Consider the following 115,343-nt stretch of genomic DNA (forward strand, 5'->3'; position numbering starts at 1 on the left):
TTTGAAACGTCCACTTTCTTTGTTCATGGGCGCAACGCCGACTAATGAACTGGCTTCTTTGTTACTGATATATCCTAGCTCAGGTAGGTTACTAATAATTGATGCGGCAGCAATTTTACCAATCCCTTTCATGCTTTGAAGAATCACATTTTTGGCCTGATAATCAGGACACGTCTCGATAAGCTTCACGATTTTAGCTTCCACCTTTTCGATTTGATTTTTGAACACGGTCAGAATCGGTTTGATGGTCATTACGAGTTCTTTTGGCAGTATTTGAAGACGATTTTTCTCCATAGTTTGCATGACTAACAGTTGATTTCTTCTTGCCACTAAGTCGCTCATCCTCCTCATTGTATCTGGCTTCAACGAAGATAAGTTGGGTCTAATGGCTTCTCCATAGTGGGCGATTAACTGAGCATCAAGTTTATCCGTTTTAGCTCTTCTTCCGATCGCGCCCGCAAAGCGTTTAATGTGTATGGGATTAGCGATAACGAAAGGCAAATTCGCATTCGCACATGCCATTATAAATGGCATTTCAAGTCGCCCAGTGGCTTCGATAATAATGCGTTCTGGGTGATACTGTTTGATGGTTTTGATTGCTTCTTTAATGCCTTTTTCATCGTTAGAAACAGAGAAAAAGATATCTGAAGGGCGGATATAAATATCGAGTTTGAACTTTCCAGTATCAACTCCGACATTAATGTTTTGAAGTGTGTTTGATTTCATAATAAGCTAACTCTTGCTTGCAAATGCGGGTTCGAGACCCAGTAGACTATTCGAGTATTTTGCTTGGAGTCCTTTGTCGCGTTCTTTCTTGTTATCGGTCTCTCAATAGAGGAGCCATCATTCAATCGAACTACGACAAGGAAAGCTTTAGTTGCAGCTAAAGCCTGGGTCTCACATTACCCGAAACTGGGAATTATTTGTAAATTAGGTGGGTTTATTATCCATACAAACAATTTAAGAGTGATTCAGCACGCTTGGCAATTTTGGTTTGAGTTAAGTTTTGTGATTACGGTGTTCAAGTTGAGTGTTGTGGATGCGTGCTTCAAGCAGCGCCTACCTTGCATCATCCGTTGTGACATCTGTCTTCAGTCTATGTACGTAGTTCACAATATCGTAAAACGGTATTGCCATCCTAATGCTGTCGGTGGTGGTGCCACGTTCGATACTTGAACCACTGCATTAGCTCAAAATCGTGATAAAAAGTATGTTATGTTTTGACATGCTGATCACCAATTTTTAGTTTCGTTATCAAAACTATTATGGTTCTAATGTTCAGCCCATCCACGAATGATTGGAGACCAGCAGTCTGAGTGGGGAGTCATTATGTCTAGCCAAGCTTTAATAAGGTGATATTCACATGGAATTTGTTGTTCGATTTGTACAGAAACTCTCAACGGGAAAGACCGTTAGTATTTTGTTTTTATTGACAATGATAGTCTATTTAACAATGTTGTCTTATTCTATTCCAGCCGTTTCTACATTTGCACCAGAGCTACCAATATTTGATTTATCTCCATTCGGGTATTCGTTTGCCTATGCAGATAACTTACTTAACACATTAGGTATAGAAGGGCGTGCGACTTATTTATCTACTCAATTACCCTTCGATTTCATTTATCCTGGCTTGTTTTCTATTACTTACTCATTAATGTTAGTTTGGCTGTTTGGCAAAACATCTAGCAGAAACTCTAAAATTTATTACTTTGCTTTAGTGCCCTTTTTAGCGGGTATGTTTGATTATGTTGAGAACATATTCATTATAAAAATGATAAATTCATTTCCAGAGTTACAGGTAACAACCGTTAAAATTGCCAGCACGCTTACCATCCTAAAAAGTAGTTTTACCATGTTGTTCTTTGTGCTCTTAATTGTTGGTTTTGTATTGTTATTCAAACAAAAAGTATTGAGTAACCGTAACAGAATTGACTAACACGATAATTGGACTCCCGCTCTAGTGCGAAGCTAATTCCAGTTGGCTATTCTCACTTCGTTCGTTATTTTAGACGATTATAAATTTCCCTTTGATGAGGCGTTAAGTTTTTAGGAGGCATTGATGATTGTCAGAAAGATGGAAGAGAAGGATCTTGAGGCTGTAAGTGCAATTTGTATAGACTCGTTTTTGCAGTCTGTTGCAGGCACATTGTCTGATGAGGGGATTACAACCTTTTCAAAGATCGCTACGCGCGATGCATTCCTCAACAGAATGAAAGGCGATAACTTAATGCTAGTTGCTGAGAACGACGAAAATATCGAAGGTGTCATTGAGCTAAAGGAAGGTCGCCATGTTGCGATGCTTTTTATTCGCCCTGAACGCCAAAAAAGTGGTATTGGGAGAATGCTGATTTCATCCGTCTTGAATCGTACAAGGGTTGAGACTGTTACCGTCAGAGCATCACTATCTTCAGTGATCGCTTATGAAAAGTATGGATTTGAGTGCAATGGCGAAGTGGGCGAATCTGCAGGTTTAGCTTATCAGCCTATGGAAATCAAACTTAACAAGGCAATACACGCGACAAGCGCGTGATTGCGGCGTCACTATGTCTAACTGTACTTCAAGGGTGGGAGTATCATGTCTAGTATCGAATATGTGAAATTTGGAGATATAAATCCAGATGATTTCTTACCGCTATTAAATAAATTGAAAATTAGAGAACATTTGATCCAACATGAATTGTTTGACATAAACTCTACAACAGCTTGGATGAAGTCAAAGGTAGAAGTTGACGCAAGTCATGGTTGCAAAGTACGTGCTATAAACGTAAACAATCAGCTTATCGGATGGTGTGGTATTCAATTCGAGGATGACAAATACGAGATAGCAATAGTTATAGATGATAGTTCGTGGGGACTTGGTATTAAAATATTCCATGAAATAATGGAGTGGGCAAAAGTAATTGGGCATAAAGAAGTTTATATACACTTTTTACACACTCGGCCTATGTATAAATTTTTGCAAAAGCGTTCGACAAAAGTCTACGAAAGTGAACTTTTTGGCAGTAAGTTTAATACATACCAGCTCGCGGTAAAGTAGCAGCTAACAAACACCTGCCTTCTAAGCACATGGTCATGTAACCATCCCAAAAATAGAGCGATTATTGGATATCATCGATGAAAACCAAATTTGAAGTAAAAGGAAAAATATTTGAGATTGAGTACTCAATATTTGGCCATGAAAGGTATTTATATGATGGAGAAGTAATTCGTACTGGTTGGTCGATAAAAACTCAAGCTACTGAAATATTTGACATTGGTGATGATGAAATAAAAATTGAGAATAAAGTCTCTTTTAGTGAACCTAATTGCAGGGCATATTTTAATGGGGAGTTAATTGTAGATGATTTATTTCCTGAACTAACGAAAAAACTTCAAAATAGAAAGAAAAATAGCTTGAAAAAAACATTGGCAATAATGGCTTTTAGCTGCGTGTTAACTATGTTTTTGATCAGTATTTACAACACTTATAGATAACCCTAACAAGATGTTATTCGTTGGGTGAGTCTTCCCTTGCTTTAGTCGACACCTTCTCATCACACTGAGGAGGCTAACATGCCCAAATATACCCAACCAAGACAATCATCGGTTAATCACACTTTCATGGAGTAATACATTTGATCACTTGTTATTTAAATTATGTAATCGACCCATATAAGCTTAAAGAGTTTGAGCATTATGCAAAACTTTGGATCCCACTAGTCAATAAGTTTGGTGGTCATCACCATGGTTACTTTTTACCTTCAGAAGGGGCTAATAACAAAGCTCTAGCTCTGTTTTCATTTCCTAGTTTGGCAGCTTATGAAGAGTACCGTGAAAAATCACTAAAAGATGAAGAGTGCATAAGTGCTTTTAAATATGCAGAAGATACGATGTGCATAATCAGTTACGAGCGTAGTTTTTTCCGCCCTCTTTTAAAATAAACATAGAATAAGGCGACCAAACGGAAAAAATTACAGTTGGCTGCGTTCGTACCTCGCACATTTTAGCCAACCGCATTTTCCGTTTAGCTTTGCGTTGGTATGAGTCCCCACGATGAGGCAATTGATTTTTGGCGTGATTATAATAGGATGAAATCTGAAGGCATAACGTTCATCAGAGAACCAAAAGAGCAAGACTACGGAATGGTTGCTGTATTTGAAGATCTTTACGGGAACTTATGGGATTTGCTCGAATTAAATCCAAATCACCCTATGGCAGCGAGATCGGCATAATAAGGTAATTGAGAGGCGTTAACTTAAAATTATGTATTTATCCCAAACCGACACACAACAATTTCCTTCTGCTTTAAGAGCTTTGATAGAAGCAGAATTGGAGGACCGAGAAAAAATCAGCTGGGTAGGAAAACCAGTTCCAAGAAAGTTTGCGCGTCGCTCAATTCCTATTTTTTGGTTGCTATACCATGGAACGCATTCTTTTTATTTTGGATCGCGAGTGGTTTTGGCTTTGAAATACCTGATTTTAAAAAAGGGTTTGATTTGTTTGCTTTTTTTGGTGTGCCATTCTTGCTAATCGGTATTGTAATGCAGTTCTCACCATTACTGATGGTGTATAAAGCCAAAAGAACCGCTTATATAGTAACCAACTCTCGCGCGATTATTTTTGATGGTGGATTCACAACAACAATTCGTTCTTTTAACTCAACTCGTTTGCAAGATCTTCGTCGCAAACAACGATCAGATGGTTCTGGTGATCTAATTTTTGAAAGAAGGTTTTATACCGACGGTGATGGTGATCGGCAATTTACCGACTATGGGTTTCTTGCAATAGCTAACGTCAAAGAGGTAGAGCGCATCGTTCGTACGTTAATCTAGAGATGAAAAGTTACGACAAGTTGCTGAACACGGCGTTGGTATGACTCCTCACATCAAGTAGAACGCAAAAATTTCGGCCTAATTCTTCAAGCCTATTTTGCTCTGTTACTCAAATAAATTGAGTTAACGCAGTAGATGAAGCAAGTTAGCTCCACCAATTCAAAGTCAGTTTATAAGATCAAACTACGTACAGCAGGTTATCGCTTAGCCTATGAAGTCCTCGACGATGAAATTAGCTATACAGAAGTGCATAGTTTATCGAATAATCACCGAGTTATGGTTATTTTTTCTTATTGTTAGGGTGTCTTGGGCAGTCATCACAATATGCACCCGATTCACACTTATACACTAAACAACAACTGACTCGCACCAGTCTTAGTCTGCCATCATCTTCTATTTTTAAGCTATCTAAATGTCTCACGGGGAGATGGCAAGCACCCAACCAAAGTTGAGCTTGTTCGATAATATACTCATTAGTTATGTTTGGTTGAAAATGTTGCAGTTTAATCAAACTAGTTAGTAACAAATCAGCGAGCAGGTGGTTAGTAAAACCAGGACGAATTCGAGTCCATTTGTTTATTTGAGAACGATAGAAATTTGTTAACGTTAGTATCGCTTCGGCTGCATGCGGGATAAGCTCTTCTGGAGTACCATGCTTATGGTCATCATTAAAAAATCGGTATCCAGTAATAAATTTCTTGTATGTGAATTGCCCAATGTTTTTAATGTCAGGCAATGATTGTAGAGTATAAATTGAAATGAATGTGACATAAATCGGTTGCCAGCACACTAGATCCCACGTTCGAGTTAACCAATACGCTTGACCAGCCTCAGGATGGGCTTTTACGAGATTATCAAAGACTCGTTTGAGCTCAATATGGCTATCATCATTGGTAATAGCAATCGCTCTTCCATGTAATGGTCCATAGCTTCCTCTCCAATAGGGTGTCACTTCTTTTGAATAAGAGAAAATTTTTTGATGCAAAGAGGGGGGCTTCTTGCTGGTAACTATATTTATTAACTGGAAAAACATCTGAATAACTAAATGATAATCAATAGCGTTATCATACTGACTTTTTCAGACTAGACCATACAAAATGGAGCATCTAGCTATGGTTTCTTCATAAGGTTCCATTACTTTGGTATCAATTAGAATAAATCTTAGCGCCACAAAATGAGTCCATACATAATCAAAAAGTTGGTGTGATCGATGTGACACAGGCCCAATTTGATGGAACTAATATTCAGTACTGGGCAGGTATTAAGGTCGAAGACGAGGTAGAACTCCCTTTGTTACCAGGCTTGATTTCTGACCAACTTCATACGCTTACAATACCTCACCAAACATATGCAATGGTTAAACACAAAGGCCTTGATGGTGACGAACTAGAGATCTATCCAGAAGGCTATGAACCCTTAAGTGGCGTTAATAATTCTGACTTCTATCAATTATTTTTGAATGATTGCACCAAAGTGTTAATTTTTCGATTTGAAAACCAATACAATGCAAATGATATTTATTCTTATTTACAAAATTATTTCTAATTAATAGCATTGGTATTCGAGGACGAAATGGAAACTAGGACACAATTTAAGCGCTCAATTTTATCTGTCGCACTTTTAAGTATTTTATCTACCCCTTCTTTTGCAGAAGAAACCCAACATGAAACCATTACCGTTTTAGGTCAAACATATCGAAATACGGCAACAAAAACGGCATTAGAGCCAGAAGAAACACCACAAGGTATTACGGTTATTGAACAAGAACAACTTGAACAAAGAGGTGTAAAGTCTCTTGGACAAGCTCTTCGTTATGCTCCAGGTGTTACCGCCGAACAACGAGGTGGGGCAGTGACCTTATATGATACGTTTAATATTCGTGGTTTTGACGTTTCTACAAACTACTATGATGGTATGGTTTTACCTTACCTCAATGGTTTTTTACCAATACAGATAGATCCAATTGCATTACAGCAAGTAGAAGTCTTTAAAGGACCGACCTCAGTTCTTTATGGCTCTATGCCACCGGGTGGCATGGTGAATATGATTGCGAAAACACCTCAATCAGAACCTCATACAGAAGTGAGTTTTTCTACAGGTTCTCGTAATTTAGTTGAAGCTTCAATTGATACCACAGGGCAGTTTGGTGATAGTGATTTCTCTTATCGATTTATTGGTAAGGCTCGAACTCAAGACAGTCAAGCCGACTCGGTTGAAGAAGAGCGCTACTTAATTGCCCCTTCTGTCGATTGGCAGGTGTCTGAGCAAACCCTAATTAACTTTAATCTTTACTATCAAAATGATCCTGCGCTAGGAATGGACTCTTCTTTACCTGCTGTCGGTATGTTCATTGACCACCCACTAGGTTCTACTTCACCGTCTACTTTTACTGGGGCTGATGATTGGAGTACGTTTGAACGTGAAGTGTTGATGCTTGGTTATAAAATAAACCATGATTTTAATAATGGTTGGACCTTTTTACAAAATGCTCGTTACATTGATGCATCAACATACCGAGAAGATACATATTACTACGACGGTGACTTTACTACTGGTGATATAGCCAATTACGCGTACAGTTTCGATGAAGATCTTCAAAGCGTTACTATCGATAATCAGCTTACTAAGTCAATTACGACAGGTAGCATTGAGCACAACCTATTATTTGGCTTTGATTATCAAAGTATGGAAGGCTCGGCAATTGATACAACATACTATGATAAGAGCTACGTAGTTAATATCTTTAATCCAAGCAATGACTACATAGATAGAAACAATATGGGTGTAGGGACGGTCTACAACAACCACACTGATGTAGAGCAGTTTGGTTTTTATGCTCAAGACCAGTTGAGAATTGATAACCTAGTACTCATTGCTGGTGGTCGCTACGATAGTTATAAATCCGAGAATTATTATTATGGGGTCGACTTTGACGCTGACCATAGTAATTTCTCATACCGTGTCGGTGGCTTGTATGATCTAGGGAACGGTTTTTCACCTTTCATTAGTTACGCAACAAGCTTTGAACCTGCAGCCGGTGTAGATGTAAACGGAGATGGATTTGACCCTCAAATAGGTAAGCAGATCGAAGTTGGTTTGAAATATCTATCGATGGATATGTCTAAGCAATTTACGATGTCTTATTTCCACATTACGAAAGAAGACTACATTGTACCTGATCCTGAGGGTAACTATCCTGCAAGTGTTCAACTTGGTGAAGTTGTTTCCCAAGGTGCTGAATTTGAAGGACGCTGGTTTGCAACGGACAATTTAGATCTAGCCGCTTCGTATACTTACATTGATATGGAAGTAACAGAAGATGTTGACTCAAGTCTAGTAGGAACGACACCGATTTATGTACCTACGCATGCAGCGAATCTATGGGCAAACTATCACTTCTATACGGGTGCACTAGATGGTTTAAGAGTGGGCTCTGGTGTTCGTTATATGGGTGAAATGGAAGGTGATGCGACCAATTCAGTTCAAAAAGTTCCTTCTTATTCCCTTGTTGATTTGTCTCTTGGCTATGATTTAGGCAATGCTTCAGAGTCATTATCAGGCGCACAGGCTAACTTAGTTGTGAGTAACCTTTTTGATGAGGAATACTACACTTGTTATAGCCAAGCGTACTGTTGGTACGGTGCCGAGCAGTCTATTGAGTTTAACGTGAAGTATGAATTCTAATTCAACACCTGTTTAGTCATAGAGCAGCCAATACACTTGGCTGCTTTTTTACGTTTTATTCAAAAAAGCGCTTGGCGCATCTCTTCTTGGGTCATGATCGACTCGTATTGCCATCCTAACGCCGTCGGTGGTTGTGCCACATCCGATGCTTGTGTAACCACTTCCTAAATTAGGTGTATCGTATAGCTATCTAGGCACCTGTTGAGTAATACAATGGATATTGCCGCCACCTAATAAAATCTCACGTGCTTTAATACCAACAACGTCATGGTCGGGAAAGGCAGTTTCTAGTATCGTTTTTGCGGCTTCGTCAAACTTGTCGTCTAGCTTAGGGAAAATAACTTGACCGTTACTGATTAAAAAGTTGGCATATGATGCCGCGAGACGTTCTCCTGATTTGCGCTCCATTCCAGCACTTTGAACAATTCCCGCAGCTTCGCTTTTGGTTAAAAATAGCGGTCCTGGCATTGGCAATTTATGTACCTTAATCGTTCGGCCTCTGGCATCGCGTTGAGTGGTTAGAGCATTCAATGCTTCATGGCTAATGGCATATTGAGGATCGTTCGGGTCGTCACACCAAGTCAGCATGACTTCACCAGGCTTAACAACATGCATAATATTGTCAATGTGTCCGTTAGTTTCATCATTATATAGTCCACGTGGCAGCCAGATGACTTTTTCAACATTCAGATATTGGCAAAGTAAATGCTCAATTTGTTGCTTTGACAACTCAGGGTTACGACTAGGGTGCAATAGGCATTCTTCTGTCGTATAAACGGTACCATTTCCATCACAATGAATAGAGCCACCTTCTAAAACAAGAGGTGCCTGGTAGAGATCATCTTTAGTGATCTCTAACATCTTTCCAGCCACAGCATTATCGAAATTCCATGGGAAATACAGTCCATCAACGAGTCCTCCCCATGCGTTAAATTCCCAACTAATACCTCGACGCTCGCCATTTTCACTGACTACGTAGGTCGCACCAATGTCTCTCATCCAGCTATCATTGTATTCCATTTCAATAATTGTGATTTGAGAAGGTAACTGGGTACGGGCGTTGGTCAATTGATCATGTGGAACAAGCATAATGACTGAAGTCGCTTTTGCTATCGCAATTGCAGTCTCTACAAAGGCTTTCTGAGCAGGCTTTCCATTTAAGCGCCAGTTGTCGCTTCGAGTTGGCCATGCCATCCATATTTCGCTGTGTGCTTCGTTCTCTCCAGGCATGCGAAAATTATCACTTGCTGGGAATGATTCTATCAAGTTGCTCACGTCATGCTCCTCGGTTTTCGTTTACCCCGTTCTTTAATTGGTCATCTAGTGTTAACAAGTTTCTGAATACGGCGTTGGTATGACTCCCCACATCAAGTAGAATACAATAATTTCGGCCTAATTCCTTCTTAGTAAGGATTCATGGTATCTATGTTTTTCTCATGGTAATGGTGTTCAATGAAAAGAGTTAAGTTTTTCGCATTATCAGGGAGCCTTCGAAAAGGTTCCTATAATTCAGCAGCTTTAAAGTCATTAGTAAAGACCTCCCCAGATCATATTGATATTGTAATTGGTGATATTAGCCAGTTACCTTTGTTTAATCCTGATTTGGAGTGTGAAGCAATTCCTGCACTCGATGAAATTAAATCTCAACTTAAATTTTCAGCGGGAATAATTATATCCAGCCCAGAATATGCTCATGGCATTAGTGCGCCAATGAAAAATGCATTAGATTGGTTAGTCAGTAGCTATGAGTTCTCTGATATTCCGATTATGTTAATCAATACTTCGCCACGCGCTATCCATGCAATAGAGTCTTTAAAAGAAGTATTAACGACAATGTCAGGAATTATCATTGAGAGCGCTTATGTTTCAGTTCCATTATTAGGCACCGATTTAGTCGACGGGGATATTGACAAAGATAGCGAGTGCCATTCTATGTTGAACAACGGTCTGGCACGTTTTTACAGTGAAGTTGTAAAAACATAATACATAGACTCTCTATTAAAACCTTCTCTTCCCCCCCCTTTAGTGCGGAGTTTTGATTGAGTGCTCGACTATTTATGTTATGCGAGAGGTAAGTTCGGCGAAATTACGGAGCTTTATGTTAAGCCCAAGTGAAGTTATGCCATGGCGCGCTGCATCTCTTCTCGTAATAATTCGGCATCCAAGTAAAGCTGACCTTTGCTCCCATGTTCTAACGTTGTTTTCACCTTATAGGCTTCTCCCAGTTCTGGCATGGCTAAAACGTCGAGGGCGTCACCTTGAGTTTGTATCACGCCTTTATTCAGCAACATAATTTGGTCGCAAAATTTGGCGGCTAAATTCACATCATGCAGTGCTGCGATGGTTATGAAGTTTCTCTCTATGGTCAGTTTCTTGATCACCGTTAAAATGGACAGTTGGTGGTGCAAATCCAATGCGCTTGTTGGTTCATCCAGTAAAATGACTTTCGGGTTTACCACTAAGATACGCGCTAACGCCACGAGTTGTTTTTGACCACCACTGAGTTCGCTGATGTTTTTTTTAGCCAGATGTTCGATATTGAGCAAGCTTAAAACCTGCGCTACTTGCTTTATGTCATCGGGTTTTACTCGCCAGCCAGAGTTTTGTTTAAACGACACCAACACCGACTCAAATACCGATAATGCCAAACTGCTATAAAACGACTGTGGCAAATAGATCACGTCTCGGGCGCGTTGTATTTTTGAATAGGTTTTAAGCTCTTTTCCGTCCAAGAATACTTCGCCAGACTGCGTTTTAATTAAGCCAGCGATCGATTTAAACAAGGTCGATTTCCCGGCAGCATTAGCCCCTAATAAAGCGGTAAAACTGCCTTTTTCTAACGGAGAGATATTTAAGCTTTTGAGCACGTTATGAGCGTCATAACCGACGCTTAAATTAGAAACGGATAAACTCATATCGATTGCTCCTTGGAGTGTTTTAAAATAATGGTTAAGAACACAGGGACACCAATTAACGCGGTGATGATACCGATTGGGTAAATGATACCTGGAGTAATGGATTTGCTGACAATCGAAGTGACACTTAACATCAGTGCGCCAAGTAAAGCAGAAAGAGGAATAAAGTAACGCTGGTTTTCACCGACCAACAATCGTGCAATATGTGGCCCAACGAGTCCGACAAAACCAATTGTCCCGACAAACGCCACTGCGGTCGCCGCCAATAATGAAATGCAAATCAGGATTTCAACGCGTAATCGAGCAATATCGATCCCCATACTGAGGGCGCTTTCTTCACCTAATCGTAAAGCCGTTAATTGCCATGTTCGCATCATACAAAATGGCATTACGGCACATAATAAAGCGGATCCCCAAAAGCTCTGTAACCAACTGGCACGATTTAAAGAGCCCAACATCCAAAAGACGATGCGCTGTAATTGTGTTTCAGATGCGCCGTATTGCATCATCGCCAGCATCGCATTAAACGCAAAGAAGATCGCTATGCCAAACAATATGATGGTTTGAGTGCCAACACCTTTTAAACGCATGAGTAGCAAGAGCAATCCGCATGTTCCGAGTGCGAAAACAAAGGCATTTAGCGTGACTAAAAAGGAACCAATATTGGCCGCGAAACCCACGCCTGAGACAATGGCTAATGCCGCGCCAAAGCTTGCCGCAGAAGAGACGCCAAGCGTAAAAGGCTCGGCGAGAGGATTGTTTAGCAAGGTCTGCATGAGAGCCCCCGAAATCCCTAACATGGCACCCACAATAACGGCGGTCACGGCGATAGGAAGACGGTAATCCCAAATAATGACGTCAAGTTTAACCCCGTGAGATGAACGGTCTAACAGAACATCAAGAACGGTAGATAGTGAAAAATTACCTGGGCCAATACTGACATCAATAATCAGGCTCGCCACTAATAAAGCAACGACCAATACTAGCATTTGAACCTTTTTCGCTTCACTGGCGACAAAGCCATGAATGAGGTCATTTTGCTTCTTCAATACATACGGTGCGATATCGGTATCGGTTGTGGCGTGTAATTCTTTCAAATCTTGGGTATTACTGGTCATAAAACCAACCTAACTATAAAAAGAGTAAACATTAAGAGGGCACTTAATCTTGAGTAAAAAGAGGATTCAGGAGGTTTATTTCACTTAAATACTCCTAAAAGGTTTTCTTTCTAATGCCGATAAGCGGCAGAGGAAAGAAAACCTATTTGAGTCATATAAACGAACTATTTAAGTTTGTGCCAAAACACACCGCTGAAGTCGATAGGAAGAAAACGGTCGTGCAATTCAATGAAGTTGGCCGTTGTATCAAGGTCTTTAAAGTCTTCTGGGTAAAACCACTTTGCAAATGTTTGCAATGCAATGAAATGGTATGGGCTGTTATAAAACTGGTGGTACATAGAATAGAAATGTTTAGACTTAACGGCTTCTAGTTCTGGCCAGCCTTTACGATCAGCAAGTGCTTGTAGACGTTCTTGAGCGAGTTCAGATGTTGCTTCGTAACCGAGTAATACTGCTTGAGTATTTGGGTTCGCTTCTGCCCAGTTCGCGCCTGTGCCAATGATGTAATCCAGTTTGTCGCTGAAGATAACCTCAGGGTTTACCGATCCACTAAAACCAGAAATCTTGCGGCTTCCCCAATTGATACCGCCTGCTTCATCAACCAAGCGACCTAGATTTGCAGCGCCAAATGTACTGCAACATTTATCAGGGTTGTAGCCCGCCGCCCGTTCAATGAAAACGATAGGGCGCTCTTCTGGTTGTTTCGCTAATACAACTGAGCTTACAACACGCATTTGTTCCACATAGTAATCGATGAATTCATTGGCTTCTTTTTCCCGGTTTAGAACTTTACCGAGCATTAATAAGCTTGGAACCGTGTTTTGAGTAGGTCTTTGACGGAAGTCGACAAAGACGACTTTAATGCCTGCTTTTTCAAGTTTTGTTAACAAGCCGCTTTCTTGTGCTTTTAATAAATTACCCAAGTTAAGAATAAATAAATCAGTATCAAGTGTGATGATCTTTTCTAAGCTGTAGTCGCCAGTGTAAGGACTTCCCAAATTTGCAATGTTAGCGATCTGAGGAAAAGCTTTTAAATATTTACGATACGCATCAGGGTCATATTGGATTAAATCGTCTTTCCAACCCACCACTCTCTCTAATGGATTCTCTTTGTCTAATAATGCCAACGAGTAGGTTAAACGGCCTTCACCCAAGACGATGTTGTCAATTTTTTCTGGGTCTAGGCTTACTTTACGACCTGCGATATCCGTCACTTGAATGACGTCCGCTGAAGCACTAAAAGCAACAGATAAGAAAATAGGCGCAACTAACTTTGTTATAAATGAACGATTCAAATTCATCTTCTCTTTCCTTAGATAGGTAATTTGGAAAGGAGTTTACAGAGGCAATGTTATTTTGTAAATAGAAATGAGAATCATAATCATTTATGTTTGTTTTTTTGGGACTTAGATATCTAACCATCATAGGGGGATTGGTATGACTCCCAATATCAAGTAATTTCAACGAGTTTTTATAGGTATCTAGTCCGATGAAAAGTATGTTAAGTTTTGCCATTCTGATCGCCAGTTTTGAGTTTCGTTAACTTGTTTTAAAGCTGATCATGGAAATATGCACTCAGGAGTTCATTCGTATGCCACATGTAGAAATTAAATATTCTGACAACTTGGATATAGACACGAAAGAAGTGTTTGATGTCATTGAAAAAATTATTAATAAAAAAGATTCCAGTGCCGGGGTATGTAAATCTAGAGCTTATCCTTGCTCGGAATATAAATATTCCCACATTCTCATTACAATATCGCTGCTCACTAAACCTCATAGAGATGAAGAGTTCACGCTAACGTTAAGTCGAGAGCTAGAAGAGTCGATAAAACGGCACCTTAAACAAAGTGTCTATTTTTCACTAGATATCGAATATAGCCTAGCGTATTACACCACGAATGTTCATCTCGTGGATGGCGATACGTTGGAAGAAATGACGAGATAAATTTAAAAAAATTGAAGGTATCCATTTCACTGGCTGAAGACCAAAAACCACTGCGTGTTTATCGGTTAGGTGATGTTAGGCGTTCTACGGAGAAAAAGTTGTTGTTGAATATCGAAGTCGCTTTGGTAAATGCATTTACTGAAAACGGAAAAGGCGGAAATCCCGCAGGTATTGTCTTGAATGCTGACCAACTATCTGATGATCAAAAATTAAAAATTGCACAAGCGGTAGGGCATTCAGAAACGGCGTTTGTTTCCAGTGATGACTTCGCTGATTATGAGGTGTCTTTCTTTACGATAACTGGAGAAGTTGACTTTTGTGGTCATGCGACGCTAGCGACTTTTTCCACGATGTACCAAAAGGGTATTCTTGCCGCAGGCTCGTATGTTCAACGAACGAAAGCTGGAATGCTGCCAGTTACAATCGAGTCTAGTGGTAAGGTCGTAATGGACCAGCAATTACCTCAAAAATTAGATAGTTTTACATACCAAGAGATTGCACACGTTATTGGTATTGACAGTCACATACTAGCAAGCACGATGTTACCTATTGAAGTGATTTCAACTGGGCTAGCTGATGTGATTATTCCTGTTCCTAACGGGTATTTAGATTCCATAGAGCCAGATGATGATCTTATCGCCGACTTCTGCAAAAAACATAACGTTGTTGGTTTTCATGTTTTTGAACTTTGTGACCCTGAACGTAATCTTACAGCAAGCTGTCGTAACTTTGCGCCATTGTTTGGTATATCAGAAGAATCTGCGACAGGTAGCTCTAGTGGAGCATTAGCTTGTTATCTTACAGAGCATCTCGCTTTAGGCCATGATTATGTTTTTGAACAAGGTAGAGCTATGAATTGCACTTCAATGATTACGGCATCGGTTGAGTCTCATGATTCAACGGTAATAAATGTAAAAGTGGGTGGCTTTGCAACTGGTCTTGGTACAGCGGTCATTCCCGTATAACACATAAAAATCGATGTAGGGCAGTCAGCAATCCGACAGCCTTGTTATGCCTATTCCAAAAGGCGGTAAACTAAGAGTTAAAAGATGAGTTTGATTAAGTTTTCAGTTTTAAAAAATATCGCTACTTCCGTTTTTCTTCTGCTCCTCTCAAGTGCCGCTTTTGGCGCAGAACGAGAGTATGTTATTGGTCATGAAGCATTGGACATATTCGGAGCAGAAGCTCTTGCTTTTACGCCAATGTGGGTGAAGGTATGGCTGATCTTTTTGCTCGGTACATTTGTTGCGGGGATCTTCTTCGTTCGGCAACACCACTTGGCTCGATGGGTGGTGGGTGGATTCGTAATTTCTATGACAAACGGCCACTCAATATATTCAGCTCTTGATCTACCATTTTTGGGAGGCGGTATCGCGATTATGCACCTTGTTTGTTGGTCGCCAGCATTAATATTACTGTTGCTTAAACGACCCTATTTTGACGTAAACGAATCAACAGGATTTCGTATTTGGGCTGGACTGATAACGGGATTCATTATTTTCTCTTTCATCTTCGATATTCGAGATGCTGCGATCTACATTAGTCATATTAATAGCTTAGGTTAGAAAAGTATGAACGTACACGTTGCCGTTGGGAGTTTGGTTTTATGAATCATCTGAAAGTATTTTTATTGATATCTATATTGGCGCTTTCATTGCTGAGTTTAGCGACAAATAACTTTCGTGATAATCCGTTACATACTCACAGTATTACACCAGAAAAACAAAACGCGGCTTGGACGTTAGATTGGTGGGAAACAAGACACAATACAAAGCTTCAGCAAGCTAAAAACACGGAAATAGATTTACTGATGTTAGGGGATTCAATTACCCATCGTTGGGAAATGGCTGGTTCAGCTGTTTGGCAACAATATTACCAAGACAAAAACGCCTTTAACTTAGGTTTTAGTGGAGATAGAACTGAACATGTTCTTTGGCGTCTACAGAATGGCGCAGTCGATAATATGAGCCCTAAACTAACGGTACTCATGATAGGCACGAATAATACAGGGCAGAGAATGGATCCAGCAGAAGATACCGCTAAAGGTATATCGGCCATTGTATCTGAACTGCGTACACGACTTCCAATGTCTAAAATATTATTACTGGGTATTTTTCCGAGACATCATTCTCCAAACGATGAGATGCGCTTGAGAAATCAAGAAATTAATCAACTGATACGTTCACTCGACGATAATAAGAGTGTCCATTTTTTGAACATTAATGAAATATTTATCGACGATAACCAAATATTAAATCAAAAACTCATGCCTGATTTACTTCACCCAAATAGCGAAGGCTATCAACGGTGGGCCGAGGCAATGGCACCAACCATTAACAGGTTGATGAACTAAGTGGTGTTTTTCCCTTTGAGTGCGACTGTTTTTGCCAACCCGTATTTTCCTCGCGCGAGGGGGTATACCTTTTGAAGGAGAGCGTATGTCTATACCAAAGAAGTCATTATTGAATGAGTACTCAATTGGTTCGTATTTCAGTGATAGTTTCTCAAAGAGAATAAAATATAACAATCAAACTGCGATTGACGTATTTCTTGAAATAACAACGCAAACACCGGATTGGGTGGCTGTTCTTATGTCGATGAGAAACTCGATAGTATCGAAGCTCGGTTTGAAAAATTTGGGCGGTCTACAAGATGTATCTGGAGACAAGTTAGGTTCAGACTATGCCGTGGGTGAGCGAGTCGGTATTTTTACCTTGGTCAGTGTCACAGATAATGAAGTCGTACTCGAAGACTGTGACAAACACCTAAATGTCCGAGTTTCTTTTTTCGTTGAACCTGAAGGCGATACCGCTATCATTCACGCAAGCACCGTGGTTCATGTGCACAACCTGTTTGGTAAAGTCTATATGTTCTTCGTTACTCCGTTTCATAAAATCATCGTGCCAAGTACTCTAAAAGGTTTAGATCAGGCTTAATATCAAAGATGATGTTGCCGCTTTTTTCGCCTTGAAAATGCGCCTTCATGCTATCTATTCATCATCCTATTAGATTTATTCATGTTCTTTTATATCAATTCCTTGCCTAAGGAAGTGAGAATCATAAAATTCCTTAATTGTTATGTTATAACGTATCAATATTGATTTTTCCCTTATATACTTCTTCGTCGTTGCTTCAGTAAGCACAGTACATAATCACCAGCGTTAAACGACAGGAACAACCAGTAAGGAAATGAATCGATATGTTTAGGAATTTTTTTCATTCAATTGAAGGCTACTCTGACGGAGATCGTCTCCCCATCAATACTGTGCTTGATAATTTGTTTTTTAACGAAGCAGGCTTAATCCCTGTGATCACTCAAGATGCGAAAACCAAAGATGTGTTGATGTTTGCTTGGATGAATAAAGAAGCGCTGGATATGACTTTGTCGACCCAGCGTATGACGTATTGGTCTCGCAGCCGGAATCAATTGTGGATCAAGGGGGAAACCAGTGGGCATACGCAAGCGATGGTATCCATGGCCTTTGATTGTGATGGTGATGTGGTGCTGTGTTTGGTCAATCAGTCGGGCGCAGCTTGTCACACGGGCAGAAAAGACTGCTTCTATCTCGATGTCGATATTAAGGCGCAGCAGATTGTGATTAAAGGGGATGCGCAAGCAGTATGACCCATGCATTGATTAAGCAGAGCTTCCACTGTGTGAATGATGGCAAAGTCATCGAAGTAAGTCTAAGAATTGAAGGCCAACGTTACGCCTTGTTTTCAACCGTGAGTTTCAGGAGTCAATTTTGTTAAAGCGTGTTCTACCGGATGTCACATCCGATATCCATAACGATACCCCATACACATTACAGTGGGTGGGTATGGAAGATATTGCCGTTCCATTTTTGCTAAAGCAATCCAATGGTGTGTTAATGCAAGTTGCTGCTAAAGCGAACGTCTTTGTAAGTCTTGATGCTGCTGAGTCTAAGGGGATCCATATGTCCCGTATGCATCTTGCGATGAATCGACTGGATGATGTCACTTTTGATAGGGCGACGATTGATACTTTGTTGGATGATTTGGTTACGTCACAGCAAGGTATTAGTCAGGCGGCGAAGGTGGAGTTTGGTTTTGATTTAATTTTAAAAAAGCCCGCTTTACTCAGTGGTGAAAGTGGTTTTCAGTCTTATCCCATTGTTGTGCGTGCTGAAAAAAGTCCTCGAGGGTATGAGTATGAATTTGAGTTGACGATTCCGTACTCTAGTACTTGCCCATGTTCTGCCTCATTGACACGGCAGCTCTATGCGGAAGCGATAGAGACTACGTTTCCTGATGCCATGATCAATAAGGCCGATTTACTAAAATGGGCGCAATCGCTACAGGGGTCGGTGGCTACGCCACATAGTCAGCGTTCTTATGCTTATATTTGTCTGTCGATGAGCGGCTGTGAATGGCCTGATTTACGCGAACTTATTGTTCAAATGGAAGACACCATTGGGACACCAGTGCAGACTGCGGTGAAGCGAAGTGATGAACAGGAGTTTGCTAGGTTAAACGCCGAGAATTTAATGTTTTGTGAAGATGCAGCGAGGCGTTTGAAAAAGCATTTAGAGCAAATGAATACCGTAAAAGATTATTCATTCAAAATTGAACATCAAGAAAGCTTACACGCACATAATGCTGTAGTTGTTGATCAAAAGTTTGGGCGCTAGGGCTGTGACCAGACTATTTATATAGGAATCGATCGGTTTAGGATAACTCTATGTAGGTTATCATCATTGAGCAGTTTTGATGTGTAAACATACGGGTTGCCTAAACACTTTCCGTTGATGATTGGCAAAGTGCCGATTTCACCGATGTTCTACTGATAACATTTCAGGCTAAGATAACGATAAATCCTATTATTTGCTCGATTGAGTGAGTGTAAGGTATTACCATAAACCAATAGATTTTTACTTGTAAGTGGTCACATATGCCTTTTCCTCCTTGTCCAAATTGTCAATCTGAGTACGTTTACCAAGATCAAAATAATCTCATTTGCCCAGAATGCGGCTATGAATGGAACCCTTCAGAAGTCGACGAAGATCGGAGCATTAAAGATGCAAACGGAACGTCGTTGGTAGAAGGTGACAAGATCATTATGGTTAAAGATCTTAAGGTAAAAGGTAGCTCACTTGTTTTAAAAATTGGTACCAAAGCAGTGATCAGACGCATTAGTGAGGGCAAAGATCATCAGATTGACTGCAAAGTGGATGGTGTCGGTGACATGATGGTGACCGCTAAATGCGTCAAGAAAGCCTAAACTTATTTAAGATCAATACGATGCATTTACGCAGGACATTAACGTGGCGTCTAGGCAGGAGTTGATCCGATTTATTATATTTGTCATACCTAGTTTTGTTCTAACTGCATGATTTTATTTATTTTATTGATTAATTGTTATTTTTATTTCTAATATTGTTGATCATTTATGATCGCTTTTTCTATGCCAATATAGTTGTTTTTACCTCTCAAAGTCCTGATGGGGTTATTATTTTAAAGGCGCATAAACTATTATTGCGCAACTTTGATCATATATTTAAATTAGATCCTTTAGGATCATAAAAATATATAAATGGTCGAAATTAAATATATTAAAATGGCTATTTTAGGAAGTAGATCTTTCGCTATGTCCTTCTTTGTTATAAATTTGTTTCCATAATCCCAAACTTAGACTAATATGTATATGTCTGTCGAAATTATATATTTTCTGGTATGCATAAAAATAACTTAATAATTGAAACATCTCAGTTTGGCTTTGATTTTAATATCGAGATATTACCGTGGAATAAAGGTTTAACAACTTACCGCGTATATCATGATGGCGAAATGGAAGAGCTTGAAGGAAATCTCGGTGTTGGGTTTGATTCATTCGGAATTTCGAGCAGTAACGAGTGGATGAGACAAATCCCGCTTGAGGCGCTTCAAAACACCTACGATTTTAGTGAATATCAATTTTATATGCTTTGGTTAGCAGCCAACTCTGATACCGCATTGGCACTATTGATCAAACAACCGCTGTTGATCGCTCTTGTGTGCTCCGCGACTCAGATAGAGCGTACTGAAGCGTTGGAAATGTGTAACCAGGGGAGTAAATGCATTCTTGCGTCTCTTGGGTTAGACAACAGTGATTTAGCACTATCATTTATTGATAAGCTACGTTTCACCTATGAGTATGGGCATGAACTGACCTATGTTAGAAAATACCTAGGTTCAGATAAAATGCATCATCGCTTTATGCACTACAACACTGTTAATGATATGGCATTCGCGATAGATCAATCGACGCCACAGCTCACCGGTTCAACGTTAAGTCTTAAGCTCTCTGAAGTCACGTGTAAGCACGTTTGGTCTAAAGCGGGTTTGATTCGCAATACGCTATTGCTGAGTGAAAAGGTGGAAGATTTTAATGCAATTGCGCTTAGAAATTGCCAATCTTTGTCAGATGTTAGAGCGCTACAAACGCAGCTGAGAGAGCTGGACACACCTCTTCAAATGGAACAGAGCAGAAAGTTAAATGTGTCGTAGAACGTAGAATATAGTGTTAACTTCTACGCTCAACGACTCAACGTTATCTTGCTACGCGTTCCAATCTCCCCGAGATCAACCATCCCAACATCAGCTGTCTAATTCTAAGTGATTCTCACGCGATCATTAACGATCCGCAATCATTAGCGATCTAAGTTGTCATATGAAATTAGAGTGCAAAGCCCACGCTATTAGCAATCTCTTTTAATTTGGCTTTTGCAGCGATCACATCTTCAAACCACTGATCATTTTGCGCCCACATTTCAATCACCAGAGGCGCGGCGTAATCTATTTCTTTTAATGTCGTAAAGATGGCGTGAAAGTCAACCTGGCCTTCACCGATGACGAGATCTCGGAACTGGCCTTTACACGTGCCGGATACACGTAACGTATCTTTTAAGTGTATTTGTACAATATGGTCTTGCCCAAGTTTCAATTCGGTGCAGACGTCGTAATTCCAGCCAGAAATGTTGCCAACATCCGGATAGGCCATAAAGTATGGTGATGGAATTTCACGTTTAAGTACTTCAAATTTACCCAGTGAATTCAAGTAAGGCGTATCCATTATTTCAACACCTAACATGATACCTGCACGTTCGGCCATTTTAACAGCCTGCTTCATGCCATCGATAAAACGAAGATGAGTTTGCTCGGATTGTTCTTCGTAATACACATCGTAGCCAGCCATTTGAATACAACGAATACCCAGCTTGTAAGCTAAGGCTATGGCTTTTTCCATAATTAATAACGACTCGTTACGAATAGCGTCGTCCATAGACCCAAATGGAAATTTTCGATGAGCGCTTAAACACATGGATTGCAATGGCATTTCGAGCTTTTCGCTGAGGCGGCGCAGTTCGTAGATTTCTGCATCGCTCCAGTCTAAACGGGCACGACGTTCATCGGTTTCATCCACAGAAATTTCGACAAAGTCAAAGCCAGCTTCTTTTGCCTTGGTGAAACGTTCTTCCCATGACAATGTGGTTGGCATCGCTTTTTCATACAGGCCTAAGCGAAATTTGTTTTGGCTGCTAAACATGGTGGTTCCTTACAAATAGTGTCGATTCATTAACGGTGTATTCAGCACGGTAAACTCATGAGAAGTTTTGAGCAATGGCTTGGTGAAACTCTGTGGCAACATCTTCGCCATTATCAGCGGCGAGTGCTCGGCCAGCAATAAAGGACTTCACATTGATCTCTTTAAACAAATGTAAGTCGGCTGGTACGATTCCACCCGTAACAGAGAGTTCGATACCAATGCCCGAAAGTGCATGCATCTTTTCTAAATCCGCATCAGTCCATGTTACACCTGCGAGTTCTGCATCGCGCGAGCGGTGATAAATGGCTTGTGTTATGCCCATATCAATCCAGCTTTGCGCATCGTCCATTGTCCAATGGCCGTATAATTCAATTTGCACTTCACCGCCCAGTTCATCGGCTACCTTCTTAGCTGCGCGAATGGTTTCTAAATGCGCGGCGGCACTGACGGTGATCCAATCGGCTCCGGCTTCAAGTGCAATGCGAGTCAAAATAGCGCTAGCATCAGTAATCTTCATATCACACACGATGGTGTGATCTGGGTAGCGTTGGCGTAATTCTCTAACCGATTGTACACCTGCGCCAAAAGCCAAAATGGTGCCCGCTTCAATAACATCGACAAACCCACTGACTTTTTTTGCGGTAGCCAGAGCGGTGTCTAGATCGGGAGTGTCCAGTGCAATTTGTAGTAGGGGTTTAGTCATCTTTGCTTTCCTCGAATTCTTTAAACAACGACACCAGTTTTAGGTAGCGTGCGTATTTGGTTTGGTACTGATCAAATTTTTCTGAGTTCGGTTCAATACAGCGTGTTCCGCTGTCAAATGCGGTTAGAGCGCTGTTCAAATCTGTGTGTTCTCCGGTTCCAACCATTGCCATGGCGGCTGCACCTAACGAGCCAGTTTCTTCAATGTTCGGTATCTCTAAGGTCATACCGGTCAAATCGGCGAGCATTTGCATCCATTGTTGAGAAGCTGTGGGGCCGCCAGTGACGCGAAGAATATCCGCCTCAGGGAAACGTAGCCGCATGCGTTGTAAGTGCACGTTATGGCAAAATAAAATGCCTTCCCAAATAGCTTTTACCAAATCGCCTCGTTTGTGGTGGGAGTTTAAACCATAAAAGCCAGATTTAATGCCTAGCCCCATGTTTGAGCCATATAAGAATGGGACAAAAAACAAGTCGTGGCTATCATCGGATACACTCGCGACTTCGTTCGCAATCGTGGCATGATCGAGCTCGCCATTGTCACTAAGGTAATCAGCGAACCATTCATAGTTACTGGCCGAAGTTGGGCTGGCTTCATGCACAATGTATTGGTCTTTCACAGCGTAATGACCGTAGACAAAATTGTGATCCATCTTGGTTATGTCTTTTGATATGCCTGAGGTAACTGACCATGTGCCCATCACATAGTTAAGTTTTGGCTGCTCAGCATCAATACCTGAACAGACAGCAGTTGCGACCACGTCAAACAAACCACCGAAGACAGGTGTATCTTTCGCTAAGCCCGTCAGCTCCGCGGCTTTCGCAGTAATGCCGCCGGCAAGTTCATCGGCATTTAAGATCGGTGGCAAAGCATCCCACAATTCTTCAATGCCAAACAGCTCCAACAATGCTTTATCGTATGAACCTGTGTTGGCGTTAAAGAAATTGCTTTCCGACATATTAGTGAGCTCACCGTGTACGGCTCCGGTTAAGCGATAACGCAGGTAATCGTGCGCCATCATCACTGAACCAACATTCGCGTAATTTTCGGGTTCATTCTCTTTTAGCCAACGCATAATGGAAACAGGGTGACCAGTCCATAAGGTTTGTAACGTTAACGGGTAAATTTTTGCTGGGTAGTCCTGTTGATGCCACTCTTTAACGATTGGCAGTGAGCGGCCGTCGGATGATAAAATACCATTGCGTAAGTTATTACCCTGTTTGTCGAGTAAATAAACCCCTTTCCCTTGTGCAGAAATGCTTACGCCCTTCACTTGTGATGGCGTTACATCGGTTAAGGTAAATAACTGTTTTATCACATCGCAAGCGTTATCCCAGAGTGCGTCTAGATCGCGTTCAACCCAACCTTCTTGTTCAGTGACCACGCTGGCCGACACCCGTGCGAGGGCGATTTGTTTGCCGTTGCTATCAAATAAGCCCGCTTTCATAAACGTGCCGCCAGAATCTAAACCTATGAAATAATTCATGTCTGTATCACCTTGGGGTCACGCAGGGTATACCCCTGCAAAATGTTATCTATTTTGGATATTATTAAAAAATTGAATTCAAAAAATCGGATAGTGCATTGGCGTCGTCATGACCCGCTTGAAGTACTTTTTGAGCGGATTGTTTCACGGTGTCATCGGCATTGCCCATTGCAACTCCGAGCCCAGAAAGTTTAATCATGGAGATATCGTTGTGATTATCACCAACGGCCACGACTTGATCGGGATGATAGCCCTGCGTTTCAATATAAGTGCTCAAAGCGTTGCCTTTGGTGTTACCACACATGGCAAAATCAATACGGTCAACCCAAGAACGTTCACCAGAAAAGTCATTTTTAATTAAATCTTCTGAGGAGAAGCCTGCGAGATCGTTCCCTTCGACGACGTATTTCCATATGTAATCGGTTTTGTTTAGCTCGTCTTCAAAGCTCTCTACTTTCCGAATGTCGGGACGTAATTCACCGTCAAATTTTTCAGACCATGCTTTTAATGCTTCCATATAATGAATTGGTTGCGCCTTGGAGTAGAGCATGGCGTCTTTTACGTACATCACTAATTTAAAATTATAGGATTGGGCTAACGCTAAAAACTCACGTGCTTTGTCAACAGGAATGGCGTTTTGCGTCAATATGGCTTGCTTCGCATAATCGTAAACATAGGTACCGTTACAACAAATAGCCGGCGTGTCTAAGCCAAGTTCATAGTGGTATGGCTTTGCGGCGGTATGGTGACGTCCTGTGACCAAAACAATGTGCACGCGATCTTTCAATGTCTGAATGGTTTGTCGCAGCGGCTCACTGATCTGGCGATCGGAATTTAGAACGGTGCCATCTAAATCGAGGGCGAGTACTTTATATTTAGTCATGATTATTTTTGACCATAATAGGCGTTTGAACCGTGTTTGCGGTTGTAATGTTTATCGAGTAATTCTTCTTGAATGCGGATGTTTGCGTTCAGAGCTCGTGTAGCGATCGCCATGGCTGAAACTTCTTCTAGTACGACCGCGTTATGAACGGCGTCAAATGCGTCCTTTCCCCATGAAAATGGAGCATGACCTGAAATAATGGCGCTAGGAAGTGCAACAGGATCAATCTTACGTTTTGCAAACTCCTCGACAATGACATGGCCAGTATTTAATTCGTAGTCGACGTCAATTTCTGCTGGAGTAAGTTGGCGAGTGCAGGGAATATCGCCATAGAAATAATCTGCGTGGGTGGTTCCTAATGCTGGTACATCTAAACCCGCTTGTGCCCATACTGTGGCATGACGAGAGTGGGTATGCACAATGCCTCCAATATTTTCGAAAGCTTTATACAAAACAAGATGAGTTGCGGTATCGCTAGAGGGGTTGAGCTTGCCTTCCACTGTATTGCCATCTAGATCGACTATGACAATGTCATCTTCAGTCATCGCATCGTACGAAACGCCTGATGGTTTAATTGCAATCACACCATTTTCTCGATCAATTTCAGAAACATTACCCCAGGTGAACGTCACGAGACCGTATTCCGGTAACTGTAAATTCGCTTTTAATACACGTTTTTTTAGATCGGTATACATACAATGTCTCTCTATATTTTGTTTATTCAAGTGGGGTACTTCAGGTTTGTTATCGATTGTTGTTTTTAAATAATGTTTTTTTGGAATAACCTAAAACAGAATGGATTAGGTTATCCAAAAGCTACATTGGATTACACTTCTAGGAAGCGAATGTAGTTAGGTGCAGGTACTTCAATTTCTTCGTCAGTCTTGGTAATAATGCCGGTTTCGATATCACGAGAGTAAACCAACACGTTACCTGTATCTTGGTTAGAAACGATGACTGCTTTGCCACAAGGAGAGATAGCAAAGTGACGTGGGAATTTTCCGTTGGTTGGGGTAATGTCGATACGATCTAACGTCCCATCATCCAATACTTTGAACACGGCAATTGAGTTATCGCCACGGTTTGATACATATAAGAATTTTGCATCAGGAGATAATTTAATTTCAGATACATAGCTGATCTGATCGTTGTTCTCTAGTGTTGGTTGGTATTGAATTGGAATCAAACGAGGTTTAACTTCGCTTGCATCGCTGTTGTCGAGTTTTGCGACACAAACTGTGTTGAATAGTTCGTTAGAAACGTAGCATATATCTAGTCTAGGGTGCATTGCCATGTGACGAGGACCAGAGCCAGCTTCGAACTCAATCCACGTTTCTCTTGTAAGATTTCGTTTTTCAGCGTCCCAACGGTATTGAAATACTGCATTTTCACCCAGGTCAGGAATGAAAACCCAGTCGTGCCAAAAATGCGCACAGTGAGCATGTGGGCCAACTTGACGGTTACCCCAGTGATCTTCCCGGTTCTCAACTTGACGCCATTCAGTTTCTGGACGGTAGAACTGTTTGAAGCTTTGAATGACTTCTCCTAAGCGGCCATTTTCGTCAACATCAACGACATCGATGATTGCATCCCAATAGTTGATGACAATCGCTGCATCTTTGTTTGGCGAGAACGATAGGTAGCATGTTGATTTACCATTAGCTTGAAAATCCGCGACCTCTTTTAACGAGCCGTCATTCTGTACTTCATATTGAATGATTGAACCGTTTTCACGAATGGTTTCCAAAATAGCGTACATATATTTGCTATTTGTACCTGGAATTAATACCGCTGGGTTCAACGCTTTTGTCGACGATTCGATCACTAGCTTGCCATCTTTGGTAAGAGTCGTTGAGTAGATACCTTCACCTGGTACTGGTGAGTATGGTTGGTGCGCTAGTGCGTCGATGTCACTGTATGTGCCAATTAGCAGTTTGTAGTCTTTTTCTAAGTTCATTTTCGTACCCAATCTATAATGTTAAAAAATTTAGCCTTTTACAGCACCGGCAGTCATGCCTGTAATAATTTGTTTTGATGCAACAAAAGTAAAAATAATCGGTGGAACAGCAAGCAACATTCCCGTCGCCATGATTACTCCCCAGTCAATGTCGTATTCCGTTAACGAGTTTACGATGGTCACTGGTACCGTTCTGGTTCCACGGTCTAGCAACGCGTTGGCTAACAAGAATTCATTCCATGCAATGCGGAACGTAAAGATTGCTGCTGCAGCTAAGCCCGGCTTAATAATGGGCAAAACGACTAGGAAGAAAATTTGCATTGGTCGAGCACCGTCGACTTTCGCGGCCTCTTCCAATTGGATTGGCACCTGCACAATAAAACTCTGTAAAATCCATATCACAAAGGGCAGGTTCATTGCGACGTAGACCAGAATAATGCCGCTGAAGGTACCATCTAGCCCGTAGTTAAATGTCCAAATACCAAATACTGGAACAAGTAATACAGCGGGTGGAACCATACGCATCATCATGGTAGTTAATGATACCGCGCTACGACCCATAAACTTGAAACGTACAAGTGCATAAGCCGCCATACAGCCAAGCGTTAAAGTAATCCCTGTTGATATCAACGCGATAAGTAACGAGTTGCCTAATGAACGAGAGAAGGTTGGACTACAATAGTCAACATGATCGGGTTCATACCACAAAACATCACATAATACGGTTTCATAGTTTTTTAGAGTTGGTGAAAAAAGAAAGCTACTAGTATCACTCATAATATCGACGTTCAATTTTAACGACGTTGTTACCATGAGCATGATTGGACCTAGCGCCATAATCGCCAGCGCAACCAGTAAGGCATAAAATGCTGGATTTGGTTTTTTTTCAGCTTTATTAGCGATCATTCGTCATCCTCCTTATTCACAACTCTCGCTTTTTCAGCACGAGTTTCGTTGTACTTCGTATAAAGGAACATCGCTAGAGTGAGTCCTAACAATAAAAGTAATAGCATGTTGGACATCGCTGCTGCCATTCCGAGCTCTCTGAACTCAGAAGCGGTTCGAGAGATACGCAATGCCATAATTTCGGTAGAAAGGCCTGGGCCACCGTTGGTCATAACCAAGATAACTTCAAGAACTTTAAACGCGTCGATCATGCGAAGTAGTAGGGTTACGATTAACACCGGTAGCATTAAGGGTAACTTGATGTATAAAATTTGGTGCCATGTTGATGCACCATCAATACGTGCCGCTTCCAATGTTGATTTAGGAAGTGACTGCAATGCCGCAAGTGACAAGATAAAAATAAACGGTGTCCATTGCCACACGTCTGCAATAATGATCGACGTCAGTGCCCAACCAGAGTCGGATAACCAAGGAATAGATTCAAAGCCAAGTGCGTTTAACGTGCGGTTAAATATCCCTATGGTTGGGTGATACATATAACGCCACATTAAACCGACAACAATGGGTGCAATCATCATCGGTAGAATGAAGATAGTCCGTAATAGGGACATGCCTCGAACATCACGATCCAGTAGTAGTGCCAATCCCACACCGATTAGCATCTCTAAAGACACAACAACAACGGCAAACTTAATGGTGACACCGAGAGATTCGTGGAATGCTGCATCTTGGAACAAATTAATATAGTTTCTAAAGCCAACCCAATCTGCTTCACCAATTAATTGGCTTGGGTTCCAGTCTAGAAAACTTGCGTAAATCATGTAGCCAATCGGGTACAGTAGCCCAAGTAACAAGATGACTCCCGCAGGCGCCAAAAACATATAAGGCGTCAAACGATTCAAGCTCGTGGATTTCATAGTAATTCCCTACAGGGTACTAAAATTTGAATGTGCCTCGCGCACATCGTGCTAGGACGTTGCCGCGAGGCCGATCTCAACAGAACTTACTCACTCCAAGAGTAGTAACCTGCATCTTCCATCACTTTCTTGGAGCGTTCAGCAACGCCGTCAAGTGCTGTTTGGATATCAAGATCTTCTGTTAAAACTTTCGATAGTGTTGTACCTAAGTCTGCGTTGATTTTGCCCCAGACAGGGATGATTGGGCGCCAATCTGGATCCGCATCTTTAAGCGCAAGACCGAAGGTTTTCATGTGTGGGAACTTTTTGTTTACATCTGCATCTTCGTGCGTTGAGTAACGAGATGGGTTACCACCAGCAAGGGCAATTAGCTTGTCCGCTTTCTTAGACGTTAGCCACTGCATTAACAAGAAGGCTGCTTCTTTGTTCTCAGCGTTCTTAGGAATACCGATACCAAAACCACCTGTTTGTGAGCCTTTACGTACACCCATTGGATGCGGAGCCCAACCAACTTTACCAACAATCTTAGACTTTGTTGGGTCGTCAACTTGGCCAGCAAAAACGGTTGAATCTAGGAACATTGCCGATTGGCCTTGTAAGAATGAGGTGCCAGCTTCTGCAAAACCAAATGTTTTCGAACCTTCAGCGCCACATTCAACGATTGTTTTCAATGCTTCAGCGGCTTTAACACCTTCAGCATTGTTCACAATTGGATTCCATTGGTCGTCGAAGATGCGACCGCCAAGTGGTGCAAGGTGTAATAGGAAAGCATGCGATGCATGGTGACCCGATGCAGCACGAGAAGCTAAGCCGCCCATTCCAGGTTCTAACTTCGGAATTTCACACGCAAGTGCTAACAATTCGTCGTATGTTTTTGGTACTTCAAGATTATGCTTTTCAAAGATGTCTTTGCGGTAACCTAGTATCGATGTCTCAGAACCGAATGGAAGACCGTATACCGAACCTGTTGGACCGTCTAGGTAACCTTTTTTACCACCGACAACACCGATGTTTGCAACATAGCCGTCAACCAAATCTTCTGCGTCGTAGTTTGGATCAGCCAAACGTGGGTTCATGAAATAGCGAGCTAGGTTTTCAAGCTGATCGGCATAAACGTAATCGGCTTTCGAGAATACAACGTAAGCAATTAGGTCGTAATCGCCTTCACGTTTGGTTAATTCCAATGTTTGTTTTTCGCGCATGCGAAGGTATTGAAGTTGGTCTACTTCTACTTCTATGCCCGTTTCCTTGGTGAATTCAGGAAGCACTTTCATTACGGCATTGTAATGTGGGTGAGCAGGAAAATTCACAACAAGGGTCGTGTCTTTATATGCATCGTAGGGGTTGGCTGAAGCCATCGTCGCGACTGCAGCGGTGGCCGTCGTGAGTATCGCTTTGTTAAAAATCTTTTTAATATTCATCTTCATCTCCAAGAACTAACTGTATGAATTGTTGTTTTAAGTTCCTAACTTGAAATCACGTTATATCGAGTGTTACTTGTCTTACTTGTTTTTAAGTTGTTAACCTAAAAATTTAGTAAATTGCTTTTTCTGTTGTTTTGTCGAACACGTAAATATCTTCCGGTTCAACTTTAAAACTAACGGTATCGCCCAGGCTGTACTCATGGAACGAGTCCACTTCGGCCATAACGCGATTACCTTGGATTTCAGAAATTAAAACTGACTGAGTTCCAACGTATTCATTAACGTTAATTTTAAATTTTAAAATGTTGTGAGATTCGTCGCTGTTGATTGGCTTAAGCGCTGATGGACGAATACCAATAACGACTTCGCCAGATTCGGGCAAATCTGCTTGATGTTCTAAATTCGGTAATTCAAATTCGAATTCTTCAAAAGCAGCGAATAATTTGCCGTCTTTTTTGCTTACCGTCATGTCTATAAAGTTCATCGGTGGCATGCCCATAAAACCGGCAACAAATTTATTGGCTGGTTTTTCGAACAACTCTTTTGGTTTGCCGTGCTGCTGAATATATCCATCCTTCATCACAACAATCCGATCGGCTAGGGTCATCGCTTCAATCTGGTCGTGGGTGACATAAATAATGTTCTTCTTAATTTTCTTGCTCATCATCGCCAATTCTGCACGCATCTGACCACGGAGCTTGGCATCTAAGTTGGATAAAGGTTCGTCCATAAGAAGAGTAGAGGAATCTCGTACCAGAGCACGGCCCATTGCAACACGTTGACGCTGACCTCCGGAGAGCTCCGCAGGTTTACGATGCAGATATTCGGTTAAGCCCAGCATATTTGCTGCTTCCGAAACGCGTTTTTCTATCTCTTGCTTTGGGAATTTCGCTAAGCGCAGCGCAAAAGACATGTTTTTTGCAACATTCATATGCGGGTACAGAGCGTAATCCTGAAATACCATTGAAATATTTCGATCGATAGGTTCAAGATGAGAAATATCTTTTCCATCCATTGTAATGGAACCATCTGACACTGTTTCTAAACCAGCAACCATTCGCAGCGTTGTTGATTTACCACAGCCAGAAGGCCCGACAAAAACGGTGAACTCGTTGTCTTCCATCACAAGATCGATGTCATGGATAACTTCGGTACTCTGATATTTTTTGTTTAATTTATTAAATGTAATTACAGGCATATTCAGTTACTCACTATCCTTGTTCTGCATGATAAGTGTAGATTTAAAGATACTGTCTACATGAGCCATAATGGCTCGTTCAGCAGCATCCGGGTCGTGATTTTTCAATGATCTAAAAAGTTGGTGATGTTCACGAAGACTTCGTACGGTAGACGTTTCCTCTAGCAATGCAGCAGTTCTGTACTCCAATGCATATGAATAAACATCTAATGCCATTTTCGTTAAAAGTGGGTTGCGGCATGATTGATAAATAAGCGTATGAAACTCATTATCTGAAATCTGAAAAGCGACAGGGTCATCGATAACAGATTCTTGATACTCAAGCATCGACTCTAGCTTTTCTAAATCTTCTGCATTTATATTGATAGCCGCTGAGCGTAGTATGGCGGACTCAACGACTTTTCGGGTCTCGGCAACAGTGATCGCATCGTAATTTTGGATATCGCTTAATGCACTGCTGGATTCAATTCGTTTCGCTGCCCCTTCTACAACAACACTGCGATTACCCTGTGATACTTTTATAAACCCATGTTCAATTAAAATCTGTAATGCTCCGCGAACGGTTTCACGGCTGACATCATAAGACTTGGCTAAGTCTCGTTCAGATGGTAGAGCTTCACCTTCGGCAATCATTCTTGATGAAATCATTGCTCCGAGCTTATCGGCTATTTGAGATTTAAGCGTACGTTTACGAACATCTGCTTTGTAATCTGCTGAATATTTAGTGCTATTTGACATAACCCTATTTGCTTCCTATCGCCGTATTAATTTGTCTTATTATATTGGTATTGTTACCGTACCAGTTAGTGTCTTAATGTTAAATTTTTAGCCTATTTCACGGCGTTAAATTAACCAGTATTTGGTGGATTTATTGATTCGAACACAAATAATGATCTAAAACAAGCTGATAAGAGGTAATTTTATACACAATATGATCCATCACACTCTTATTCTGTAACTTTTATCAATAATATTTAACCTAACACTGGTACGCATATAATACCAAATGTGGTTATCTTAACTAAGATGGATATTTGGACTGAATGGAAAGAACTGGAAAGAGTGCACGGATTAGATTTGGGAAATTCGAAGATCTAGAAGATGCTAAAGTTGATACATCTCTTGTGAGATATGGGCTATACCGACGTCTATTTTATAGCAGATCGTGCTGTTGGGGCTGGTCAATGTTTAGCTTTGAATTATACCCAAGATTAATGGTTGTTAGAGGAAATGAAAAAATCCCGCAATCTGTGGTAGATGACGGGATTGTATTTGCTATTGTTAGATTTAGAAGTCTACTAACTTAACTGTTTAACCATTCTATCTGCAATGATTTTACTATCACATTTATCTCGCCACCATTCTAAAGCGTCGGTATGCATTTTATCGAGGACGTCAGGTTGAGCGAGTAAAGATAAAATGGTTTCTTCGAGATCACTCCAATGCTCTAATTTTACAATTGGTGCGTCTTCGTAAAATTCTACATCAGGAACTACTTCCATAATTGGAATACACCCGAAACGAATAGCTTCATAAAAACGGTAGGTTTCGAGAGTCGTTCCTCTAGGGACTAGACAAAATTGGGAGCTCATCATCTCTTGTGAATAATTAAAGGTGCTCGCAATACTGGATTTGAAGTTGCTGGTCTGTCTCAAATTAATCGGTAAATCGGGATTGTTATCTTTTAAAACTGAGAGCGCTTCAAGCATTCTGTTTCGAGTTTGCTCTTTAGGGCTAGGAAATATCGGTTTATTGACGCGATGTTGCACACTTCCAGCAAAAGAAAGAAGGTATTCTCTTTGATTAAAGGGAATAAATTCTGCAGGTTGATCAGCGAAGTAACCTAGAGGAATTGCATAAATTGGCGCAAATTTAGTTCCGACAGCTTTCAATATAGTTGTTCGAATGCGGCCATCCAAACCATCGCGATATAAATCTCGACCATACGCTAATACATTGGCAAGTTTTTCATTTATGCTGCCATGTTGCAAATTGTTCCACACCGTGGGTTTAAATCCACAGGTACGATATATCGCTTTAACTTTAGAACGATATCGTAGCTCTCTATTAAATTCGTCGAGTAATACAATAGCAATAACATTGTCGCCATACTCAGGTAACTGGTCTATGTTCCACATTGTTATATAAATGATAAAACCTTGATCAGGTAACTGGTTGTCAAATTCGCGAAGCACATCTTCAATATAACTTAAATGATATGAAGCTAAACATCCTGATTCTTGAGGATCAAATTCAAGAGGAGTACCTTCATGATTTTCTCTAAGGAATATATATCGATTGGTATTACTCGCTGACATTTAACATGGCCTATATATAGAAAACAGTTAGTTATGAAATAGGATCGTCTATTTATGTTATTTTTGCAAGTTTATCCTATTGTATTGATTAGAGTAAATAACTTAAAGTAGGGTGTTTCTTACTGATAATTTTAGCGGTAATACTGATTTATCATTGATATTCAAGCGTGTACAACTATTCACCCAAACATTATATTGAACAACAATGAGTTGCTTATTCTTCCTTTGCTATCATTTTCTTGCACCGAATGACGATGTTAATTTTTTCATCATCCGATTTATTGATCCAATCGGTAATTTCTTGTGACGTCCTGTAACATCCTGTACACACGTTATTATTGTCTATTTTACATCGACTGGTACAAGGCGTAATGAGACTGGTATTGTTTCCTATAAACATATTGGTTTAATTATACTCTGTTGGTTCGTGACATGAGTGTCTAATTGGATTCTGATATAAACGCATCAGCGAGCATTATATGATGATCTATGGCTCAAAAATGATACTTTACTGGAGATATTTTAAACAACGATTGATCTGCATCATCTGTAAAACTATGCATTGTTTCTACTATTAAGCCATATCGCATTAGTACGAAGGAGTACAATATGGACTTATATCATATGTTATTAAATGATCCCGTTGTTTATTATTCATTTATTGGGTTGGGTGTGACAGTGTCTATCTTTGCCTTCTTGATGTTCTTCTTCATTAAAAACACAATCAAAGCGTCAAAGAAGTAGCGATTTTTTTTCTTGTTTTACTTAACGCTTCCCCCGTTGCTTTTTCGTTGCTAAGGCATGCTAAGAGCAGTGGGTTTGTGCTTGTCTTTTAATTTGGTCCCTTAACCGCCAATCAACTAACCTCAAGCTCTCTACGATCTCTTTGCTTTATGATTTATCATCAGATTTTTGTAGATGTCGTCATTTAATATAACAAATAGATATTTCTAGATGAATTAATATAGCGTAAAATGTCAGGCTACATTTTCATATATATAGTGGTTAAAAAAATCATGAAGCAGTTTTTTAAGAAAATTATTCTCGGGTTAGCCCTAGTAGCAGTAGCGAATATCACTGTAGCCGCAGAACGTGATGTTAAAGTCGGTATGTCTGGCCAATATTTCCCTTTTACTTTTGTGAAACAAGATGAGTTGCAAGGGTTTGAAGTTGATATTTGGAACGAAATTGGTAAACGTAACGACTGGAATGTTGAGTTCGTAACGGCTAACTTCTCGGGTCTGTTTGGTTTATTGGAAACGGGTCGCATCGATACTATTTCTAACCAGATTACCATTACCGAAGCTCGTCTTGCGAAATACAGCTTTTCTACACCTTATGTCATCGATGGTGTGCAAATTGTTGTGCGTAAAGGTAACGACAGCATTAATGGTGTTGAAGATCTAAAAGGTAAGAAAGTTGCTGTAAACCTTGGTTCTAACTTCGAAGAAGTACTTAGAAAACATAACGAAGACGACAGCATTAATATAGTGACTTATGACACAGGTATCGAACGTGATGTTGCATTAGGCCGTGCTGATGCTTTTGTTATGGATAAAGTGTCGTCATTGGCACTCATTGAGCAATCAGGCTTACCTCTTCAGCTTGCTGGTGAACCTCTAGAGTCGATTCAAAATGCAATGCCATTTGTGAAAAGTGAAGCAGGTGATGCGTTGCGAGTTAAGGTTGATGAAACATTGGCCGAAATGAAAAAAGATGGCACTTTGTCTAGCATTTCTCAAAAGTGGTTTAAAGGGGATATCACCCAGTAATGGCGTCCTTTGATTTTAACTATATGCTTGGTCTCTTCCCGATACTGTTTAAGTATTTGGAAGTCACCATCGGAATGGCCCTGATTGGGCTGTTCTTCTCTTTGATTCTTGCTCTTATCTTAACCATTATACGGGTATTTAAAATTCCTGGACTCAATGCTGCGGCGGTGATTTTTATCTCGTTCTTCCGTGGTACACCGTTACTTGTCCAGTTATTTCTCCTTTATTACGGCCTACCGCAAATATTACCTTTTATGGTTGGATTGGATGCATTTACGTGTGCAGTGATCGGTTTGACTTTGCACTTTTCTAGCTATAAATCAGAAAGTTTGCGTGCTGCGATTGATTCTGTACCGAAAAGTCAGTGGGAAGCCAGTTATGCGTTTGGCTTGACTCGTTTCCAGGCGCTTCGACGGATTGTATTGCCGCAAGCCTTTCGTATCGCGTTACCGTCATTGATGAACTATTTTATTGATATGTTGAAAAGCACGTCGTTAGCGTTCACGTTAGGGGTTGCTGAAATTATGGCAAAAGCGCAAATGGAAGCCGCGGGAAGCTTTAAGTTTTTCGAGGCATTTTTAGCTGTGGCATTAATTTACTGGGGCTTGGTTGCCATTTTAACGCAAGTACAATATCGACTAGAACAACATTTAGCCAAGGCTTATTAACATGATAAAAGTAACAAATCTGAGTAAGTCATTTGGTGACAATAAGGTACTAGAAGGTATCGACTTAACTGTAGAGCAAGGTGAAATCGTGGCGATTATTGGTCCTTCTGGGACTGGGAAATCAACACTGCTTCGTTGCTTGAATTACCTTGAAGAGCCAAGTGCAGGCGTGATTGAAGTTGGTCAACACAAGGTTGATGCGAGTCATGCTAGCCCACAACAAATTCTTGACCTCAGACGCAGCTTGAGTTTTGTCTTTCAGAATTACTCTTTGTTTGCGAATAAAACGGCCGCTGAAAATATCAGTGAAGCGTTGACGACAGTTTGGAAACAGCCCAAAGAGCAGGCTCGCGCAACGGCCTTGTCGGTATTGGAAGAAATTGGTCTTAAAGATAGAGCCGATCATTATCCTAGCCAGCTTTCTGGTGGACAGCAGCAACGCGTCGGCATTGGTCGCGCAATGGCTGTGCCAAACGAGGCTATTCTATTTGACGAGCCTACTTCGGCATTAGATCCAGAATGGGTTGACGAAGTTTTAAGCCTGATTAAAAAACTTGCTGAGATGAAGCGTACGATGATTATCGTGACTCATGAAATCGAATTTGCTCGAGATATTTCCGACCGCGTGATTTTTATGGCAGAAGGTTCAATTATTGAACAAGGGCCATCGGACGAATTATTGAGTAATCCTAAGGATCCTAGAACCCAACGATTTTTAGCTCGAGTATTACGTTAGTTATTCATTGAATCTCAGCGAATAGTCACCGATAATCGTGGATTGTTTGTATTCGAGGTTTTGGCAATGTCAACGAAACTGACTCAATTGGTATGGAACTATAAAACCCATAAAGCAGAAGATAAATTGCTGTTTTTGGCGTTAGCTGAGATTGCCGATAATAAAGGAAATTTTTGCACGTCAATGATAGAACTTGTCGCTATGACAGGGATGCCAGATGGTGTTGTTAGGACTTTATTGCAGCATTTTACAACGCCCGCAACACCTTTAATTTCGTTGGATCGTTCTAATAAACAAGATTTAACCGGACAGTTTTCGGGCTGTCTTCAGATTGAAAAAAATCCCATTCAGTCCAAAACCTCTACCGGACAGGTCGATTTGATGAAACTGGCTCGTGAGCAGAATGAGCGATTAAATCAGAACAAAACCACTAGCAGAGCAAAACTCAATCGAAACCAACGCTCTCAAATCGCCCCTCTCGATAGAAATGCCAATGAAAAACAGTACAGTGTTCTGCAAATTCACATGGAAGAGATTCCGGATTGGGCGGAAGGCATTATGTATAAACAAGGTGTCCACAATAGAAAAGAAATTTGGGATGCATTTGTTGTCGATGTCCATGCTACTGGTGAAAAATTGTTTAGTTTAAGTCAGCTAACAAATCGTTTATATCAAAAAATTCAGCATGTTAAAGACCTATCATTTTCACGAGTGAATGCCAAAACGGCGAATCGACCTGTTAAGCAGTCGGCACTAAGTGAGTTTGAAGAAAAAGTGATGAATTATCTTTCAGAAGATGACGACTGAGGCTATTAATCAAGCTTTCTATCGGCGTACTATAGATACATTATGAACAATAAGTAATTGAAGAGTGGATAAGTGACAATGTCAGATGATTTTAACAAACCGAAAAATATCGCTCAGGTAGGAGAATCATTCGAAGATCATTTACGACGTATGGGAAAAATGTCTAAGCAAGCCACCAGTGATAGATACCCAGTACAACAGCGAAAAAGCAGTTTTCCTTCATCGGGTTCGAATACGCCCGTGTCATCCACAAATACGTCACTCAGTACAAAAGCGAAAGAATCTTTGTCTCAGTACAAAGAGAGCGGGCAACATATCCAGATTTTGAAAGTTTGGGGCATGTTGATGCAAGCATTTGACTCTAAACTTCGGCATTTTTTTGGTGACGAGCCGGATGTGCATTTTATGAAATTCGCCGCCTCATTGACGCCAGAATCATATAAGCGACTTGAAGCAAATCTGTTAGAACGCTTAGACGAAGATCGAGAGTGGCCACCTTCATTAATCAGGCTGCGTCAATTGGCGAATTCTCCAACTAAGGAGACGATGTATAAAGCGAGGCAAAATTTATTTCACTATCCAGTACCGATTTCAGAGCTTACTCGCGTCGAGCTTTATATTAAGAGATTTAAAATGCATGAAGTTCGCCGATTATCCGATCGCTACTTCGAGACTGAATTTAACCGAAAATACACTCTATGGTTCCGAGAAGTCATGTTGGAAGACATGGACATAAAAATCGCCGCTAAACAGAGTGAAATCGATGTTGCATTGGACACGCAGCATGTGACGGAGAATGATAGAATTATCGATGAAAGCATTGCTAAGGGTGATGCTTTCAACCATAAATTTGGCCAGCGAATTAGTGATGTATTAAAAGAAAAAGCGAGCCTCTCCATTGAAGAAATAACACCTTTAGATGCAGTCGAGTTAGAGCAACAAAACCTTGCTGAAAAAATTCGAAAAGACTTTGGTAATCACTAGTGCGAGATTTTGAAGTTATCGAGAAAGGTGAGCACTATTTTCGCTGCTATGTTGATGGCATAAAAGAACGGCATTGCCGTATAGTCGTTGATGAGAATAGCTGTGAGCTTCCTATTGGATCGTTTCGGCTTCATGTTGAAGATGTCTCTGATCGATATAAGCATGGCTCGCTGGATACTGTATTTCGAATGACCTTGCCATTTGAACAGCAAGACTCCATTGCAATTTGTACTCTAAATGGAGGAAGAAAAAATCGTTTTACTTATTTAGCATGCTTGAAGCTGGGGGGTAAGTGGGAACCGATTCTGAGTGAGTGGGTGTTTTCTGCTTCAGTGAAAGATAAAGTCGATGTACTCGGGGAGATTGTTCATTCAAAACCTGTTGCAGTTGATGTTGAATTTAAAGAAACGATCTCTGAGCCTAAAAAAGATCTAACGGTATTTGGCTTTGAATTAATTAAAGGAGTGCGAATCAACAATACACCCATTTTTTGTAAAGGGGTTGTGTTGAAGAAAGGGGATGTTTCTTATATTGCGGGAATCAGTGCTAAAACGATTGTACTTGCTGGCTCCGTAATACGTCTTACCGTCCCTGAGCAAATGCTTGAATCGGATTTCTTTAAAGAGGACTATATGTGTAGCACTCGAGTTACGGTAGTGAAAACAAGAAAACGTAAAACGCGTTAATACGCTAATGTTTAAATCGTATTTAACGCGTTAATAATTTTACCACTTTTTCTTCTCACCAAATAGCATAGCCATGTCGTTTTTACGTTCGTCATCGACTTGTTCATGACCTTCATCAAGCTTAGACTTACGACTATTTTCCATATCGTCGAACATAGTTTGGAGTTTTTCTCGTGCTTGAACTGAGAATTCATCATTTTTCTGACTTAACACATCAATTCCTTTTTTGAGCAATTGCACCGCGGTACCGACTTGGCCTTTTGCGATTGCGTCATTGCTGCGCTTCATCAGGTTTTCAATGTTGATTCTGAGCTGTATGGTTTCTAAACGTGCATTTTCAGCAATAAATGCTTGAGTTTCAAAACGGCCTTTATTGTGTTCACTGCGAATTGTCTCTCTCAGGCGTTTAACCAGTTTTAGCATCCCAACAGCTTGCTTGTCACTGCTTGGAACACGAAATGCCGCAGTTTTGGTATCGTCACCTTGTGCTTTCATTGCTTTAATATGGTTTTTTACATCGACAATGCGCTGTTTGATTTGCTTATTCTCTGGAGAGCACTCCAAGATGTTTTCTAATGAATCAAGGATTCGAGTATTCAAACAGATGAGCAAGTTACGGCTATAGGGTATGTGATGAGCGTTACTTATTAATTGCTCAGTACTATCGATGATAGCAAATTGGCGTGTTGATTCTTGCTTTTTTGCCGCGTTTACTTTGGCTTTGTACTGCAACATAACGTTGTAGCCCAAAACCATGACGAGCAAAATTCCAACTAATGTGATGATTAATCCAATACTCATATGATCGTTAGTTACTTCATGCCTAAAAATATTAGCTTAGCATATAGGATCAAACTCTGCTCTTTATAGAATTGTTAATTTATAATAAATTATTGATTGGTTGGAAATTGCGGGGTGCGGTTTAACATGCGTTATTGGGCTCTGTAATTAATTTAGTTATAGCCAAAGAGTTACACTTTATAACTAATCATTATATACTGATTTCATCTACGTCACACATGGGAATTCAGCCAAAATGAAACTACAACAACTCAGATATGTCGTTGAGGTCGTGAACAATAATCTCAATGTGTCGGCGACAGCAGAAAGCCTTTATACTTCTCAGCCCGGAATCAGTAAGCAAATCCGCTTATTGGAAGATGAGCTAGGAATTCAAGTATTTGAGCGTAGTGGGAAACACCTTACCCAAGTAACTCCTGCTGGCGAAGAAATTGTTCGCATTTCACAAGAGATTCTTGCTCGAGTGGAAAGTATCAAATCTGTTGCGGGAGAGCATACTCACCCTGAGATGGGAACGTTGAATATTTCGACAACTCATACCCAAGCTCGTTATGCGTTACCTGAAGTGATTAAGAGCTTTACGCAAAGGTATCCTAAAGTTTCACTTCATATGCATCAAGGAACTCCTACGCAAATGTCGGAAGCCTTAGGGAAGGGGACTGCAAATTTTGCGATTGCAACCGAAGCGCTCCACCTCTATCAAGATTCTGTCATGCTCCCTTGTTACCACTGGAATCGTTCGATTGTTGTTCCTAAAGACCATCCTTTAGCTCAGAAAAGCAAATTGTCTATTGAAGATATTGCGGCGTTTCCTTTAGTGACCTACGTATTCGGCTTTACGGGGTTTTCTGAGTTAGATACTGCATTTTATCGCGTTGGGTTACAGCCTAAGGTTGTGTTTACCGCGACAGATACCGATGTGATAAAAACCTATGTTCGTATGGGTATTGGAGTTGGCGTTATCGCAAGTATGGCGGTTGATAAGCACCAAGATACCGATTTAGTTGCGTTAGACGCGAGTCATATTTTTGGATCGAGCACTACGTGTATCGGTTTTCGCCGCGGTACATTTTTGCGTTCTTATATGTACGATTTTATGGAACGTTTTGCTCCTCATCTAACCAAGCCAGTTGTTGAACAAGCCATGTCATTAAAATCGAATCATGAAATTGAATTGATGTTTAAGGATATCGATTTACCGATTAAATAGACGTTATTGGTGTTGATTTTGATGTTTACTACAAGTGCGAGTCTTGGGTATTAGGTGAAATGGATTATCGTTCTCTCTTCGTATACTTAGATTCATACTTAGCCAAAACTGAATCACTATGGCGCTATCAGCCGTTTCAACATATGACTCAAAGTGATGATTCATCACGCTATCCTTGGCGTGATGAGTATTTATTACTATCGGACTTTTTAAATTCGATTTCGGATCACGATATTGTCTCACATAGGCAACAATCTGGTGATGATTGGTTACACACATTGTTACCTGAATTGATAGATGTACGTCATGCAGCACGTTTTCCCATCAGCTCAAAAGTTGATGATAGCTACTCGATAGAGCAACAAGTTCAAGGTTTAATTAACGGTATTCCGGGAAGGAAAGCCGCTCAACTTGATGCAATGGTGAATGCCGTTGTGAGACGAGTGACGAAAGCCGAACAATGGTTAGAATGGTGTTCGGGTAAAGGCTATCTTGGGCGCTTGCTCGCAAGTCATACTAAGAAGAAAGTTGTGAGCTTTGAGTATCAAGCGACTTTATGTGATGCGGGACGAGCATTCGCTAAGCAACATTTGCTGCCTATTACATTTGTTCAGGGAGACGCTTTATTACCATCAGCCAAGAAGGCGATTCATCCTAGTTCCCATGCTCTCGCTTTGCACGCTTGTGGTGATCTTCATATCAAACTTATTCAGTATGGGACGGAGTTAAATCTTCCAGCATTAACTGTCGCACCTTGTTGTTATCACTTAATCCAATCTGATCGTTTCATGCCAATATCAGATGCCTATCAGCGTGCGCAAGTGAAATTGACCAGGGAAGAATTAAGGATTCCACTGCAACAAACAGTAACCGGTGGCGAACGAGTAAAACGTCACCGAAAACTTGAGATGATGTATCGGATCGGCGTGGATATGATTTTTCGTAAGCAGTGCGGTGACCAAGAATACACACCGTTGCCAAGTATCAAAAAGTCGATGCTAGCGGAAGGATTTGAACATTTCGTTCGCTGGGCCGCTGATTACCATTCTCGCGCTATTGGAGAATGTGATTTTAATGATTATATTTCTCAAGCAGAAAAAAAGTTCTATCAGATGGAAAGGATTTCACTTGTTCAGCAGCAGTTTTATCCAATTCTAGAAGCTTGGATAGTGCTAGATAAAGTCCTTTATTTACAAGAGTATGGTTACGATGTGTCTGTTGAACAGTTTTGTTCCAGCATAGTAACACCGCGAAATTTACTCATTCACGCACAGTTATAAACCTATTTTAAATGTTGTTAATGTATCGAAATGCGAGATATTTTGCCGATTTTTACTATTTTTGATTGTAAAATACAGAGTTTTGAATAAAATTTCGAGCATATAACTAGTAAAGTGCTATTATGATGGCTAGTTATACTTACAATTAGAACCCAATATTTGATTTTGCAAGGATGTGAAAAAGGTGGAACCTATGTCTGACTATAATAAAAAGCCCTCCAAGGATTTAGATAGAATTGATAGAAATATTCTCAATGAATTACAAAAAGATGGTCGAATCTCAAACGTCGAATTGTCCAAGCGTGTGGGGCTGTCTCCAACACCATGTTTGGAGCGTGTACGTCGTTTAGAACGTCAGAACTACATTACAGGTTACACTGCTTTACTTAATCCTCAGTATTTAGACGCGTCGCTATTGGTTTTTGTGGAAATTACCTTGAACCGTGGTGCACCAGATGTATTTGAACAGTTCAATGTCGCAGTTCAAAAGTTAGATGATATTCAGGAGTGTCATCTTGTCTCTGGTGATTTTGATTATTTATTAAAAACACGTGTATCGGATATGGGCGCGTACCGTAAGTTGTTGGGTGATACCCTATTACGTCTTCCTGGAGTTAATGACACTCGAACCTATGTTGTTATGGAAGAAGTGAAACAAAGCAATCAATTGGTGATTAAAACGCGCTAGCGATAAGCGAAGGATGATAAGTTTGTCGTAGAGATACGATATCTTTCGAGATTCTGTCCTAAACAGATTGGGTTTTTAAAACTGATATGGTTAAATCCCATTTAAGAACCGAGCGGCTTTTGCCGCTCGTGCTGTTTTTATCCATTCAATGATATAATAAAGCGTATATGTTTACGCTCACATAAACTAGTTGGTTATGCTCAAAGAGAACGAAAACAAAGTTAAAACTATCGTAAAAACTAACGCGGTGCCTCAGTCATTACCGCGCACCACATCTCGCCTAAATGGACTTCAAAGACTCCGAGAAAGTGTCTTAATTATTGCTATTTTAGTCTCCATTTTCTTCTTTGTTGCTCTTATTACATATAGCCCTGCTGATCCATCGTGGTCTCAAACAGCCTGGGGAACAGAACTGCATAATGCGGGCGGATATATCGGAGCGTGGATAGCCGATACACTGTTTTTTATTTTTGGTTCTCTTGCGTATACGATTCCGGTTATTCTAATTTTTGCCACATGGTTGCTGTTTATCCGCCGGATAGAAGATGATTCACTCGATTTTACCTTGTGGGCGACACGACTATTAGGTATCACCATTTTGTTGCTGACGAGTTGTGGGTTGGCCGATATTAACTTTGATGATTTATGGTATTTCTCGTCTGGTGGCGTAGTAGGTGATGTGCTGTCGAGTCTTGCACTCCCTACATTCAATGTCTTGGGTTCAACGTTAACGTTCTTGTTCCTATGGGGCGCAGGATTTACGTTACTGACGGGGATTTCTTGGCTCTCAATCGTTGAATTTTTGGGTGATTCGGTTATCGATAGCACACAATTTGTGATGAACAAATTACGTGGCGAAAAAACAGAGCAATTCATGGAAGCAAAGAAAGAGATTCCGAGCGATCTTATTGCTGAAATGGATGAGCCTCTTGTTGAAACTCAGAGTACTTCGCTTCAACAAGAAAAATTGGACAGTGAATTATTAGATACTGAGGTCGAGCACTCAGTTGAAAGTTTGGAAAAACCAGAGCCTGAAAAACCGCTCCGTCGTTTTAATATCCATATGCCACAGCCTCATGCACCTCAGTCTGATGCCCAAGAGCTTCATGCTGAGCCATCATTATCCGATGATATTGAACCTCGTTCTCAGCAACTCACTGCGACTATCGAAGAGTTAGATGACCAAGCTTTACAACATAATGATTATGCTCCACAGATTGAAGAGGTACCAACAAGTGATGTGGATGTGTTTACCGATACTGTGGATGAGAAAATAACCATTTCGACCTTGGATATTGATAATAATCCTGAACCGACAATTTCGGATTTATCGGTTGTTGATGATGCGCCAGCCGAGAATGTTATACCAGAGGCTGATATTGACCCGGATGTCACCGCATTCCAAGAGATTGTCGCCGAGGCTCAGCAAAAACACGTTGCGTCTCAGAATCCATTTTTAATTCAAAAAGAAGTAAATCTGCCCAAACCAAAAGAGCCGATGCCAACGTTAGAGCTACTCTATCAGCCTGAAAAGCGGGCGGCCTTTATTGACCAAGAGGCGCTTGAAAATATTGCTCGTTTGGTTGAGTCCAAGTTGGCGGATTACAAGATTAGCGCTGAAGTAGTTGGTATTTTCCCGGGGCCAGTTATTACACGTTTTGAGCTTGATTTGGCTGCGGGTGTTAAGGTGAGCCGTATTTCTAGCTTGTCTATGGATTTAGCTCGTTCACTTTCGGCTCCTGCTGTTCGTGTGGTAGAAGTCATTCCAGGTAAACCCTATATAGGTATCGAACTACCGAACTTAACCAGAGAGACCGTTTTCCTTTCTGACGTAATCAACAGTGAACAATTCAAAACATCAACGTCTCCAACTACGGTCGTATTGGGCCAAGATATTGCGGGCGAAACCGTCATTGCCGATTTAGCAAAAATGCCTCATGTGTTAGTCGCAGGTACGACTGGCTCGGGTAAGTCTGTCGGCGTTAACGTGATGATATTGAGTATGTTGTATAAATCTACTCCTGAAGATGTACGATTTATTATGATCGATCCAAAGATGTTGGAGTTATCGATTTACGAAGGTATCCCGCATTTATTATCTGAAGTAGTCACCGACATGAAAGATGCGTCGAACGCTTTACGTTGGTGTGTGGCGGAAATGGAGCGTCGTTATAAACTCATGTCAGTGTTAGGGGTTCGTAGTATAAAAGGGTTTAACGACAAGTTAAAAATGGCAGCAGAAGCAGGACATCCTATTCATGACCCACTATGGAAAGAGGGTGACAGTATGGATGAACTGCCACCACTTCTAGAAAAACTGCCATACATTGTTGTCATCGTCGATGAGTTTGCCGATCTGATGATGGTTGTCGGTAAAAAAGTAGAAGAATTAATTGCACGTCTGGCGCAAAAAGCTCGAGCAGCAGGAATACACCTGATTCTAGCGACACAGCGCCCATCTGTAGATGTCATTACGGGTCTAATCAAAGCTAATATTCCTACCCGTGTCGCCTTTACCGTTTCGACGAAAACCGACTCTCGTACCATCTTAGATCAAGGTGGTGCGGAAACGTTGTTGGGTATGGGTGACATGCTTTACCTTCCACCAGGCTCAAGTCATACGACGCGAGTACACGGTGCATTTGCGTCCGATGATGATGTGCATGCGGTGGTAAATAACTGGAAAGCACGTGGTAAGCCAAACTATATTTCAGAAATTACCAATGGCGATCAAGGACCAGAAAGCTTATTGCCTGGTGAGAAACCAGAGACAGATGAAGATGTTGATCCATTGTTTGATCAAGTTGTGGAACATGTGGTTCAATCTCGACGCGGTTCAGTATCTGGGGTTCAACGTCGATTTAAAATTGGTTATAACCGAGCAGCGCGGATTGTAGAGCAGCTTGAAGCACAAGGCATAGTCAGTGCTCCTGGACATAATGGAAACCGTGAAGTGTTGGCTCCAGCGCCGCCTAGAGATATGTAAACATATAGGATGAACGTAAAAATGCCCTAACTCATAATGAAGTAGGGCATTTTTGTTTGTATCAATATAGATTTTTAACGCTAGGATTTTTTAAATTGTAAGGCGATGAATAGGAGTGCAATAATCACATTTGCGGCGTAAATAACAACTAGCCACTGTGGCATCGACAAGCCAAACCATTGCCATACGATATCAGAGCAATCACCATACGCTTCAAACATTTGTGGTAGCCACTGATTTAGTGGTGCCCAACTTGGAAATTGAACAAAAAAATCACACGTTGCAAACGGTGAAGGGTTCATTTGGTATTCTACATGTTGAGAAGCAAGTAAATACCCTTTAACCGCCGCGCCAAGCCAAGCCAAAAGCCCAGCAATGCGAAATAATGGGGTATTTGGTGAAATCAAACCAATAATGGCTGCCCCACCAATTCCCAGCATGGCAACTCGTTCGTAGATACACATGACACACGGCTCTAAATCCATTACGTGTTGGAAAAATAGTGCACATAGCTCAAAGAGTATGACTGATGCGAGCAGTAATCCCCATGAGAGACGCTGCTGCGAAAATAACTTCAATTGATTTAACACGATGAATACCTTACAAAGAAAAAAGCTCTGATACATCAGAGCTTTTTATCATGGAATGGTTCCGTAGAGAACTCTAAATTAATGTCCTGAAACTGCTGCTTCAGTAATATCTTTCGCCGAATGGTGGATAAGTAGTCCCCAGTCGTAGAAAAGCGAAGTCATTGGGTCGAGTAGATACACAATGCCAAATAGACCGACAAGAGCAAGTACGATAGTGTATGGGAATGCCATAATAACCATACGGCCATAAGACAATCTAATTAACGGTGCAAGAGCAGAAGTTAGCAGGAATAAGAACGCTGCTTGTCCATTTGGTGTCGCAACCGAAGGGAGGTTTGTACCTGTATTGATCGCGACTGCAAGCATATCAAATTGATCTCGAGTGATGATGCCTTCTTTTAATGCGGTCATGACTTCATTGATGTATACCGTACCGACGAATACGTTATCCGAAACCATGGATAGCACACCATTCGCTACATAGAATAGAGCAAGTTGAAGGTCTGGGTTATCAACGGCAAGAACCGATTCGATAACAGGCTTGAACAGATGTTGGTCGATAATTACGGCAACAATCGCGAAGAAAACGCCAAGCAAAGCGGTAAATGGCAAAGCTTCTTCAAACGCTTTTCCAAGAGCGTGCTCTTCAGTAATGCCACAAAATGCCGTTGCCAAGATAATAACTGAAAGCCCAATTAAACCTACAGCGGCTAAATGAAATGCAAGTCCAACAATTAACCAAACTGCGATAGCACCTTGAATCCATAGCTTAGCGACATCAGTTTTAGAACGTTTCTTTGTTTCCTCTTCGTCGAAGTCGAGTAAGATTTGACGAACATTGGCTGGTAATTCAGCGCCGTAACCAAATACCTTAAATTTCTCAACAGCCATACAGGTTAAACAGCCACAGAAAAATACGGGTAAGGTAACCGGAAGCATGCGGAGAATAAATTCACCGAATTGCCAATGGGCTTGGCTTGCGATGATTAAGTTTTGAGGCTCGCCGACCATGGTCATTACCCCACCTAATGCGGTACCTACGCCTGCGTGCATAAGTAAAGAACGTAGGAATGAACGGTAGTTTTCCAAGTCTGAACGAGTTAAATCATTTAAATGACCATCTTGAGTGTGATCGTGAGAGTGGTTTGATTTACTCCCTGAAGCGACTTTATGATAAATCGCATAAAACCCTATGGTGACACTAATAATCACAGCGATAACGGTTAGGGCATCAAGGAATGCAGAAAGGAAGGCTGCGACAACACAAAAAGCTAAAGATAGTTGAATTTTAGAACGGACATTTAACAGTATCTTAGTAAAGATAAACAGCAGTAGCTGCTTCATAAAGTAAATGCCAGCGACCATGAAAATCAATAGTAACAATACTTCAATATTGGCGATAAGCTCATGAAGTACCTGATCGGGACTTGTCATGCCAATCGCTACTGCTTCTATTGCGAGCAATCCACCTGGCTGTAATGGGTAACATTTTAGCGCCATTGCTAAGGTAAAGATAAACTCAGCGACAAGTAGCCACCCTGCAGCAAAAGGGCTGACTGCAAAAAATACGATTGGATTGATAATTAAAAACGCAATGATTAAGACTTTATACCAATCGGGCGTATGGCCCAGGAAGTTCTTAATAAATGCAGATCCCATTGTTAAAGGCATGGTTATTTCTCTTGTTATATATCGACAATATGTTCCACTTAATTTGGAATTATCGACGTCCCTAATAAATACACCGTAGCTTGTTGAGAGGCTCCTCTGCCACGGCACTCCTAAATAATTGTTACAATTCAAATTTAGAACAGCAAAAACTATACCCAAAGCACATAAAATATAGTTTCAAACGCTCAGGATGAGAACCTAATCTCATATTTGAATTATTATGCATAACAGGTGTATAAAGATGGCGGAATTATACGCTTTGACTTATCCAACGTGCTAGTACTATCGTCTATTTTTCTTATCAGACCTTAGTTTAATAAGTTTCCCTTGTTCTGTGTTTACTCTAAATCAATTCTTTGTTGTAAATTGTGTGATTTATAACAAATGACTATTTTTTGTTAGAGCTTTGTATTCGTGTCTATATTCGCATTCTTGATTGAGGTTTATAGTTTCCGTTGTGTGGTACTAGTGGTATGATGAGTCGAATAACATAATGAGAAATCAATAATTATTGGAAAACTGATTTAATGGTTATCAAGGCGAAAAGCCCCGCAGGATTTGCAGAGAAATATATTATCGAAAGTATTTGGAAAGGACGATTCCCTCCAGGTTCTATTCTCCCCGCCGAGCGAGAGCTATCTGAGCTAATAGGTGTTACTCGAACAACACTTCGAGAAGTGTTACAGCGCTTAGCTCGAGATGGATGGTTGACAATTCAACATGGTAAACCGACAAAAGTAAATCAATTTATGGAGACATCAGGTCTTCATATTTTGGATACACTGATGACATTAGATGCTGATAATGCGACCAGTATTGTCGAAGATCTTCTTTCAGCGAGAACGAATATTAGCCCAATTTTTATTAGTGCTGCATTTAAGCACAATCCTCAAGAAGCACAGCAAACGTTGGAACGAGTCTTAACGTCTTGTGATGCTCTATTGAGTGCTGATAGTTGGGATGATTTTGTAGAGCAATTTCCTTATGGCGAGAAGATTAGAGTAACGATTAAAGAAGATAGTGAATTATCGTCAGAGCAGAGAAATGATGATCTAATCGCAAAAACCTTTAATTACTACGACTATATGCTGTTCCAAAGGTTGGCTTTTAACTCTGGAAACCAAATTTACGGTCTGATATTTAATGGTGTTAAAAAGCTCTATGATCGAGTGGGTAGTTTTTACTTTTCTAACCCAACTGCTCGCGCTTTAGCACTAAATTTCTATCGCGATTTGCTGGCAATGAATCAGTCAGGTAATGGCAGTGAGTTACCTGTATTGATTAGACAGTATGGAAAAGACAGTGGTTTGATTTGGAACGAGATGAAGTTGGCGTTACCGACTAACTTCACCGAAGATGACTCCTAGTTAACCTTTGTTAGCGAATGATAATTTAGCGAAATAGTAATTTAGTGAATAATAAAGGGGCCGAGTTTGGCCCCTTTATTATTGAATAAAGCAATACCGTTATTCGGTGCCTCCTGCGTCGGCAAACCAGTTGGTGAGATGTGTTTTTAAGGTTTTTAATTCTTCTGGCCCAATAAGCGCGAGCCCAAGATCACGTGCACGGGAAATATCATTGTGTCTGAGAGGACGAAAACTCACTAACATTGCTCGTGCTTGTAGTCCACCTAAGAGGTCTCGTAGCGATTCAAGTTTGTACAATGTGTCATCGCCATCGTCTCTCATGCCTTTCGTTTTGCATTCAATGATATGAAGCTTGTTATTGACGACAGTAGCAACATCGAGCTCATTTTTGACTTCCTGTTCACCAAGTTGACGAAATACCTGAACGTTTAATGAGCGGTCTTGGATTGTTGGCATATCTTGTTGAATCTCACGCACGATCGAGTCGACCAAGGTTTCGAACCATTCACCATTGGAGAATCGTCTTGCATCTTCATTGGCAAAGGTGAGTATGCCATTGTCATACTGTGCGATTTCAGCATCAACTAAGTCATTAATTAATTGATTGAGTTCTTTATAGCCCTGTTGTTTCTCGCTTAATTCCACATCCAGTTTTTGTTCTTTTCGACAGGTGGTCGCTAAGTAGTTTAATGTTGCTAGCCCGGGGCCGAGTTCTAATGCATTGCTCGCCCAACGTTCACCTAATTGATACAACTTTTTGTCTAACTCTTCCGGTATTTTATGGTCGATAAATTCACACCGAGCGCCAAATATTGAGAGGTAGTCAGGAATCGTAATAAGATCCTGAAGCTGGCTATACCCTTTTTCGTCTGGATAGAGCCAGCACAAGCGGTCGGAATTGGGCTCAACGACAAAAATAGGGCATTCATAACTGCGAAAAACTTCGTACGCTGAGAGCAAACGGTGACGCAGGCCACAACTGGCGTTTAGTCTGACTTTTTCACCGCGATTTAAAACATCCTCCGCGAGTTGGGTGATTGCTTCTTTGATAGCGGAGATACGTGTCCCTGATGGGATAAGGTAAAACTCTGTCGTGATGTCTTTTTCTTCTAATACTTTCTGCAATCTAGTGTAAATCGGGTATTGTGACTGATCGCCTAATAATAAAAGGTGTTTGCCATTACTTCGTTCGTCGAGAAGAGGTGTCACTAAGCGAACTGGATCTTGATCAATAATGCCAACGTGAATGGCCATAACTATTCCTCATACTTGGCTTGCAATGAGTCGTATAAAAAGCGGCAAGCTCTTTAATCATATCGGGTTAACATCGATAAAAAACAAGTGAAGTTCTTAAAATGAGAGTTTATTGGTAAAAAATAGGGAGATTAAGGGAAAGTGGGTCGCCATTGTCTATTGTGAACTTATTGTCTTGATTTGACTCTGATATAAGGTAATGAACATTGTGAAGTGAACAGGACGAAAAGACGTGGGGTTTTAATTGAGATTTATGATGCGTTACAGCATACTTACGTATTATCAATCTCGACGATTTTATGGAGTCGAACATGGCCGAAGAAACCATTTTTAGTAAGATTATTAGACGTGAAATTCCAACTGATATTCTTTATCAAGACGAGTTAGTTACTGCATTTCGAGACATAAACCCGAGAGCACCAAGTCATATTTTAATTGTACCGAATAAATTTATTGCTACGGTTAACGATATCGAAGAAGTGGATGAGTTAGCGATGGGGCGAATGTTTACCGTGGCGAAGAAGCTCGCAATGGAGGAAGGGATTGCCGAAGATGGTTATCGTCTGATTATGAACTGTAACTCACATGGTGGTCAGGAAGTGTATCATATTCATATGCATTTATTAGGTGGGAAACCTCTCGGCCCATTATTAATGAACTGAAGGCTGACAGAGGGATAGTTCTGTCATTTTTGCTATGAAATCATTGCTAAGGTAAGACAAGTGAAGTTAATTAGCCGTATTGCATTGGTAATATTGAGTGCGCTCAGCTTGTCTGCTTGTAGCAATTTTTCGGCTGGAAATTTATTTAGTCACTATAGTGCACAGCATGTTGATCTTCATGATTATGTTAGCCAAGGTGATTATCAACAGGCGCAGCTAGCCGCGCAGGGCGATGTTGCTGGTGACATTTTAGATAACTTTGAACGTGGTCGAGTTGCTCTCTTGAATCAGGACAATCAGGCAAGTCGTAAATGGCTTGAGCAAAGTGATGCAGCGGTAACGGAGAAACAACAGAAAGCAATAGTCTCTCTTTCTGAGTCATCAAATAGTGTTAGTGGCTTAATTACCAATGATAACCTGACAGATTATGAGCCAGCAGATTACGAGTTAGGCTTTCTTCACCTATATTTGGCTTTGAATTATGTTGTTGATAATAACCTAGACGATGCATTGGTTGAATTTAGGCGTGCAAACCAGGTCCAAGAAACAGCCAAAGACATTCGTCAAGATAGATTCGAGAAAGAATCCACACAGCTTGATTCTCAAGGTATTCGGGCCAATGTTGGTAGCATTCTTGCTCAATATCCTACTTCGACAGAGTCTCTAGCAGCCGTACAAAATGGTTATCTATTTTTCGTATCAGGTTTGATGTACGAAGCCGATGGAAATGTAAACGATGCTTATATTGATTACAAACGGGGCTTAGCGCTTCAACCGAATAACCGGACTCTTATCGAGAGTGTTATACGTTGTGCAACTAAACTCTCTGCCTTCCAAGACCTCGATCTATTAATTGCGAAATATGGTCATGCTTCATCTCTAAATAAGGATCAAGCACGCGTTATTGTGGTTCAAGAACAAGGGGTGGTCAGTGCGCTTCGATCTTGGAAACAGAGTTTGCCAATATATACCGGTAAGGGGAGCATTTTATATTCTGTATCACTGCCTTTTTATCCCGATAGGTTGCGTGGTGCGTTTAGGTCTCCCATATTTAATGGTGAGGCTATTCAAGGTGACTTACTCACCGATGTAAATGAAATGGCGCAATATCAGCTTCATGAGCGAGTATCATCGACGTTGCTTCGACAAGTTGCACGAGTGGTGGTGAAGGAACAATTTCGTCAACAAATTAGCAAGGAAGACCCGTTGTCTGGCTTTTTGGTGAATATCTTTAACACCTTAACAGAGCAACCCGATACTCGAAGCTGGTTAACCTTACCTGCCGAAGTCTATAGTGCTACTCAAATAGTAGAGGTGGGAGAGGTGCAACTGGTTGTTGGTGGAAAAAAATATGAGATTCAGACCAAACCTCAAGGTACAACGCTAGTGTGGATTAGCCGACAAAGTGAAAATGCCGTTGTGTGGCATAAGCAGTTAGGAAATCTATGATGAAGAGATGGCTCTTAGTTCTAACGACCATGATAATCCTTGCAGGGTGCTCTAGCTCTCCTTCGGTTGGGTTATCGGTTGAAGGTAAGTTTCAGCAAGTTATCATGGATGACAGTCGAACAGCGGATACGATTAGTGTAGAAGGTGTTTCGTCAGCTGAAGAGAAGGGGCATTCGAAGGGCATCGTACGAGTGCGCAACAAAACCGCAGCGAACGTTGACATTCAATACCGCTTCCATTGGTATAATGAGCAAGGACTTGAAGTGAACTTAAGGCCTAGTGCTTGGAATAAACTAACCATTTTTGGTCGCGACATAATGTCATTATCAGAAGTATCACTTTCTCCTAAAGGGAAAGAATTTCGAGTTCAAATTCGCGAATATTCTCATTGAATAAAGCCAGTATTTAAGGATCGATCAGGATGAAAAAATTAGTAATTTGTCTTTTGGGGTTATCAACCGTTCTGAGTGGTTGTTCGACTGTCGTGAATTATGGTGACGCACAATCGGTTGAGACTACAACGGTAGAATTCGGCTCAACCGATTTGCAAACCATCGCCGCTGATATGGTTGATAGTATGATGATGGCCGGTTCAATTAGCGCCATTACTCGTGATAGTCGCCCAATTGTATTTGTTGATGGAATTAAGAATAAAACCAGTGAACATATTGATACCGAATCGATTACCGATACGATCAGCACTAAGTTATTGCAGTCTGGAAAGTTCCGTTTTGTCGATGCCTCACGCGTTGAATCAGTGCGTAAGCAATTGAATTTTCAAAATAATGATGAGCTGGTAAACAAAAGTAGTTCCATTCAATTTGGTAGAATGGCGGGCGCTGAATACATGCTTTATGGCAATCTATCTAGTATCGTAAAAAGTACGGACAGTCGTGAAGATGTCTATTACAAAATGACAATGCGATTAATGGATCTGAGTTCTGGGCTGATCGAGTGGGCGGATGAGAGTGAAATTCGCAAAGAACAGACTAAGTCGTTTCTAGGTTTTTAAATTCACTCTATCAGTTTGCCACTGAGTCGTTGATAAGAGGGGAAATTTTATGGCTCAACTGTCATGGGATGAAGCTTGTTTGCTAGACCCCTCACTGAATTCACTACGTTCATCGATTCAAACACCAGACTCAGTCCAAACTGTGTCTGGTCTAACGAACCTCAGTTGGAAACTTAATTTTAAGAGTAAAACAACACTATTATGGCGGCCTGTTAGTCACATGACGCGGTCGTTTAATATATCTCGCCAACAAGAGTTTCAAGTTCTTCAGTATTTAACAACCCAAACTCAAGGACAATCGGTCAATGCAATTTTGGTTAATTCGCACGGCCTCTTGGTTGAATGGCTAGACGGGAATGAGGTGTTGTCCGTTGACGACTCGTTACTTGTTGAATTGGTTGGCCGGCTTCATGACTTAGATGTGTCTCATCTTACGTTTGCACCCTTTCAATTTACCGCTCGAATCGAGCATTATTGGCGTCAACTTATTAAGTCACCCTATATGACGCCACAGCTGCGTCATCTTTATCAACAATTGCGATCTCCTCCAGCTCTATCACCCTTAGAAAATTGCTTATGTCACTTTGATGTGGGTGCACACAATATTATTCAAACGAAAAGTAGCTATCATCTTATTGATTGGGAGTATTCTTGTTTAGCTGATCCTAGAATTGAATTGGCAATGTTAGTCGAGCAATCAGACGGCGACGTGATTACATTGGTATCACAGTATTGTCAGTTAAGAGGTATTGATGATGTTGAAGGTTGGATTGATGGTGTGGAAGCGTGGCAGCCGAGAGTGCGATTTATCGCTCTACTTTGGTATTATATTGCTCATCAACATAAAGAAAGTGATGAATATTTGCTCAATTCACAGCGACTTCTTGAGTCATTGTGTCGAAGCGATCACTGTTTACTCCATGAAAACAATCAATAAAAATCTAATCACTTTAAAACCTTGTATTTCGTGGTAGATTAAACACTTGGTTGTATGAGGGACGTACTATGATTATATATTTACATGGGTTTGACTCGACGAGTCAGGGAAACCACGAGAAAGTTCTCCAACTTCAGTTTATTGATAAAGATGTTCGTTTTATAAATTACAGTACGCTTCATCCGAAACACGATATGCAGCACCTGCTAAAAGAGGTTCATAAGCTTTTACAGGAAACGAGTGATGAAAGTCCATTGATTTGTGGTGTAGGGTTAGGCGGATATTGGTCTGAGCGAATTGGTTTTCTGTCTGGAATCAAACAAGTGATTTTCAATCCAAATTTGCACCCAGAAGATAATATGGATGGAAAAATTGACCGCCCTGAAGAGTATGAAGATATTGCAACGAAATGCGTTTCAGAATATCGAAAAACAAATCGCCAACGCTGTCTAGCGATCTTATCTAAAGAAGATGAATTTTTGGATAATCAACGCTCTGCTGATGAACTTTCGGACTACTACGATATTATTTGGGACGAAACACAAACGCATAAATTCCAGAAAATTTCCCAGCACCTCCAAACTATTAAAGCATTTAAGTCATCTTAATATTTTCTCGAACATTGACGATTGCATCCTATAGTCAATGTTCGATTAATTTACCACTACTTCCGCTCGTATAAACCCTACCTCTGATAATGTTTTTTTCTCAATTTTGTTATTGCGTGCTCCAATTTGCTCGATATAATGTGCGCTACGAAATAAGTTGATTTACATCAATAAAAGAGCGAAATATTAATTCGCCCAATTTGATCTAAACCGCAATTCGATTGGTGAGTTTAGACCGTGCTTGAGACGACACTTGGCCCTACACATATATTGTTAACTAATTTCCGTTGTTCGACATTGTTCGGGCAGCGCTATTTTTGTACTTTTTGAGGATTATGTTGTGGAACGAATTATTGTTGTTGGCGGAGGCGCTGGTGGTTTAGAGCTAGCGACCAAGCTAGGTAGAAAATTAGGACGAAAAGGTAAAGCAGAAGTTACGCTGATCGATCGTAAATCAAGTCACTTATGGAAGCCTTTATTACACGAAGTCGCGACCGGATCTCTAGATGAAGGTGTCGATGCAATTAGTTACCGTGCCCACGCTAAGAACCACGGATTCAAGTTCCGTATGGGGAAGCTGGAAAATATTGATCGTGAAGGGAAATACATCACGTTAAGTGCGATGACCGACGACAAAGGTGAACAGGTCATGCCAACGCGACAGTTCCCGTATGACACATTAATAATGGCGATTGGTTCGACGTCTAATGATTTTAATACTCCAGGTGTACGAGAGAATTGTATTTTCCTAGATAGCCCAGAGCAAGCGCATCGCTTCCGTGAAGAGATGAACAATGAGTTCTTTAAGCTTCATTGGAAGCAATACAATGGAACCGTTGATATTGCAATTGTAGGAGCTGGGGCGACAGGTGTAGAGCTTAGCGCCGAGCTTCACAATGCGATCAAAGAGCTTAGAGCTTATGGATTTGATGATTTAGACTCAAGTAAGTTAAACGTTAACTTGATTGAAGCGGGTGAGCGTATTTTGCCAGCTTTACCACCTCGTATTTCCAGTGCCGCACATGCTGAATTGACTAAATTGGGTGTTACGGTTCGTACAACGACTATGATCACCAAAGCTGATGAAACAGGTTTGACAACCAAAGATGGTGAGAAAATCGACGCTACGATCATGGTATGGGCTGCGGGAATTAAAGCACCAGACTTTATTAAAGATATCGCAGGGTTAGAAACCAATCGAATTAACCAGTTAGTGGTTAAAGATACACTACAGACGACTCGAGATGATGATATTTTTGTGATTGGTGATTTGGCTCAGTGTACTCAAGCTGATGGTAAATTTGTGCCACCTCGCGCTCAAGCTGCGCACCAAATGGCCAGCTTAGCGTACAAAAATATCTTAGCTAGGCAAAATGGCAAAGAGCTGACGCCGTATGTGTATAAAGACCATGGTTCATTGGTTTCATTGAGTAACTTCTCTACAGTCGGCAGTCTGATGGGGAATTTGACTAAAGGCTCAATGATGGTTGAAGGGCGCATTGCTCGCATGGTGTACATTTCATTGTATCGTATGCATCAAATGGCACTTCATGGTGTCGTTAAAACAGGGCTAATGATGCTTGTTGGACGAATTAACCGCGTACTACGTCCTAACTTAAAGCTTCATTAATAACTTTTGGATAATAAAAAACGCTTCCATTTAGGGAGCGTTTTTTTATGTACGCAGCGCTTTCTTTAGGTAAGTTACTCTACTTTTCGAACCTGAATTACCATACCCATCAATGGATGGTCGAAGTAGTGGATTTCTTCACTTTTCATTTTCCGTTTTTGGTTGAGTCGGTAGGTTTTTAAAAACGGCTCTGATTCAAAGTTGTCTTGAAGGGAATCGATTCCATCGAGCGCGATTTCATCTGTATCGACATTCGCTATGTCCACACTCTGAACATCGATACTGGTTATGTCGGTACTCACTGTACCTATATTCAAATCAATACCTTCATCGATGTCCGGTACTGGCATGTCGAGGTCAGACTCTTCCAATTCCACCTTACGCATGGCTGGCGCTCGCAAATCAAATTCAGCATTGGCAAATAAATAATGTTGGACATAGATTTGCAAATTGCCTTCAAACTCTAAAAGAGAGTCTGTTGAGGGTAATTCGGTCAATGCAATTTCGCTTCCGTCTGGGTTATATAGTGATGCATAGTTTTTACCCGCTGAGAAATGGAATATTGGAGCACGTGATGCCCCTCTGTCTCCCTGACGCCAAGCTGTGTGGAGTAATACTTGGAACTCTTGCTGATTATCTAAGCGCTGTTTCGCAGAGCTAAGTTGATACATTGAACGTGGCAGAAGACTCACTCCATGCGAACTTTTGAAGCTGGATGATTGCAGGCTACCACTGTTGCTGTATGAGATCGGTTCAACAGAATCAGGCCATGACTCCCCAGTTGTTTCTGCATTTACGTTACGTTTAAAAATGATAACTTCAACGTCAAACTGCCTAGCCCATGTTGGCATTGCAATCACTAACATCAGCAGTGAAACCAGTATTTTCATTTTAACTCCATCTCAATGTAAATTATTTATTATGACGCTTGTCGGCTTGTCACAGAATGTTATGTCGTACTTGGTAGACGATTTTGTTCAAATTCATTCAACATACTATTTACGAATTGAATTCGTTCGCGTCGATCGGTTAACGGTATGGTGAACTTGAATTTAGTTGGTCCTTCCATCGAAAACTGTTTCGGCTGACTTTGCAATAGTTTAACTAAAAATGCAGGGTTAATGTCAGCATTAGTTGTGAACTCAATGTGCCCACCACGATCATGTGCTTCTATTTTCTTAATCTTAAGACGATTTGCGCTAATTTTGATCCGAGCAACCTCCAATAGATTCAGAGCCGGATCGGGTATTTTGCCAAAGCGATCGATTAGCTCCACTTTCAATTCGCCGACATCATCATAATCGGATACGCTTGCAATCTGTTTATAGAGTGATAATCGAGTATTTATATCGGGAATATACTCTTCTGGAATTAGTGCAGGAATACGCAGTTCAACTTCCGTCTGTTCTCTTAAAAGATCGTCAAGAGATGGCTCTTTGCCAGATTTTAACGCTTCTACTGCTTGCTCTAGCATTTCCATATAGAGCGTAAAACCAAGAGACTGAATTTGTCCACTTTGCTCGTCACCTAGTAATTCGCCGGCTCCACGTATTTCTAAGTCGTGCGTTGCGAGGGTAAAGCCCGCTCCGAGATCTTCTAGTGATGCCAATGCTTCAAGACGCTTAACCGCATCTTTGGTTATTGCTTTAGGTGGTGGCGTCATTAAATAGGCATAAGCCTGATGATGAGAGCGACCAACACGGCCTCGCAACTGATGCAGTTGAGCTAAACCAAACTTATCCGCACGATTGATGATGATGGTGTTGGCGGTTGGGATATCGATACCGGTTTCTATAATCGTAGTACAGACCAATAAGTTGAAACGCTGGTGAGAGAAGTCATTCATGATGCGCTCGAGTTCTCTCTCTCGCATTTGGCCATGTGCAACAACCACTCGCGCTTCAGGAATTAACTTTTCTAAGTCGGAAGCGACTTTCTCGATTGTCTCGACTTGGTTGTGCAAATAATACACTTGCCCGCCACGCATGATTTCACGTAATACTGCTTCGCGGGTTGCAGCATCATCTTGTTGGCGAATAAATGTTTTAACGGATAAGCGTCGTGCAGGTGGTGTGGCGATAATCGACAGATCACGCATTCCACTCATTGCCATATTTAAGGTACGAGGAATTGGAGTTGCTGTCAGCGTAAGGATGTCTAAATTGGCACGCATGGCTTTGACTTTCTCTTTTTGTCGTACACCAAAGCGATGCTCTTCATCAACGATAAGCAAACCTAAGTCGCGATATTGAATATCACTGGATAGCAGCTTATGCGTTCCAACTAAGATATCGACTTTGCCTTCAGCAACATCTTGAATGATGGCCTTTTGCTCTTTGGCGGTTTTAAAGCGAGAGAGTACTTCGACTCGTATCGGCAAATTGGCAAAACGGTCACGGAAATTCTCAAAATGTTGCTGTGCTAGTAGTGTGGTTGGCACCAATACCGATACTTGCTTACCGTTATCTGTTGCGACAAATGCTGCGCGCATTGCTACTTCAGTTTTACCGAAACCGACATCGCCACACACCAAGCGATCCATCGCTTTGTTTTGGCACATATCGGAAAGTACCGCATTAATGGCCATTGCTTGATCGTCCGTTTCTTCAAATGGAAAGGTCGATTTAAAGCTCGCGTATTGTTCTCGATCTAGTTTAAACACAAAACCGGGTTTTAGTTCTCGTTTAGCATACACATCCAGCAGTTCTGCAGCCACATCGCGGACTTTTTCTGCCGCTTTACGTCGAGTTTTCCCCCACGATTCACTACCCAGTTTATTCAGCGGCGCATTCTCTTCAGCACCGCCGGAGTATCGGCTAATAAGATTGAGAGAGGCTACAGGGACGTAGAGTTTCGACTCATTGAGATATTCCAACGTCACGTACTCAGTCGCAATACCGCCGGCTTCGATGATCTGGAGCCCCAGATAGCGACCAACACCATGGTCGATATGAACGACGGGTTGCCCTGGTTTTAATTCTGTTAGGTTACGAAAAACCGCATCGGCATTGACGGTTTTTTTCTCTTTCTTGCGTCGCTGTGCAACACGGTCGCCCAAAATATCGCTTTCACAAATTAGTGCAGTGTTAGCATCGTTGAACAAACACCCATGTTCAGCGGAGCCAATGATAAGCGTGTGAACATCATTGGCTTGAAACGCATCATCAAACGAGGCATGACTGACAGGGCGGAGCTTTATCGGTTTCAGAAGTTCAAGCAAGGCTTCACGTCGACCTTCCGATTCTACCGAGAAAATGATTTTCCCCTGATGTTGCTCGCAGAATTGACGCAAAGCACCGAGTGGTTCTTTGTGATTATGTTGCGCTTTGAGTTCGGGAAGCGCTGATACGTCAGCATTAATTCGACCTGCTTGTTTATCGATCAGAACATCAGAGAGTATTGTTTGACGGTAATTCTTAAAATATTTGAATAACTCATCGTCTTTGAGCCATAGCGTTTTAGGTTCTAACAGTGGACGTAATGGGTCGACTTTTCGTTGATCGTAGCGAAACTCGACGTCCTTTAGAAAATGCTCGACAGCGGGTTGAATATCTCCCAATACTAATAATTGAGTTTCATTAGGCAAGTAATCGAAAAGTGTTTCTGTTTCTTCGAAGAACAGCGGTTGCCAATATTCGATACCGGCTGGCCACGTACCTTTAGAGACTTGCATGTACACAGATTCAGGCTCGCGGCGAGTTTCAAACTGTTGACGCCAACGATTTCGAAAACCTTCTATTGCCGCTTCTGTGGTTGGAAACTCGTGAGCGGGGAGTAGGCGTATTTCGCTTACTTCATCAATGGAACGTTGGTTTTCAGGGTCAAAAGTTCGAATTGAATCAATATCGTCATCGAGAAAGTCAATTCGGTAAGGTGAATCACTGCCCATTGGGAATAGATCGAGAATTGAGCCTCGGCTAGCGTATTCTCCGGGACCAAACACCTGATCGGTATGGCGATATCCTGACTCTTCGAGTTGAGCGCGCATTTTTGTCATTGAAAACTCATCACCCACACTGACAAGCAAGGTATGTTGCAGTAAAAAACTGCGAGGTGACTGGCGTTGCAATAATGTGCTTATCGGCGCAATAGTAATGCCTTGTCGTTGCGTTGGTAATTGATACAAACGCAAAATTCGCTCGGAAATAATTTCTTGATGAGGCGAGAAACTATCATAGGGTAAGGTTTCCCAGTCAGGAAACAAGGTGACTGGGTAACGACAAAACTGTTCTATCTCATGTTGAAGTTTGATCGCACTCTGTGGATCGGGTGTCACGAGAAGTGTATGAGAAGAGTGCTGGTTAGCGAATTGAGCTGCTGAATACGCAAGGCTCGCGCCAGTCAGGTTACCCAGAGCCTTTTTGTCGCCGGCTTTGGTTGGTAGTGTAATTGGAAGCAGTGGCTGATTTTTCATTGATGATTTACTTTGAATCTCGTTCTAATGAGCGCTGGCGCAGAAGTTTTTGTTGCTGGAAGAGCGCAGCTTTGATTATTAGGTCTTGGTCAAGATCTCGAATTAAGACATATTTTACCGTTATTACATAACCTTGGTCAGTCGTTTCACACTCGGTAACTTCACCGTAGCAATATATTGCAGCGGCTGGGTTTTCGAGAAACATTTTGGCCCGCAAAATAGTATGTGCGTCGAGTGGGTTGCGTGAATAATAACTGAATTGGCTTGCGCCGAATGAGCGAGTCTTAGTGCGATACTGTTGGTCGTCTTGTTGAGCTAACATGTAGGTGAGAAGCAGGTTGAGCTTACTGTTCTGAGTATCCAATAACTGAATAACGTGGCGAAAATCACTGTTACGTAGTTCGGTTTTCGCTGATTCATTCAGATGGTCTAATTGACTAAATTCATTTGCGACAATAAAGGGAGCAGGAATTTCTGCTTCGAAAAGAATGGCATCAGGCAAGCTGAAATCACTCGCCATCGGTTCAACATTGACGGCAATAGCGTGGTGAACGGTAAAGTATTCTTGTTCGATCATGATGGGTTCCTTTATATATCGGAATATTGATTATCGTCATCGCTAGCAACATATCAAGGTATTGCTTCTTATTTAGGTGAATTAACAGCGTTTTAGCAAATAAGGACTACAACCCTTGCGCGTTTGTCGTTAAAGTACAGCCAATTGATTTATCTTGGTTTGGTGTATGTTTCATCCGATTTCTATTTTTATTGGTCTTAGATATCTGCGCGGACGCTCTGGAGATCGATTCAGCCGTTTCGTCTCCTATATGTCAACAGCAGGAATCACTATTGGCGTTATGTCTCTAGTGACCGTGTTATCGGTGATGAATGGTTTTGAGTCTCAGCTTAAATCTCGAATTTTGGGGGTTCTTCCTCAAGCGGTAGTCAGTCAAGTAGATAATAAAACCGCGATTGCGATATTACCAAGTTTTATTGAACACTTGCCAAATAGCCAGCCGGCTCAACCATTGGTTCGGAGTGAGGCCATCGTACAAAGCCCAACGGGACTAGGCGCTGGTATGCTATTGGGCGTCATTCCTTCAAATGATGAGCCTGTCGCACAATATATTGTCGCCGGTAATTATGCGGCACTGTCATCTCAGAAATACCAAATTCTATTGGGTCACCGTTTGGCGCATACTCTTAATGTGACGGTCGGCGATAAGGTTCGCGTGATGGTGACTGAAGCCAGCGTAGTGACGCCTTTGGGGCGTGTTCCAAGCCAACGAAACTTTACGGTTGCTGGATTGTTTAACACAGGCTCAGATGTTGATGCGCAATTGATGATTACAAATATAGAAGATGCGCAAAAGCTGCTCCGGTATCGCTCCGAACAGATTTCAGGATGGCGTTTGTTTTTTGCAGACCCTTTCGATGTAGCCGAATTATCGAAGAGTGAGCGGATTCCTTCTGATTGGGCTTGGCATGATTGGCGTGAACAGCGTGGTGAGCTATTTCAAGCAGTTCGTATGGAAAAAAACATGATGGGCTTAATGTTAAGTCTCATTGTCGCGATTGCTGCATTTAATATTATCTCTGCGTTGATCATGGTTGTGATGGAAAAACAAGCGGAAGTGGCGATTTTAAAAACACAGGGTTTGTCGAATTACTCAACCATGATGGTATTTGTGGTGCAAGGAGCAAGTAGTGGCGTTCTTGGTGCACTTGTTGGTGGTGGGGTTGGCGTTATTCTCGCGAGTAATTTAAATGCGCTTTTAGCCTTGTTAGGTGTAAACGTGGTCGCGACCGGTGGAGAACTGCCTGTGGTCATCTCTCTATCGCAAATCGTGGCAGTGGTGTTCTTTACCGTGTTATTGAGTATTGTATCGACCCTTTATCCATCTTGGCGCGCCGCGTCCGTTAAACCTGCTGAGGCTTTAAGATATGAATAACCTTCTTACATGTCGGAACATCACTAAGATTTACCAAGATGGTGATGTCGCAACACCGGTTTTACAAGGCGTAAACTTCTCACTAGAACAAGGAGAGTTAGCGGCCATTGTCGGGGCATCAGGTTCTGGAAAAAGTACGCTATTGCATGTGCTCGGTGCATTAGACACGCCAACTTATGGTGACGTGGAAGTATTAGGGCAGTCATTGGCCGATTTAAGTCAGAATCAACAAGCTAAGTTTCGTAATCAAAATGTCGGCTTTATTTATCAGTTTCACCATTTGTTAGCAGACTTTACTGCATTGGAAAATGTTGCGATGCCACTTTTAATCGGCGGGATGAAAGTCAGTCAAGCTCAGGCAGAGGCAAAACAGATACTAGATCGAGTGGGCTTATCACATCGTGATGCTCATAGACCGAGTGAGCTCTCAGGTGGAGAACGTCAACGTGTTGCGATTGCACGCGCTTTGATTAATCGTCCTGCGTTAGTGTTGGCAGATGAACCTACGGGTAATTTAGATCACACTACTGCGCTCTCCATTTATGATTTGATGTGTGAGCTAAATCATGAATCACAGACTGCTTTTTTGGTGGTAACTCATGATCGCGACTTGGCAATCAAAATGGGACGTCAATTCTCTATGAAAGATGGGATGCTGGTTTAATTATGGGATCGTTATCGCTTTGGATTGGTCAACGTTTTAGTCGTTCAAAGAAACGCAATAAACTGGTGTCGTTTATCTCGGTATCGTCGACATTAGGGATCGCGTTTGGTGTTGCTGTGATCATTGTGGGATTGTCTGCAATGAATGGCTTTGAACAGGAGCTACAAAAGCGAGTATTGTCAGTTATCCCTCATGGAGAATTTGAAGCGGTCGATGACCCGATTACAAATTGGTCATCCATTCAAACTCAATTAGCTTCGGAACCTCATATTGAGGCTGCGGCGCCTTATGTTCGATTTACTGGGCTTGCAGAAAAAGGCGCGAAACTCAAAGCCGTGGTGGTGCGAGGCGTCGATTTAACCCAAGAGCAGAGAGTCTCTGATTTGTTCTCGTTTATTGATGAAGGCACTCTGTCTGATGTTACTCCAGGTCAAAATGAAATTATTCTTGGTAAAGGGTTAGCGCGTTATTTAGGCGTTGAGAAAGGAGAATATCTCACCTTATTAGTTCCGCCAGACAATAAGGAGAAGTCACTAAAGTCACCCCAGAGAATTCGGCTTAAAGTGACGGCACTTTTTACACTGAACGGACAGATAGATCACAATATGGCGATTATACCTCTCACCGATGCTCAGCATTATCTTCGATTAGGAGAGAGTGTTCATGGCATGTCGGTTCGAGTTGATGATGTCTTTAATGCGTTAAATATCGTTCGAGAATCGGGAAACAAGCTCAATGTTTTTGTGTACTTGCGAAGCTGGGAAAATCAATACGGCTATTTGTATCGAGATATTCAATTGGTGAGAATTATACTGTATTTGGTCATGGTTCTGGTTATCGGTGTGGCAAGTTTTAATATCGTCTCAACGTTAATGATGGCCGTTAAAGATCGATCTTCGGATATCGCTATACTTCGAACCATGGGCGCAAGTGACGGCATGATTAAGCGAATTTTTGTGTGGCAAGGTGTATGGTCTGGTGTGACTGGCAGTGTGTTGGGAACAGCCTTTGGGGTTGCCTTAGCAGTCAATTTAACTCGGATTATTCGCGGTGTTGAACAGTTGACTGGGTATACGTTTTTATCTGGTGATATCTATTTTGTCGATTTTTTGCCATCAAAAGTCGAGTTGGTTGATGTGGCCGTGGTTTCTGTTACCGCGATTCTACTTAGTTTATTTGCGACCTGGTACCCAGCCAAGCGAGCAAGTGCGCTGCAACCTGCCGCTGTATTGTCAGCTAAATAAGTCAGCTAAATAATCCAATTTCTCGTACAACCTCTCTATTTGGTCTGAAATAGAAATAACAATGGGCGCACTTTGTGCGCCCATTGTCGTATAACGAATCTATCATTCTGTTTCAAGCGTGGTTTTCATTTACCTTGAACGACGCTTCTGCCAACTGCGAACCACTGAATATCGCCATAGCCAATGAATTGAAAAGTACCCAACAAGAGCACTGATTAAGCCACACAATATGCAGCCAATGATAAGTGGGGGGCCAATGGTCAGCATCTGATGAGATATAAATTCCCAGTTAGCTTCAAAGTGAATATGCAGTGGAGGTTTGTGCATGACCCAACTGCCTACTTTATACGCCCCATAAAACATTACGGGCATGGTGACAGGATTACTTATCCACACTAATGCGATGGAGAGTGGCAGGTTAACACCAATAGCTATGGCTGTACCTGCAGCGAACAACATCTGTGTAGGCAGTGGAATGAACGCAATAAAAAGCCCGACAGCAAAAGCACCCGCAGCAGAACGTCGGTTTAAGCACCATAAATTGGGGTTATAAAGCACGCTACCAAACACGCTCAAAACCTTCTGGCGTTGAATCGCCTCTCGGTTTGGCATGTAGCGTTTAATCCACTTTTTAGGCATAACTACTATGATTCTCTTAATGAACTACTGGCAACTGGGTTCGTTTTGCCTAATCCTAATTTCGTTACCATATTGGCCTATGGTTCCTGAGTTATTCTGGTGTGGTTTGTTTGTCATTTACTACTTAATTTTATTTAAAAGGCAGTCTTATCAAGTCATTAAGTATAGCTTGGGTATATCAATGGGACTGCTTTGGGGCGTGATGTTTGCAAACATAACACTAGAACAATCTGAAACGCTCTATAAATCTGATACGAATACTAGCATAAAGATCAGGGCTGAAAGTGATTTTGCACAAAATAATTTTGGTTTTAGTGGTCGAGTTCAAATCACTTCAGTTAATGGGCAAGCCCTCGAATGGTATCGTCAACCACGAGTTCAATTATATAGCCCTATAATGTTACAGCATGGTGATGAAGGGCAATTTGACGCTAGGATAAAGCCCATTTTTGGCTTATTGAATGAAGCGGGCAGTGACAGCGAACGCTATTATTTTGGTCAAGCAATTCTTGGTAAGGCGTATGTTGATAAGCGTATACCTTATTACATCATCGAGCATATGTCGTGGCGGAAACAATTTAAACAACTGGTTAGCCTACGTGTTGAGCCACTGGCTCATTCAGCCATAATCTTGGCGTTATCATTTGCCGATCGCTCCGGTATCGATAGTCAACAATGGGCGTGGTTGAAATCGAGTGGCTTGTCTCATCTTGTCGCGATTTCAGGGCTCCATATTAGTATTGCATTTGGACTTGGCTATGGTGTCATACTTATGCTGTCACGTGTGATTCAGCGAGGCTATTGGGCAGCTTTGCCAGCGGGTGTCATGTTAGCGACGAGCTATAGTTGGTTGGCGGATTTCACTTTGCCTACTCAGCGAGCGCTGACGATGTTGTTTATCTATGTCGTGATTTCAAAACTGTCTGTGCAGTTAAGTTACGTTCAAAAAATGCTTTGGGTACTTACCATCGTACTTCTTGTGAACCCTCTGGCGACAGTGAACAGCAGTTTTTGGCTTTCATTTTGCGCCGTATCAGCTGTGATTTATGTCATGACCGCTACTACTCATACTCATGGGTTGAAAGCATGGGTAAAAGGGCATTTATGGGTATCGCTAGCGATGTTGCCACTCAGTGCGATTATGTTTGGCGGGATCAGTGTTGTTTCGCCATTCTACAATATGGTGTTTATTCCTTGGTTTAGTGTCGTTGTTGTTCCACTGTTATTTTTGGCACTCCTAGTTACGGGACTAGGCGTGCTTGGGGACCATCTGGTATGGACGCTAGTTGATTATTCTCTCGCACCACTGAGTTATCTTTTACCGTATTCCAATAATGCCTGGCTTGCTTTGTCTCAGAATGAGGTTTGGTTAGTGAGTTGTAGCGTATTTGTACTAGCGCTCAGACCAATATTAGGTGGTCAGTGGCTGATGCTTGTCCTACTCATCTTTTCGTCAGAATTTTATCGCCAAAGCCGACACGACTGGCGAATCGATTTGCTGGATGTGGGGCAGGGATTAGCAGTACTTATTGAACAAGATGGGCATTATCTACTTTATGATACGGGGTCTGGATGGAATGACAGTAGCATGGTGGATTTAGTGATAACGCCCGTCTTAGAGAAGCGTGGTGTTGATCAGTTAGATATTTTGGTGCTGAGTCATCTCGATAATGATCATGCTGGTGGTCGTTGGCAAGTCGAACAACGTTGGCGTCCTAGACGGCGTATTGCGTCTGCAAATCTCGCTGGCTATTCAACTTGCATTCAGGGGCAGAAATGGCAGTGGCAACGACTGGACATTGAAGTCCTGTGGCCGCCAAAAACGCCAATGAATTCGAGAAATGAATTCTCATGCGTATTAAAAATATCAGGCCAAAATGGCATCCACTCTGTCCTATTGACCGGAGATATTGGCGTGATGTCTGAATGGTTATTGGTGAAGCAGCTTGATGATGCTCAATGGGATTTGATGAGTGATATCATTGTAGTTCCACATCATGGCAGTGCGACTTCGTCATCATCTCAATTCATCCAAATGGTCCAACCTTCACTTGCTCTTGCAGGGTTAGCCAAAGGGAATCGTTGGAATTTTCCAAATTCTAAAGTAAAACAGCGATATACCGAGTCTGGTGCTCGTTGGTTAGACAGTGGGGATGCTGGGCAAGTGAGTGTAAGGTTTAACAAAGATGATTTTGTTGTTAGGTATCAAAGAAGTCGAGATTCCGTGTTCCACTATCAGTCGTGGTATAGGCAGATGCTACGTAAACAGGTAGAATGACCTCGTTAATTCTTAATAAAATTCAATTGGTTTTGTATGTCACTCGATAAAGATGAAGCAACATGGGTAACCTTTAAGCGTCTTTGGACCTATATCCGCGATTATAAAATTGGACTCATTGTCGCAAGCATTGCGCTTGTTCTCAACGCAGTTACCGATACCTACATGATTTCATTACTTAAACCACTATTAGATGAAGGGTTTGGTACGGTAGAATCTGATTTTCTCACTACCCTTCCATTTATTGTTTTTGGTGTCATGTTGCTCCGCAGCGTAAGTGGTTTTGTGTCGACTTATTGTTTGAGTTGGGTATCAGGGAATGTCGTCATGACGATGCGTCGAATGGTATTTAACCAATTTATGCACATGCCAGTCAGTTATTTAGACCAACAATCTGCTGGTAAGTTATTATCTCGAATTACTTACGATTCTGAGCAAGTCGCCACCGCTACAAGCCGTGCGTTAGTCAATATGGTGAGAGAGTCAGCCAGTATTATTGGCCTACTTGTACTGATGTTCTGGAATAGCTGGCAATTGTCTTTGGTGCTTGTTGTGATAGTGCCGCTTGTGGCTTGGTCAGTGTCTTTCGTTTCAAAGCGTTTTCGCCGTATTTCAAAGAATATGCAAAATACGATGGGAGAAGTAACGTCTTCTGCTGAACAGATGCTTAAGGGCCATAAAGTCGTGTTGAGTTATGGTGGACACGATGTTGAGCGTGAACGGTTCGACAAAATTAGTAATCAAATGCGTCAGCAGTCGATGAAATTAGCTACAGCTCAAGCCATCGCTAACCCAGTGATTCAAATGATTGCATCTATCGCTTTACTGGTTGTCTTATTTTTAGCGAGTATGGAGGAATTCAGAGCAAATTTGACTCCAGGGACATTCACCGTCGTTTTTTCTGCAATGTTTGCACTACGTAAGCCAATCAACTCGTTGACCAACGTCATGGCCCCTTTTCAACGAGGAATGGCAGCGAGCCAAACTTTGTTTAGTATTATTGATTCTGACCGCGAAAAAGATGAAGGTGATCATGACGTAAAACGTGTCTCTGGTGATATCGAAGTCAATGACGTGACGTTTACTTACGAAGGTAAAGAAGAAGCGGCACTTTCATCACTTTCCTTTACTTTACCTAAGGGAAAAACCTTGGCGTTGGTTGGACGATCAGGTTCGGGAAAAAGTACGATTGCTAACCTTATGACACGTTTTTATAACGTTGACTCTGGACAAATTTTGTTGGATGGCACTGATATTCGCGATTATAAATTGGCCAACCTAAGATCTCAATTTGCGATTGTGTCGCAAAATGTCCACCTGTTTAACGATACGATTGCGAATAATATTGCTTACGCAGCAACGGAAAAATACAGCCGAGAAGATATCGAATCCGCAGCTCGACAAGCACACTGTATGGAGTTTGTGAGTGAACTTCCAGACGGCTTGGATACCATTATCGGTGAAAATGGTGCTTCATTGTCCGGTGGTCAGCGTCAACGTTTGGCGATTGCCAGAGCCTTGTTGCGTGATACTCCAGTATTGATTCTCGATGAAGCCACGTCAGCCCTTGATACTGAATCTGAAAGAGCGATTCAAGCTGCGCTAAATACATTGCAACAAGATAAAACCGTATTGGTGATCGCCCATCGCCTATCAACCATTGAAGATGCTGATGAGATTTTGGTGATTGATCAAGGAAACGTAATTGAGCGTGGGAATCATAAATCATTGATTGATCAAGGTGGAGCATATGCTCAACTTCATCGCGTCCAAGTCAGTGAGTAATCGTTGTGATCGATAAACTGTGGTTCTCTAACCATTGGCTTTCGCATTTACTGTGGCCTCTATTGTGGCCGCTCAGCCTTGTATTTAAGTGGGTGAGTACAAAACGAAAAGCGGCCTTTGTTAACGGCTCGCGAGAAAGTTATCGTGCACCCATTGCTATCGTTGTCGTTGGTAACGTTACGGCTGGTGGAAATGGCAAAACACCAATTGTCATTTGGTTGGTTGAGCAACTGCAAGCACTGGGGCATAAACCTGGTGTCGTTTCTCGTGGCTATGGTGGCAAGTCTAATGATTACCCTTTGATCGTTGATGATGATAGGGAAGCCTCCCAATGTGGTGATGAACCGAAACTAATCCAACAGAGAACGGGAGCACTGGTTGCTGTGAGTCCTGTCCGAAGTGATGCCGTAAAAGCGCTCTTATCTCAAGGTGTTGATGTCATTATTGCTGATGATGGTTTGCAGCATTATGCGTTACAGCGTGATGTTGAAATTATTGTGGTTGACGGCGTGCGACGCTTTGGAAACGAGAAATTAATACCGCTGGGACCGCTACGCGAGCCCGTTAGTCGATGTGATGATGTCGACTTTGTGATTAATAATGGTGGAAAGGTGCAGGGCTGTGAGATGCCCATGACATTACAGCCTAATCTTGCAAAAAACTTAGTCACAGGTGAAACCAAATCGGTTTCTCAATTAGGTTCGCTTGTCGCATTCGCGGGTATTGGTCATCCACCTCGATTTTTCAGAACATTAATAGATTTAGGTGCTGAGTTAAGTTTAACCAAAGGGTTTAGTGATCATAAGACATTTGACCCACAGGAACTTGAACAACTGAGCCAAGCTGGAGACAACTTGATTATGACAGAGAAAGATGCGGTTAAGTGTCGCTCATATGCTCAAGATAATTGGTGGTATTTACCGGTCTCAGCTCAATTTGATAGAAACGATCAAAAAATTATAATTCAACGTATTCAAGAGGTTATTGAACAATATGGATCATCGTCTGCTTGAGATTGTGGCATGCCCAATTTGTAAAGGGAAATTGGTTTTTGATAAAGAAAATCAAGAGCTTATATGTAAGTTAGATAGGCTTGCTTATCCAATTAAAGAAGGGATTCCTGTTTTAATTGAGGCAGAAGCAAGAGTTATGGAAATGGATGAAAGGCGCTAATCTGATGTCATTTACTGTCGTTATCCCAGCTCGCTATCAATCGAGCCGCTTGCCCGGAAAGCCGTTAGCAGGTATTGCTGGAAAACCGATGATTCAGTGGGTTTATGAGCAATCAGTGAAATCAGGGGCTTCGCTAGTCGTTGTGGCTACTGACGATCAACGTATTGCCGATGCTGTAGAGCAATTTGGTGGTACCGTTTGTATGACAGCGAATACTCATGAGTCGGGTACAGAGCGTTTAGCCGAAGTGGTGCAAAAATTGGGTATTGCCGACGATCATATCATTGTGAACGTTCAAGGTGATGAGCCTCTTATTCCACCATCTGTAATTACTCAAGTCGCTAATAACTTGTCAAACTCTATCGCGCCGATGGCGACATTAGCGGTGGAAATTGAAGATGAAGACGAAGCATTTAACCCGAATGCGGTCAAAGTACTGACGGATAAAGAGGGTTACGCGTTGTATTTTAGCCGTGCGACTATTCCTTGGGATCGCGATGGGTTTGCGCAAAGTAAGACATTACGGTACCCATTACGCAGACATATTGGCATTTATGCATACCGTGCAGGTTTTATTAATACGTATATTCATTGGCAGCCTAGTGAACTGGAGAAAATAGAAAGTTTAGAGCAGCTTCGTGTGCTTTGGTATGGTGAAAAAATCCATGTTGCGGTAGCCAACGAAACACCACCTCCAGGCGTAGATACTGCTGAAGACTTAGAACTGGTTCGACAAACCGTCATCGAAAATCAATCGTAAAAAAATCGGATAGTGAGAAAAACACTATCCGATATTTTGCGTACTAAGCTTTCACTACACCGCTATTATCGATGCTTATTTTTTACTTGGACAAATGGATAAAACTTCATGTCGTCCTGAGTCTTTGAGCTCCTCGAGTACAACGTCAAACCCCCATAATCGATGTAAATGTTTCATCACTTCATGATAGCTTGGATCTAGGGGAACGCGGTTTTGCGGGACAAATTGTAGAGTGAGTGAACGATCTCCACGTACATTAACGTTGTAAACTTGTATATTAGGCTCAAGGTTACTTAGGTTGTACTGAGAGGCCAGTTTTTCTCGAATTTGTCGATAGCCAATATCATCATGAATCGCACTGACTTCAATATGGTTCTTACGGTCATCGTCGCTGATAGCAAATAACTTAAATTCACGAATCAGTTTTGGGGATAAATATTGGCTTATAAAGCTTTCATCTTTGAAATTCTCCATCGCAAAATGAACCGAATCTAACCAATCGCTACCCGCTAAGTCTGGAAACCACTCTTTGTCTTCTTCGGTCGGTTCTTCACAAATTCGTTTTATGTCACAAAACATCGCAAACCCGAGCGCGTAGGGGTTAATCCCACTGTAGAACTGACTGTTATATGCAGGTTGAGCAACAACACTAGTATGACTATGTAGAAACTCGAGTATAAATCGTTCTGATACGAGACCTTCATCGTAGAGCTGGTTTAAGATCGTGTAGTGCCAGAATGTTGCCCACCCTTCATTCATCACTTGAGTTTGTTTTTGTGGGTAGAAATATTGACTTACTTTGCGAACAATTCGAACTAATTCTCGTTGCCATGGTTCTAGCAGAGGCGCGTTTTTCTCTACAAAGTAAAGAATGTTCTCCTCAGGCTCTGGCGGGAATCGATGTAGCTCATCTTGCTCTTCGTTGGTCTCTTTAGGAAGCGTTCTCCACAATTCATTGACTTGAGATTGAAGGTAAGCCTCTCGTTCTTCTTGGCGTATTTTTTCCTCGGCAATAGAAATTTTCTCAGGGCGTTTATAGCGATCTACCCCATAATTCATTAAAGCGTGACATGAATCTAATATTGCTTCTACATTGTCAATACCATACTTTTCCTCGCATTCAGAGATGTAGTTTTTGGCAAAAAGCAGGTAGTCAATAATGGAGCTAGCATCGGTCCAAGTCCGAAAAAGATAATTTCCTTTAAAAAATGAATTGTGGCCATAACAAGCATGAGCGATCACCAGTGCTTGCATTGTTATGGTATTTTCTTCCATTAAGTAAGCGATACATGGGTCAGAATTGATGACAATTTCATACGCCAAGCCCATCTGGCCATGTTTATAATTTTGTTCCGTTTGAATAAATTTTTTACCAAACGACCAGTGGTGGTAATTTATTGGCATACCAACGCTGGAATAGGCATCCATCATCTGCTCTGAGGTGATAATTTCAATCTGATTTTGGTAGGTATCAAGGCGAAAGTTTTCAGCAACTCTCTTAATTTCTGTATGGTAGCGTTCTAGTAATTCGAACGTCCAATCGGGTCCATCGGGCAACCGCTTATCGTTTATTGGCGCTTTTGATTTTGATTTGGTTGTCATAGGAACACCTCCCTAAGCCGTCTCTTTTTGGAATAATTCCCGAAAAACGGGGAAAATATCATCGACTGACTGAATGTTTTTCATGGCAAAGTTCTGATATGTCTCTTCTAGCTTTTTATATTCATGCCACAACGTTTGATGAGAACGTTGTGTGATTTCAATGTACGCGTAGTACTGGCAATTTGGTAATAGATCTTTAGTGAGTAGAGAGTGACAGCGTGGAGAATCGTCGGCCCAATTGTCACCATCAGATGCTTGAGCACCATAGATATTCCATTGAGAAAGTGAGTAACGCTCCTTAATAATTTTGTCCATGAGTTTCAAAGCACTTGATACGATAGTGCCACCGGTTTCTTGAGAGTAGAAGAATTCATGTTCATCGACTTCTTTAGCTTGCGTGTGATGACGAATAAAGACAACTTCGACATTTTTATAGGTTCGGGTAAGAAAAAGATAAAGCAGCACATAAAAACGTTTTGCCGTATCTTTGGTTTCTTGATCCATCGAACCAGAAACATCCATTAGACAAAACATGACCGCTTGGCTTGAAGGAATAGGGCGCTTTTCATAATTCTTAAATCTCAAATCGAAAGTATCAATAAAAGGAACACTTTCTATTCGTTGCTTAAGTTCCTCTATTTCTTGTTTTAGGCGTTTTTCTTCGAGCAATTGAATGGGTTCACTCATCTGGATTCGATCTAACTCTTCTTCAAGCTCCTGCATCAAACGACGTTTTCCTGCAGTCATGGCCGTGCGTCGAGCAAGCGATTGCTGGAGTGATCGAACCACCGCAATATTTGATGGCACGCCTGACGTATTATATCCGGCTCGATGAGTTTCCCAGTCGAGGACTTTGTTGACCTGCTGTTTGTTTAGATTTGGTAATGCGAGATCTTCAAATAGGATGTCTAAATATTCATCTTTGGAAATTTGAAAAACGAAATCATCGGAGCCTTCGCCATCTTGACTAGCATCGCCTTGGCCTGAGCCTTGACCAGAACCGCCTTGTGGAGGCCGTTCTATCTGATCACCAGTAACAAATTGGTCATTGCCGGGATGGACTCTTTCTTTGTGCCCACCTTGGCCTTGATGGAAAGCAGGTTCACTTAAATCTCGGCTTGGGATAGAGATATCTTCACCAGATTCGGTGTTTGTAATGGAGCGTCGATTGACAGCATCCGCAACAGACTCTTTTATCTGCTCTTTATGTCGACGGATAAAGCGTTGGCGGTTGACTGAGCTTTTATTCTTTCCATTTAAGCGTCTATCAATAAATTGAGCCATATTATTCCCCTCACTGAATTCACCGAACTTCCCAAGAGACATTTTGTGTATTTGGGAGTTAAATTCAGGAGCGAATAGAGAAACTCCTGAATTTATATGTCGGTCGTTTCCTTACTTAAGAAGATTTACGTACACGTAAATACCACTCGGATAATAATCGGACTTGCTTTTCGGTATAGCCTTTTTCCATCATACGAGCGACAAAGTTATCGTGTTTTTTCTGTTCTTCTGTCGACGTCTTGGTATTGAACGAAATGACAGGGAGTAGCTCTTCTGTGTTGGAGAACATTTTCTTTTCAATAACGGTTCGCAACTTCTCATAACTTGTCCAAGCTGGATTCATGCCGTTGTTATTGGCACGGGCACGTAGAACGAAGTTAACGATCTCGTTACGAAAATCTTTAGGGTTGCTAATGCCTGCCGTTTTTTCAATTTTCTCCAATTCATTGTTTAGCGCAGAACGGTCGAATAATTGGCCTGTTTCTGGATCGCGATATTCTTGGTCTTGAATCCAAAAGTCGGCGTAAGTGACGTATCGGTCGAAGATATTTTGGCCATATTCTGAATAGGACTCTAGGTAGGCCGTTTGAATCTCCTTACCAATGAATTCTACATAACGAGGTACAAGATACCCTTTCACAAATTCAAGGTAACGGTCGGCGGTTTCAGTTGGAAACTGCTCCCGCTCAATTTGTTGTTCAATGACATAAAACAGATGTACTGGGTTAGCGGCAACTTCTGACTGATCAAAGTTGAACACACGAGATAAAATTTTGAAGGCAAAACGGGTCGATAAGCCATTCATGCCTTCGTCGACACCAGCATAGTCACGATACTCCTGATAGCTTTTGGCTTTCGGATCGGTGTCTTTTAGCGTTTCCCCATCATAGACCCGCATCTTAGAAAAGAGCGACGAGTTTTCTGGTGCTTTGAGACGGGAAAGAATACTGAATTGCGCTAATGTTTCTAAGGTACTTGGTGAACAAGGAGCCTGAGACAACTCACTGTGGTCGAGCAATTTTTGATATATCTTAACTTCTTCAGACACACGTAAGCAGTAGGGCACTTTGACAATGTAGACTCGGTCTAAAAAGGCTTCGTTATTTTTGTTGTTGCGAAAGCTTTGCCATTCGGACTCATTTGAGTGGGCGAGAATCATGCCTTCATATGGCAATGCTGATAACCCTTCAGTACCGTTGTAATTCCCCTCTTGTGTTGCAGTTAACAATGGGTGAAGCACTTTTATCGGTGCTTTAAACATTTCCACGAATTCCATAAGACCTTGGTTTGCCCGGCACAGTGCACCAGAATAACTATAGGCATCAGGATCATCTTGGGAGAAGTGTTCGAGTTTACGAATATCTACCTTACCGACTAACGATGAAATATCTTGATTGTTTTCATCACCGGGCTCAGTTTTAGCAACGGCAAGTTGGTCGAGGATCGAAGGTCTAACTTTTACGACCTTGAATTTACTAAGGTCACCACCAAATTCATGCAGACGTTTGGCTGCCCATGGTGACATTATCGTTTTAAGGTACCGTTGGTCGATGTCATATTCAGATTTTAGAAGCTTACCATCTTCGTTAACATCAAATAGGCAAAATGGATGGTCGTTGACCGGGCTACGTTCGTCGTTGGCGGTTAATACATAGATAGGCATCTGCTGCATCAATGCTTTGAGTTTTTCGGCGAGTGATGATTTACCGCCACCTACAGGACCAAGGAGGTAGAGAATTTGTTTACGTTCTTCTAGCCCTTGTGCGGCATGCTTTAAATAGGAAACGATTTGTTCAATCGCTTCTTCCATACCGTAAAAATCTTTAAATGTGTCGTATCGAGCGATGACACGATTAGAAAAAAGACGACTCAAATTGGGATCTTTTGCAGTATCAACCAGTTCAGGCTCACCGATAGCCATCAATAGTCGCTCGGCTGCATTCGCATACGCGCTTTTGTCATCCTTACATAGATTCAGAAACTCTTGTAATGTTAGCTCTTCTTCTTTCGCTGCTTCGTAGCGAGTTTGAAAATGCTCAAATATACTCATAGTCACTTCCCCTTTTAGTTGTCGCGATAGCTAATTGGCCTTACGAAAATGCAAACCGCTAACAACATTAGATTAGCCTTTATTAAACAAAAATGCTTAAAAAATATGCATATATTTACATTTTTTTATCAATTTAATTATATTTAGTCACGTCTCGGCTTGAGCAAATGAAAAACAAAATGCGGCAATAAGGAGGAGAAAATAGTGGTAAAGAAAGGGATATTCGTAGAAAAGGCGAGTTTCCTCGCCCTTATTAATTTTGATAGATATATTATTAGGCGTTAAGAATTTGTCGTAATTCTGCAGGTGAAAGATGGTAATGACGAGGGCAATTTTGCCAAGTTGATAGCATTCTTCGGTATTTTTCAAGCATTGGTATTTGGCTGTTAAAGTGATGATCACCTTTGTCAAATTGGGAATATAAACCTTCTGAATCAACAAGAAAACGAACGTAATTGACTAGTTGAGTTTCCTTGGCTAGGTCAAATCCTAAGAATTGTAAACGACGAGGTTCCACTTCAGATTGAGCAGAATCATTTAGAATTTTAAACGATTCTTGCATCGCATGGTGCATTTCCATGATATCGATAATTTCACGACATTCATCTTCTTTCAAACAGCCAAACTCTTTGTTGAGTTCACGCATGTGAAGTGCATAGCCACGTTCCACAATGGTTTTTAGTCTTTTATATTTTGTTGAGTTCTCAGGATCTAATTGTGACATTAAAGTGTATTGATTCGATAGAATTAGGCGCTGAGCATTAGTCATATCCATAAAGGGAGTCCCATATTATAAGTTAATATTTTATTCCGTTAGAATAACGTGATTCGCGTGCCTGAAAAATGATCTCGCTACAATGTTAAGTCAATTAATGGGATGAGGTCTTGTAACAAAATGAAACTAATCAGAAACAAGAGTGATCAAGGTCCACTCAAATTCATGGGTACTTTTTAACAAAGGGAATACCTAAGTGAAGTTGAGTGGTTGTGGCTTAGTATTTGATATTTGAGTGGTATTGCTCAAGTATTGCAACGATGGAATCCATGGTCTCTTTCGATGGAGGATTGGTATCCGCTAATGGGTATTCTAGACCCATAGCTTCCCACTTGTGAGCACCAAGCTTGTGATAGGGAAGGAGCTCGATTTTTTCGATATTATCCATACCTTTGATGAACTCTCCTAACATGTGAGCAGCTTCTTCATCATCAGTGTAACCTGGGACAATGACATATCTCAGCCAAGTGGTTTTACCTATCTTCTGCAGATATTTTGCGAAATCTAAAGTTCGACGGTTAGATACTCCAACTAAATCTTGGTGAATTTCATCTTTCATATGTTTGATATCGAGCATAACAAGATCCGTGGCATCAAGTACCTCATCGATAATGTCACTATGTTTACGAATATACCCATTGGTGTCTAAACAGGTATGGATGTTTTCTGCTTGTGCAGCTCGGAAAAAGTCGCGAACAAACTCTGGCTGCAACATTGATTCACCGCCTGAACAAGTTACACCACCACCGGAGGCATTCATAAAGTGACGGTAACTTTTGGCTTCACTAATGATTTCTTCAACGGTGACTTCTTTCCCATCATGCAAATCCCAAGTGTCGCGGTTGTGACAGTATTTACAGCGCATTAAACAGCCCTGTAGAAAGACAATAAAGCGTATTCCCGGTCCGTCGACGGTGCCACAGGATTCAAAAGAGTGGATTCGGCCTTTGGTTGACATGTAACGTTCTCATTCAATTATTTGGTACATATATTAGTACATTTTGTGTGGTTTATATAGAGATGGACAGGCACAAGTTTCGAACTAATAAATAAATTTCGTAATCGTTGGTTTTGTGATCTAGATTTAAATGTGAAGGGGAAATTACTGTTTGAACAGTCACTACTAGCGAACATGAGACCATAGGGATTGAAATATGTTTGGATTGCATTTAACACAAAAGAATAAAATGGCGTTGTTTATTGGGGTTTTGTGCGTCGGGTTTATTGTTGTCGGAATATTTACTTCACAAAGGCTAACTCACCTAGTTGAACAATACAGCCACAGTGCCAAAGTGTCGTTTGGTGCAAAAACTTTGTATGCGACTCAATCACATTTGTTGTCATTGGCGGCTCACAAAAATGACCTTACGATAAACGATGTAAGCAACACGGTTACACTGCTCGGTGAATTAAAGGAAGAAGAAAATCAAGATATTATGTTCCTTAACTCGATGGAATTAGGGGCTGAAGCGGATGTATTACGTAACGCGATAGCTGAATTTGATGGTGCGATGAGACCATGGTTAGAACTCAAATCCGAATTAGGTTTTTCAGCCGATGAAGGTAAGCTAGGCGTGTTGAAAAAACTCGCTGCTGTTATTGAAGAAAGGATCGCCGAAACTGGAATGGTCAGTATTAATGCGGACTTTCAAGTTCTGATTAAAGCAGAACAGAATTACCTTCTGGAACCTAGCGATGATAATTTGACCTTGTTCAATCGTGCTATGGCGATGTTCAAAAACAGCTCAATTTCCTATTCAATGATGAATTTGTATGAAAGCGAGTTAAATGAGTTTCAAGAGACATTTGTGCGTGTGGGAGAGTTATCTCAGCAACTTGAAGTATTAGATGAGCAACTTAACAACGCTGAAACACGAGCTGAAACGGTAATTTACGACTTATCTGTAGAGTTAACGGGTATGAGTTCAGAATTTCAGGCTAGCGCTGAAAGTGATGCGAACTCCACTATATGGACACTTTTGATCTCACTTGTTGTATTGGCGGCTATTACCATTTCTATTGCAGGAACGATTTCATTCTCGATGAATCGCTCGCTATCTCAGGTCAAATCCGTTTTAGATAGTCTGTCCGAAGGAGATTTATCCACGCGTTTGACTGTCGGCAACAATAAAAATGACGAGTTTAATCAACTTGCTGTAACAATTAATCAAAGTTGCGAACACTTAGGGGAACTGGTGCAAGGGGTTCAACGTAATAGTGAAGCCCTGACTGGTGATACCACAGATTTAAATCATGAAATTGACTCATTAGTTCAAGCGCAACATGAAGTCATTGATCAAACAGACCTTCTAACTGCCGCAACCGAAGAAGTCAGTTGTACGACTATTGAAGTCTCAAATTCACTTGAAGTCGTCGCTCAAATGAGTATCGAATCAACCAAAACCTCTCAAGAGGGCGCAGAGGTTATTGGACTTGCGATTGAATCACTTGAAGAGGTCGGAGGGATATTGGCGTCGGCGGCGAACCACATTCAGCTCCTAGAGGAAGCATCGATGAAAGTGGACTCGGTAATGGACATTATTAATGGTATTGCTGAGCAGACTAATTTATTGGCATTGAATGCTGCCATTGAAGCAGCACGAGCGGGCGAGCAAGGCCGTGGTTTCGCAGTCGTTGCAGATGAAGTGCGTAATTTGGCGGTAAGAACGGTTGATGCGGTATCGGATATTTCGAGTACGATTGAGACAATGAAGAATGAAAGTTCAGAAGTGATTCGATATATCAATCAGTCTGAAGAGACAATGAAACGAGGTCAAGATCGAGGGATGCAAGCGATGGCTTCATTGTCGCAGATCACTGACAAAGCATCGAATACTGCAGATCAAACAACATTGATTTCTGATTCTATTAAGGAATTGGCAACAACAAGTCAATCGATGGCTGAGAGTATGGCAATCATCTCACAATCCCTTAAACAGTTGGAAGTGAATAATGATAAGTTGAGAGAGACGAGCGGGGTTGTTGATGACCGCTCTACTGAGTTGTCGAATGATTGCGCGAGATTCACAGTTTGATATCTGTTGGCTAAGTAATTAGTGTACATATGTTGAAGTGGATATATTTTTAAATCGGTCTTGTCTCGTCCTAAAATACGTTGACAGTTTTTAATAGAAGGTCAGAAGCTTTTCGCTCTGGCCTTTTTTGTGCACTTCATATAGTGTTTTCATCCCTAGGCTGTGGTGCGGCCTAAGATAGTTATATACCACTATTGATTCATTTACGCGCCTTTTATTTTATGGCAGGTTAAGCTGATGATTTATTAAGTTTATTGTCAATTAAATATGCTACCAGTCACACATTTAACAGTTAATTATACTGTAGAGTGTGGTGAATTAGTGTTATCTTTTCTTGAAATCATACTTTGTGTTGCAAATGGATATGCCCAAATTGTCTCTACGTTCTGTTCTTATTTTCCCCTACGTTATTCTTATCGTATGCTTAGCGATTGCGATTGGGTTCCTTTCTTATGGTGCCGGTGGCCATGCAGTACAAACGGTATCGAATCATTTACTTGAAGAAACCGTTAGTCGAATTAGTCAAGCGATAGACAGGCATGTGATGGGCTCAGTTGCAACGTTAGAAGTTGCTTTTCCTGATGGTATGTTGGCCGATTCAAATATTCAGACTAATGTAGAGGAGATGCGTTCTCGTTTTTGGACTGCTTCGTCCTTGCATTTAGATCCTAATAATTATGTCTATTACGGCAATAAAGCGGGTCAGGCGTTGGGCTTATATCGGTACTCTAACGATAAAGGTGAATTACGGGTTAAATATCAATCTCAAGAGCATCGAAAATTTTATGAACTCGATGGTATAAACGGTATTCCGAGACTGACATCTATTGAAGAGAAAAACTTCGAACCGCGAGTTCGGCCCTGGTTCCATGCAGGTTCTAGCAATAATAGTGACACATGGACTTCGGTGTATATCGATTTTAGAACTCATGATTTAATTGCGACACGAGCACGCCAGGTATTAGGGCTTGATGGGCAGTTTGAAGGGGTTGTTGCGACTGATATGTCGCTAAAGTCGTTAAATGATTTCGTGAGTAATCTTAATGTTTCAGAAAATGGTATTGCCTTTATTATTGAGCCCGATGGTCAGCTAATTGCCTCTTCACAGAGTGAAAACATTAAGCGTAATCAAGAAGGGGAAAATACAAGAGTCAATGCAGGTCAAAGTGGTAATGCTTTACTTTCGGAGATTTATTCGCAAATGGTCCCTTTAATTTCTGCAAAAGTAGCCAGTTTTAAGCCTGAAACCTTTCGTTTTACCGACGAATTACAGCGAGAAATTCATGTTGCTTATAATAAATTTGAAGATGGTGTTGGTTTAGAATGGATAAATGTCGTTGCGATGCCAAGTTCTGATTTTATGGGGGGTATTAAAAATAACGTTGTCCAAACTATTCTAATTGGCGTTTTAGCAACTTCGTTAGTGGTGCTCATCGGTCTTATGATACTGCAATGGGTAACGAAAGATTTAAAGATTTTGTCAAATGCTGTAAACAGCGTGAGCAGCGGACATATCGAAGAACCTATTAATATTCAAAGAAATGATGAAATAGGTGATTTAGCAAAGAGTTTCTCAGCGATGCAACGAAGATTACATTCGGACTATCTGACTGGTTTACCCAATCGATATGCCTTCGAACAACATCTTAAAGCAAAAATTAAAAAGTATGATTTGGAGATAGAGAAAAGTCCTTTTGCTATTTTGTTTATAGATTTAAATGACTTTAAAAAGATAAATGATGTTTATGGTCATGATGTTGGTGATCAAGTGTTGATTGAATTTGCGGTACGAATGTATACCACTATCCGAGAACATGATTTAGCCGCTCGATTTGCAGGTGATGAGTTTGTTATTGTCGTCAATGATATTAAGCGTAATGAAGAGCTAGACATTATTATTTCGAACTTAAAACAAACATTATCAGAGCCACTTAATTCATTCGATAATCCTATTGCGAGTTTGGGGGGATCTATTGGTGTTGCACATTATCCTGACGACGGGAATACTGTTGAGCAGTTACTCGTTGTGGCGGATCGTAATATGTATGTGGATAAGGCCGAGATAAAGGAAGAGAATAAAACTTCTTAAACTAAGCGAAAACAAAAAAGCGAAAACAAAAAGCCCTCGCAATTGCGAGGGCTTTTTTACATCGTATCTTTTAAGCTAAATCGCTTATAGAGATTCAGTAAAGGTACGCGCGATAACGTCTGCTTGCTGCTCTGTGGTTAGAGAGTTAAAACGAACAGCGTATCCAGAAACACGGATTGTTAGTTGTGGGTACTTGTCTGGGTTCTTAACTGCGTCTTCTAGAGTTTCACGGTTTAGAACGTTAACATTCAAGTGTTGACCACCTTCAATACCGGTTTCATGGTGGAAGTAACCATCCATAAGACCAGCAAGGTTAGCGCGTTGAGAGTCTTGCTCTTTACCCAGTGCGTTTGGCACGATAGAGAAAGTGTAAGAGATACCATCTTTCGCATCAGCAAATGGGAGTTTACCAACGGATGTTAGAGAAGCTACAGCGCCTTTCTCATCACGACCGTGCATTGGGTTTGCACCAGGAGCAAATGGAGCACCAGCACGACGACCATCAGGTGTATTACCTGTTTTCTTACCGTATACCACGTTTGACGTAATAGTCAGGATAGATTGAGTCGGCACTGCATTGCGGTAAGTTTGAAGTTTACGGATTTTGCCCATAAATACAGAAACAAGTTCACAAGCGATGTCATCAACACGAGCGTCGTTGTTACCAAATTTCGGATAATCACCTTCGATCTCGAAATCAATTGCTACGCCATCTTCATCACGTACTGGTTTCACCGTTGCGTATTTAATCGCAGACAGTGAGTCAGCTGCAACAGAAAGACCAGCAATGCCACAAGCCATTGTACGGTATACATCACGGTCGTGTAGAGCCATTAGCGATGCTTCGTAGCTGTACTTGTCGTGCATGTAGTGAATGCTGTTCAGTGCCGTCACATATTGAGTTGCAAGCCAGTCCATGAAGTGGTCCATCTTGCCCCAAAGCTCATCGTAATCAAGAACTTCTGAAGTGATTTTGTCCATTGTTGGACCAACTTGAGCTTTAGATTTCTCATCAATACCACCATTGATGGTATAAAGCATTGTCTTAGCAAGGTTGGCACGAGCGCCGAAGAACTGCATCTGTTTACCAACAACCATCGGTGATACACAACATGCAATTGCATAGTCGTCAGAGTTCATGTCTGGGCGCATCAAATCATCGTTTTCGTACTGGATTGACGAAGTATCGATTGATACTTTTGCACAGAAACGTTTGAAGCCGTCAGGAAGTTGCTCAGACCAAAGAACAGTGATGTTTGGCTCTGGAGAAGGTCCCATAGTGTATAGGCTGTTTAGGAAACGGAAGTTTGAACGTGTAACTAGAGTACGTCCGTCTAAGCTCATACCACCCATTGATTCAGTTGCCCAGATTGGGTCACCAGAGAAAAGCGTATCGTATTCAGGAGTACGTAGGAAACGAACCATACGTAGTTTCATTACGAAGTGGTCAATCATCTCCTGAGCTTGTACTTCAGTGATTTTACCTGCTGCGATATCACGTTCGATGTAGATATCTAGGAACGTAGAAGTACGACCAAGAGACATTGCGGCGCCGTTTTGAGATTTAACTGCAGCTAGGTAACCGAAGTAAGTCCATTGAATTGCTTCTTGTGCAGTGGTTGCAGGCTGAGAAATATCACAACCATACTTTTGAGCCATAACTTTCATTTGGCCTAGAGCACGGTGTTGCTCAGCAATTTCTTCACGAAGTTGCATTGTTGCCGTAAGATCTTCGCCTTTTTCAAATCTTTCTTGAAGAGATTTGAACTGAGCTAATTTGTCTTTGATTAGGAAATCAACACCGTAAAGAGCAACACGACGGTAGTCACCGATGATACGTCCACGGCCGTATGCATCTGGAAGTCCAGTTAAAACACCAGATTTACGACATGCTAAGATGTCTGGAGTATAAATATCGAAAACACCAGCGTTATGAGTCTTACGGTATTCTGAATAGATTTTAGAAATTTGAGGATCAAGTTCACGATCGTATGCTTTACAAGAACCTTCAACCATACGTACACCACCATTAGGGATGATTGCACGTTTTAGTGGTGCTTCAGTTTGAAGACCAACAATAGTTTCAAGATCTTTATTAATGTAACCAGCATCGTGAGCGGTGATGGTAGAAATAACTGAAGTATCAAAGTCAACAGGCGCGTGAGTTGAGTTTTCCTGTTTGATGCCTTCCATTACTTGAGCCCAAAGCGTGTTAGTTGCTTCAGTACCTTCAGAAACTAGGAAAGATTCGTCTCCTTCATATGGAGAGTAGTTTTTTTGGATAAAGTCACGAACGTTAACTTCATTTGACCAGTCACCAGAAACAAAATTTTCCCAAGCTTTAGCAAATTGCTCTGCCATGATATACACCTACCTTTTTAGCTGTAAATATACGTACTGACGTAGCTGTTGAGCCAGCTATCCTTATCCATCGTTTTGGTTGTGACGGAATAGGAGCAGTACACTCTTTAAATAACGATACGACTATTCAAATTGGATAGTTATGATTTGGATACTAGTATCGTCAATTGGATTTTAATCTACACTGTAAATGCATTTTAGACTAAAAAAAAAACGCAAACCTTAAACTAAATCAATAAATCTTAAAAAATCTCAATAATTTTTTAGTCATAAATCTTATATGCATGCTTTAAGCTAGACGTTACGACAGTATTGTGACAAGTTATCTATTGATTACTCTAATTTGGGCAATAAGAATAGCAGAACAACTGTGTAAGAGTTTCCGCTTATCATCGTGGCGTGTCTACCCATTTGTGGTCCTATTTAATGATGTTTTAAAACATCTATCCGCCTTTCTATTAGAATAATTCACCACCTATCTAACTGTTAAGTTGAACTTGTGACTGTATGTAGTCGACAGCTTAGATGATAATTTGTTGCAACTTTATAGACGTAGTGATAGTTTTCACACTTTTTTACCAACCTTTTTAAGTGAATGATTTAAGGAGTTACAGCGCATGAGTCAGCCAGCGCTAGACATAAAAGAACTGCATAAGACGTTTGGTCAAAATGAAGTTTTGAAAGGAATCTCTCTACAAGCTCATAAAGGTGATGTTATATCCATTATCGGTTCATCTGGTTCCGGTAAGAGTACTTTCCTTCGTTGTATCAACTTACTTGAAACGCCAACATCAGGTGATATTTTCGTCGATGGCGAATTGATAGAGATGAAAGCGAATCGCCAAGGAGTGCAAAACCCGAGTAACGATAAGCAAGTACAACGAATTCGGTCACGTTTAGCCATGGTGTTTCAAGGGTTTAATTTGTGGTCTCACATGACAGTATTAGAAAATGTTATTGAAGCGCCTATTTATGTTCTTGGTGTGCCACGTAATGAAGCTATCGAAAATGCAGAACGCTTATTGAAGAAAGTTGGGTTGTACGAAAGAAAAGACTACTACCCAAACCACTTGTCAGGTGGACAACAGCAACGAGCTGCAATTGCACGAGCATTAGCTGTGGATCCTGAGGTTATGCTATTTGATGAACCAACGTCTGCGCTCGACCCTGAGTTAGTAGGGGAAGTGCTTAGCGTTATGCAGGATTTGGCTCAGGAAGGCCGAACTATGCTTGTGGTAACCCATGAGATGGCGTTTGCACGTGATGTTTCCAACCATGTTATGTTTCTTCATGAAGGAAAAGTAGAAGAGCAGGGCAGTCCGGAAGAGCTGTTTTCTAATCCAAAATCTGAGCGGTTGAAGCAGTTTATTTCTACCGTTTATTAGTGAACCATTCAACGTATAGTGATGGTTCGCAACGTGTCTATTTATGATGCTGAATAAAATCTAAAATAATAATTTACAGGAGTATTAACATGAAAAAGTGGTTACTTGTCGCTGCATTAGCAGCAACTGCAGCAACGGGTGTTGCTCAAGCAAAGGAATGGAAAACAGTACGTTTTGGTATTGAAGGAGCATATCCTCCATTTAGCTGGACTGAAGCTGACGGCTCGTTAAAAGGCTTTGATGTTGATATGGCAAATGCACTTTGTACAGAAATGGAAGTGAAGTGTGTCATTGTCCCTCAAGATTGGGATGGGATTATTCCTTCTCTTCTTGCACGCAAATACGATGCAATTATTGCCGCTATGTCTATTACAGAAGAGCGCAAAGAGAAAGTTAATTTTACAGATAAATATGCCCTTATTCCTAACAAATATATTGCTAAGAAAGGCTCTAACCTAGAGTTCACTGCTGAAGGTTTGAAAGGCGTAAAAATTGGTGTTCAACGTGCAACGACTCATGATTTGTATATCACTGACAATTTTGGTGATTCTGTAGATGTTGTTCGTTATGGTTCGTTCGATGAAGCTTACCTTGATTTGGCTAATGGTCGTATCGCCGCAGTATTAGGAGATGCGTCAGCTTTAGAAGAGGGTGTTCTTAATAAAGAAGGCGGTGAAGCGTATGAATTCACTGGTCCATCATTAACTGATCCAAAATGGTTTGGTGATGGCTTTGGTATCGCAACTCGTAAGAAAGACACCGATCTTACGATGAAACTGAACGCAGCGATCAAATCGTTACGTGAGAAAGGCGAATATCAAACGATTCAAAACAAATACTTTGATTATGACGTATATGGTGACTAATTCGTTATAAAACATCTTAGTACACGGGAGGGATTTATCTCTCCCGTATGTCTTCCACTAACGGTCATTAATATCCTTATATGCTGGATTTACAAGGTTACGAAAATTCAATCTTTGAAGGTGCCATTCTAACGATAGAAGTGGCATTACTTTCATTGGCGCTTGCCATGGTACTCGGGTTAATTGGAGCATTGTCTAAGCTGTCCCCTTATCGTGGGCTTCGCTTTATTGCCACTTTATATACGACAGTTATTCGCGGTATTCCAGATTTGGTATTAATGATGCTGATTTTTTTCGGTGGCCAAATCCTATTAAACAACTCACTTTATGCGTTCAATGAATGGATTAATGGTTGGATGCTTAGCTCCAATCCAGGCCATGAGTGGACGGAATATCTGCCAGAGTATGTCGACGTTAGCCCTTTTATTGCTGGTGTCCTCACCATTGGTTTTATTTTTGGTGCTTATATGGCAGAAACATTTCGTGGTGCGATTATGGCTGTTGACCGAGGTGAACTGGAAGCTGCAAAAGCATATGGTATGAGCTCGTTACTGTCATTTCGTCGAATTTTATTTCCGCAGATGATTCGTCATGCGTTACCTGGTTTTGGTAACAATTGGTTGGTGTTACTCAAAACAACCGCTTTAGTCTCCATTATTGGACTTGATGATATGGTACGAGTCAGCTCGTTAGCCGCAGGTTCAACTAAAATGCCCTTTACGTTTTACATGACTGTGGCCATTATATTTTTGTTATTTACGTCGATATCCACTGGCTTACTGAAGCTGGTTGAACGTAAATACAGTCTGCATATGAGGTAAATATGGATTTTTCTCTTATCGTTGACAGTTTACCTATTTATTTAAGCGGCTTATGGACGACGACTTGGTTGGTCTCGCTAGCGTTGATTTTGGGATTGATTATTGCGATTCCATTAGCACTAGCTCGCAATAGTAATAATCCTGTATTGTATTTGCCGGCTTGGGCTTATATTTACTTTTTCCGTGGCACTCCATTGTTGGTGCAACTCTATCTGATTTACTACGGTATGGATCAGTTCTTTCCAGTAAAAGGAACGTTATGGGAGTTTGCATGGTTTTGTGCTCTGGTCTCCTTTTTTCTTAACACATCGGCTTATACCGCTGAAATTATTCGTGGTGCGATTAATGGCTTACCAAAAGGGGAAGTGGAGGCAGCAAAAGCCTATGGAATGAGCACCGTTCAGGCATTTAGACGCATTATTTTGCCTAGTGCGCTACGCCGTGCTTTGCCTGCTTACAGTAATGAAGTGATTTTCATGATTCATGGTAGCGCCGTTGCGGGTATTGTGACGATCATGGATTTAACGGGGGCCGCTCGTTTGGTTAACTCTCGCTATTATGCTCCATTCGAATCATTTTTGACGGCAGGATTGTTTTATATGATGCTGACGTTTACCGTTATTTGGGTATTTAAGCGTGCAGAAACCAAACTTCTCGCGTTTATGCGTCCAAGAACTTAGTGCCGATTTAGCTATTCTAGAAAACATAAGGCCGCATGTATTTAACCACATGCGGCCTTTTTAGTGATTCTATGCGTTTTAATTAGATATCAGAAAACGTCGCCCAAATGGGTGCGTGATCCGATGGCTTTTCTATACCACGAAGTTCGTAATCAATACCCGCATCGACACAATGTTCCTTTAAGCTCTCGGTAGCTAAGACAACATCGATTCGTAAACCACGATTATCTAAGAAGCCTTTCGAGCGATAATCAAACCAAGAATATTGATCGTTCACATCTGGATGCAAATAACGAAAAGTATCAACAAGCCCCCAATCGGTTAAGCGCGCATACCATTCTCGTTCTTCAGGCTGGAAGGAACATTTGCCAGTTTTAAGCCAACGAACACGATTGGGCTCACCAATTCCGATATCAATATCGGTTGGGCTAATATTGATATCACCCATTACAATCAAGTTTTCATCTGGCGAGTGGTGTTGATTGAGGTAGCTGTCTAAGTCGTTATAAAAGGCGCGCTTATAGGGATACTTTGTCTCGTGCTTGATGTTGTCGCCTTGTGGGAAGTAACCATTTAATACGGTATAGCTTTTCCCATTTTCTCCCGCAAACGTAGCGATAATCATACGCTTTTGATGATCATCGTTATCGGTTGGGAACCCTTTTTGTAGATGTGTGGGTTCTGTTTTACTTAGCATAGCAACCCCATAATGGGCTTTTTGGCCATGAAAGTAGACGTGGTAGCCCATGGCTTCAACATCTGCGATTGGGAAAGCTTCGTCATGAACTTTGATTTCTTGCAACCCAATGACATCAGGTTGATGTTTATCGATGATAGCTTGGAGTTGGTGAAGTCTGGCACGTAGCCCATTGATGTTAAAACTGATAATTTTCATCGTAGTCCTTTTCTCTATCAGGAGGTGATATTGAATGAGATGTTTTCGGTTATTCGTTATTCGTTATTCGTTAGTGACGTGAGCTTATTGATTTTTTCAAGTAAGTCTTGTTCGACAACTTTTAAGGCATCAATAGCAACCTTAGGATCAACTTCATTGGCCTCTAGAAGATAGATCAAATCAACGGCCAATTGAATGTGTTTTGGGGCATCATTTAATTCAGATGAGGTGTTATTCATTCGCTGTTTCTCCTCTTTTGCCTATCTAATCTATTTTGTAGCGTTTGTTTCGCCACTTGGCAACGAAATAAGCGTTGTTCTAATGTATTCACAGCTTGTTTAATTATCGAAGCATCTTCGTCCAATGACAATTCAAGTTGATGAGTTTTCTCTAGCAGCATCGTTTGCAATCGATGTTCCCACTCTATATGTTGCGCTAAGTCTTGGTGTAATTGATGCGTCGATAATTGTGGCTCGTTGGAACGGGAGGCTGTTTGATTATTTATTTCTCTTTGAATGGCACTTAGTTGATTTATAAGTCGTTCACTTAAATAGTCCGTTTTCGTAGGATTCGTATCGAAGCCACAATGAACGATCAATTCAGACAAGCTCTGTTCGAGTTCTTCCACATAAGGATGTAATTTATAAGAGTGGTTACGAAACAGCGATGAATCAAATACTCGTTGGTGAGTTTTTTCTCCATGGCGGTCTAATGACAATGCCTTTGATTTTAATTCATTGATGACAGTGGAAAGTAGCTCTAGATTCATATCGCTATAAACCATGCTTCATAGGCGAGCTTAAGTGCGATGACGGAGACAACAGAAATAAAAACAGGGCGAATAAAGCGTCCACCAAAACGAATCGCAGAATGCGCACCAACATAAGCCCCTGCCATTAAGAAGACTCCCATGGTCAAGCCTACAAGCCAATCGATATGGCCCAACAAAGCGAAGGTAACCAACGAGGTTCCGTTGCTGGTGAAGTTCATTGCTTTCGCCAATCCGGAAGCTTTTAATATATCAAACTTATAGATTGCCATCGAACTTACGGTCCAGAATGCGCCTGTTCCAGGCCCGGCAACACCATCATAAAACCCTAAGACAGAGCCTTGTACCACTTGCTTAGGATGAAATTGTTTGATGTCCTTAGTTGGAGTTATGTCCGTATTTTTGGGGGCCTTGTGCAATATCGTGTACAAGGCTGTAAGAAGTATGACAAGAGGTAGAACTTTTTCGAGCCATTCTGTTGAGATAAAACTCACCACATAGGTACCAATCGCAGCCCCAATACAGGTAGCGATAAACGCTCGCCCCCATAAATGAGGGTGAAATATTCTTTTTTTATAGTAGGTAAATGCCGCTGTTGATGAGGCGAAAGTTGAGGCAACTTTGTTAGTTCCAAGTGCAATATGTGGAGGCAGCCCAATGGAGAGTAGAGCCGGGATAGTGAGCATTCCGCCACCTCCTGCTACAGCATCAACAAAACCAGCGGTAAAAGCGACAATGGCTAATATCACGATAACCGATGGTTCGAGTAATTCCAACATTGATTTATATTCCTAAAAGCTGCATTAAAGGCCGCTATTTTTCGACGCGCTTAAAAGGAGGCAGGGCATCTAAGAGAGCTTTGCCATAGCGACGTGTCATTATCCGCCGATCAAGGATGACGACTCTACCAGAATCTAGCTCTTTACGCAGCAAACGCCCAGCACTTTGGACGAGCTTTTTACTCGCTTCGGGTACCGTAATTTGCATGAAAGGGTTTCCACCACGACTTTCGATATATTCAGCCAAGGCTTGCTCGATGGGCGACGTTGGTACTGCAAATGGAATTTTAGTGATGATCACGTTCTCCAGAAGTTTTCCTGGTAAATCGAGGCCTTCGGAAAAGCTGCCAGTACCGAAGATAATCGAGGTGCCACCGTGATCGATGGTGAATTTATGATTATCTAGAATTTCTTTTCTCGACTTGGTTCCTTGAATTTGAATCAACCAACCTTTCTTACTTAGTTTGGCTGATAATGACGAAGCAACTTCATTCATTTGCCAATAAGATGCGAACAAGACTAAGTTGGCTTTTTTCTCTAATAAATAGTTAGGCAACTTGTTAACTAATTTTTTGGTGAAATCTTCTGCTTGAGGATCGACGCCAATATCCGCTACCAACAATTCACCCTGGGTTTGATAATCAAACGGCGAGGCCAAAGCTAGAAACTGAACACCATCTTCTTCTTTTTGACTAATTCCAGCCTGATGACAAAAATAGCTAAAAGAGTTGAGTGCCCGCATAGTGGCGGAGGTAAGCACGGCTCCCACACATCGACTCCATATCGCCTGTTCCAAGTGATAACCAACTTCAATGGGTGACACATGAACGACGACGTCATCTTCTCGTTCTTCACTTATCTCTAACCACCGTGCTAGTGGTGTTGTGCTCTTCGAAGTAGGTTTTGCCATTAACGACCATACTTGGTTGAGATTTTCTAGGCGTTGCTCATAGCTTCCGAGTTCAGCTAAAGCGGGCTGAGCAATTCTCAATGCTAGCTGACCTTCCTTTGTTTTCTCGCTTATTAGGTCTGAAATTTTGCCCACGGCTTGGCGAGCTTTCTTGGTCGACTTCTTTAGATCCTTTGCTTCGGTTTGTAACCAGTCAGGCAATTCCCCATGCTCAAACCTAAGTCGCTTTTCGACAAAGTGTGTGGTGTCGATGTGTTTGGACACTAATAATAAGGATGGAATAATCACTTGGATTGCATCGGTTAGCTCATTACTAAAGCGAAACACTCGTTGTTCTTCGGCTAATGTCGTAAATTTAGCTAAGGTTTGGTTAAGCCGTTCCAGCCAACTAATGCTGTTTTTTAACGGGGCAAATGCAGCGGTGTGTTCGCGGGCAATTTGTGGGAGATGGTGCGCTTCGTCAAAAATATAAATACTTTCTTCTGGCTCTGGCAGAATAACACCACCACCAAGCTCAGCATCGGAAAGCACTAGACTATGGTTTGCAATAATAACATCAGCCGCTTCTAGTTCTACTCGGGCTTTATGATATGGACATTGCCGATGGACAGAAAAGGTCGGATTACAGCCAAATTTGTCACTCGCGATACGCTGCCAAGTTTCATTTGTTATCGTAGAAGGCCAACTGTCACGTTCTCCATCCCACTTGCCTGAATCCAGAGCTTTATATAAGTCACGTAATAGGGCAATTTCATCCTCTTCGGGTTTTGTCTCAAATTGAAAGCCTAATTGATCGCCAGATTCTGAAAATGCAGCTAGCTTCTCTCTACAGCAGTAACGTTGACGTCCTTTGGCAACGCGATATTGAAAGTCGATTTCGATTAAGCGACGGTATAAAGGAAGGTCTTTATGTGCGAGTTGCTCTTGAAGCGCGACAGTGGCGGTCGAAATGATCAATTTACGGTTGTTAAGCACGGCCATTGGTACGGCAGCCATTAAGTAGGAGAGAGACTTCCCAATTCCTGTTCCAGCCTCAGCAACCATTATGCGATTAGTTTTATGGTATTGACCATGTAGTGTCTTGGCTATTTCAGCAACAAGATAGTTTTGTGCTCGACGAGGAACAAAATTATCAAGTTGGTATGGGAGGTTTTGATAGCTTTTTTGGATGAGCTTTTGGACTTTACTGGTTAACATATTTGGCCCTAAATGATGATTTCACTATGTTACCACAGGCGTAGATACGGCGTTACTGCGTTTTACAACGTAACTTTTTTAAATAAAGTCAGATCCTTCTCACAAAAAAACCTAATCTTCAGTTACTTAAATTAAATTCGCGCTCAAAAAAATATAAAACTCTAAATGTCACGATTAGTTTTTATAAATGTCTAAATTTATGGTAATAAAATAACCAAACGAGTGTTTTATTTTGTTTTTGTGATAAAAATTAGAGCCCTATTTTTTTGGTTTTTGAGCGTGATATTGTGGCTGTTTTGTTATTTTATTGTTTAACTATATGTAAAATAGACAGTTATTTTTATTTTACATTGTTTTATTAAAGAGTTGACACGCAGGGTAATCTTTTGCAATCTAGGTTTCGGAATTACTGGCGAAGAACAAAAAAACTTTCGTTCTTCATCAAACAAAACAGAGGGAACCAATATTAGGATTCCCCAAAAGAAAAGGCAGTGGATTAATATGAAAAAGACTCTAGTAGCTCTAGCGGTATTAGCAGCAGGTTCTGTAAACGCAGCAGAAGTTTATAACGACGGCGGTGTTTCAACATCTATTTCTGGTGTAGCTGAAGTGCAACTTATTGGTAACGAAGGTTACACTGACTCAGACCTAGCAGTTCGTATCGATGATTTCGATCTAACAGCATCAACTTCTGTTGCTCTATCTGAAGATACTTCAGCAATTGGTGAAGTAAGTATTGATGAAGATGCTGCAGACAGAACTTTTGTAGGTTTCTCATCTGCATCTATGGGTACTATCACTTTCGGTAAGCAACTTTATATTGCAGATGACGCAGGTATTGGTGCAGACTTCGAATTTGGTGGAGCTCAATACGGTACTACTAACGCTTCTGGCGACGATGTAATCAAGTACGTTTTCGACAACGGCAGCTTCTTCTTTGGTCTTTCTACTGACCTAGAAGAATCAGATGGTGAGAATTCTGATGTAGATGGTCGTATCGGTGTGTATGTTGGTGACCTTACTTTAGCAATCTACGCATTAGATGGCGAAGCAACTGGTTTTGAAGAGTCTGCTTACAACGTTCAAGCAACTTATTCAGCTGATGCTCTAACTTTCAATGCATCGATTGGTTCTAAAGAAACTAATGACGTAGAAACTGAGTACTTAGAAGCTAACGTTAAATACTCGATGGATGCAACATCTTACGCTCTAGGTTTCTCTACTGCAGATACTGATGGCGCTGATGACACTGTAGACACTATCTACGCAAACGTTGTTAACCAATTAGCAACTAACGTGCGTGTATACGGCGAAGTTGGTTTCCAAGCAGATGCAACAGAAGAGCTTGGTTACGTAGCTGGTATGGAAGTATCATTCTAATCTAGCGATTAGTTGAAACACTTTCTTAAAAAGGCCGCCTTTAGGGCGGTCTTTTGCGTTTTAGGTTAATAGCATTAAAGCCAGTCAATACAAAATTTATTCATTGTTTGTCTAAGTAAGGTTGTAAGTGATATGAGTAATAAACGTTTTCTAGTCTTAGGTATCAGCTTATTGTCGAGCTTGGTTGTAGAGGCAGCGACATTGACCGTCGATTCAACGATTGAACTGATGGCGATCGATGGTAAAAAGATAACGAAATCTGAATTAGTAAAGGGAACATTGAGTGATATCTCTGCGGGAGAGCATCAATTAGTATACCGTTTTAGAGCTAGCTTACGTGATGGAAGTATGAATCGGTTGTATTCAACCACGCCGAATGTTTCGTTTATTCAGTTTAACGCTGATGATCAGTTATCAATTGTGTTGCCTAGGCTCCGTTCCTACTCTCAGGCAAATGCTTATTTCAAGCGCGATCCTCTATGGACTTTAGTTAATCAAAAAGGGGATGAGTATCAACTGGAATATGATGCCTTACCTGGGCAAGGCTTTATGCCGTATGCGGATATAGAAAAGCCATTAGCGGCTTATAACTTGGCACAAGGAAATCAGTACGCACAAGATGGCGCTACAAAAGTTGTGACTGATGAAGTGATGCAGGGTGGGAATGATCTTTCGCTGCTGAATACGTTTAAGTTGCTTTATAACAATGCGACAGAAGAGCAGCGTGACCAAATTAAACAATGGCTTGCTGAACAAGAAAAGTAAGTCGCAGCGGTAGTGGTTGCGCGGAGTTAAAACATCTGAATCTACGTTGGGAGCTGGCTCATTGAGTCAGTTTTCATCTTATTTACTGTTCTTACGTCCTCACAATTCTCAATTGTTTCTTTTTAATAAGTTCCATCAACGTAGAACCAGAAACCTTTGTGTTTTATAAAGCGAGATTTTTCATTTAAGCACTGACTCTGACCATTATCATTGTAATAGGCCTTAAAGTGAACAAAGCCTTCAGTATTGCTCGACAAATGAGAATGCTCGACCACAAGCTTTGTCCATTCCAATTCACACCCTTCTTGAATATCATCTTTGGTGAATTCCTGTTGGCGATCGGGATGATAGGTCATGATGATGAAATCGACGAGATTAAGAACATGAGCGCAATAGCGAGCACGCATAAGTTGTTCGGGTTTACGTGCCTGAGCATGATCATTATGAACTAACTGGCAGCAGTTTTTATAGTGTTTTTTGCTTCCACAAGGGCAATGCTTCATATTAATTAATCTATTTTAGTAAACAATTCAGATGTCCAAGCAATGGCGTTGTCATAGCAACTCGCGACCTGATCCATGTTGAGTTCAAGTGACTGCGCAATATCTTCCACAGTTCCCCATTCAGCTTTTTCATACGCCATAGATAGACGTATAAGGAGTCCTAATGAGCCAGTATGGTTGAGGAGTGCGTCCTTTACTGACTTCTCAATAGGAATGGCTTCTAAGAGCTCTTCGAGCGGTTGGTCAAGCAGGCTATCTAGGTAACAAAACATCCCACTTAGGAATGCGGAAGACGGGGTGATTTTCACGCTTGACAGTTGGGCAATTAATTCACAAAAACGAGCCGTTTGTAGAGATAAATTATAGAGATATTGCGGCTTATCTTCAGACGTTGACGCAATCGCTAACAGCGAAATAAATTTTCGTAATTTTTGCTCACCAAGATAAACAATAGCTTGTTTGAATGATGTGATATCAGTCATCACGTTGGGTGAACCATTCACAATAGTGAGCAGCTTAAAAGAGAGGCTCACATCTTTAGACATTAATGATTCAATGGCGTCGAAGTCCAATGCAGGCTTTGAAATCTCTTGGCACAGCTGAATGACCGTGAGTACTGATGGATCGATCTTTCTACTGCGTATGAGTTCTGGTTTACTGAAAAAATAGCCTTGAAATAGAGTAAATCCAGCTTCTAATGCTTCCTGGTACTCTTCATGAGTTTCGACTTTTTCAGCTAAAAATTGAATTGGAGTATGTTGCAATCGATCAAGAAGTATCTTTGCTTTCTCGATAGGTACGAGTCGAATATCGAACTTGATGATCGAAATATATGGTAAAAACGGCTTCCACTCAGGAGATGGAATAAAGTCATCTAAAGCCAGACGATACCCTTCTTTGTGTAACGTCTTCACAGCATTAAGAAGAGCTTGATTTGGTTCGCAATCCTCAAGTATTTCAATAATTAGGTTTTCTTTAGGCAACAGCGTAGGAACCAAATTAATGATGCTTTGATAAGGAAAGTTAACAAAGGTTAACACTGCCTGAGAATCTTGATTGTGGACAGCAAAAAAATGCTCTGATAGCAGACGGCTAGTGGCTTGTTCCGCTTCTATGTCTGGAAATTTATTATTTGGGCCATCTCGGAACAATAGTTCATAAGCAACAAGGTTTTTATCCTTATCCAGAATCGGTTGACGAGCTATATATGAATACTGCAAAGGTGCCCCTTGTATTACCTTGTTTAATTAAATGCTGAAAGCCTGTTTATCAAATCTAATTTTAGATTAGTAATGGCAAAATATATTAGCTAGATCGGTTCGTCTTTTAATGTGTAACCATCATCATTAAAGTCCAAATAATACAGTTTGCTTCCCCAATCTCCCAGTACAATGCGAGTTAGATAAATACCTTGGTTATCTATCTGCTCAATATTAGGACGATGAGTATGACCATGAATCATGATTTCAGCACTATGGTTTGTCATAACGCGAATCACTTCTTCGTGCGTTACATCCATTATATCTAATGATTTCTTAGACTTATCCAGTTGTGTGCCTGTTTGTACTTTAATAGCGATTTTTTGTCTTACTTTAAAGGGTAGCTTGTTAAATCCCCATTGCAACCATGGATTATGGACTTTCTGTCTGAATGCCAAATAACGTTCATCTTCTAAACATAAAGTATCACCATGTAGGAGAACACATCGGCTTCCATTCAACGTAATCTCAGTGATCTCTGGTAAAACAACAACGCCAGTTTCTCGCTCAAACCTTGATCCGATCAGAAAATCTCGATTGCCTTGGATAAAGTAACAATTGATACCACTATCCGTAAAAGACTTAAGCGTTGCTTTTATCGCTTGAGCAAATTCTGTTGAGTCATCATCGCCAACCCAAAAGTCAAATAGATCACCAAGAATGTAAAGCGCGTCCGCGTTACTGGCTTCGTTTTGTAGAAAGCGTATAAAAGCCTCAGTAAGTTTTGGCTGCTGAGGTGAAAGGTGGAGATCAGAAATAAAAAGTGTGCGCATAGTGGGTAATTAAAGTCTTCTTATAAAATAAAAGGCACTAATTTAAATTAGTACCTTTATTAGATAGATTCAGAATCTCATAACGTCTGGCTTTGCGCCAACAGAGATAATTATTCTTCGATCGTTGTTCCAGTAATCACAACATCTTCCAGAGGAACATCTTGATGCATACCATATGAACCTGTACTTACGGCTTTAATTTTCTCAACGACATCCATTCCTTCTGTCACTTCTGCAAATACACAGTAGCCCCAACCATCTCTAGACTCCGAGCGGAAGTTAAGAAATGCATTGTCATTGACGTTAATGAAAAATTGAGAACTAGCAGAGTGTGGGTCCATGGTGCGAGCCATTGCAAGCGTGCCAACAGTATTCTCTAAACCATTGTTTGCTTCGTTTTTAATTGGAGCGCGAGTGCTCTTTTCTTTTAGTCCAGACGTCATACCGCCGCCCTGAATCATAAAGCCGTCAATAACACGGTGGAATAATGTGTCATCGTAAAAGCCTTCTTTACAGTATTGAAGGAAGTTTGCGCTAGTTTCAGGCGCTTTTTCTGTGTTGAGTTCGATCTTGATGTCGCCAAAATTGGTATGAAGAGTGATCATCATCGTTACCTTAAGTTTTTGTGATTTTAGAAAGCGTAATTCTAGCTTAGTTAAGGCAACAATCAAAATACCTTAATGAAAGAATATAGATGACCTAGATACTTGAGAATGGTTATAATCATGGTTCATTTGACATTTAACCAACTTAGACAGTGATCATGCTAACTATATATAACTCCCTAACGCGTAAGAAAGAACAATTTAAACCCATTACTGATGGCAAGATCGGTATGTACGTGTGTGGTGTCACCATTTACGATCTCTGTCATATCGGCCATGGTCGGACGTTTGTTTCATTTGATGTTGTGGGGCGTTATCTTCGTTATTTAGGGTATGATCTTACATTTGTTCGAAATATTACCGATATAGACGACAAAATCATTAAACGCGCGAATGAAAACCAAGAATCTTGTGATGCGCTAACTGAACGCTTGATAGGGGAAATGCACGCAGACTTTGACGCGTTAAATATTCTGCGCCCAGATCATGAACCTCGAGCAACTGACTATATTGATGAGATTATTACACTGGTAACAAGCTTAATTGATAAAGGTTTCGCCTATGTTGCTAGTAACGGTGACGTGATGTTTGAAGTTGCTAAGTTTGAACAATATGGAAAGTTGTCAAAGCAAGATTTAGATCAGCTTCAAGCGGGTGCACGAGTAGATATCGACAAGGCAAAACGCAGTCCGTTAGATTTTGTTGTGTGGAAAATGTCTAAACCTGGTGAACCAACATGGGAATCACCATGGGGACCTGGGCGTCCAGGATGGCATATCGAATGTTCGGCAATGAATTCTGCGTTGCTGGGCAATCATTTTGATATTCATGGTGGTGGTTCTGATTTGCAGTTCCCGCACCATGAAAATGAAATCGCTCAATCATGTTGTGCTCACGGTACTGACTATGTAAATACATGGATGCACAGTGGGATGGTGATGGTAGACAGAGAAAAAATGTCTAAATCACTGGGTAACTTTTTCACGATTCGTGATGTTCTTGGTCATTATGATGCTGAGACGATTCGCTACTTCTTGATGTCGGGTCATTATCGTAGTCAGTTAAATTATAGTGAAGAAAACCTCAATCAAGCACGAGCTTCGCTAGAACGTTTGTATACCTCAATGCGCGGCCTAGATTTGACCGTTGATGCAGCTTATGGTGAAGAGTTTGTTGCTCGTTTTAAAACGGCAATGAACGATGATTTTAATACACCTGAAGCCTATTCCACATTGTTTGATATGGCGCGAGAAGTGAATCGTCTTAAATCTAATGATACTGATAAAGCAGCAGCACTCGCGGTTCAAATGCGTGAGTTAGCCGATGTTATTGGTATTTTGTATCAAGAGCCTGATGCGTTTCTTCAAGGTAACGATGATAACGACGAAGTTGCTGAAATTGAAGGTTTGATTAAAATGCGCAACGATGCAAGAGCGGCGAAAGATTGGGCAAATGCTGATGTCGCTCGAGATCGTTTGAACGAAATGGGCATCGTCTTAGAGGATGGCCCAACAGGAACGACATGGCGTAAGAAGTAACCTGTTTGTTGTGCATTAACGTAAAGGGCTTGGGAAACTAAGCCCTTTCCATATTTAGGGCAATTATGTCGATTATATTGGGGATTGATCCAGGCTCGCGTATTACTGGTTATGGTGTTATTAAGCAGCAAGGTAGGCAACTTCAATACTTAGGAAGTGGTTGTATTCGTACCAGTGAAGGTGAATTGCCGGGTAGATTAAAACAGATATACGCGGGCGTGAGCGAAATTATTATTCAATTTCAGCCAGAAGAGTTTGCTATCGAGCAAGTTTTTATGGCGAAAAATGCCGATTCTGCGTTAAAGCTAGGCCAAGCTCGAGGTAGTGCGATAGTCGCCGCCGCCAATGCAGATTTGCCAGTGTATGAGTATGCAGCGCGATTGGTGAAGCAAGCTGTAGTCGGCTCTGGCGCAGCAGAAAAGTCTCAGGTTCAACATATGGTGAAGCAGATGTTGAAGTTACCAGCAAAACCACAAGCGGATGCGGCAGATGCGTTAGCAATTGCAATTTGTCATGCAAACACCAACAAAACGTTAGTGGCGTTATCTGGAAAAGCCACCGCTGCCAGACGTGGGCGATATCGTTAGTTAAATTGTTTAACACTGGCTATTTATCCAGTAATTTATTATTATTTTTTGAAATTCTTGAATTAGATAGGATCACGCTGTGATAGGACGAGTGCGCGGAAGCATCATTGAAAAACAACCTCCAGTAGCTTTGATTGAAGTGAGTGGTATCGGGTATGAAATTCAAATGCCAATGAGCTGTTTCTATGAATTACCTGATGTCGGTGAAGAAGCTATTGTCTACACGCATTTTGTTGTCCGCGAAGACGCTCAGTTATTATATGGATTTAATACCATCCGAGAGCGTGCTCTTTTTCGTGAAGTTATTAAGGCAAATGGCGTGGGGCCCAAATTAGGTCTCGGGATTCTTTCAGGTATGACGGCAGAGCAATTTGTCGATTGTGTTGAACGAGAAGACATCTCAACCTTAATAAAATTGCCAGGTGTGGGTAAAAAAACTGCTGAGCGACTCGTCGTTGAAATGAAAGATCGTTTGAAAGGGTGGTCAACTGGCGATCTATTTAGCAGTCCACAGCCATCTCAAGCTGGTGTGGTTGCATCTTCAGCGAGCAGTGTCTCGGACGAAGCGGTTAGTGCATTGATTGCGCTTGGTTACAAAGAAGTTCAAGCAGTGAAGATCATCAAACAGGTTAGTGAACCTGATATGAGCAGCGAAGCCTTAATCAAAGCAGCCTTGAGAGCGATGGTATGATTGAAGCAGACAGATTGATTGCCGCAGATAACCCAGTTTTCAAAGAAGAAGAGGCCTTTGATCGTGCGATAAGGCCAAAAACACTAGCAGACTATCAAGGTCAAGATCATGTCCGTGTGCAGATGGAAATATTTATTGAGGCGGCGCAAAAGCGTCAAGAAGCACTTGATCATTTGTTGATCTTTGGACCTCCCGGGTTAGGTAAAACGACACTGGCTAATATTGTCGCTAATGAGATGGGGGTAAACATTAGAACCACGTCTGGGCCGGTATTGGAGAAAGCTGGAGACTTGGCTGCGATGCTAACCAATCTTGAAGAAAATGATGTGCTGTTTATCGATGAAATCCACCGCTTAAGTCCTGTGGTTGAAGAAGTGCTTTATCCAGCAATGGAAGATTACCAACTTGATATTATGATTGGTGAGGGGCCAGCGGCGCGTTCAATCAAAATTGACTTACCACCTTTTACCTTGATTGGCGCGACTACACGAGCTGGTTCGCTAACTTCACCACTTAGAGACCGTTTTGGTATTGTTCAACGGTTAGAATACTATCAAGTGGAAGACTTAAAAAATATCGTTAAGCGTAGTTCTGATTGCTTAGATCTTTCAATGGATATGGAAGGCGCGTTAGAACTAGCTAAACGCTCTCGTGGTACTCCTCGTATTTCCAATCGACTGCTTCGACGTGTTCGTGATTATGCTGAAGTTAAAGGGGACGGGCATATTGGTGTCGATACTGCAGATATGGCGCTTAAGATGCTGGATGTTGATCCTAAGGGGTTTGATTACATGGATAGAAAATTACTCCTCGCCATCATCGATAAATTTTCCGGTGGACCAGTCGGGCTAGATAATGTAGCAGCGGCAATTGGTGAAGAAAAAGACACCATTGAGGATGTCATTGAACCGTATTTGATTCAGCAGGGTTTTTTGCAACGTACACCTCGAGGACGAGTTGCAACAGATAGAGCTTACCTTCATTTTAATAAAGTAAAATAAGCTTTTCGAAAATGAGACCTAAGTCAATAGATTAAATCGAGTGTGATCTTTATCACACTTCATGAAGATATTTTATGATTCATAAATGTTGTTTTATCTGATTACTATTGTTAATTAAATGTATCCACAAATGGTTTGAATACCCATTTTCAACTCATTCAGACATTAACTCATATCTAAAAATTGATCTGCCTCAATTATTTTGTTAACAGATTGAAAATTAAGAAACTAAATTGATCTATATCAATACCCACGATTATTACAAAACCTTTGAAAGCCATCTCATTAACCAGTAAAATTCTCTCTATTATATTAGGTATTGCTTAATGAAATTATCTTTTTATAAGTTTATTTTACAGATGCCTCTTCCAATTACTTACAATTTGTAACAATAAAAAAATTTAAGATTGGTGCAGCTGAAGCTGCTTTATTTGAAAGACGTGTCATTCAGCCGACACAAAGGAGTTAACATGATCGACATAGTTGATCTATCGCGATTGCAATTTGCACTCACTGCGATGTATCACTTTTTGTTTGTCCCACTGACATTAGGAATGTCCTTTCTTCTGGCAATCATGGAATCACTGTATGTGATGACAGATAAACAGATTTACAAAGATATGACTAAGTTTTGGGGTAAGTTATTTGGTATTAACTTTGCGCTTGGTGTTGCAACTGGCCTCACAATGGAGTTCCAGTTTGGTACTAACTGGTCATACTATTCCCACTACGTTGGTGATATTTTTGGCGCGCCCTTAGCGATTGAAGCACTCGTTGCCTTTTTCCTTGAATCTACCTTTGTCGGGTTGTTCTTCTTTGGTTGGGACCGCCTGAGTAAGCGTCAACACTTAGTATCAACATGGTTGGTCGCGATTGGTTCAAACATGTCAGCACTGTGGATTCTAGTTGCAAATGGTTGGATGCAAAATCCTGTTGGATCTGAATTCAACTTTGAAACCATGCGTATGGAAATGACCAGCTTTGCTGAAGTGGTACTAAACCCAGTTGCTCAGGTTAAATTTGTTCACACTGTGGCTGCAGGTTACACCACAGGTGCGATGTTTATTCTAGGTGTGTCTGCATACTATATTCTAAAAGGCCGAGATCTCGCGTTTGCTCGCCGTTCGTTTGCAGTGGCTTCTTCATTTGGTATTGCCGCAGTATTGTCAGTTATCGTTCTTGGTGATGAATCGGGCTATGAAGTAGGTGAAGTGCAAAAAGTGAAATTGGCAGCGATGGAAGCCGAATGGCACACCGAAGAAGCGCCAGCACCTTTCACCCTATTTGGTTTACCGAACCAAGAAACTCGACATACGGATTATGCGATTAAAATCCCTTACGTGATGGGTATTATTGCAACACGTTCCTTTGATGAAGAAGTCATAGGGCTTAACGATTTACGTGATGGTCACGTTGATCGTGTTCGCAACGGTATGTACGCCTATGAGCTGCTGACTAAATTGCGCTCAGGTGATAAATCCGCTGAAAATATTGCGGCATTTGATGAAGTTAAGCACGACCTAGGTTATGGCTTGTTACTTAAGCGATACACCGACAATGTTGTTGATGCGACAGAAGAACAGATTCAAGCCGCCGCAGATGACACAATTCCAACAGTATGGCCGCTATTCTGGGCGTTCCGTATTATGGTTGCGTGTGGTTTTGCGATGCTATTTGTATTTGGCGCAGCATTCATTCAAAGCTGTCGTCAGAAAATTGAGCAAAAACGTTGGGTTCTTAAAGCAGCACTGTTCAGTATTCCATTACCTTGGATTGGGGTTGAAACCGGTTGGTTTGTTGCCGAATTTGGTCGCCAGCCTTGGGCTGTCGGTGAAATTCTCCCTGTAAACGTGGCCAGTTCTGCGTTAAGTGCGAGTGAAATTTACATATCACTATTCGCTATTCTTGCACTTTATACCGTGTTCTTGTTGGCAGAAGTCTATTTGATGGTGAAATTTGCTCGTAAAGGGCCAAGTAGCCTAAAAACAGGTCGCTATCACTTTGAACAAAATGCAAACACTGCGGCGGATAACATCAGTCGCCAAGTCGAAGCTTAAGGTAGGGAGAACTAAAGAATGTTTGATTACGAAATCTTGCGATTCATTTGGTGGGCACTGGTCGGTGTCCTACTAGCAGGCTTCGCTATCGCCGATGGCTTTGATATGGGTGTAGGAGCGTTAGTTCCAGTTATCGGTAAAAGTGATGTCGAACGCCGAATAATGATAAATTCCATTGCCCCACACTGGGATGGCAACCAAGTATGGTTAATCACCGCAGGTGGTGCATTGTTCGCGGCATGGCCATTAGTTTATGCAACGTCATTTTCGGGTTTTTACTTGGCAATGATCATCACTCTTGCCGCTTTATGGTTGCGTCCAGTCGGGTTGGATTACCGCTCGAAATTGACGGACCCACAATGGAGACAAGCTTGGGATATTGCTATTTCAATTAGTGGGTTTGTTCCGCCAATTATTTTTGGTGTGGCATTTGGTAACTTATTGCAAGGTGTACCATTTGAACTAACTGATTTTATGATGCCCTTGTACCAAGGTTCATTCTTCGGTTTGTTGAATCCGTTTGCCCTCTTGTGTGGTGTTGTAAGCTTATTGATGTTTTTGCTTCAAGGTTCATCTTGGTTGATTATGAAAACCTCTGATGATTTGCTTTCACGTTCAAAAGGCACTGCACAATTGGTTGGTTTGTTGCTAACAATTACATTTGTCGCTGCAGGATATTGGATTCAGAGTATCGACGGTTACGTAGTAAAAAGCGTTATCGATACGATGGCTGATTCTAATCCATTAAACAAAGAAGTGGCACGTGAAGCGGGTGCTTGGATGGCTAACTTTAATGCTCACCCATTACTTTGGATTGCTCCAGCGTTAGGAGCGGGCATGCCAATTATTGCTGTGATTGCTGCTCGTTTTAGTAAAGGTGGCATTGCGTTTCTAGCGGCGAGCTTATCGAGTGCTGGTGTTATTTGTACGGCGGGGTTCACTATGTTCCCATTTGTTATGCCTTCAAGTTTAGTGCCTAGTCATAGTTTGACGATGTGGGATGCGACATCGAGTGAGTTAACACTCCAGCTAATGACAGGCGTTGCAGCGGTATTTGTACCGATTATTTTGGCTTATACAACATTTGGTTATTACAAAATGTATGGCCGCCTTGATAACAAATTTATCGAAGACAACAACAGTTCACTTTATTAAGGAGTCGTAATTATGTGGTATTTTGCTTGGATTCTAGGTGTATTGCTTGCCTGCTCATTCGGTATTATCAATGCATTGTGGCTCGAACACAGTGAAATGATGGATAAGGATAGTGAATAGCAACCCAGCTGCTATTTTAATGAAGCCAATAGACAGCCTGATCGTTAGGCTGTTTATTATGGCTTTGGGACTGTTTCATGCAGGTTTATTGATGTGGGAGCCTACTCAATATGCCAATTCGATAGGTGGGTTTAGTCTATTGAAGGTGACATTGTTAATCTGGTCAATGTGCAGCAGTATGGTTGTAGGTATTGGGTTTCACCCATATCGAAGCGTTTTTAAGCTCATGTTTAGTCCTTATTTTTCATTACTAATATTATTAGGGTTTACAGGGCTGGTGTTGCTTTAGACATCACCGCTTACAATCGATGATAAAATAGCGTTACTTGTTTGAAGTAACGCTATTTTTTTATCATAACAATATCAATTTGAAGCAGAGCTTTTACGAATTGAAGAAAAGTACGTTATAGTAATCATTCGCATAGCAAAACTTATTGGGTTACTCGTGTCGCTAGAAAATATTGAATTTAAATGGCCAGTCACGGTTTATTACGAAGATACAGATGCTGGTGGTGTGGTCTACCATGCAAATTATTTAAAGTTTTTTGAACGCGCAAGGACGGAGATGATTCGAGCCTGGGGCGTCTCGCAATCAGTCTTACTTGAGCATGATATTGGTTTCGTTGTAAAGTCGATGGAAATTAATTATATCAAAGCGGCAATATTGGATGAACATTTGACGGTAATAAGTGTCATATCTGATCAAAGGAAAGCTTCTTTGCAATTTTGTCAGGAGCTCGTAAATGCTGAACAGCAGGTATTGTGCCGTGCTTTAGTTCAGGTAGCATGCATCAATAATAAGAAAATGCGCCCAATCGCTATCCCATTATCTATTTTTTCCAAGGAGTTACAGTGAACGCTGAACTTTCGATTCTCGATCTATTTTTACAAGCCAGCCTATTAGTTAAGTTAGTTATGCTTATTTTACTAGGCATGTCGGTTATGTCGTGGGCGATGATTATCAAACGTCTACGAGTGTTAAAACAAATTGGCAAACAATCTGCCTTGTTTGAAGATAAGTTTTGGTCGGGTGCGGATCTTACGCATGTCTATCAAGAAGTGAAAGCAAGGAAAGATGAGATCAGTGGATGTGAAGAAATCTTTTATGCAGGATTTACTGAATTTGCACGTCTACACAAGTCGAATAGCGGTGATGCCAATTACGTGATGGACGGAACTGCGCGGGCAATGCGTGTTTCTGTCTCTCGTGAAGTTGAGTCTTTGGAAGCGCATTTACCCTTTTTGGCTACGGTAGGCTCAATCAGTCCTTATATTGGTCTATTTGGTACCGTATGGGGAATTATGCATGCATTTATTGCTCTTGGTGCGGTAAAACAGGCGACACTCTCAATGGTTGCACCTGGTATTGCCGAAGCATTGGTTGCAACAGCGATGGGGCTATTTGCTGCGATTCCTGCCGTAATGGCTTATAACCGTCTTAGCAATATCGTTGGTAAGCTGGAACACAATTTCGCCACATTTTCTGAAGAGTTTCATAGTATTCTCCATCGTCAGGCTATGGTTGGGCGGGAGTAATTATTTATGGCCGGTTATCAGCCGAAGAAGCGTAAAATGACGGCAGAAATTAATGTCGTTCCCTATATTGATGTCATGTTAGTGTTGCTTATTATATTTATGGTGACATCGCCGTTTGTGACTCAGGGAGTCGATGTTGAATTGCCAAAAACGGAAAATGCGCAATCTGCTTCAGAGCTCGCAGGTGATAGTGATGTGAGCTTCATTATTGTAGAGATCACGCAAGCAGGAGAGATTGGTGTGAGTGTAAATAATGACAGTTTTCAACGCGGCTTATCATTACAAGACGCTATCGTATTGGTTAAAGCTGAACGCTCAATTAACCCCGAATCCCCAGTGGCCGTTGGTGGGGATGCTCAAACACCTTATGCAGAAATCGTGCTTGTTCTTGATGAGTTAAATCAAGCAGGTATTACCAAAGTTGGCTTATTAACGGATATTCGAGAGTAGTTGTGTCGAATTTGAAAGAGACCTCAAAGGTTAAAAAATCAGGTTTGGGAATGCCCCTATTCATTTCACTTCTTTTGCATATCGCGTTGGTGGTGATCTTGTTGTGGGGTTCTAATTTTATGTCCATAGAGCCTAAACAAACCGGAACGATGGTTGAGGCTGTAGTTATAGACCCGAACCTTGTGAGTCAACAAGCTAAGCGGATAAAAGAACAACGCTCTAAAGCTCAACAGCAAGAGCAAGATAGACTCGACAAACTGCGTCGTGAGAGTGACTTATTAGAGAAAAACCGTGCAGCGGAAGAAGAACGTATTCGTAAGCTGAAAGAGCAACAAGCGAAAGAAGAAAAAGCGACTCGAGAAGCCGAAAAGAAACGAGCTGAGAAAGAGAAAGAACGCAAAGAAGCGGAAGCTCGAAGTGCAGCCGCTGAGAAGGCACGAAAAGAGAAGCAAGCTGAACTAGAGAAAGTTGAAAAAGAACGTATTGCAAAACAGAAGGCCAAAGAAAAGTTAGAGGCCGAGACTAAAGCGGCGGCTGCGAAAGCTAAGGCTGCAAAAGAAGCGGCAGAGAAAGCGGAACAAATCAGAATAGCGAAAGAAAAGGCTGCCAAGGAAGCCGCTGAAAAAGCTGAAAAGGCGCGAATAGCGAAGGAGAAAGCCGCTAAGGAAGCAGCAGAAAAAGCAGCCAAAGAGAAGGCTGAACGGGAAGCGAAGGAAAAGGCAGCGAGAGAGAAAGCTGAGAAAGAAGCGAAAGAGAAAGCCCGTTTAGAGAAGTTAGAAAAAGAACGTTTGGCAAGAGAGAAACGAGAACAAGATGCGGCCTTGAGTGATGTATTCTCTGGGTTAGCAAATGAAGCTGAGCAAAATAGTAGTGCTCGATCGAAGTTTATTAGTTCAGAGCTCGACCGCTATGGCGCCATATACAAGCAGCTGATCTCGAGTCAATTATTGACCAACGACAGTTTTTCCGGAAAATCATGTAAAGTGAATTTACGCTTAATCCCAGCGGGCGGCACGGCTGTGTTGGGTAAATTAAGTGTATTATCAGGGGATTCCGCTGTGTGTGCTGCTACTTCGGCAGCGGTATTGAAAGTGAATTCTTATCCACTTCCAAACGATCCTGATATTGTTGAGCAGCTAAAAAATATCAATTTAACCGTAGAACCAAACTAAAAGGAAACGCTTGTGTTACAGCGCCTTATACTAAGTGTCACACTTATTGCTTTTAGTAGCATCCAACTTGCTCATGCTGCACTTGATCTTGTGATCACAGAGGGCATTAATTCAGCAAGGCCGATTGCCATTGTACCATTTGATTGGCAAGGTAATGAGCCGTTACCTGTTGATGTCTCTGCCGTTATTGCATCGGATCTGCAGCGTAGTGGGAAATTCAGCCCTGTCCCTACCAGTAAAATGCCACAAATCCCTTATGTGGATACGAATGTCGCATTTGAAGATTGGACAAAAATAGGCGTCGAATCGTTGCTGACAGGAGCGATTAGCGTGAATGAAAAAGGCGAGTATGTTATTCGCTATCAGCTGATCGATATTGTTGCTGGTCAATTGGGCGAGCATGAACGTAAAGGAGTCTCCAACGAAGGCTCATTGGTACTGTCGAAAGAATATTTATTGCTTAACAACGTCGCTGCTTATCCCAAAAAGCGTTTGAGAGAGTACGCTCACCGTATCTCTGATTTAGTCTATGAGAAACTTACTGGTGAGCGAGGGGCTTTTTTAACTCGAATTGCTTATGTTGTGGTACAGGATAATGAGAATTACCCATACCAATTGCGTGTGTCCGATTATGATGGTTTCAACGAACGGTTAGTATTGAGCTCTAAACAACCACTCATGTCGCCTGCTTGGTCACCAGATGGACGTAAGTTAGCTTATGTGTCGTTTGAAAATGGTCGTTCAGAAATCTATGTGATGGATATTTATGCCGGTGTACGTGAGAAAATGACCTCATTCCCACGCCATAATGGTGCTCCGCGTTTCTCCCCAGATGGAAAATCACTCGCATTAGTTTTATCGAAGACAGGTAACCTCCAAGTTTATACTATGGATTTAGCGACCAAAAAGGTAAAACAAATTACTCGAGGGTCTGCTAATAATACAGAGCCATTCTGGCATCCAAATGGGAAATCACTGATATTCACGTCTGACCGTGGTGGTAAGCCACAGATTTATAACGTAGATTTGTACACGGGAGCGACAAAACGTATAACATGGCAGGGTCGACAAAACTTAGGTGGACAAATTTCACCTGATGGCCGTTACTTAATAATGGTAAATCAAAGTGCTAATGGCTTTAACCTTGCCAAACAGGATTTAGATTCTGGAACAGTGCAAATTTTAACAAAGACTTTGCTCGATGAATCTCCTAGTATTGCCCCTAATGGTGGTATGGTTATATACAGCTCAATTTTCAACAATACTAATGTGTTATCGATGGTTTCAATTGATGGACGTTTTAAAGCTAGACTGCCGGAAACAAATGGTCGTGTAAGAGCACCTGCTTGGTCTCCGTTTTTATAAAAAGTGATTTGAATTTAAGGAATATAAGATGCAACTGAACAAAGTTCTTAAAGGGTTAATGATTGCAATCCCGGTACTTGCGATGACCGCATGTAGTTCAAGTGATGAAGCTGCAAATGCTTCTGGAACTGGAAGTACGGTCGATCAAGCGATAACGAATGAATCAACCGTATTATCTTCAATTGACGAGAGCGGTCAATTATCTGAGCAGCAGTTGATGGAACGTGTCATGCAAGAGCAGACCGTTTATTTTGCATTCGATAACTCAACGATTTCTGCTGATTACGAAGACATGCTAGCACTTCATGCTACTTATCTAACGTCTAACCCAGCGGTAACCGTGACTATTGAAGGTCATGCTGATGAACGTGGAACCCCTGAATACAACATCGCTTTGGGTGAGTATCGTGCTGAAGCAGTTGCTCGTTACCTACAAGCTTTAGGTGCACTTTCTAGTCAAATTTCTATCGTAAGTTACGGTGAAGAAAAACCATTAGTTAACACTCACGATGAATCTGCGTACGCACAAAACCGTCGTGCGGTTCTTGTTTACTAATTAAAGAGTGGCTTAACTATGTTCGGTAATACACAGTTTAGGAGCACACCACGAGTTGCTATGCTTACGTTATTGGCGTGCGCAGCGAATAGTGCGTTTGCAGCTCCCGCTCCAGTATCCGATTTGAACGGTAATTCGACGATATTGCCTTCTGTCAGTGGAACGAGCAGCAATAAATCTCGTGTTGAGCGTCTAATCGAAAGTCGTAATCAAATGCAGCTACAAATGCAGCAGCAGCTTGAGCAAATGACGATGGAGCTTCAAGAGCTCCGTGGTATTGTAGAGCGCAACAGTTACGACATCGAGCAAACGATTCAACGTCAACGAGAGTTGTTTATTGAGGTCGACAGTATTCGCACTCAAGCTAAGAACACTCCTAGTGCTGCGTCGGGCTCAGAATCGACCGCGTCAACCGAAGGTACGTATAGCGAGAATGTTGATGAGCAAGCCGCATATCAAAATGCTGTTGATCTCATTTTGAAAAAACGTGATTACTCTGGAGCTATTGATGCGTTTAATCAATTTCGCCAGCAGTTTCCAAACTCATCATTTACTCCGAATGCCCATTACTGGCTTGGTCAGCTTTATTTTGCCAAAAAGCAATATAACGATGCGCAAACCAACTTTGCTTCGGTCGTAAATTTTGAATCATCGAGTAAAAGAGCCGATGCATTAGTGAAACTGGGTGATATTGAAAAGCAGAACAACAACAGTGCTGCGGCTACTCGATACTATCAACAGGTTGTTTCTGAGTACCCATCAAGTAAGTCTGCTGATGAAGCGAAACAGAAGCTCGGCAATTAATTAAGTTCGATAATAAGATAAAGGAGCATTTTTGCTCCTTTATTTATTTTTACTTCTTATTTTGCTCAATAAAGACACGTTATCGCTTTTGACTCTCTGCTTCTACGGTGTAGAATGCTCGGATTGAAAGATGTTGTGTAGAGCAGAGCAATGAGCCATATCCTAGATTCAATCCAAACATCCTACCCATTTCCGCCAAAACCAGTCCCGCTTTCTGATGAAGAAAAGCAGGCCTATATCAGTGAAATTAAGCAACTGCTGATCGACAATGATGCTGTATTGATAGCGCATTATTATACTGATCCGTTAATTCAAGCTCTTGCTGAAGATACGGGTGGTTTTGTCGGTGACTCACTGGAAATGGCTAAGTTTGGTAACCGTCACCCAGCACAAACACTTCTGATTGCTGGTGTTCGTTTTATGGGAGAGAGCGCAAAAATTCTCACTCCAGAAAAACGCATTCTTATGCCAACGTTAGATGCAGAGTGTTCGTTAGATCTTGGTTGTCCAGTGGATGAATTTAGTCAATTTTGCGATCAGCATCCCGACCATACTGTTGTGGTATACGCCAATACTTCGGCAGCAGTAAAAGCACGTGCGGATTGGGTTGTCACCTCTTCAATTGCTCTTGAGATTGTCGAACATCTAGATTCACAAGATAAGCCCATTATTTGGGGCCCAGATCGCCACTTAGGCTCATATATTGCGAATAAAACCGGTTGTGACATGCTGTTGTGGCAAGGCGAATGTATTGTTCATGATGAATTTTCTTCCGATGCATTAAGAAAGATGAAGGCGCTCTACCCAGACGCGGCAATTTTGGTTCACCCAGAATCACCTGCGAGTGTCGTGGATCTTGCAGATGCAGTGGGATCGACAAGTCAATTAATTAAGGCAGCGAAGTCATTGCCACAGAAAAAACTGATTGTTGCAACTGACAAGGGTATTTTCTTTAAGATGCAGCAATTAGTGCCAGAGAAAGAACTCATTGAAGCGCCAACGGCGGGAGCAGGGGCAACGTGTCGCAGTTGTGCTCACTGTCCATGGATGGCGATGAACGGCCTTAAAGCAATTAAATCGGCGCTTGTTGATGGTGGAGAAGAACACGAGATATTCGTTGACGAAGCGATTCGGGTGAAGTCACTAATTCCATTGAATCGTATGCTAGATTTTGCAGAAAGTCTCAACCACACTGTCAAAGGGAATGCATAAAAGCACGACTTAGCTGGTAATAAGATAAAGTGAATGAAAAAAATAAGGCCGAGAGTGGCCTTATTTTTATTGCGCTTGTTCGAGTTCTAATCCTTTGAGAGTAAGACCGCATACCATTCTTGGTATCGCGTTATAGATCTCTTCAAATTGGTTTAGTTCTGCTGCGTCGGATTGTTCGAGTGTTGCAATCGCGGTCTCTGGGTCGTAAAGCATTGAAATAGTGAGTAGTATTCCACCGATTAATGCGTTGTCTTCACTCTCTTCTTCGACCAAGTTTTGCCAATCATCTTGTGTCAGTTGCCAACCTTGTAAGAAGCCTTCGCAAAAGTCTTGGGTTGCTTGGTTGACTAATTGCTCTTCGTCGAGCAAGCAGTTATCTGGCCATTGCCAAGTTTGCTCAAGAAGTTGCTCGCGCGTATTATTCCAAAGTTCAACAATGGTCTGGCAATATTGCTCGAACTGAGCACCATCGCTAAAGGGGGCACTTTCGGTTCCGCCCCATAAAAACGGCAGCCATTCTTCAGCAGGCAGTAACATTGGTGCGCAAGTGATTGCGGTAATAAAGCCTCTCGTTGATGACTCATTCATCAGTTGCTCGGTAGGCTCAAGTTGAGCAAATAATTCAGTTAAGTTCATGTCGGTACCGTACTTGTAATTGTGGGCTCAGTGTAGCCAAATTTCGTCAATGATTCTATTAGCTTATCGTGTATCCGTCATTATTTCGGCGGTTTGATATTGGTTCAGTATTTGCATGAAGTTAATTAATATTAAGGTCAAGGAAAACACGATGAAACCTCAACAATCACTGAAGCGAAAGAGCTTTATAGCTCTCGTTGCTTATCTCGTTCTATTTATTGCAATCAGTGGTGCTCTCATACATTGGGTTGTTAAAGCTCCAATTAGCTCTCAGCTCAAGGAAAATTTAGATTTGAGAGCCGAGATATTCGCCGGTCACGTGAAAGAGCCACTATTAGAATCATTAAGTATCTTAGATAGCGTTGTTTCTGTGGGGCAGGCAAATATAGATCGTGATAGCCAAACCGAGCTATTAAAAGAGCTGTTCCAACATATTAACAGTATCGTTGTGAGTGGCGGGCTTTGGCCTCAACCGTTTCTTGATGGAGAAGACATGGTTTATTCCAGCCTATTTTTTAACCAAGGTAGCGATGGTGCCGTCGACCAGGTTACGTCGTGGGATAATGCCATTTCAGGTGGGTATGATCAGGAAGAATGGTATAAATCAGTCGCAAATCAACCGCCAAAAACCGTTCATTGGTCTCAAGTGTATGTCGATGGCTATACACGAGTCAAAATGATCACTATCTCACAACCTTATTATATCGATAACGAGTTTTCTGGCGTTGCTACTGTTGATTTGTCTCTCGATGACTTAGTTGAACTTATTTCACCGACTGCGAGCCAATCTCAAATTGGTGTCAATCTAATTGATTCATACGGTTCACCGGTCGCATCTCATCAATTTCGAGTAAAGCAATCGGGTTACATCAGCCAATATCACTTCGCTGATTTGAATTGGATATTGGAAGTCGTCAATTCAAATAAATCGGTAAATGAACAAATTACCGAGATCGTTACTGATATCGAACTTTGGCTTATTCCCTTTTTGTTGGTCGGCTTGATCTTTGGTTACTTAATGCTAAATCGTAAGATTATTAGCCCTATTGTTGATATCGCTGACCGATTAAAGAATTCAAAAGAGGGCGGTATGATCGATATGCCGTACCGAAGCCACGATGAAATTCGTTACTTAATTGACGCTTTGAACCAAAAAACC

Annotated in this window: 113 protein-coding genes and 2 pseudogenes (1 of these 115 running past the window's edge); 72 read left to right on the plus strand and 43 right to left on the minus strand. The window is 41.4% G+C overall.

Annotated elements, in window-relative coordinates; translation table 11 throughout:
* Window positions 1–726, minus strand: a 726-nt coding sequence (locus ACWU4D_RS00005; protein WP_456049317.1) for an IS110 family RNA-guided transposase, incomplete at its 3' end; no start/stop codon positions are given.
* A gap of 637 nt (window positions 727–1,363) precedes the next feature.
* On the opposite strand from ACWU4D_RS00005, the gene ACWU4D_RS00010 reads away from it, so the two are divergent.
* From ACWU4D_RS00010 to ACWU4D_RS00045, 8 genes and pseudogenes are all read left to right on the plus strand, one after another.
* Window positions 1,364–1,936 carry a hypothetical protein gene (locus ACWU4D_RS00010; RefSeq protein WP_456049318.1) on the plus strand — a complete coding sequence of 191 codons (573 nt, stop codon included), beginning with the start codon at window positions 1,364–1,366 and terminating at the stop codon, window positions 1,934–1,936.
* Between the two features lie 123 nt (window positions 1,937–2,059).
* A complete protein-coding gene (locus ACWU4D_RS00015; RefSeq protein ID WP_456049319.1) occupies window positions 2,060–2,530 on the plus strand; it encodes a GNAT family N-acetyltransferase in 471 nt (156 codons plus the stop codon).
* Window positions 2,531–2,575: 45 nt separating this feature from the next.
* The gene (locus tag ACWU4D_RS00020; RefSeq protein WP_456049320.1) at window positions 2,576–3,037 is read left to right on the plus strand and encodes a hypothetical protein; all 462 of its coding nucleotides are present in this window, start codon (window positions 2,576–2,578) and stop codon (window positions 3,035–3,037) included.
* A gap of 77 nt (window positions 3,038–3,114) precedes the next feature.
* Entirely contained in the window at window positions 3,115–3,474 is a 360-nt protein-coding gene (locus ACWU4D_RS00025) for a hypothetical protein (RefSeq protein WP_456049321.1), read from the plus strand.
* 140 nt (window positions 3,475–3,614) lie between these two features.
* Window positions 3,615–3,920: an NIPSNAP family protein gene (locus ACWU4D_RS00030; RefSeq protein WP_456049322.1), complete on the plus strand. Its 306-nt coding sequence runs from the start codon at window positions 3,615–3,617 to the stop codon at window positions 3,918–3,920.
* A 123-nt stretch (window positions 3,921–4,043) separates the two neighbouring features.
* Window positions 4,044–4,211 (plus strand): annotated as a pseudogene (locus ACWU4D_RS00035) (VOC family protein); the annotation flags it as partial.
* Between the two features lie 264 nt (window positions 4,212–4,475).
* Window positions 4,476–4,811, plus strand: a complete 336-nt coding sequence (locus ACWU4D_RS00040; protein WP_456049323.1) for a hypothetical protein — start codon at window positions 4,476–4,478, stop codon at window positions 4,809–4,811.
* Between the two features lie 165 nt (window positions 4,812–4,976).
* Window positions 4,977–5,045 (plus strand): annotated as a pseudogene (locus ACWU4D_RS00045) (type II toxin-antitoxin system mRNA interferase toxin, RelE/StbE family); the annotation flags it as partial.
* A gap of 46 nt (window positions 5,046–5,091) precedes the next feature.
* Here the strand turns inward: ACWU4D_RS00045 and ACWU4D_RS00050 are convergent.
* Window positions 5,092–5,844: a siderophore ferric iron reductase gene (locus ACWU4D_RS00050; protein ID WP_456049324.1), complete on the minus strand. Its 753-nt coding sequence runs from the start codon at window positions 5,842–5,844 to the stop codon at window positions 5,092–5,094.
* Window positions 5,845–6,023: 179 nt separating this feature from the next.
* Here ACWU4D_RS00050 and ACWU4D_RS00055 point away from each other — a divergent pair, with 179 nt between their 5' ends.
* Together ACWU4D_RS00055 and ACWU4D_RS00060 are read left to right on the plus strand one after the other, a co-directional pair.
* Window positions 6,024–6,356 carry a hypothetical protein gene (locus ACWU4D_RS00055; protein WP_456049325.1) on the plus strand — a complete coding sequence of 111 codons (333 nt, stop codon included), beginning with the start codon at window positions 6,024–6,026 and terminating at the stop codon, window positions 6,354–6,356.
* Between the two features lie 27 nt (window positions 6,357–6,383).
* Window positions 6,384–8,495: a TonB-dependent siderophore receptor gene (locus tag ACWU4D_RS00060; protein WP_456049326.1), complete on the plus strand. Its 2,112-nt coding sequence runs from the start codon at window positions 6,384–6,386 to the stop codon at window positions 8,493–8,495.
* A 186-nt stretch (window positions 8,496–8,681) separates the two neighbouring features.
* On the opposite strand, the gene aguA is transcribed toward ACWU4D_RS00060, so the two are convergent.
* Window positions 8,682–9,770 carry an agmatine deiminase gene (aguA, locus tag ACWU4D_RS00065; RefSeq protein WP_456049327.1) on the minus strand — a complete coding sequence of 363 codons (1,089 nt, stop codon included), beginning with the start codon at window positions 9,768–9,770 and terminating at the stop codon, window positions 8,682–8,684.
* 177 nt (window positions 9,771–9,947) lie between these two features.
* Here aguA and ACWU4D_RS00070 point away from each other — a divergent pair, with 177 nt between their 5' ends.
* Window positions 9,948–10,478, plus strand: coding sequence for an NADPH-dependent FMN reductase (locus ACWU4D_RS00070; RefSeq protein ID WP_456049328.1), 531 nt, complete (start codon window positions 9,948–9,950; stop codon window positions 10,476–10,478).
* Between the two features lie 134 nt (window positions 10,479–10,612).
* On the opposite strand, the gene ACWU4D_RS00075 is transcribed toward ACWU4D_RS00070, so the two are convergent.
* From ACWU4D_RS00075 to ACWU4D_RS00085, 3 genes are all read right to left on the minus strand, one after another.
* The gene (locus tag ACWU4D_RS00075) at window positions 10,613–11,410 is read right to left on the minus strand and encodes an ABC transporter ATP-binding protein (RefSeq protein ID WP_456049329.1); all 798 of its coding nucleotides are present in this window, start codon (window positions 11,408–11,410) and stop codon (window positions 10,613–10,615) included.
* Window positions 11,407–12,528: a FecCD family ABC transporter permease gene (locus ACWU4D_RS00080; protein WP_456049330.1), complete on the minus strand. Its 1,122-nt coding sequence runs from the start codon at window positions 12,526–12,528 to the stop codon at window positions 11,407–11,409. Before ACWU4D_RS00080 ends, ACWU4D_RS00075 begins: the two co-directional genes overlap by 4 nt.
* Before the next feature lie 164 nt (window positions 12,529–12,692).
* Entirely contained in the window at window positions 12,693–13,829 is a 1,137-nt protein-coding gene (locus tag ACWU4D_RS00085; RefSeq protein ID WP_456049331.1) for an ABC transporter substrate-binding protein, read from the minus strand.
* A gap of 290 nt (window positions 13,830–14,119) precedes the next feature.
* Here ACWU4D_RS00085 and ACWU4D_RS00090 point away from each other — a divergent pair, with 290 nt between their 5' ends.
* The 9 genes from ACWU4D_RS00090 (at window position 14,120) to ACWU4D_RS00130 (ending at window position 20,983) form a co-directional block, all read left to right on the plus strand.
* Entirely contained in the window at window positions 14,120–14,476 is a 357-nt protein-coding gene (locus tag ACWU4D_RS00090) for a hypothetical protein (RefSeq protein WP_456049332.1), read from the plus strand.
* 11 nt (window positions 14,477–14,487) lie between these two features.
* Window positions 14,488–15,441 (plus strand): PhzF family phenazine biosynthesis protein, encoded by a 954-nt coding sequence (locus tag ACWU4D_RS00095; protein ID WP_456049333.1) that lies wholly within the window; start codon window positions 14,488–14,490, stop codon window positions 15,439–15,441.
* Between the two features lie 84 nt (window positions 15,442–15,525).
* Window positions 15,526–16,041, plus strand: coding sequence for a hypothetical protein (locus ACWU4D_RS00100; protein ID WP_456049334.1), 516 nt, complete (start codon window positions 15,526–15,528; stop codon window positions 16,039–16,041).
* 41 nt (window positions 16,042–16,082) lie between these two features.
* Window positions 16,083–16,829, plus strand: a complete 747-nt coding sequence (locus tag ACWU4D_RS00105) for a platelet-activating factor acetylhydrolase IB subunit (RefSeq protein WP_456049335.1) — start codon at window positions 16,083–16,085, stop codon at window positions 16,827–16,829.
* 85 nt (window positions 16,830–16,914) lie between these two features.
* Window positions 16,915–17,412: a DUF2867 domain-containing protein gene (locus ACWU4D_RS00110; RefSeq protein ID WP_456049336.1), complete on the plus strand. Its 498-nt coding sequence runs from the start codon at window positions 16,915–16,917 to the stop codon at window positions 17,410–17,412.
* Between the two features lie 263 nt (window positions 17,413–17,675).
* A complete protein-coding gene (hisI, locus tag ACWU4D_RS00115; RefSeq protein ID WP_456049337.1) occupies window positions 17,676–18,101 on the plus strand; it encodes a phosphoribosyl-AMP cyclohydrolase in 426 nt (141 codons plus the stop codon).
* A gap of 121 nt (window positions 18,102–18,222) precedes the next feature.
* Window positions 18,223–19,128, plus strand: coding sequence for a GTP cyclohydrolase FolE2 (gene folE2 / locus ACWU4D_RS00120; RefSeq protein ID WP_456049338.1), 906 nt, complete (start codon window positions 18,223–18,225; stop codon window positions 19,126–19,128).
* A gap of 260 nt (window positions 19,129–19,388) precedes the next feature.
* Window positions 19,389–19,718, plus strand: a complete 330-nt coding sequence (locus ACWU4D_RS00125) for a zinc ribbon domain-containing protein YjdM (RefSeq protein ID WP_456049339.1) — start codon at window positions 19,389–19,391, stop codon at window positions 19,716–19,718.
* Window positions 19,719–20,170: 452 nt separating this feature from the next.
* On the plus strand, window positions 20,171–20,983 hold the full coding sequence (locus ACWU4D_RS00130) for a hypothetical protein (RefSeq protein ID WP_456049340.1): 813 nt from the start codon (window positions 20,171–20,173) through the stop codon (window positions 20,981–20,983).
* 169 nt (window positions 20,984–21,152) lie between these two features.
* Here ACWU4D_RS00130 and ACWU4D_RS00135 read toward each other — a convergent pair whose 3' ends face one another.
* The 13 genes from ACWU4D_RS00135 to ACWU4D_RS00195 form a co-directional block, all read right to left on the minus strand.
* Window positions 21,153–22,022, minus strand: coding sequence for an L-ribulose-5-phosphate 3-epimerase (locus tag ACWU4D_RS00135; protein WP_456049341.1), 870 nt, complete (start codon window positions 22,020–22,022; stop codon window positions 21,153–21,155).
* Between the two features lie 55 nt (window positions 22,023–22,077).
* On the minus strand, window positions 22,078–22,725 hold the full coding sequence (locus ACWU4D_RS00140; RefSeq protein WP_456049342.1) for a 3-keto-L-gulonate-6-phosphate decarboxylase UlaD: 648 nt from the start codon (window positions 22,723–22,725) through the stop codon (window positions 22,078–22,080).
* Window positions 22,718–24,211 (minus strand): FGGY-family carbohydrate kinase, encoded by a 1,494-nt coding sequence (locus ACWU4D_RS00145; RefSeq protein ID WP_456049343.1) that lies wholly within the window; start codon window positions 24,209–24,211, stop codon window positions 22,718–22,720. The genes ACWU4D_RS00140 and ACWU4D_RS00145 overlap by 8 nt, the downstream gene beginning before the upstream one ends.
* 64 nt (window positions 24,212–24,275) lie before the next feature.
* Window positions 24,276–25,094, minus strand: coding sequence for a Cof-type HAD-IIB family hydrolase (locus tag ACWU4D_RS00150; RefSeq protein ID WP_456049344.1), 819 nt, complete (start codon window positions 25,092–25,094; stop codon window positions 24,276–24,278).
* A 2-nt stretch (window positions 25,095–25,096) separates the two neighbouring features.
* Window positions 25,097–25,789 carry an L-ribulose-5-phosphate 4-epimerase gene (locus ACWU4D_RS00155; RefSeq protein ID WP_456049345.1) on the minus strand — a complete coding sequence of 231 codons (693 nt, stop codon included), beginning with the start codon at window positions 25,787–25,789 and terminating at the stop codon, window positions 25,097–25,099.
* A gap of 131 nt (window positions 25,790–25,920) precedes the next feature.
* A complete protein-coding gene (locus ACWU4D_RS00160; RefSeq protein ID WP_456049346.1) occupies window positions 25,921–27,051 on the minus strand; it encodes a lactonase family protein in 1,131 nt (376 codons plus the stop codon).
* Window positions 27,052–27,081: 30 nt separating this feature from the next.
* Window positions 27,082–27,957: a carbohydrate ABC transporter permease gene (locus ACWU4D_RS00165; protein ID WP_456049347.1), complete on the minus strand. Its 876-nt coding sequence runs from the start codon at window positions 27,955–27,957 to the stop codon at window positions 27,082–27,084.
* On the minus strand, window positions 27,954–28,874 hold the full coding sequence (locus ACWU4D_RS00170) for a carbohydrate ABC transporter permease (protein ID WP_456049348.1): 921 nt from the start codon (window positions 28,872–28,874) through the stop codon (window positions 27,954–27,956). Before ACWU4D_RS00170 ends, ACWU4D_RS00165 begins: the two co-directional genes overlap by 4 nt.
* Window positions 28,875–28,960: 86 nt before the next feature.
* On the minus strand, window positions 28,961–30,295 hold the full coding sequence (locus ACWU4D_RS00175) for an extracellular solute-binding protein (protein ID WP_456049349.1): 1,335 nt from the start codon (window positions 30,293–30,295) through the stop codon (window positions 28,961–28,963).
* A 112-nt stretch (window positions 30,296–30,407) separates the two neighbouring features.
* On the minus strand, window positions 30,408–31,496 hold the full coding sequence (locus tag ACWU4D_RS00180; protein WP_456049350.1) for an ABC transporter ATP-binding protein: 1,089 nt from the start codon (window positions 31,494–31,496) through the stop codon (window positions 30,408–30,410).
* Window positions 31,497–31,502: 6 nt separating this feature from the next.
* The gene (locus ACWU4D_RS00185; RefSeq protein ID WP_456049351.1) at window positions 31,503–32,234 is read right to left on the minus strand and encodes a FadR/GntR family transcriptional regulator; all 732 of its coding nucleotides are present in this window, start codon (window positions 32,232–32,234) and stop codon (window positions 31,503–31,505) included.
* A gap of 560 nt (window positions 32,235–32,794) precedes the next feature.
* Window positions 32,795–33,814 carry an exostosin domain-containing protein gene (locus ACWU4D_RS00190; RefSeq protein WP_456049352.1) on the minus strand — a complete coding sequence of 340 codons (1,020 nt, stop codon included), beginning with the start codon at window positions 33,812–33,814 and terminating at the stop codon, window positions 32,795–32,797.
* A 214-nt stretch (window positions 33,815–34,028) separates the two neighbouring features.
* Window positions 34,029–34,214, minus strand: a complete 186-nt coding sequence (locus tag ACWU4D_RS00195; RefSeq protein WP_456049353.1) for a DUF1289 domain-containing protein — start codon at window positions 34,212–34,214, stop codon at window positions 34,029–34,031.
* A gap of 209 nt (window positions 34,215–34,423) precedes the next feature.
* Here ACWU4D_RS00195 and ACWU4D_RS00200 point away from each other — a divergent pair, with 209 nt between their 5' ends.
* The 7 genes from ACWU4D_RS00200 to ACWU4D_RS00230 all read left to right on the plus strand — a co-directional run bounded on the left by ACWU4D_RS00200 (window position 34,424) and on the right by ACWU4D_RS00230 (window position 39,467).
* The gene (locus tag ACWU4D_RS00200) at window positions 34,424–34,558 is read left to right on the plus strand and encodes a hypothetical protein (protein WP_456049354.1); all 135 of its coding nucleotides are present in this window, start codon (window positions 34,424–34,426) and stop codon (window positions 34,556–34,558) included.
* A 272-nt stretch (window positions 34,559–34,830) separates the two neighbouring features.
* A complete protein-coding gene (locus ACWU4D_RS00205) occupies window positions 34,831–35,586 on the plus strand; it encodes an amino acid ABC transporter substrate-binding protein (RefSeq protein ID WP_456049355.1) in 756 nt (251 codons plus the stop codon).
* A complete protein-coding gene (locus ACWU4D_RS00210) occupies window positions 35,586–36,254 on the plus strand; it encodes an amino acid ABC transporter permease (protein WP_456049356.1) in 669 nt (222 codons plus the stop codon). Before ACWU4D_RS00205 ends, ACWU4D_RS00210 begins: the two co-directional genes overlap by 1 nt.
* Before the next feature lies 1 nt (window position 36,255).
* Window positions 36,256–36,990, plus strand: a complete 735-nt coding sequence (locus ACWU4D_RS00215) for an amino acid ABC transporter ATP-binding protein (protein WP_456049357.1) — start codon at window positions 36,256–36,258, stop codon at window positions 36,988–36,990.
* A 66-nt stretch (window positions 36,991–37,056) separates the two neighbouring features.
* On the plus strand, window positions 37,057–37,797 hold the full coding sequence (locus ACWU4D_RS00220; RefSeq protein WP_456049358.1) for a hypothetical protein: 741 nt from the start codon (window positions 37,057–37,059) through the stop codon (window positions 37,795–37,797).
* 78 nt (window positions 37,798–37,875) lie between these two features.
* Complete coding sequence (locus ACWU4D_RS00225; protein ID WP_456049359.1) at window positions 37,876–38,781, plus strand: hypothetical protein; 906 nt, start codon at window positions 37,876–37,878, stop codon at window positions 38,779–38,781.
* On the plus strand, window positions 38,781–39,467 hold the full coding sequence (locus tag ACWU4D_RS00230) for a hypothetical protein (RefSeq protein ID WP_456049360.1): 687 nt from the start codon (window positions 38,781–38,783) through the stop codon (window positions 39,465–39,467). The genes ACWU4D_RS00225 and ACWU4D_RS00230 overlap by 1 nt, the downstream gene beginning before the upstream one ends.
* A gap of 39 nt (window positions 39,468–39,506) precedes the next feature.
* Here ACWU4D_RS00230 and ACWU4D_RS00235 read toward each other — a convergent pair whose 3' ends face one another.
* Entirely contained in the window at window positions 39,507–40,268 is a 762-nt protein-coding gene (locus tag ACWU4D_RS00235) for a DNA repair protein (RefSeq protein ID WP_456049361.1), read from the minus strand.
* 235 nt (window positions 40,269–40,503) lie between these two features.
* Here ACWU4D_RS00235 and cysB point away from each other — a divergent pair, with 235 nt between their 5' ends.
* From cysB to ACWU4D_RS00255, 4 genes are all read left to right on the plus strand, one after another.
* Window positions 40,504–41,478 (plus strand): HTH-type transcriptional regulator CysB, encoded by a 975-nt coding sequence (cysB, locus tag ACWU4D_RS00240; RefSeq protein ID WP_456049362.1) that lies wholly within the window; start codon window positions 40,504–40,506, stop codon window positions 41,476–41,478.
* Window positions 41,479–41,537: 59 nt separating this feature from the next.
* Entirely contained in the window at window positions 41,538–42,758 is a 1,221-nt protein-coding gene (locus tag ACWU4D_RS00245) for a methyltransferase (protein ID WP_456049363.1), read from the plus strand.
* Between the two features lie 193 nt (window positions 42,759–42,951).
* Window positions 42,952–43,446, plus strand: a complete 495-nt coding sequence (gene lrp, locus ACWU4D_RS00250) for a leucine-responsive transcriptional regulator Lrp (protein WP_456049364.1) — start codon at window positions 42,952–42,954, stop codon at window positions 43,444–43,446.
* A gap of 196 nt (window positions 43,447–43,642) precedes the next feature.
* Complete coding sequence (locus ACWU4D_RS00255; RefSeq protein ID WP_456049365.1) at window positions 43,643–46,432, plus strand: DNA translocase FtsK 4TM domain-containing protein; 2,790 nt, start codon at window positions 43,643–43,645, stop codon at window positions 46,430–46,432.
* An 80-nt stretch (window positions 46,433–46,512) separates the two neighbouring features.
* On the opposite strand, the gene dsbB is transcribed toward ACWU4D_RS00255, so the two are convergent.
* Window positions 46,513–47,058: a disulfide bond formation protein DsbB gene (gene dsbB / locus ACWU4D_RS00260; RefSeq protein ID WP_456049366.1), complete on the minus strand. Its 546-nt coding sequence runs from the start codon at window positions 47,056–47,058 to the stop codon at window positions 46,513–46,515.
* Between the two features lie 42 nt (window positions 47,059–47,100).
* The gene (gene nhaB / locus ACWU4D_RS00265; protein ID WP_456049367.1) at window positions 47,101–48,693 is read right to left on the minus strand and encodes a Na(+)/H(+) antiporter NhaB; all 1,593 of its coding nucleotides are present in this window, start codon (window positions 48,691–48,693) and stop codon (window positions 47,101–47,103) included.
* A 527-nt stretch (window positions 48,694–49,220) separates the two neighbouring features.
* On the opposite strand from nhaB, the gene fadR reads away from it, so the two are divergent.
* On the plus strand, window positions 49,221–50,060 hold the full coding sequence (fadR, locus tag ACWU4D_RS00270) for a fatty acid metabolism transcriptional regulator FadR (RefSeq protein WP_456049368.1): 840 nt from the start codon (window positions 49,221–49,223) through the stop codon (window positions 50,058–50,060).
* Between the two features lie 99 nt (window positions 50,061–50,159).
* Here fadR and ACWU4D_RS00275 read toward each other — a convergent pair whose 3' ends face one another.
* Window positions 50,160–51,314 carry a Card1-like endonuclease domain-containing protein gene (locus ACWU4D_RS00275; RefSeq protein ID WP_456049369.1) on the minus strand — a complete coding sequence of 385 codons (1,155 nt, stop codon included), beginning with the start codon at window positions 51,312–51,314 and terminating at the stop codon, window positions 50,160–50,162.
* A gap of 311 nt (window positions 51,315–51,625) precedes the next feature.
* Between ACWU4D_RS00275 and hinT the strand changes: the two genes are divergently transcribed.
* The 7 genes from hinT to ACWU4D_RS00310 all read left to right on the plus strand — a co-directional run bounded on the left by hinT (window position 51,626) and on the right by ACWU4D_RS00310 (window position 57,612).
* Window positions 51,626–51,976, plus strand: a complete 351-nt coding sequence (hinT, locus tag ACWU4D_RS00280) for a purine nucleoside phosphoramidase (RefSeq protein ID WP_456049370.1) — start codon at window positions 51,626–51,628, stop codon at window positions 51,974–51,976.
* A gap of 60 nt (window positions 51,977–52,036) precedes the next feature.
* Window positions 52,037–53,425: a COG3014 family protein gene (locus ACWU4D_RS00285; RefSeq protein ID WP_456049371.1), complete on the plus strand. Its 1,389-nt coding sequence runs from the start codon at window positions 52,037–52,039 to the stop codon at window positions 53,423–53,425.
* Entirely contained in the window at window positions 53,422–53,817 is a 396-nt protein-coding gene (locus ACWU4D_RS00290) for a YcfL family protein (protein WP_456049372.1), read from the plus strand. Before ACWU4D_RS00285 ends, ACWU4D_RS00290 begins: the two co-directional genes overlap by 4 nt.
* Window positions 53,818–53,846: 29 nt before the next feature.
* Complete coding sequence (gene lpoB, locus ACWU4D_RS00295) at window positions 53,847–54,437, plus strand: penicillin-binding protein activator LpoB (RefSeq protein ID WP_456049373.1); 591 nt, start codon at window positions 53,847–53,849, stop codon at window positions 54,435–54,437.
* Window positions 54,438–54,486: 49 nt separating this feature from the next.
* Window positions 54,487–55,374 (plus strand): phosphotransferase, encoded by an 888-nt coding sequence (locus ACWU4D_RS00300; RefSeq protein ID WP_456049374.1) that lies wholly within the window; start codon window positions 54,487–54,489, stop codon window positions 55,372–55,374.
* 68 nt (window positions 55,375–55,442) lie between these two features.
* Window positions 55,443–55,982: an alpha/beta hydrolase YcfP gene (gene ycfP, locus ACWU4D_RS00305; RefSeq protein WP_456049375.1), complete on the plus strand. Its 540-nt coding sequence runs from the start codon at window positions 55,443–55,445 to the stop codon at window positions 55,980–55,982.
* A gap of 340 nt (window positions 55,983–56,322) precedes the next feature.
* A complete protein-coding gene (locus tag ACWU4D_RS00310; RefSeq protein ID WP_456049376.1) occupies window positions 56,323–57,612 on the plus strand; it encodes an NAD(P)/FAD-dependent oxidoreductase in 1,290 nt (429 codons plus the stop codon).
* Window positions 57,613–57,686: 74 nt separating this feature from the next.
* On the opposite strand, the gene ACWU4D_RS00315 is transcribed toward ACWU4D_RS00310, so the two are convergent.
* Genes ACWU4D_RS00315 through ACWU4D_RS00325 form a run of 3 tightly spaced genes read right to left on the minus strand, consistent with a single transcriptional unit; the run spans window position 57,687 to window position 62,603 of the window.
* The gene (locus ACWU4D_RS00315; protein ID WP_456049377.1) at window positions 57,687–58,502 is read right to left on the minus strand and encodes a peptidoglycan binding protein CsiV; all 816 of its coding nucleotides are present in this window, start codon (window positions 58,500–58,502) and stop codon (window positions 57,687–57,689) included.
* Window positions 58,503–58,561: 59 nt separating this feature from the next.
* The gene (mfd, locus tag ACWU4D_RS00320; RefSeq protein ID WP_456049378.1) at window positions 58,562–62,026 is read right to left on the minus strand and encodes a transcription-repair coupling factor; all 3,465 of its coding nucleotides are present in this window, start codon (window positions 62,024–62,026) and stop codon (window positions 58,562–58,564) included.
* A gap of 7 nt (window positions 62,027–62,033) precedes the next feature.
* Window positions 62,034–62,603, minus strand: coding sequence for a PilZ domain-containing protein (locus ACWU4D_RS00325; RefSeq protein ID WP_456049379.1), 570 nt, complete (start codon window positions 62,601–62,603; stop codon window positions 62,034–62,036).
* Window positions 62,604–62,769: 166 nt separating this feature from the next.
* On the opposite strand from ACWU4D_RS00325, the gene lolC reads away from it, so the two are divergent.
* Genes lolC through lolE form a run of 3 tightly spaced genes read left to right on the plus strand, consistent with a single transcriptional unit; the run spans window position 62,770 to window position 65,886 of the window.
* Window positions 62,770–63,978 (plus strand): lipoprotein-releasing ABC transporter permease subunit LolC, encoded by a 1,209-nt coding sequence (gene lolC, locus ACWU4D_RS00330; protein ID WP_456049380.1) that lies wholly within the window; start codon window positions 62,770–62,772, stop codon window positions 63,976–63,978.
* A complete protein-coding gene (lolD, locus tag ACWU4D_RS00335; RefSeq protein WP_456049381.1) occupies window positions 63,971–64,642 on the plus strand; it encodes a lipoprotein-releasing ABC transporter ATP-binding protein LolD in 672 nt (223 codons plus the stop codon). The genes lolC and lolD overlap by 8 nt, the downstream gene beginning before the upstream one ends.
* On the plus strand, window positions 64,642–65,886 hold the full coding sequence (lolE, locus tag ACWU4D_RS00340; RefSeq protein ID WP_456049961.1) for a lipoprotein-releasing ABC transporter permease subunit LolE: 1,245 nt from the start codon (window positions 64,642–64,644) through the stop codon (window positions 65,884–65,886). Before lolD ends, lolE begins: the two co-directional genes overlap by 1 nt.
* Window positions 65,887–66,015: 129 nt before the next feature.
* On the opposite strand, the gene ACWU4D_RS00345 is transcribed toward lolE, so the two are convergent.
* Window positions 66,016–66,525, minus strand: a complete 510-nt coding sequence (locus tag ACWU4D_RS00345) for a DUF2062 domain-containing protein (RefSeq protein ID WP_456049382.1) — start codon at window positions 66,523–66,525, stop codon at window positions 66,016–66,018.
* A 7-nt stretch (window positions 66,526–66,532) separates the two neighbouring features.
* On the opposite strand from ACWU4D_RS00345, the gene ACWU4D_RS00350 reads away from it, so the two are divergent.
* The 5 genes from ACWU4D_RS00350 to kdsB are packed head-to-tail and all read left to right on the plus strand — an operon-like array spanning window position 66,533 to window position 72,521.
* Window positions 66,533–68,803, plus strand: coding sequence for a DNA internalization-related competence protein ComEC/Rec2 (locus ACWU4D_RS00350; RefSeq protein WP_456049383.1), 2,271 nt, complete (start codon window positions 66,533–66,535; stop codon window positions 68,801–68,803).
* A 36-nt stretch (window positions 68,804–68,839) separates the two neighbouring features.
* Window positions 68,840–70,588, plus strand: coding sequence for a lipid A ABC transporter ATP-binding protein/permease MsbA (msbA, locus tag ACWU4D_RS00355; RefSeq protein ID WP_456049384.1), 1,749 nt, complete (start codon window positions 68,840–68,842; stop codon window positions 70,586–70,588).
* Between the two features lie 5 nt (window positions 70,589–70,593).
* Window positions 70,594–71,601: a tetraacyldisaccharide 4'-kinase gene (gene lpxK, locus ACWU4D_RS00360; protein WP_456049385.1), complete on the plus strand. Its 1,008-nt coding sequence runs from the start codon at window positions 70,594–70,596 to the stop codon at window positions 71,599–71,601.
* On the plus strand, window positions 71,582–71,761 hold the full coding sequence (locus ACWU4D_RS00365; protein ID WP_456049386.1) for a Trm112 family protein: 180 nt from the start codon (window positions 71,582–71,584) through the stop codon (window positions 71,759–71,761). Before lpxK ends, ACWU4D_RS00365 begins: the two co-directional genes overlap by 20 nt.
* Before the next feature lie 4 nt (window positions 71,762–71,765).
* Window positions 71,766–72,521 carry a 3-deoxy-manno-octulosonate cytidylyltransferase gene (kdsB, locus tag ACWU4D_RS00370; RefSeq protein ID WP_456049962.1) on the plus strand — a complete coding sequence of 252 codons (756 nt, stop codon included), beginning with the start codon at window positions 71,766–71,768 and terminating at the stop codon, window positions 72,519–72,521.
* Between the two features lie 75 nt (window positions 72,522–72,596).
* On the opposite strand, the gene ACWU4D_RS00375 is transcribed toward kdsB, so the two are convergent.
* From ACWU4D_RS00375 to pflA, 5 genes are all read right to left on the minus strand, one after another.
* Window positions 72,597–74,123, minus strand: coding sequence for a SpoVR family protein (locus ACWU4D_RS00375; RefSeq protein WP_456049387.1), 1,527 nt, complete (start codon window positions 74,121–74,123; stop codon window positions 72,597–72,599).
* A 12-nt stretch (window positions 74,124–74,135) separates the two neighbouring features.
* A complete protein-coding gene (locus tag ACWU4D_RS00380) occupies window positions 74,136–75,407 on the minus strand; it encodes a YeaH/YhbH family protein (protein ID WP_456049388.1) in 1,272 nt (423 codons plus the stop codon).
* A 115-nt stretch (window positions 75,408–75,522) separates the two neighbouring features.
* The gene (locus ACWU4D_RS00385) at window positions 75,523–77,457 is read right to left on the minus strand and encodes a PrkA family serine protein kinase (protein WP_456049389.1); all 1,935 of its coding nucleotides are present in this window, start codon (window positions 77,455–77,457) and stop codon (window positions 75,523–75,525) included.
* A gap of 274 nt (window positions 77,458–77,731) precedes the next feature.
* On the minus strand, window positions 77,732–78,232 hold the full coding sequence (locus ACWU4D_RS00390) for a YfbU family protein (protein ID WP_456049390.1): 501 nt from the start codon (window positions 78,230–78,232) through the stop codon (window positions 77,732–77,734).
* Between the two features lie 217 nt (window positions 78,233–78,449).
* Window positions 78,450–79,190, minus strand: coding sequence for a pyruvate formate lyase 1-activating protein (gene pflA / locus ACWU4D_RS00395; RefSeq protein ID WP_456049391.1), 741 nt, complete (start codon window positions 79,188–79,190; stop codon window positions 78,450–78,452).
* A gap of 196 nt (window positions 79,191–79,386) precedes the next feature.
* On the opposite strand from pflA, the gene ACWU4D_RS00400 reads away from it, so the two are divergent.
* Both ACWU4D_RS00400 and ACWU4D_RS00405 read left to right on the plus strand, forming a co-directional pair.
* On the plus strand, window positions 79,387–81,267 hold the full coding sequence (locus ACWU4D_RS00400; protein ID WP_456049392.1) for a methyl-accepting chemotaxis protein: 1,881 nt from the start codon (window positions 79,387–79,389) through the stop codon (window positions 81,265–81,267).
* A gap of 358 nt (window positions 81,268–81,625) precedes the next feature.
* Window positions 81,626–83,356 (plus strand): diguanylate cyclase domain-containing protein, encoded by a 1,731-nt coding sequence (locus ACWU4D_RS00405; protein ID WP_456049393.1) that lies wholly within the window; start codon window positions 81,626–81,628, stop codon window positions 83,354–83,356.
* A gap of 84 nt (window positions 83,357–83,440) precedes the next feature.
* On the opposite strand, the gene pflB is transcribed toward ACWU4D_RS00405, so the two are convergent.
* Entirely contained in the window at window positions 83,441–85,717 is a 2,277-nt protein-coding gene (pflB, locus tag ACWU4D_RS00410; protein ID WP_456049394.1) for a formate C-acetyltransferase, read from the minus strand.
* Between the two features lie 617 nt (window positions 85,718–86,334).
* Here pflB and ACWU4D_RS00415 point away from each other — a divergent pair.
* The 4 genes from ACWU4D_RS00415 (at window position 86,335) to ACWU4D_RS00430 (ending at window position 89,469) form a co-directional block, all read left to right on the plus strand.
* Window positions 86,335–87,102, plus strand: coding sequence for an ABC transporter ATP-binding protein (locus ACWU4D_RS00415; protein WP_456049395.1), 768 nt, complete (start codon window positions 86,335–86,337; stop codon window positions 87,100–87,102).
* Between the two features lie 89 nt (window positions 87,103–87,191).
* Window positions 87,192–87,968, plus strand: a complete 777-nt coding sequence (locus ACWU4D_RS00420) for an ABC transporter substrate-binding protein (protein ID WP_456049396.1) — start codon at window positions 87,192–87,194, stop codon at window positions 87,966–87,968.
* A gap of 80 nt (window positions 87,969–88,048) precedes the next feature.
* On the plus strand, window positions 88,049–88,789 hold the full coding sequence (locus ACWU4D_RS00425) for an ABC transporter permease (protein ID WP_456049397.1): 741 nt from the start codon (window positions 88,049–88,051) through the stop codon (window positions 88,787–88,789).
* A gap of 2 nt (window positions 88,790–88,791) precedes the next feature.
* A complete protein-coding gene (locus tag ACWU4D_RS00430; protein ID WP_456049398.1) occupies window positions 88,792–89,469 on the plus strand; it encodes an ABC transporter permease in 678 nt (225 codons plus the stop codon).
* An 82-nt stretch (window positions 89,470–89,551) separates the two neighbouring features.
* On the opposite strand, the gene xthA is transcribed toward ACWU4D_RS00430, so the two are convergent.
* From xthA to dinG, 5 genes are read right to left on the minus strand one after another with little or no spacing between them, the layout of a single operon-like run.
* Window positions 89,552–90,364: an exodeoxyribonuclease III gene (gene xthA, locus ACWU4D_RS00435; RefSeq protein ID WP_456049399.1), complete on the minus strand. Its 813-nt coding sequence runs from the start codon at window positions 90,362–90,364 to the stop codon at window positions 89,552–89,554.
* 56 nt (window positions 90,365–90,420) lie between these two features.
* Window positions 90,421–90,603 (minus strand): DUF2496 domain-containing protein, encoded by a 183-nt coding sequence (locus ACWU4D_RS00440; protein ID WP_456049400.1) that lies wholly within the window; start codon window positions 90,601–90,603, stop codon window positions 90,421–90,423.
* Window positions 90,600–91,133 carry a primosomal replication protein PriC gene (gene priC, locus ACWU4D_RS00445; RefSeq protein ID WP_456049401.1) on the minus strand — a complete coding sequence of 178 codons (534 nt, stop codon included), beginning with the start codon at window positions 91,131–91,133 and terminating at the stop codon, window positions 90,600–90,602. The genes ACWU4D_RS00440 and priC overlap by 4 nt, the downstream gene beginning before the upstream one ends.
* On the minus strand, window positions 91,130–91,909 hold the full coding sequence (locus ACWU4D_RS00450; RefSeq protein WP_456049963.1) for a sulfite exporter TauE/SafE family protein: 780 nt from the start codon (window positions 91,907–91,909) through the stop codon (window positions 91,130–91,132). The genes priC and ACWU4D_RS00450 overlap by 4 nt, the downstream gene beginning before the upstream one ends.
* A 37-nt stretch (window positions 91,910–91,946) precedes the next feature.
* Window positions 91,947–94,019 carry an ATP-dependent DNA helicase DinG gene (gene dinG / locus ACWU4D_RS00455; protein ID WP_456049402.1) on the minus strand — a complete coding sequence of 691 codons (2,073 nt, stop codon included), beginning with the start codon at window positions 94,017–94,019 and terminating at the stop codon, window positions 91,947–91,949.
* Window positions 94,020–94,520: 501 nt separating this feature from the next.
* Between dinG and ACWU4D_RS00460 the strand changes: the two genes are divergently transcribed.
* Window positions 94,521–95,399, plus strand: coding sequence for a porin (locus tag ACWU4D_RS00460; protein WP_456049403.1), 879 nt, complete (start codon window positions 94,521–94,523; stop codon window positions 95,397–95,399).
* Between the two features lie 132 nt (window positions 95,400–95,531).
* Window positions 95,532–96,164 carry a YccT family protein gene (locus ACWU4D_RS00465; RefSeq protein WP_456049404.1) on the plus strand — a complete coding sequence of 211 codons (633 nt, stop codon included), beginning with the start codon at window positions 95,532–95,534 and terminating at the stop codon, window positions 96,162–96,164.
* A gap of 122 nt (window positions 96,165–96,286) precedes the next feature.
* Here ACWU4D_RS00465 and ACWU4D_RS00470 read toward each other — a convergent pair whose 3' ends face one another.
* From ACWU4D_RS00470 to ACWU4D_RS00485, 4 genes are all read right to left on the minus strand, one after another.
* A complete protein-coding gene (locus ACWU4D_RS00470; RefSeq protein ID WP_456049405.1) occupies window positions 96,287–96,667 on the minus strand; it encodes a YchJ family protein in 381 nt (126 codons plus the stop codon).
* Window positions 96,668–96,672: 5 nt separating this feature from the next.
* Complete coding sequence (locus tag ACWU4D_RS00475) at window positions 96,673–97,887, minus strand: EAL and HDOD domain-containing protein (protein ID WP_456049406.1); 1,215 nt, start codon at window positions 97,885–97,887, stop codon at window positions 96,673–96,675.
* 89 nt (window positions 97,888–97,976) lie between these two features.
* Window positions 97,977–98,699, minus strand: coding sequence for a UDP-2,3-diacylglucosamine diphosphatase (gene lpxH, locus ACWU4D_RS00480; RefSeq protein WP_456049407.1), 723 nt, complete (start codon window positions 98,697–98,699; stop codon window positions 97,977–97,979).
* Window positions 98,700–98,809: 110 nt separating this feature from the next.
* Window positions 98,810–99,304, minus strand: coding sequence for a peptidylprolyl isomerase (locus ACWU4D_RS00485; protein ID WP_456049964.1), 495 nt, complete (start codon window positions 99,302–99,304; stop codon window positions 98,810–98,812).
* 158 nt (window positions 99,305–99,462) lie between these two features.
* Between ACWU4D_RS00485 and cysS the strand changes: the two genes are divergently transcribed.
* From cysS to nadA, 16 genes are all read left to right on the plus strand, one after another.
* Window positions 99,463–100,842 carry a cysteine--tRNA ligase gene (gene cysS / locus ACWU4D_RS00490; RefSeq protein ID WP_456049408.1) on the plus strand — a complete coding sequence of 460 codons (1,380 nt, stop codon included), beginning with the start codon at window positions 99,463–99,465 and terminating at the stop codon, window positions 100,840–100,842.
* 65 nt (window positions 100,843–100,907) lie between these two features.
* A complete protein-coding gene (gene ruvC, locus ACWU4D_RS00495) occupies window positions 100,908–101,429 on the plus strand; it encodes a crossover junction endodeoxyribonuclease RuvC (protein ID WP_456049409.1) in 522 nt (173 codons plus the stop codon).
* Window positions 101,430–101,508: 79 nt separating this feature from the next.
* A complete protein-coding gene (ruvA, locus tag ACWU4D_RS00500; protein WP_456049410.1) occupies window positions 101,509–102,120 on the plus strand; it encodes a Holliday junction branch migration protein RuvA in 612 nt (203 codons plus the stop codon).
* Window positions 102,117–103,121, plus strand: coding sequence for a Holliday junction branch migration DNA helicase RuvB (ruvB, locus tag ACWU4D_RS00505; protein WP_456049411.1), 1,005 nt, complete (start codon window positions 102,117–102,119; stop codon window positions 103,119–103,121). Before ruvA ends, ruvB begins: the two co-directional genes overlap by 4 nt.
* A 470-nt stretch (window positions 103,122–103,591) precedes the next feature.
* Window positions 103,592–105,178, plus strand: a complete 1,587-nt coding sequence (locus tag ACWU4D_RS00510; protein WP_456049412.1) for a cytochrome ubiquinol oxidase subunit I — start codon at window positions 103,592–103,594, stop codon at window positions 105,176–105,178.
* Between the two features lie 18 nt (window positions 105,179–105,196).
* Entirely contained in the window at window positions 105,197–106,333 is a 1,137-nt protein-coding gene (gene cydB / locus ACWU4D_RS00515) for a cytochrome d ubiquinol oxidase subunit II (protein WP_456049413.1), read from the plus strand.
* 12 nt (window positions 106,334–106,345) lie between these two features.
* Complete coding sequence (cydX, locus tag ACWU4D_RS00520; protein ID WP_087479513.1) at window positions 106,346–106,453, plus strand: cytochrome bd-I oxidase subunit CydX; 108 nt, start codon at window positions 106,346–106,348, stop codon at window positions 106,451–106,453.
* The gene (locus ACWU4D_RS00525) at window positions 106,446–106,742 is read left to right on the plus strand and encodes a cyd operon YbgE family protein (RefSeq protein ID WP_456049414.1); all 297 of its coding nucleotides are present in this window, start codon (window positions 106,446–106,448) and stop codon (window positions 106,740–106,742) included. The genes cydX and ACWU4D_RS00525 overlap by 8 nt, the downstream gene beginning before the upstream one ends.
* Window positions 106,743–106,898: 156 nt before the next feature.
* Entirely contained in the window at window positions 106,899–107,309 is a 411-nt protein-coding gene (ybgC, locus tag ACWU4D_RS00530) for a tol-pal system-associated acyl-CoA thioesterase (RefSeq protein ID WP_456049415.1), read from the plus strand.
* Window positions 107,306–107,989 (plus strand): protein TolQ, encoded by a 684-nt coding sequence (tolQ, locus tag ACWU4D_RS00535; protein WP_456049416.1) that lies wholly within the window; start codon window positions 107,306–107,308, stop codon window positions 107,987–107,989. The genes ybgC and tolQ overlap by 4 nt, the downstream gene beginning before the upstream one ends.
* A 6-nt stretch (window positions 107,990–107,995) precedes the next feature.
* The gene (locus ACWU4D_RS00540; RefSeq protein WP_456049417.1) at window positions 107,996–108,439 is read left to right on the plus strand and encodes an ExbD/TolR family protein; all 444 of its coding nucleotides are present in this window, start codon (window positions 107,996–107,998) and stop codon (window positions 108,437–108,439) included.
* 11 nt (window positions 108,440–108,450) lie between these two features.
* Window positions 108,451–109,611, plus strand: a complete 1,161-nt coding sequence (gene tolA, locus ACWU4D_RS00545) for a cell envelope integrity protein TolA (protein ID WP_456049965.1) — start codon at window positions 108,451–108,453, stop codon at window positions 109,609–109,611.
* Between the two features lie 12 nt (window positions 109,612–109,623).
* Entirely contained in the window at window positions 109,624–110,976 is a 1,353-nt protein-coding gene (tolB, locus tag ACWU4D_RS00550) for a Tol-Pal system beta propeller repeat protein TolB (protein ID WP_456049418.1), read from the plus strand.
* A 28-nt stretch (window positions 110,977–111,004) separates the two neighbouring features.
* On the plus strand, window positions 111,005–111,532 hold the full coding sequence (gene pal / locus ACWU4D_RS00555) for a peptidoglycan-associated lipoprotein Pal (RefSeq protein ID WP_456049419.1): 528 nt from the start codon (window positions 111,005–111,007) through the stop codon (window positions 111,530–111,532).
* 18 nt (window positions 111,533–111,550) lie between these two features.
* Entirely contained in the window at window positions 111,551–112,336 is a 786-nt protein-coding gene (gene ybgF, locus ACWU4D_RS00560) for a tol-pal system protein YbgF (protein ID WP_456049420.1), read from the plus strand.
* Window positions 112,337–112,486: 150 nt separating this feature from the next.
* Window positions 112,487–113,548, plus strand: a complete 1,062-nt coding sequence (nadA, locus tag ACWU4D_RS00565; protein WP_456049421.1) for a quinolinate synthase NadA — start codon at window positions 112,487–112,489, stop codon at window positions 113,546–113,548.
* A gap of 66 nt (window positions 113,549–113,614) precedes the next feature.
* On the opposite strand, the gene ACWU4D_RS00570 is transcribed toward nadA, so the two are convergent.
* A complete protein-coding gene (locus ACWU4D_RS00570; RefSeq protein ID WP_456049422.1) occupies window positions 113,615–114,184 on the minus strand; it encodes a UPF0149 family protein in 570 nt (189 codons plus the stop codon).
* Window positions 114,185–114,335: 151 nt separating this feature from the next.
* Here ACWU4D_RS00570 and ACWU4D_RS00575 point away from each other — a divergent pair, with 151 nt between their 5' ends.
* A protein-coding gene (locus ACWU4D_RS00575; RefSeq protein WP_456049423.1) for an ATP-binding protein crosses the window boundary here: on the plus strand, window positions 114,336–115,343 show its start. 1,230 nt of this gene lie beyond the right edge of the window; only the first 1,008 of its 2,238 coding nucleotides appear in the window; it begins with the start codon at window positions 114,336–114,338; its stop codon lies off the right edge, out of view.

The organism is Vibrio phycocola (assembly GCF_053850235.1).

Bases quoted from the DNA above. Each gene is read 5' to 3' on its own strand.
- cysS (WP_456049408.1), top strand. From the start codon at position 99,463: ATGCTAACTATATATAACTCCCTAACGCGTAAGAAAGAACAATTTAAA.
- ACWU4D_RS00290 (WP_456049372.1), top strand. From the start codon at position 53,422: ATGATGAAGAGATGGCTCTTAGTTCTAACGACCATGATAATCCTTGCA.
- ACWU4D_RS00070 (WP_456049328.1), top strand. From the start codon at position 9,948: ATGAAAAGAGTTAAGTTTTTCGCATTATCAGGGAGCCTTCGAAAAGGT.
- ACWU4D_RS00215 (WP_456049357.1), top strand. From the start codon at position 36,256: ATGATAAAAGTAACAAATCTGAGTAAGTCATTTGGTGACAATAAGGTA.
- msbA (WP_456049384.1), top strand. From the start codon at position 68,840: ATGTCACTCGATAAAGATGAAGCAACATGGGTAACCTTTAAGCGTCTT.
- kdsB (WP_456049962.1), top strand. From the start codon at position 71,766: ATGTCATTTACTGTCGTTATCCCAGCTCGCTATCAATCGAGCCGCTTG.
- ACWU4D_RS00130 (WP_456049340.1), top strand. From the start codon at position 20,171: ATGCATAAAAATAACTTAATAATTGAAACATCTCAGTTTGGCTTTGAT.
- lolD (WP_456049381.1), top strand. From the start codon at position 63,971: ATGAATAACCTTCTTACATGTCGGAACATCACTAAGATTTACCAAGAT.
- ACWU4D_RS00025 (WP_456049321.1), top strand. From the start codon at position 3,115: ATGAAAACCAAATTTGAAGTAAAAGGAAAAATATTTGAGATTGAGTAC.
- ACWU4D_RS00300 (WP_456049374.1), top strand. From the start codon at position 54,487: ATGGCTCAACTGTCATGGGATGAAGCTTGTTTGCTAGACCCCTCACTG.
- ACWU4D_RS00350 (WP_456049383.1), top strand. From the start codon at position 66,533: ATGATTCTCTTAATGAACTACTGGCAACTGGGTTCGTTTTGCCTAATC.
- ACWU4D_RS00050 (WP_456049324.1), bottom strand. From the start codon at position 5,844: ATGTTTTTCCAGTTAATAAATATAGTTACCAGCAAGAAGCCCCCCTCT.
- ACWU4D_RS00150 (WP_456049344.1), bottom strand. From the start codon at position 25,094: ATGACTAAATATAAAGTACTCGCCCTCGATTTAGATGGCACCGTTCTA.
- ACWU4D_RS00485 (WP_456049964.1), bottom strand. From the start codon at position 99,304: ATGATCACTCTTCATACCAATTTTGGCGACATCAAGATCGAACTCAAC.
- ACWU4D_RS00385 (WP_456049389.1), bottom strand. From the start codon at position 77,457: ATGAGTATATTTGAGCATTTTCAAACTCGCTACGAAGCAGCGAAAGAA.
- lpoB (WP_456049373.1), top strand. From the start codon at position 53,847: ATGAAAAAATTAGTAATTTGTCTTTTGGGGTTATCAACCGTTCTGAGT.
- lrp (WP_456049364.1), top strand. From the start codon at position 42,952: ATGTCTGACTATAATAAAAAGCCCTCCAAGGATTTAGATAGAATTGAT.
- ACWU4D_RS00085 (WP_456049331.1), bottom strand. From the start codon at position 13,829: ATGAATTTGAATCGTTCATTTATAACAAAGTTAGTTGCGCCTATTTTC.
- ACWU4D_RS00570 (WP_456049422.1), bottom strand. From the start codon at position 114,184: ATGAACTTAACTGAATTATTTGCTCAACTTGAGCCTACCGAGCAACTG.
- pflA (WP_456049391.1), bottom strand. From the start codon at position 79,190: ATGTCAACCAAAGGCCGAATCCACTCTTTTGAATCCTGTGGCACCGTC.
- ACWU4D_RS00200 (WP_456049354.1), top strand. From the start codon at position 34,424: ATGGACTTATATCATATGTTATTAAATGATCCCGTTGTTTATTATTCA.
- ACWU4D_RS00420 (WP_456049396.1), top strand. From the start codon at position 87,192: ATGAAAAAGTGGTTACTTGTCGCTGCATTAGCAGCAACTGCAGCAACG.
- pal (WP_456049419.1), top strand. From the start codon at position 111,005: ATGCAACTGAACAAAGTTCTTAAAGGGTTAATGATTGCAATCCCGGTA.
- ACWU4D_RS00160 (WP_456049346.1), bottom strand. From the start codon at position 27,051: ATGAACTTAGAAAAAGACTACAAACTGCTAATTGGCACATACAGTGAC.
- ACWU4D_RS00245 (WP_456049363.1), top strand. From the start codon at position 41,538: ATGGATTATCGTTCTCTCTTCGTATACTTAGATTCATACTTAGCCAAA.
- ruvB (WP_456049411.1), top strand. From the start codon at position 102,117: ATGATTGAAGCAGACAGATTGATTGCCGCAGATAACCCAGTTTTCAAA.
- ACWU4D_RS00080 (WP_456049330.1), bottom strand. From the start codon at position 12,528: ATGACCAGTAATACCCAAGATTTGAAAGAATTACACGCCACAACCGAT.
- ACWU4D_RS00105 (WP_456049335.1), top strand. From the start codon at position 16,083: ATGAATCATCTGAAAGTATTTTTATTGATATCTATATTGGCGCTTTCA.
- ACWU4D_RS00235 (WP_456049361.1), bottom strand. From the start codon at position 40,268: ATGAGTATTGGATTAATCATCACATTAGTTGGAATTTTGCTCGTCATG.
- ACWU4D_RS00375 (WP_456049387.1), bottom strand. From the start codon at position 74,123: ATGACAACCAAATCAAAATCAAAAGCGCCAATAAACGATAAGCGGTTG.
- cydB (WP_456049413.1), top strand. From the start codon at position 105,197: ATGTTTGATTACGAAATCTTGCGATTCATTTGGTGGGCACTGGTCGGT.
- ybgF (WP_456049420.1), top strand. From the start codon at position 111,551: ATGTTCGGTAATACACAGTTTAGGAGCACACCACGAGTTGCTATGCTT.
- ACWU4D_RS00255 (WP_456049365.1), top strand. From the start codon at position 43,643: ATGCTCAAAGAGAACGAAAACAAAGTTAAAACTATCGTAAAAACTAAC.
- ACWU4D_RS00365 (WP_456049386.1), top strand. From the start codon at position 71,582: ATGGATCATCGTCTGCTTGAGATTGTGGCATGCCCAATTTGTAAAGGG.
- priC (WP_456049401.1), bottom strand. From the start codon at position 91,133: ATGAATCTAGAGCTACTTTCCACTGTCATCAATGAATTAAAATCAAAG.
- ACWU4D_RS00510 (WP_456049412.1), top strand. From the start codon at position 103,592: ATGATCGACATAGTTGATCTATCGCGATTGCAATTTGCACTCACTGCG.
- ACWU4D_RS00210 (WP_456049356.1), top strand. From the start codon at position 35,586: ATGGCGTCCTTTGATTTTAACTATATGCTTGGTCTCTTCCCGATACTG.
- hisI (WP_456049337.1), top strand. From the start codon at position 17,676: ATGTTTAGGAATTTTTTTCATTCAATTGAAGGCTACTCTGACGGAGAT.
- dinG (WP_456049402.1), bottom strand. From the start codon at position 94,019: ATGTTAACCAGTAAAGTCCAAAAGCTCATCCAAAAAAGCTATCAAAAC.
- hinT (WP_456049370.1), top strand. From the start codon at position 51,626: ATGGCCGAAGAAACCATTTTTAGTAAGATTATTAGACGTGAAATTCCA.
- ACWU4D_RS00540 (WP_456049417.1), top strand. From the start codon at position 107,996: ATGGCCGGTTATCAGCCGAAGAAGCGTAAAATGACGGCAGAAATTAAT.
- nhaB (WP_456049367.1), bottom strand. From the start codon at position 48,693: ATGCCTTTAACAATGGGATCTGCATTTATTAAGAACTTCCTGGGCCAT.
- ACWU4D_RS00140 (WP_456049342.1), bottom strand. From the start codon at position 22,725: ATGACTAAACCCCTACTACAAATTGCACTGGACACTCCCGATCTAGAC.
- ACWU4D_RS00380 (WP_456049388.1), bottom strand. From the start codon at position 75,407: ATGGCTCAATTTATTGATAGACGCTTAAATGGAAAGAATAAAAGCTCA.
- ACWU4D_RS00010 (WP_456049318.1), top strand. From the start codon at position 1,364: ATGGAATTTGTTGTTCGATTTGTACAGAAACTCTCAACGGGAAAGACC.
- ACWU4D_RS00125 (WP_456049339.1), top strand. From the start codon at position 19,389: ATGCCTTTTCCTCCTTGTCCAAATTGTCAATCTGAGTACGTTTACCAA.
- ACWU4D_RS00390 (WP_456049390.1), bottom strand. From the start codon at position 78,232: ATGGATATGACTAATGCTCAGCGCCTAATTCTATCGAATCAATACACT.
- ACWU4D_RS00145 (WP_456049343.1), bottom strand. From the start codon at position 24,211: ATGAATTATTTCATAGGTTTAGATTCTGGCGGCACGTTTATGAAAGCG.
- mfd (WP_456049378.1), bottom strand. From the start codon at position 62,026: ATGAAAAATCAGCCACTGCTTCCAATTACACTACCAACCAAAGCCGGC.
- cydX (WP_087479513.1), top strand. From the start codon at position 106,346: ATGTGGTATTTTGCTTGGATTCTAGGTGTATTGCTTGCCTGCTCATTC.
- ACWU4D_RS00425 (WP_456049397.1), top strand. From the start codon at position 88,049: ATGCTGGATTTACAAGGTTACGAAAATTCAATCTTTGAAGGTGCCATT.
- ACWU4D_RS00155 (WP_456049345.1), bottom strand. From the start codon at position 25,789: ATGTATACCGATCTAAAAAAACGTGTATTAAAAGCGAATTTACAGTTA.
- ACWU4D_RS00275 (WP_456049369.1), bottom strand. From the start codon at position 51,314: ATGGCCATTCACGTTGGCATTATTGATCAAGATCCAGTTCGCTTAGTG.
- ACWU4D_RS00440 (WP_456049400.1), bottom strand. From the start codon at position 90,603: ATGAATAACACCTCATCTGAATTAAATGATGCCCCAAAACACATTCAA.
- ACWU4D_RS00015 (WP_456049319.1), top strand. From the start codon at position 2,060: ATGATTGTCAGAAAGATGGAAGAGAAGGATCTTGAGGCTGTAAGTGCA.
- lpxH (WP_456049407.1), bottom strand. From the start codon at position 98,699: ATGCGCACACTTTTTATTTCTGATCTCCACCTTTCACCTCAGCAGCCA.
- ACWU4D_RS00170 (WP_456049348.1), bottom strand. From the start codon at position 28,874: ATGAAATCCACGAGCTTGAATCGTTTGACGCCTTATATGTTTTTGGCG.
- ACWU4D_RS00315 (WP_456049377.1), bottom strand. From the start codon at position 58,502: ATGAAAATACTGGTTTCACTGCTGATGTTAGTGATTGCAATGCCAACA.
- ACWU4D_RS00165 (WP_456049347.1), bottom strand. From the start codon at position 27,957: ATGATCGCTAATAAAGCTGAAAAAAAACCAAATCCAGCATTTTATGCC.
- ACWU4D_RS00325 (WP_456049379.1), bottom strand. From the start codon at position 62,603: ATGATCGAACAAGAATACTTTACCGTTCACCACGCTATTGCCGTCAAT.
- dsbB (WP_456049366.1), bottom strand. From the start codon at position 47,058: ATGTATCAGAGCTTTTTTCTTTGTAAGGTATTCATCGTGTTAAATCAA.
- ycfP (WP_456049375.1), top strand. From the start codon at position 55,443: ATGATTATATATTTACATGGGTTTGACTCGACGAGTCAGGGAAACCAC.
- ACWU4D_RS00470 (WP_456049405.1), bottom strand. From the start codon at position 96,667: ATGAAGCATTGCCCTTGTGGAAGCAAAAAACACTATAAAAACTGCTGC.
- ACWU4D_RS00345 (WP_456049382.1), bottom strand. From the start codon at position 66,525: ATGCCTAAAAAGTGGATTAAACGCTACATGCCAAACCGAGAGGCGATT.
- pflB (WP_456049394.1), bottom strand. From the start codon at position 85,717: ATGGCAGAGCAATTTGCTAAAGCTTGGGAAAATTTTGTTTCTGGTGAC.
- ACWU4D_RS00060 (WP_456049326.1), top strand. From the start codon at position 6,384: ATGGAAACTAGGACACAATTTAAGCGCTCAATTTTATCTGTCGCACTT.
- ACWU4D_RS00100 (WP_456049334.1), top strand. From the start codon at position 15,526: ATGAGTTTGATTAAGTTTTCAGTTTTAAAAAATATCGCTACTTCCGTT.
- fadR (WP_456049368.1), top strand. From the start codon at position 49,221: ATGGTTATCAAGGCGAAAAGCCCCGCAGGATTTGCAGAGAAATATATT.
- ACWU4D_RS00205 (WP_456049355.1), top strand. From the start codon at position 34,831: ATGAAGCAGTTTTTTAAGAAAATTATTCTCGGGTTAGCCCTAGTAGCA.
- ACWU4D_RS00430 (WP_456049398.1), top strand. From the start codon at position 88,792: ATGGATTTTTCTCTTATCGTTGACAGTTTACCTATTTATTTAAGCGGC.
- ACWU4D_RS00225 (WP_456049359.1), top strand. From the start codon at position 37,876: ATGTCAGATGATTTTAACAAACCGAAAAATATCGCTCAGGTAGGAGAA.
- ACWU4D_RS00110 (WP_456049336.1), top strand. From the start codon at position 16,915: ATGTCTATACCAAAGAAGTCATTATTGAATGAGTACTCAATTGGTTCG.
- ACWU4D_RS00460 (WP_456049403.1), top strand. From the start codon at position 94,521: ATGAAAAAGACTCTAGTAGCTCTAGCGGTATTAGCAGCAGGTTCTGTA.
- nadA (WP_456049421.1), top strand. From the start codon at position 112,487: ATGAGCCATATCCTAGATTCAATCCAAACATCCTACCCATTTCCGCCA.
- ACWU4D_RS00465 (WP_456049404.1), top strand. From the start codon at position 95,532: ATGAGTAATAAACGTTTTCTAGTCTTAGGTATCAGCTTATTGTCGAGC.
- ACWU4D_RS00405 (WP_456049393.1), top strand. From the start codon at position 81,626: ATGGATATGCCCAAATTGTCTCTACGTTCTGTTCTTATTTTCCCCTAC.
- ACWU4D_RS00175 (WP_456049349.1), bottom strand. From the start codon at position 30,295: ATGAATATTAAAAAGATTTTTAACAAAGCGATACTCACGACGGCCACC.
- ACWU4D_RS00185 (WP_456049351.1), bottom strand. From the start codon at position 32,234: ATGTCAAATAGCACTAAATATTCAGCAGATTACAAAGCAGATGTTCGT.
- ACWU4D_RS00075 (WP_456049329.1), bottom strand. From the start codon at position 11,410: ATGAGTTTATCCGTTTCTAATTTAAGCGTCGGTTATGACGCTCATAAC.
- xthA (WP_456049399.1), bottom strand. From the start codon at position 90,364: ATGAAAATTATCAGTTTTAACATCAATGGGCTACGTGCCAGACTTCAC.
- cysB (WP_456049362.1), top strand. From the start codon at position 40,504: ATGAAACTACAACAACTCAGATATGTCGTTGAGGTCGTGAACAATAAT.
- ruvC (WP_456049409.1), top strand. From the start codon at position 100,908: ATGTCGATTATATTGGGGATTGATCCAGGCTCGCGTATTACTGGTTAT.
- ACWU4D_RS00195 (WP_456049353.1), bottom strand. From the start codon at position 34,214: ATGTTTATAGGAAACAATACCAGTCTCATTACGCCTTGTACCAGTCGA.
- lolC (WP_456049380.1), top strand. From the start codon at position 62,770: ATGTTTCATCCGATTTCTATTTTTATTGGTCTTAGATATCTGCGCGGA.
- ACWU4D_RS00135 (WP_456049341.1), bottom strand. From the start codon at position 22,022: ATGTTTAGCAGCCAAAACAAATTTCGCTTAGGCCTGTATGAAAAAGCG.
- ACWU4D_RS00220 (WP_456049358.1), top strand. From the start codon at position 37,057: ATGTCAACGAAACTGACTCAATTGGTATGGAACTATAAAACCCATAAA.
- ACWU4D_RS00400 (WP_456049392.1), top strand. From the start codon at position 79,387: ATGTTTGGATTGCATTTAACACAAAAGAATAAAATGGCGTTGTTTATT.
- ACWU4D_RS00180 (WP_456049350.1), bottom strand. From the start codon at position 31,496: ATGCCTGTAATTACATTTAATAAATTAAACAAAAAATATCAGAGTACC.
- ACWU4D_RS00190 (WP_456049352.1), bottom strand. From the start codon at position 33,814: ATGTCAGCGAGTAATACCAATCGATATATATTCCTTAGAGAAAATCAT.
- ACWU4D_RS00090 (WP_456049332.1), top strand. From the start codon at position 14,120: ATGCCACATGTAGAAATTAAATATTCTGACAACTTGGATATAGACACG.
- ACWU4D_RS00415 (WP_456049395.1), top strand. From the start codon at position 86,335: ATGAGTCAGCCAGCGCTAGACATAAAAGAACTGCATAAGACGTTTGGT.
- ACWU4D_RS00020 (WP_456049320.1), top strand. From the start codon at position 2,576: ATGTCTAGTATCGAATATGTGAAATTTGGAGATATAAATCCAGATGAT.